Below are 99,666 nucleotides of genomic sequence, written 5' to 3'. Positions count from 1 at the left end.
AAGAGAAAGTGACTCGGGCGCCGGCAGGCGTCCGAAATGCCCGCTGCATAAGCGGCCAAGTCGCGACAACCACACCTAGTCGCTACTGGATCCCGCCCTACGCCGAGATGACGAGCAAAAAGCAAGCATCTAAGCCGCGATATCGCAACATCTGGCGACACAACCAGAGGGGGCCGGCAGGGGCCCACCCCAGCCCATGCAATCCCCCCTGCGGCATGCCAATATGCCGCCCATTCCGTCGTGACAAGGACGCCCGGAGGGGGCCCCGGCGCCGGAACTCACGCGCGGGAAACCTATGCGGAACACGAAGTGGTCGCTGATCGGGGGCGAAGGACTCGCCCGAACCTGGGCCTGCGCCCTCGCGCTATGGCTGGCCGCCACCGGCGCGGCCGCCGCCGCCAGCCTCGACGCAGCCCTGCTGCCGAAGATTCAGGGCGCCACCTTCGAAGTGGTCGCCGCCAAACCCGCCGACGACCCGCTCACCTACGAAAAGGCGTTGCCGCTGGACCTGCTCCCGTTCCAGGAGCGCACCGACAAATACCATTCGATCGGCACCGCCTTCGCCATCGGCAAGAACCAGTTCGTCACCGCCGGCCACGTGCTGCTCACCGGCGTGGACAGCCTGTGGGGCGCGCCCTCGCTGCGCGACGCCAACGGCAAGGTCTATGCGATCGACAAGATCGAGAAGTTCGACCTGCGCAAGGACTTCGTGGTGTTCACCGTGTCCGGCAACCCGGGCCCGGAAACGCTGGACGTCGACACCAAGCCGGTGCTCAACCAGGAGGTCTACGCGGTGGGCAATGCGCTGGGCACGGGCGTGGTGATCCGCGATGGCCTGTATACCTCCGATACGCCCGAGCAGCAGGACGGCGCGTGGAAGTGGATGCGCTTCTCCGCCGCCGCCTCGCCGGGCAACAGCGGTGGTCCGCTGCTCAATAAGGAAGGCAAGGTCATCGGCGTGGTGCTGATGAAGTCGGCCAACGAAAACCTCAACTATGCGCTGCAGATGGGCGAGGTGCTCAATGCGCCGGCGCAGGCGGTGATGGACAGCCGCGTGCCGTTCCGCTTCGACATCTTCAGCAGCACGCTGAGCAACACCTTGAAGGGCCAGTTCGCGCTGCCGCTGGGCGTGGCTGAATTCTTCAAGCGCTACGAAGCCGTGTTCAACGGCTATATCGACAACCAGCTCAAGGAAATCCTGAGCCGCGATACCGACAAGCTGTTCCCGCGCGGCGACGGCTCCAACCAGCTGCTCTACGGCGCCTCCTGGATGAATACCGTGCCGGGCCTGATCGTGCGCAACAGCGCCGGCGAATGGGGCCTGGTGGAGAAGCAAGGCAACCGCATGTCGCTGGCCGCCAACGGCTATGTGCAGGCGGGCGTGTCGGGCCACAACTTCCTGCTGCATCTGCGCCGTCCGGACAACCTCCCGGCGGACAAGCTCTACAACGACCCCAGCGCCTTGTCCGAGCAGCTGTGCAAGATGGGCATCTTCATGCGCCCGGTCGGCTCGGAGCAGGTGCGCATCACCTCGCTGGGCAAGCCCGCCACCGACAGCGTGTATGTCGACCACTCCCAGCGCCGCTGGCAGCTGCGCGTGTGGACGCTGCCGTTCGCCAATACGCGGGTGATCACTTTCGCCCTGCCGGTGCCGGACGGCTACGCCATGCTGATGCGCTTCGCCTCGGCCGATGACAGCTACGACAACCTTGCCGACATGCGCGCCCTGCTCGACTACATGTCGGTGGGCTACGAGGGCTCGCTGGCGCAGTGGAAGGATTTCCTGAAGAACACCGCCCTGCTGCCCGATGCGCTGAAGTCCGTGCATATCCAGGCGGATTACCAGCAGCGCTTCAGCTACAGCTCCAATCGCCTGGCCTTCTCGGTGACGCCGCAGCTGCAGAAGATCGAGCCGGAAAGCACGCTCACCTTGGGCATGGGCTTCGTGCCCGACCATGGCAAGGTGGTGTGGGACGTCAACGCGGTCTCGCTGCGCGCCAACCCGCAGGAGTCCGACCGCCTGCATATCGAGCGCAACGTGGTGCCGCCGGCGGCGCTCGACGACGACGCCAAGAGCTACTGGGACAAGCTGCTCAAGCGCCGCCACCCTTACGAGGGCACGGCGTACTCGGCCAATGGCGAGACGCGCATCGGTGCGCCGGCCAGCGGCGCGGGTGCGACGCCCGGCGTGGTCTATTCGGTGTTCTATGCCATGGCCGGCTCGCAGGGCCAGGACAGCATGAAGCCGAAGCTCGATCTGCTGATGAAGGATCTGAAGGTGACCGAGCAGTAAGCCGCGCTCTGACGCTTAAGCCCCTCTCCCCTCGGCGACCCGGAGGGAGAAGGGTTCTATCTCTAGGCTTTGTCTCAAGGTTTGGCGCCCGAAGCCGCCGGCGCCGGCCGCGTCAGCGACTTCAGATAATTGGCGACATCCTCTTTCGACACCTGCCCGCGATGCTCGCGGTCGATCTGGTCGAAATGCTTGGCGATGAACGGCACGTTGCCGTTCTGCGCTTCTTCCTTGCTGAGCAGGCCATCGTGGTTGCGGTCGGCCGCGTCGAAGTTCTTCACGGCGACGTCCAGTTTTTTCGCCATATAGCCGAGCCCGGTCTGGGCGGCCACGGGCGCGGCGAGCGCCAGCGCGATGGCGGCGATGAGAAAACGTTGGCGCACAGGCATGAGCTGCTCCTTTCCGGTGAGTAGGCCCGGTGGCGCCGGGCGATCGGGTACCGCGGCGGTGCAACGGGATACAGCATAGCCGCGTATTGGAGATAACTTTCGGACATCGCCCGTCTACGCATCGCCAAGGCATGCGCCTAAGCTGGTGCGCGTTCGTCTCGGAGCCTCTCGGTCATGTCCCTGCGGATCCTTCTTGCCGACGATCATCCCGTCGTGCGCATCGGCGTGCGTTCCGTCATCGAAGCCCACGAGGCTGGCAAGGTCGTGGCCGAGGCGGGCACCGTCGACGAGCTGCTCGCCCTGCTCGCGGAACAGGTCTTCGACATCCTGGTCACCGACCTGTCCATGCCGGGTCCGTTGAACCCGGACGGCTACGCCATGATCGAGCGCATCTGCCGCAATCATCCGGACCTGCCGGTGCTGGTGCTAAGCATGACCAGCAACGCCAGCATCCTGCGCCTGCTGCAGACCGCGGGCGTGCTCGGCCTGCTCGACAAGGCCTCGTCGATGGCCGAGCTGCCGACGGCGATCCAGGCCATCCGGCGCGGCAGCGTCTACGTGAGCGCGCCGTTGCGCAAGTTGCTGGCGCAGGCGGGCCTGCGCCGGCCGCATGCCGCGGGCCAGCGCCTGCTGTCGCCGCGCGAAGTGGAAGTGCTGCGCCTGGTCGCCAAGGGCATGCGGGTGAAGGAGATCGCGCTGCAGCTCAACCGCGGCATCACCACCATCAGCAAGCAGAAGAGCGACGCAGCGCGCAAGCTCGGCATCCGCAACGATGTGGAGCTGTTCGACTTCCTGCGGCGCGAGGGTTTTTCCGGTTGAACATTCCGGCAAGCAAGGATCGCCGCACGATGCATCCGAGGCTTGACGCGCAACCTATTCACGCATGGTGAAAAGTCACCATAAGCGGTTGCGATGTGAGGCGCGGCGAAGCGCCGTTCGGTGGTAATCGGATTGCTCCCAAAAGTGTGTCGAAGCCCGATATCGGCTCATTTTTACAATTCGTACTATGGATGGAGCCGCAAGTCGTTTCCTATGATTCAGCCGTCCAAACCCGCACGGGATGCGTCGTAACTAGCGAGGCAGGCATCCCGTGCGGGCAGCGCATCCGCTTTGCGCTGTCCATCCATCGCGAACCTGACATCGACATCGCCGGAAACAGCGATGGCGGACAGGTATGCCCTGAACAAGGTGGGAAGCGCCGAAGCGGAATGCTCCCAAAGGTCTTTGTCTTCGTGGCATGGCCGACGGACGACGAAGAAGGCCGCGGAGGCGGCAGACAAGCGAACCAACCGATCCACTTCATCCAATGGAGCAACCATGAAGCACATCAAGACAGCCATCTTCGGCCTGGCGCTCGCCGCCACCGCTGGTGCGGCCAACGCCGACCAGGGGCTCATCACCTTCACCGGCGCCGTGTCCGACAGCACCTGCGTGGTAAGCGGCGGCAACGGCAGCAACGGCGCTTTCGGCAACTTCACCGTGGCGCTGGATCCGGTCAGGACCACCGCGCTGGATGCTGCCGCCAAGACCGCGGGGCGCAAGGGCTTCGAAGTGGTGTTCAGCAACGGCCAGGGCGGTTCCTGCGCCACCGCGGCGATCACCAAGGCGCATTTCCGCTTCGTCGGCAGCAGTCCCAGCGTCAATATCGATGGGCGCATGAAGAACGTGCTCGGCTTCACCGGCGCGGCCAATGTCGACCTGCAGATGCTCGATGAGAGCAACGCGGTGATCAATCTCACCAATCACACGCGCAAGGACGTCACGCTCGCCACCACCGGCCCCACGGCCATCAGGTATGGCGTGCAGTACTACGCTACCGGCGTGGCTACCGCGGGCAATGTCCGTTCGGACGTCATCTACGAAGCCAGCTACGACTGAGCCGGTTTCATCTCCGCAAGCGGGCGGCATCGCGCCGCCCGCGATCCATCCGAACGGAAAGCCTATGGAACACATGTTACGCAGCCGCCTGGCCGGCCTGCTTTGGCTGGTCTGCTTATGCGCGGGCCGCAGCGAGGCGGATGTTGTCATCCTGGGCACCAGGGTGATCTTTGCCTATCGGCTGGCCGCGTGGCGATTGCGCGGGCATCTGCGCAAGGACGGCGGCGACTTGTGGACACGTGCGGCCAACTATCACTCGCGCACGCCCCGGCACAACGCGCGCTACCGCGAGCAGCTGATGCGCAGGGCCTGGCGTTGGAGCCAGTGGCTGCGCAGGCAGTTCAACACGCACAGCATCGACGACATCCGGCCGCCCTCGCCGCCGGCGGACCACCGCATCGGCCAGCCTGGCGAAGCCAACATGGCCGGCGTTCGAAACCATGGAGATCATCCCGCATGGCCTTGACCCGATTCCTGTTCCTCGCCGTGTGCGCCGCCGCGGCCTGCCATGCCCGTGACGCAAGCGCGGCGTGCACCGTGACCTATACCCCGCCCTTCATCGTCAACCGCACGGACGGGATCGTGGTGGATGGCGATCTGCCAGCCGGCGCGGTCATCCGGGCTACGCCGGCGGATAGCGCCACCGCAAGCATCAACTGCTCGGCGCAGACCACGACCGAGGTCAGCATGGAGCTGCAGGGCGACGGGCTGGTCGACGGCACGGTGCGCGAACTGACCGTGGGCGGGCAGCGCTCGGGCGTGGGCATCCGGCTTTATGCCAAGGTTCCCGGCGATACGGGCTACGCGGCATTGCCACGCAAGGCGACCAGGACATTTGCCGCCGGCACATCCACGTGGCAGACGTTTTTCCAACCGGAGTACGTACGCACCGGCGGGCCGGTGAGATACGGCCACGCCGATACCGCCGTCAACGCCCGCCTGGGCCGGATCTGGGTGCCGGACATGACGGCCTTCGCGCCCAACCGGATCATCAATCCGGTCACGATGGTGCACCTGGAACTGATCCGCCCGGCCTGCTCGATCGAAACCGGTTCGCTCAACCAGGAGGTTTCGCTGGGGAATTACACCGCTTCCGACCTGCGTGGCGGCAAGGTCACGCCCGCGTGGCAGGCGTTCAAGCTGACCATGGCGTCCTGCGCGGATCCGTCGGGCCTGCTGACCGACGTCACCTTCGGCACCGCGGCGGATGCCGACGCCAGCCATGCGGATCTATTCGCCATGAACGCCAACGGTCCCGGCGGCTACGGCATCGCCATCGAAACCGGCGATGGCGCCGCGCGCATGCGGCCCGGCGTGTCGCGCGGATTCGCCGCGATCGGCACGGGCTCGAGCTATGCGTTCCGCGCACGCCTGGAGCGCAGCACCGGCAACATCACGGCAGGACGCATCCAGCGGCCGATCGCCGTGCGCGTCACCTTCCGCTGAGATGGCGCCGTGCCGGTCGCGCTACGGCAGCGGACCGCGGCGTGCCGGCATCGCCTGTTTCGGCGTGCTGCTGGCGGCGCTGATCCTGCTGGAGCTGGGCTACGTCGCGGGCCTGCGCCTGAACCTCACGCGCAGCCTGCCGCCGGGCCTGTACCGGGTCGTGGACCGGCCGGTGCAGCGCGGCGCCTACGTGCGCTTCTGTCCGCCGCGCTCCGGCAGCATCGCGCTGGCCATGGAGCGCGGCTATCTGCACGAGGGCGAGGCCTGCGGCAATGGCTATCTGCCGATGCTCAAGCGCGTGGCCGCGGTGGGCGGCGCATGGATCAGCGCACAGGACGACGGCGTGCGGGTGGATGGGCGGCTGCTGCCGCTGAGCGCGCATCGCGCGGTGGATGCCGCCGGCCGGCCGATGCCCCGGCCGGTGCCGGCGCGGCTGCGGCTGGCGCCGTCCCAGCTGTGGGTGATGTCCGACACGCATCCGCTTTCCTTCGACAGCCGCTATTTCGGGCCGATCGAGCGCGCCTGGGTGATGGAAGTACTGGTCCCCGTCGCGACGTGGGGGCCGGGCGGCACGTAGTCCGGCCAGCGAAGCGGCCTGGCCATGCAAAAGGTCAGCATCCGTTCGCGGCGTTTCCTGGACAGCGGGATGGAGTGCATGCGTAGCTTCATGGTTTTTGCCTTGTTCGCGGCGGTGCTTTCCGGCTGCCATTCCTCGGACGATGCGCGCGTCGAACCTGCGGTCGCGCCGCCGATGCCGGAGATTCCCGCCGCCACGCCCGCCGGCGTCGCCGCGGATGCGGCCGCTCAACCCACCGCCGAGGACGCCCGCGACGCCGGCATGGACATGGTGGCCGCGCGCGACGTCTGCCGGCTCCCCGCCCCGGCGCTGGCCAGGTTCGCGGCGTACAGCGAATGGGTGGTCCAGGGCGATGCGCAGCGCAAGGCGATCTTCGTCGGTGCGGCGCAGGAGGCCGCGCAGCTGCATGCGTCGATGATCGGGCAGGGAAGGCAGGAGGCTTATCGGAAAGCGACCTGCGAACGCGTGCGGCGCATCCTTGCCGTGCTTGAGCGGGACGGTGCATCGGAGCGCGAAGGAAGCGCGCGATAGGACCTGCGTGCGTTGCGTCGCCTTACCCGCCGCGCGCGGCGCTTGCGCCCAGGCGCGCCGCCAGCGCACCCACGGCGGCGCGCAGGCCATCGGGCCCGCGTACGCTGAAGTCGAACGGCTGCCGCGCCAGCTGGCGGGCAAACCAGTCCAGCCCATCGACTTGCGCACGCAGCAGCACGCCGGCTTCCGTCGGCTCGAACAGGCCCATGGTGCCACCCAGCCGCTCGAGCGCATCGTCCAGCGTGGTATGCAGCAACACTTCGACGCTGTGTTCGCGCGGCAGCGTGGCCAGGCTGAAGGTCAGGTGCGCCACGGCGTCGAAGTCGCGCGGGCGCACGAACAGTATTTCCTGCGCGGCGGCCTCGGCGATGCGGTCGAGCCGGAACGAACGCAGTCCACCGCGCAGATGGCAATGCCCCACCGCGTACCAGAAGCCGCCGGTATGGGCCAGGCCATAGGGATCGATCTCGCGCTCGCTCTGCACACCATTGGCCGCGCGGTAACGCATGCGCACGCGCCGGCATTGCTGCGCGGCCGCGCTCAGCGCGAACAGCGTGTCGCTGGTGCCCGCCGCCGCGGAACGCGCCAGGTCGAGCATCACCGTGTCGGCCACCGCGCGCGTGCGCGCCATCAGGCGTTCGGGCATCACGCGTTCGAGCTTGGCCTGCGCGCTGGCCACGGCCGCGGATGCTTCGGTCAGCCCCATGCTGCGCGCCGCCAGCAAACCTACCGACAAGGCCAGCGCCTCGTCGTCGGTAAACATCATCGGCGGCAGCTTGAAGCCGGCCACCAGCAGGTAGGCGCCGTGGCGGCCGCGCTCGGCGGTGATCGGGATGCCCAGTTCTTCCAGCGCGGCGATATAGCGGCGCACCGTGCGGCCATCCACGCCCAGCCGCTGCGCCAGCTCCACGCCGCTGATGCGGCGATGGGTCTGCAGCAGTTCCAGCACGGCCAGGGCGCGGGTGGCGGGGCGATACATGGCCGCAGCCTAGCGGATAAACAGGACCGTCTTCGCCCTGATTCGACCCTAGGCTGAAGCCGTTACCTCACGAGGTCGCCGCCATGATTCCTGCCGTGCAGCTGGGCCTGTTCTTCCTGCTGGTGCTGGGCATCGTCGCCCTGCCCGGCCTGGACATGGCCTATGTGCTGGGCAGTTCGCTGAGCGGCGGGCGCCGCGGCGGCCTGGCCGCAGTGGCGGGGATCATGGCCGGCGGCGCCTGCCATGTGCTGCTGACCGGGCTGGGCGTCGGCGCGCTGCTGCAGTGGTCGCCAGTGCTGTTCCAGGCGGTGCTGTGGATCGGCGCGGGCTACGTGGCCTGGATCGGCTACGGCATGTGGCGCAGCGAAGGCGGCGCGCTGCATACCGCCGAGGTGGCCGGCCAGTCGCGCTGGACCACCTTCCGCCGCGGCGCCGTCACCTGCCTGCTCAATCCCAAGGCCTACCTGTTCATGCTCGCGGTGTTTCCGCAGTTCATGCGCCGCGAGCAGGGGCCGCTATGGCCGCAGGCGGCGACGCTGGGCGTGGTGATCGTGCTGACCCAGCTGGCGGTGTATGGCGCGCTGGCGTGTGCGGCGGGCGGCGCGCAGCTGTGGCTGGCAGAGCGGCCGGGGTATACGCGGATGGCCTTGCGGGCGGTGGGGGCGTTGCTGATGGGCATCGCACTGCTTACCGCGGCCGAAGGCATTCGCCGCCTTCTCTGATGGCATCAACGCCTCCCGCTCGTCATTCCGGCGCAGGCCGGAATCCAGTGGCGGTGCGCTGCATTGAGCGTGGTGCTCCAAGGCGTGCTTTTTAACGTTCCCACGACAACCCAGTGTTGTCGCTACTGGATTCCGGCCTGCGCCGGAATGACGAGCGGCTTTCACTCCGCCGGCAGGCTGTAGTCGAAGGTGTAGGAGTGCGCACCCTTCGCGTCGATATGGATCGCCAGCGTCCCGCTCAGCCCTTGCAGTTCGCCGCTGCCGGAATCGGGCACCACCGTTACCGACAAGGCCGGCGCGCCGCGCGTCATGGTGGCGCTGTGCATCAGCACGAAGCTGCCCTGCCTGCCGCCCAGCGTGCCGGTGACCCGCTCCAGCGCCACGTAGGCGCCGGAGCCGGTGTTCTTGTCCATCACCGCCAGCATCTCGCCCAGGCTGCTGCCTTCGAGGTCGCCGTGGAACTGCTTGTCGATGGTCTGCCGGCCCAGCGCCGCGGCTTCGGTGCCGGGTGCGGCGGGCTGCGGTGCGAGCTTGACCTCGAAGCTGCCTTGGGCGTGCTTCATGCGATTCTCCGACAGGTGTGATGCGGCGGGCGCCATCGCCAGCACGGCGACGGCGACAAGCAAGGGAAGCCGGGGGAACATAGCGTGCTCCGTCAGTGCGTGGCCATTGCAACAGGAAGCCCTTCCCGATGATTGGAAAAACGCGACAGCCATGAGCGCCAAGGCTCCCGAACCGCGCGGCGTGCTGCACCCGCGCCTGCCGCAGGGCGAGTTCCGCCACGAGCGCCGCCTGCCCGGCGCCGCGCTGGCGGGGCTGGTCGAGCATTACTGGTTCGTCGCCTGGGACCTGCGCGGCCTGCCGCCGCAGACGCAGGAAACCCTGCCGCATCCGAGCGTGCATCTGGTGGAGGGGCGCATCCATGGCGTGCACCAGGGGCGCTTCGTGCGCGTGCTGGAAGGCCGGGGGCAGGTGTTCGGCATCAAGTTCCGGCCGGGCGGCTTTCGTCCGTTCTACGCAGCGGAGGTGGCGAAGCTGATGGACGCGTCGATGGCCGCCGGCGATCTGTTCGGCGCCGACGCCGACAGCTACGAAGCCGCGATAGCCGCCGCGCCTGAAGTCGACGACATGGCCGCTGCCGCCGAACGGATGTTGATGGCACATCTGCCCGCGCCCGACGCCACCGTCGACCGCGTGGCCGCCCTGGTCGCCGACATCGCCGCCGACCGCTCCATCACCACGGTCGAGCAACTGTGCGAACGCAGCGCACTCAACGCACGCGCCCTGCAACGCCTGTTCAAGAACTACGTCGGCATCGGCCCGAAATGGACGATCAACCGCTACCGCCTGCACGAGGCGATCGCCCAGCTGCAGCAAGGCCAGTCCGCGGACTGGATCGAGCTGGCCCTGTCGCTGGGCTACTTCGACCAGGCGCATTTCATCCGCGACTTCCGCGCCCTGGTCGGTTGCACGCCCGCGCAGTACGCGCGGCGCCTTCAGTCCACCGGATAAGGCATCTCGCCGAAGCTGGTGGCGTGATAGCCCTTGGCGCCCACCGCCACGGCCAGCGGACTGCGGAAATCCCGGTCCGCCGCCAGGCAGTTCAGCACGTGGGCGAAGTGATGCCGCGGCTGCCAGCCCAGCTCATGCCGCGCCAGCGCGTTGACGTAGACGCGATCCACGCGCGGAAACATGCGCCAGCCGCGCGCGCCGTACAAGGCCTCGAACGAAGGAAACAGCCGCCGCAGCACGGCCGGCGCATCGCGGTGCAGCAGCGCCAGGTCTTCCGGCGCGAACGGCGTGGTGGCGCAGAGGATATAGCGGCCGAAGCCCAGCGCCGGCGCACGCTCCACCGCCAGCAGATGCGCCTTCGCCACGTCTTCGATATCCGCGCGGCGGTACAGCAGCTCGTTGGCCTGCGCATTGGCCAGCGTGTAGGCGGCGCGCTTGCCCGCATCGTCGTCCGCTTCGGGAAAGAAGCGCGACGTGCGCAGCACCACCACGGGCAGGCCATGGCGCCGGTGATACAGCTCGCACAACTGCTCGGCCGCGAGCTTGGTGGTGCCGTAGATATTCTTCGGCACCGGCGCCACGTTCTCGGTGATCCAGGCCGCCGGCGCATCCGCGGCCGGCGTCAGCGCCGCGCCGAACACGCTGGTGGTGCTGGTGAAGACGAAGGCGCGCACGCCGGCCGCCAGTGCTTCGTCCAGCAGGGCCAGGGTGCCGCTGATATTGGTGTCGACGAAATCCTGCGCCGGATGCGTCGCCACATGCGGCTTGTGCAAGGTGGCGGTGTGGATCACCGCGCTGATGCCGCGCATCGCCGCGCGCACGAAGGCGCGGTCGGCGATATCGCCGGTGTGCCGCGTGAATGGCGAGGGTTTCAGGTCGATGCCGACGGCCTCGCGCGAGGCGGCTTGCAGGCTGCGCATCAGCGCTTCGCCGAGATGGCCGGCGCTGCCGGTCACCAGGATGGTCATGGCTTGCTCCCGTGCTGCTGGGAACCGGAGCGTAGCGAGCGGCGCGGCGTGCCCGCCACGCATTAAATATGCGCGGCGCTCAGGCCAGCGTGGTGACCAGCCGCCCCATGCTGCCGTCCGCCAGCGCGATGCGTTCCCACAGCGCGGTGCCGGGGCGGATGGGCAGCTCCGCATTGGTGCCGGTGGCGATGCGCAGCGAGCCCTGGCGGTCCTCGTACCAGCCGCGCGCATCCAGCGTGGCTTCGGCGGCGAGGATTTCCGGCGTGGCATAGACCAGCATGCAGGTGCCGAGCAGCTCGGCGGCCGGCCGGCGCCAGTCGGCGAAGCGCGCGGGCGACACCGCCAGCAGGCGGTGCGTGCGGTCGCAGACCAGATGGACCTTCTGCGCCGAGTGCTCCACCAGCCGTTTCAGCGCGGCGTCCTGCGCGGGGTCGGGCCGCGCTTCCAGCAAACGCTGCACGGCGAGCCGCTGTGCGGCGGACAGGTCGAGGTCGCCGCGCTCCCAGCGCGACACGGTCGATTGGGTGACGCCGAGCAGTTCGGCGAGGTGGCTCTGTTTCATGCCGCGCAGCTGGCGCAGGCGCCGCAGCGCGCGTCCGAAGGGTGCCATGGCGGCCTCCGTCATCCGGTCATCCGGTCAGTGGCAGAACGATAGCGCGAGCAGGCGCTCCAGCGTGCCGGGCCGGCGCGCGCGCTCGATCCACCAGCGCAGCGCGGCGCCCTCCTCGCCGGTGCGCCAGGCCAGGTAGAAGGTCTCGGCCGGCTTGGGCTCTTCCACCTGCTTGACCACCAGCTCGCCGGCCTGGATCGCGGGGCGCGCGTAGGGTTCCGGCAGGAAGCCGAAGCCCAGGCCCGCGCGCTGGAAATCCAGCTTGCTGCGGATATCCGGCACGGTCATCGCCTCCTGTCCGAAGGCCAGGCCCACGGTGCGCGAGACCAGCTTGCGCGCGCTGTCGGCCACGGCGATGGCGCGGTACTGCTGCAGGTCCAGCCGGCCCAGCGGGCGGTCGAGCGCGGCCAGCGGGTGATCCGGCGCCACCGCGAACACGAACGGCAGCGAGCCCATCGGCTCGGCCACGTAGCCGCCGCCGGAGGGGCCTTCGCCGGCGGCGCCGATCAGCAGGTCGGCGCGGCGCTCCAGCAGCGCCTCCCAGGTGCCGGACAGCGCTTCCTGCCCCACCCGCAGCCGCGTGCGGTCGGCCACGGCGCAGAACGCCTCGATGTCCTCGCGCAGCGCGATGGGGGCGAACATCGAGTCGATCTCGATGGCGAACTCGGTTTCCCAGCCCGAGGCCACCCGGCGCACGCGCGCCTCCAGGTCCTGCGCTGCGCGCAGCAGGTGGCGGCCCTCCTTCAGCAGCACGCTGCCGGCCTGGGTCAGGTCGGCGCGCGGGCCGGCGCGCTCGAACAGCTGCACGCCCAGTTCCTCCTCCAGCTTGGCCACCGTGTAGGAGATGGTGGAGGGCACCTTGTGCAGCTCCTTGCCGGCCGCGGCGAAGGAGCCGCGGCGGTCGATGGCGTCCAGGATCTGCAGGGCGTCGAGGCTCAGGCGCAGCATTCGAAATTCTCGATGATAGGCCGGCAATCCACTCGCTTTTCCCCGCCGGCGAGGGCGCCCATACTCTCTCCATCAGGACGCGATGGCAAGCAAAACAAGGCTTCTTTGGGCTGGGTGGCCCGGGCCGGCAAGCCATCGAATCCATCGCACATCACTATGGAGGCATCCCATGTTGGAAGTCCGCAAGAGCCAGGAACGCGGCCGCGCCGAGCACGGCTGGCTGTCGTCCCGCCACACCTTTTCCTTCGCCGAGTACTACGACCCGCGCCATATGGGCTTCGGCCCGCTGCGTGTGATCAACGAGGACCGCGTCACCGGCGGCCAGGGCTTCGGCACGCACGGCCACCAGAACATGGAGATCATTTCCTACGTGCTCGGCGGCGCGCTGGAGCACAAGGACAGCCTGGGCACGGGCTCGGTGCTGCGCTACGGCGACGTGCAGCGCATGAGCGCGGGCACCGGCGTGCGCCACAGCGAGTTCAATCATGACGCCAGGGAGCCGGTGCACTTCCTGCAGATCTGGATCATGCCGGAGCGCCAGGGCGTTGAGCCCAGCTACGAGGAAAAGCATTTCGATGAGGCTTCCAAGCGCGGCCAGTTGCGTCTGGTCGTTTCGCCGGATGGCCGCGATGGTTCGCTGCGCATGAATCAGGACGCGTATCTGTACGCCTCGATCCTGGCGGACGGCGACAAGCTTGCCCATGCGCTTGCGCCGGGGCGGCTGGGCTATGTCCATGTGGCGCGCGGCAGCGTTACCGTCAACGGTATTGTGCTGAATGCGGGCGATGCGTTGCAGCTCAGGGACGTTGCGTTGATCGAGCTCGAAGGTAATGGCGATGCTGAGCTGCTGCTGTTTGATCTGCCGGTCTGAGTGCTCTCCTTTTCCCGCGGGGGAGATTGTTGCGTTGCGGTTGGTTGTCTCGCCTTTGGCGAGGGTTTCGCCCCGCTGCCGCGGGGCGAGTTACTTTTTCTCTGCGTGCCCAGAGAAAAAGTAACCAAAAAGAGAGGGCACCCTGCTTGGCGCCCTCAGCAGCAAAGCTGCTGAGGGTCCGTGAGGGCTGGCCGGGCTTTTTGACAGGGCATCCATGCCCTGATCAAAAAGGCGGGGACATCGTGTCCCCGCCCCCCTGCGGGGGCCTTTTCGTCCAGCCCTCACCGCCGGCGCCAAGGGGACCCGGTAGATCAAGAGCAGAAGCGCACCAGCGGAACGCCGCGGCTGCGCCGCGAGCTCTTTGCTCGGTTTTCGCGTTAATCGACATCCCCCTCTCCCCTCCGGGGAGAGGGCCGGGGTGAGGGGGCGGGCGGAGCGTTGATGCAGGAACGGCGATCAAGCCACACGCCAGAAGCCGCACTTCACGCCCTGCGCCCGTGCGCCCCCGCTTCGAACACCACCTGCCCCGGCACATGCAGCACCACGTCCGTCCCGCGAGCCTTGCCGCGCCGGATCGCCAGCGTCGCGCCCAGCCGCCCGGCGCGCTCGCGCATGCCTACCAGGCCCCAGTGGCCCGGCCTGCCGCCGTGCCGGAGGATGTCGAGCGGGATGCCGATGCCGTCGTCGCGCACGCGGATGCGCAAGCCCTGCGGCAGGTACGCCACGCGCACGTCGATGCAGCCGGCATGCGCATGCCGGAAGGCGTTGCGGATCGCCTCGCGGGCGATGTCGATCACTTCGTCGGCGGCCGCGGGGCACAAGGCGCGTTCCGCGCCTTCGGTACTTACCTGGAAGGCGATGCTGCCGCCGTCGCGGTACTCCTCGCCCACCGCGCGCAGCGTGTGCGCCAGCCGCTCGCCTTCCTCGCTTTCCCCGCGCAGCGCGACGATGCGGTCGCGCCCCTCCATCAGCACGTCGCGGGCGCGGCGGATCGCCGCGTCCAGCGCCTCGCGCGTGCGCCCGCCTTCGCTAAGCCCGGCGGCCAGCGCCTGCAGGCGCAGCAGCAAGCCTTGCACGCCCTGCAGCAACGTGTCGTGCAGCTCGCGCGCGATGCGTTCGCGCTCGCGCGTGCGCTCTTCCAGGCGCAGATGGATGCGCTCGGCCATCAGGCGCAGCCGCCACAGGTAAAGGCCGGCGGCCAGCAGCGCGCCGGCGGCCAGGCACAGCGCGCGGAACCAGCCGGTCTGGAAGAACTGCGGTTCGATCGAGAAGGCCAGGCTGGCGCCCTGCTCGTTCCACACGCCGTCCTCGTTGGCGGCGATCACGCGGAAGCGGTAGTGCCCGGGGCCCAGGTTGGCATACGAGGCTTCCCGCCGCGTGCCCGCCTCCTGCCAGTCTTCGTCCACGCCGTCGAGGCGGTAGCGGAAGCGCACGCGATCGGGCATGGCCAGGCTGGTGGCGGTGTACTGCACGCGCACCGCGCTGGTCCGTTGCGGCAGCCGCGGTTCGCCGGCGGCGGCGTAACGCCGGTCGCCGGCGATCAGGGTCTGCACGAAGGTGGCCGGCGCCGCCGGGTTGCGCCGCACCTGCGCCGGGTCGATCCATGCGGCGCCCTGGTTGGTGTTGAACCACACCCGTCCGCGCGCATCGATCGCGGCGGTCGATACCGGCGTGGCCTGCAGGGCGATGCCGGGCAGGCCGTCGTGATAGTCGAACAGCTCGTAAGCGGCGGCCTGGCCGCCGAAGCCGCGCGCCAGGTCGCGCGCGCTCACGCGCAGCACGCCGCGGCTGCCGTTGATCCATGCCTCGCCCTGCGCGGTAAGCGCGATGCCGGACACCCCGGCCAGCATCGCCGGGTCCGCCGCGAGCGGCTCGAAACGTCCATCGCGCCAGCGCGCCACGCCGCGGTCGCCGCCGACCAGCAGCTCGTCGCCCCGCCGGGCGAAGGTGGCGATGGCGCCGACGCGGGGCCCCTCGGCGCCGGCATAGGTGCGCTGTTGCTCGCCGTCGACGCACAGCACGCGGCCATCGGGATAGCCGGCCCACAGCCGGCCCGCGGCGTCGGCGAGCAGCGCGGTGGGCGCGGTGCGGCCGCGGCCGATGCTGCCTTCGAGCGCCGTCCAGCGGCCATCGCGCAGATGGAACACGCCATGGTCCATGAAGCTCGCCCACAGGCCGCCGCGGCCGTCGCCGGCCAGCGCTTCCAGGCTCCAGCGCGGTTCGCTTACCGGCACCTCGATGTGCTCCACGCGGCCGTGTTCCAGCCGGCCCAGCCAGGAGCCGCCCATCAGCCACAGCGTGCCGTCCGCGGCCAGCATCGCGTTGATGTCCGGCAGGCCGTCGGCGACCACCTGCGCGCCGTCCGCGTCGAGCCGCTGCAGCACTCCGCCGTTGGCCAGCCAGAGCGTGCCCTGCGCGTCGGCGGCGAGCGCGGTGTTGATGCCGGGGCCGACCTTGCTGCCCGGCGGCACGCGCACATTGTTGGCGTGGTAGCTGGCCAGGCCCAGGTTGGTGCCCACCCACACGGTGCCTTCGCGGTCTTCCAGCAGCGGCACCGCGACATTCGACGGCAGGCCGCCGCCGCGGTCGTGCAAGGCGTCGAACGCCGATGCGCGCAAGGCGCGGCCATCGGCCAGGCGCGCCGGCGCATCGATGCGGTAGACGCCGCCGCGCATCGCCTCGGTGCCCCACAGGTAGCCGCGGCGGTCGAACAGCAGCCGTTTGGAATGCACCAGCGCCGGGTCCTCGCGCAAGCCTTCCGATGGCTGCGCGGCCGGCGCCGCGGGCGGGGCGCTGGTGCCGCGCGGTCCGCTGGAAAGCCAGATCCGTCCGTCCGGCGCCTGGCTCAGCGTGGTATCGCGCGCCACGCGGATGCCGGTCGCTTCGAAGCGATGCCCGCCACGGCGCAGCGACAGCAGCTCATCGCCGGTGGTGACCCACAAGGTGCCGTCGCGATCGGTCATCACCCATTCGGCACGGGCGGCCGGATAGTTCCAGTCCGCGCCGGCGATCTCCCAGCGCGTGCCGTCGAAGCGCGCCAGCCCGCCGCGGCTGGCCGCCCACAGCGCGCCGTCGGCGGTGCGCGCGAAGGAGGTCACCATGCTGGTGGGAAAGCCGTCGCGTGCCGAATAGCTGGTCAGGCGGCCGTCGCGCAGGGCGCTGGCGCCGCCGTGGAACAGGCCGATCCACAGCGTGCCGTCGGCTTGCATCGACAGCGCGGTGATGTCGTTGGTGCGCAGGTTCTCGCCCTGGCGCGGCTCGAAGCGCTCGAAGGCGACGCCGTCGAAGCGGTACAGGCCCGAGCCGGTGCCGAGCCAGAGGAAGCCGTCGCGATCCTGCGCGAGCGCCCAGATATCCGCCGGCGCGCCGTGTTCCACGCTCCATACCGTCTGGCGGAACTGCTCGCCGTTCCAGTGGCCGGCATCCTGTCCGCGCAGGGCCGGGCACAGCAGCGCGGCGCACCAGAGCAGCAGCCAGGGCGCGCCGCGCCCGCGTCGTTTCATGCCTGTCGTTCCCCCGGCGGACGCATGCCGCCCGGTGCGCCGGCACCATCCGGGGCGCCAGCGAGGCTTGCATGCATGAGTGGGCGGCAGTCTAGCGAGCGCGGCCGTGGCCTGCCTTTCGACCTTGGCCTCATTCACCCGATCGGGCATTGCCAGGGCCGGGGCGCGCGCCGATAGTGCGCAGCGGCCACGCCGCGATGATGCGCAGGACGGGCTCGGAGGCCGGGCAGCGTGAACAGCCACAACAGGACGCTCAGGATCTTGATCGCCGACGACCATCCGGTCATGCGCGACGGCCTGCGTGCCGCGATCGAAAGCGCGCCGGACATGCAGGTCGCCGGCGAGGCCGGCGATGGCGTGGAAAGCATCGAGTGTTTCCGCGCGCAGCGGCCGGACGTCGCCGTGCTCGATCTGCAGATGCCGCGCATGGACGGACTGCAGGCGATCGCCGCGATCCGCGGCGAGTTTCCCGATGCGCGCATCGTCATCCTCACCACCTATCCGGGCGATGCGCGCGTGAAGCAGGCGCTGATGCTGGGCGCGATGGCCTATCTGCTGAAATCCTCCACCCGCGACGACATCCTGCAGGCGATCCGCGGCGCCGCGCTCGGCCGGCGCGTGGTGGTGGGCGAGATCGCCCGCGAAGTGGCCTCGCACGTCGACGCCGACATGCTCACCGCCAAGGAGCTGGCCGTGCTGCGCCTGGTCGCCACCGGCCACGGCAACCGGCGGATCGCCGAACTGCTGTGCGTCTCCGAGGACACGGTGAAGGCACGGCTGAAGAACATCACCGCCAAGCTCGGCGCCGCCGATCGCACGCATGCGGTGACGATCGCCCTGCGGCGCGGTTTTCTCGATTCCTGATCGCACGCGTTTCCCAGGCAAAAAACCGCGCATTTTCGCCGTTGTCTCCTCTTTGCGCCATGCCCGATCGGGTAGCCGCGGCATGCCCAAACCGGGCTGTGCCGCGGCGCGGCGGCGCGCGACATTACGCAGCCGGCGCCGCGGCATCCATGCCGCGCGCCCGGCCCTCCGTCACGCCCAAGGAAACCTCGACATGTCTCAGCCAAAGACCGACATCAGCCATGGCCGCCGCGCCTTGCTCGGCCACGCCGCCCTCGCCTCCACCGCCGTGATGGCCATGCCCGCGCTTGCCGCGGCCGCGGAAGCCTCCAAGGGCGCTGCCGCCACCCGCGCCGGCAAGACGCCGGGCTCGCGCTTCGTCACCAGCGACGGCACCGAGATCTTCTACAAGGACTGGGGCAACGGGCAGCCGGTGCTGTTCTCGCACGGCTGGCCGCTCAGCGCCGATGCCTGGGACGGGCAGATGCTGTTCCTGGGCCAGCACGGCTACCGCGTGATCGCGCACGACCGCCGCAGCCATGGCCGCTCGGCGCAGACCTGGGACGGCAACCACATGGACCGCTACGCCGACGACCTGGCGGAGCTGATCGAGAAGCTCGATCTGCACGACGTCGTGCTGGTCGGCCACTCCACCGGCGGCGGCGAAATCGCCCACTACGTCGGCCGCCACGGCACCAGGCGGATCGCCAGGATGGTGCTGATCGGCGCGGTGCCGCCGATCATGCTCAAGACCGCCAGCCATCCCAATGGCCTGCCGCTGGAAGTGTTCGACGGCATCCGCAAGGGCGTGTTCGACGACCGCTCGCAGTTCTACAAGGACCTGACCCTGCCGTTCTTCGGCTACAACCGCGCCGGCGCGAAGGTCTCCGAGGGTGCGCGCGAAGCGTTCTGGCTGCAGGGCATGATGGGCGGCATCAAGGGCCAGTACGACTGCATCAAGGAGTTCTCGGAAGTCGACTACACCGAGGACCTGAAGAAGATCGACGTGCCTACCCTGGTCATCCACGGCGACGACGACCAGATCGTGCCCATCGACGGCTCCGCGCGGCTCACCGCCAAGCTGGTGAAGCACGCCACGCTCAAGGTCTACCCGGGTGCGCCGCACGGCCTGGCCGTCACGCACCAGGACCAGCTCAACAGCGACCTGCTGGCCTTTATCAAGAGCTGATGCGGCGTGGCCGGCGGACGGCTTGCCGCGCGGCATTCGAATTTATCGATGCTAGGGCGGCAAGCTTTCCGCTTTTTGCGCCGAAAGAGAGCGCAGATACTGTTGATGCACGGAATAAATCGCTGATCGCCGATCATCGATTTATTCGCATCTGAAACGACATTTTTTCATTTCGCCGCAAGGAATCCTTCGATGTCCATCACCGCCACGCCCACCCCCGGCAAGCTGCTGCTGACGCCCGCGGATCACACCTTGATCATGATCGACTTCCAGTCGCAGATGTCCTTCGCCACCCATTCCATCGATGCGGTGAATCTGCGCAACAACGCCGGCCTGGTGGCCAAGGCGGCGGCCAGCTTCAAGGTGCCGACCATCCTCACCACGGTGGCGGAGAAGAGCTTTTCCGGCCCGATGTTCAGCGAAGTGACCGAACCCTTCCCGGGACAGGCCCTGCTCGACCGCACCTCGATGAACACCTGGGAAGACGCCGCGGTGATTGCCCGGGTCAACGAGATCGGCAAGGGCCGCATCGTGCTGGCCGGGCTGTGGACGTCCGTGTGCATCGTCGGCCCCGCGCTGTCCGCGCTCGACCAGGGCTTCGAGGTGTACGTGATCGCCGATGCCTGCGGCGACGTGTCGGCCGAAGCGCACGACCGCGCGATGGACCGCATGGTGCAGGCCGGCGCCCGCCCGATGACTTCGCTGCAATACCTGCTGGAGCTGCAGCGCGACTGGGCGCGCGGCGAGACCTACGAAAGCACCACCGGCATCGCCAGGAGCAACGGCGGCGCGTATGGCCTGGGCGTGACTTACGCCAAGACCATGTTCGGCGCGCACGAGGGCTGAGCCTACTCAGTCTTCAAGTTGGAACCCTTCCCCCTCCGGGGGCACGCGGGGAGCGCACATGGATGTGCGCGGCTCTGAGGAGCGAGGAAGGTGGCGGCAGCCGGATGAGGGTACGACCGGAGCGGTGCACATCACTCTCGCGCTCCGCCCGCACCCTCGCCCTAACCCCTCTCCCGGAGGGAGAGGGGCAACAAACCCTCACACCGAGGAAGCACCGATGAAGCCCTACATCCTTTCCCTCGCCGCCGGCCTGCTGGTGGGCATCGTCTACGCCCTGCTCAAGGTGCGCTCGCCGGCGCCGCCGGTGATCGCCCTGGTCGGCCTGCTCGGCATCCTGGTGGGCGAGCAGATTCCGCCCCTGGTCAAGCAGCTCCTGCATCGCGACAGCGCGCAGACCACCTGGCTGCGCGGCCAGGTGAGTCCGCACGTGTTCGGCCAGCTGCCGCAGGGCCCGCATACCAGGCGCGATACCACCGCCGCGGAGCGCAAAGCATGAACGCGCCGGCCAGCCCTCCCGACCTGATCCTGCACCACGGCCTGATCACCACGCTGGACCGCGCGCGCCCCACCGCCAGCGCGGTGGCGATCGCCGACGGCCGCTTCGTCGCGGTCGGCGGCGACGCCGAGGTGATGGCGCTGGCCGGCCCCGCCACCCGCGTGATCGACCTGCATGGCCGCCGTGTGCTGCCCGGGCTGATCGACAACCATCTGCACATCATCCGCGGCGGCCTGAACTACAACCTGGAGCTGCGCTGGGACGGCGTGCGTTCGCTGGCCGATGCGATGGCGATGCTGAAAGCCCAAGTCGCCATCACGCCGCCGCCGCAGTGGGTGCGTGTGGTCGGCGGCTTCACCGAACACCAGTTCGCCGAGAAGCGCCTGCCCACCATCGACGAACTCAACGCGGTGGCGCCCGACACACCGGTGTTTCTGCTGCATCTGTACGACCGCGCCCTGCTCAACGCCGCCGCGCTGCGCGCCGTGGGCTACACCCGCGACACGCCGGAGCCGCCAGGCGGCCAGATCGTGCGCGACCGCGACGGCAACCCCACCGGCCTGCTGCTGGCCAAGCCCAATGCCGCGATTCTCTATGCCACGCTCGGCAAGGGTCCCAGGCTGCCGTTCGACTACCAGCTCAATTCCACCCGCCATTTCATGCGCGAGCTGAACCGCCTGGGCGTCACCGGCGCCATCGATGCCGGCGGCGGTGCGCAGAACTATCCCGACGACTACGCGGTGATCCAGCAGCTGGCGGACGACGGCCAGCTCACCATCCGCCTGGCCTACAACCTGTTCACGCAGAAGCCCAAGGCGGAGAAAGAAGATTTCCTGAACTGGACGAAGACCTCCAAGTACAAGCAGGGCGACGATTACTTCCGCCACAACGGCGCCGGCGAAATGCTGGTGTTCTCCGCCGCGGATTTCGAGGACTTCCGCCAGCCGCGCCCGGACCTGCCGCCGGAAATGGAAGGCGACCTGGAAGGCGTGGTGCGCATCCTGGCCGAGAACCGCTGGCCGTGGCGCATGCACGCCACCTACGACGAGACCATCAGCCGCGCGCTGGACGTGTTCGAGCGGGTGAACCAGGACATTCCGCTGCAAGGCCTGAACTGGTTCTTCGATCACGCCGAAACCATTTCCGACCAGTCGATCGACCGCATCGCGGCGCTGGGCGGCGGTATCGCCGTGCAGCACCGCATGGCTTACCAGGGGGAATACTTCGTCGAGCGCTACGGCCCCGGCGCGGCCGAGGCCACGCCACCGGTGGCGCGCATGCTGGAGAAAGGCGCGCGGGTTTCCGCCGGCACCGATGCCACCCGCGTGGCGTCGTACAACCCGTGGGTGTCGCTGGCCTGGCTGATCACCGGCCGCACCGTCGGCGGCCTGCGCCTGTATCCGCAGCGCAACTGCCTGGACCGCGAGACGGCGCTGCGCATGTGGACCGAATACGTCACCTGGTTCTCCAACGAGGAAGGCAAGAAGGGGCATATCGCCGCCGGGCAGCTGGCCGACCTGATCGTGCCGGACCGCGATTTCTTCGCCTGCGCGGAAAGCGAGATCGCCGACATCACCTCGGAACTGACCATGGTGGGCGGCAAGATCGTGTACGGCGCGGGCCGCTTCGCCGATCTGGACGAAGCGCCGATTCCGGCGGCGATGCCGGATTGGTCGCCGGTGAACCGCTACGGTGGCTACGGTGCATGGGCGGCGAAGCAGCCGGCGCGCGCAGCGGCGCCCGTGGCCTGCGCTTGCTCGCATGCCTGCGGCATCCACGGCCACGACCACGCCACCGCCTGGTCCAGCCGCCTGCCGATCGCCGACCTGAAATCCTTCTGGGGCGCGCTGGGCTGCGCGTGCTGGGCGCTATGAACGCGGCGCCCTCGACCGCCTGGAAAGCGGCGCACTGGATCGCGCTGTTGCTGCTGTGCGCCGCCTATCTGCAAGGCGGCATCGACAAGGCGCTGGATTTCCCCGGCGCCATCGCCGAGATGGCGCACTTCGGCCTGGCGCCGCCGGCCGTATTCGCGGTGCTGGTGATCGCACTGGAACTGGGCGCCTCGCTGGCCATTCTCAGCGGCGTGCTGCGCTGGGCCGGTGCACTGGCGCTGGCGGTGTTCACCCTGGGCGCCACTTTTCTCGCCGTACGTTTCTGGGAACTGCCGCTCGCGCAGCGCCTGCCGGCGGCCAATACGTTCTTCGAACACTTAGGTCTCGCCGGCGGCTTCCTGCTGGTGGCCTGGCACGACTGGCGCGGACGCCGCGCCGCACGTTGATCGCATCATCAAGACCCGTTGCATCATCAAGATCCAAGGAGTTTTTCCCATGCGCAAGGCTTCTGTCCTATCTATCTTCGCCCTGTCACTGAGCCTTCTGGTCGCGTCGGCGGGGGCGCGCGAATCCGCGTTGCCGCACGTGGCGGTAGCCCCGCAGTACGACACCACTCATGTCTATGTCGATCCGGCCGACGTCGACCGCTTCGTGCAGAGCTTCACCGCCACCTTCGGCGGGCAGAGCACCAAGCAGGTAGTGGTGCAGGTGACGCCCACGCCCAGCCAGACCAGCTCGCAGCTGCTGCAGACGCCGGCCGGCACGGTGTCGCTGTTCGGCTTCCGCACGCCGATCCCGTATCCGTTCGGCGCCGAGCGCACGGGTTATCTGGTGAAGGACATGGACGTGGCGATCCGCGCCGCGCGCGCCGCCGGCGCCGACGTGCTGGTGGCGCCGTTTCCCGATCCGATCGGCCGCGACGCCGTGATCCAGTGGCCCGGCGGCGTGAACATGCAGCTGTACTGGCACACCACCGCGCCGAACTACAAAGCGTTCGGCACCGTGCCGGAGAATCGCGTGTACGTGTCGCCGGATCGCGCCGATGCTTTCGTCCACGCCTTCCTGGCGTTCTCGCACGGCAAGGTGGTGTCCGACGACAAGCAGGCGCCGGGCGTGGAGATCGGCCGCGCCAGCGATCGTTTCCGCCGCATCCGCATCGAATCGGACTTCGGCAAGATGTCCGTGCAGGTCACCGATGGTCTGCTGCCCTGGCCTTATGGCCGCGAGATGAGCGGCTACGAAGTGGCCGATCTTGCCGCGACGCTGGCCAAGGCCACGGCGAGCGGCGCCAAGGTGCTGGTCGAGCCGTACGAAGCCGATGGGCGCCGCATCGCGATGGTGTCGTTCCCCGGCGGCTATATCGCCGAGATCCACGCTGCGGCCAAGGGCGGTTGAGCATGCCGCGGCGGCTGCTGGCGATTGCGCTGCTCGCAGGCGCCGGCGCGGCCGCCGCGCAGGAGGCCGCGCGGCCGGCCTTCGCCTCCAACCGCTGGCAGGAGGACTGGTCGCCGCTGGCCGATCCGGCGCTGCGTACCGAGCCGGGCGATGCGCTGAAGTACATCGCGCTGGATCGCGGCGGCCCGGCCAGCTATCTCTCGCTGGGCGCCAACCTGCGCGAGCGTTTCGAGCGCAATGACGCGGCCGGTTTCGGTGCCGGCGGTGCGCGGGCCGACGGCTATGTGATCCAGCGTGCGCAGGTCCATGCCGACCTGCGCCTCGGCAGCCAATGGCAGGCCTTCGTGCAACTGGAAGACGCGCGCGCCTACGGCAAGCGCAACCCCACGCCCACCGACCGCAACCCGCTCGATCTGCGCCTGGCCTTTGTCGCCTACGTGCATGCCTTCGGCACGGGCACGTTCAAGGCGCGCGCCGGCCGGCAGGAGTTCGCCTTCGACCTGCAGCGCTTCGTCTCGCTGCGCGACGGACCGAACGTACGGCAGGCCTTCGATGCGGTGTGGGCGGATTGGGAAACGGGGCGCTGGCGCTTGATCGGCCTGCTCAGCCAGCCGGTGCAGTACAAGGACGACCGCCATTTCGACGATACATCCAACCGGCACGTGCGCTTTCACCTGCTGCGCGTGGAGCGGCTGATCGACGGCAAGCACGAGCTGTCCGCGTATGCGGCGCTGTACCGGCGCGACAACGCGCGCTTTATCGATGCGGCCGGGCGCGAATCGCGCCAGGTGTTCGACACGCGCTACGCCGGCAATGCCAACGGCCTGGACTGGGATCTGGAAGCGATGGCGCAGCGCGGTTCGGTGGGCGGCAAAGATATCCGCGCCTGGGCCGTCGGCACGCGCGGCGGCTATACCTTCACCGCGCTGCCGTGGATGCCGCGCTTCGGCCTGCAGCTGGATGCCGCCTCCGGCGACCGGCGTCGCGGCGACGGCACGCTAGGCACCTTCAATCCGCTGTTCCCCAATGGCTATTACGTCACCTTGGCCGGGTATACCGGCTATGCCAACTTCATCCACCTGAAACCGTCGCTCACCGTAAAGCCCATGACCGGCCTGGCGCTCACCGCCGCTATCGGCCTGCAATGGCGCCAGACCACCGGCGATGCGGTGTACACGCAGCCGAACGTGGCGGTGCCGAATACCGCCGGCCGTGGCGGCCGGCGCACGGGCACTTACGGCCAGCTGCGCGCCGATTACGCCGTCAACCGGCACGTGGCGACGGCGCTGGAGCTGGTGCGCTTCGAGGTCAGCGATGCGCTTCGCCGCGCGGGCGGCCGGGACAGCGATTATCTTGGCGCCGAGCTCAAGTTCACCTGGTAGGCCAATATCCGGGAATCCCATGAAACTTACCGTCCCCACCTTGCTGAGCTTCGCCGCCGGCTATACCGACACCGCCGGCTTCCTGGCCATGCATGGCCTGTTCACCGCGCACGTCACCGGCAACTTCGTCACCATCGGTGCGGCGCTGGTGATGGGCGCGACGGGCATCGTCACCAAGCTGCTGGCGCTGCCGACGTTCTGCGTGGCGGTGATTCTCGCGCGGCTGCTGCGCTATCGGCTGGTGGCTGCGGGCCGGCCGGTGTTCCGCACCTTGCTGGCGATCCAGCTGGTGCTGCTGGTGCTGGGTGGCGGCGTGGCGGCGTGGCGATCTGGCACGGGCGTTTCGAGCAGGGCGATGCGCCGGCGGCGATGTTCGCCGGCCTGGTGCTGGTGGCCGGCATGGCGGTGCAGAACGCGGTGCAGCGCGTGCACCTGGGCAAGGCGCCGCCCACCACCATGATGACCGGCACCACCACGCAGCTGATGCTGGACGTGGCCGACCTGCTGCACGGCTTGCCGCAGGAGCAGCGCGCCGCCGCGCGCACGCGCATGGCGAGCATGGGCGGTGCGGTGCTTACCTTTGCGGCGGGCTGCGCGGCGGCAGCGCTGCTGTATCGCTATGCCGGCATGTGGTGTTTCGCGCTGCCGCCGGTGCTGGTGCTGGCGGCGCTGTGCCATGGCGATACGGCCGGCGACGCCTAGGCCTTATTCCTCGATCGGCACCAGCACGCCGCGCTTGAGCGTTCCCAGCGCCACGCGCGTCTGGAAGCGCCGCACGTTGGCGTTGTCCGCCACCAGCTTCTGCATCAGCGCGTCGTAGTCCTCCACGTCGCGCGCGCTGACCACCAGCACGTAGTCGCCTTCGCCGGTGACGTACCAGGCTTCCTGCACCGCCGGTTCGGCCGCGATCCATTGCTTCAGGCTGGCCAGCAGTTCGGGGCGTTCGCGCTCCACTTCCACGTCCACGATCAGGGTGAGCGGACGCCCCGCGCGTTTCGGATCGACGATGGCCACCTCGGCCAGGATCACGCCTTCTTCGCGCAGCCGCGCGATGCGCCGCTGCACGGCGGAGGCGGACAGGCCGATCTCCGCGCCGATCAGTTCGGCGGAGCGCCGCGCATCGAGCTGCAGGATGGACAGGATGCGGCGGTCGAATTTATCCAGGGCGGTGGGCATGGCCGCGTGGTCTCTCGGAAGATCGGGGAGAAAACCCGCCGGTTCTGGGGCGGACGCGGCCCCGCCGCGCGGCGCCACCCTAGCATGGTCGGCCTTCGCCACCGTAGCGAGCGCACCGCATGAACACCACGCTGGATCTGGACGGCATCGTCGCCGCCCCGTCATCGATCGATCCCGTATTCCTGCGCACGCCAGTACGCCGCAGCCCCGCACTCGACGCCGCGCTGGGTTGCCGCCTGATCGCCAAGGACGAAACCGGCAATCCGATCGGCTCGTTCAAGGGGCGCGGCACCGAATGGTTCGCCGCTACCGCCCTGCATCCCGGCGAAGCCATCGTGTCCGCCTCGGCCGGCAACTTCGGGCAAGGGCTGGCGCGCGCGGCGACACGGCGAGGCCACGCCTGCACGGTGTTCGCCGCGGCAACCGCCAATCCTGCGAAGCTCGATGCGATGCGTGCACTGGGTGCGGATGTGCGACTAGCCGGTGCGGACTTCGATGCCGCGAAAGCGGCGGCGCGCCACTACGCGCAAGAGCAAGGCTTGCGCTTTGTCGAAGACGGCGCGGAACCGGCGATCGCACAGGGCGCCGGCACCATCGCCACGGAGTTGCTCGCCGACGCCGCGCCGGAGGTGGTGCTGGTGCCGCTGGGCAATGGCGCGCTGCTCGAAGGCATCGGCTCGGTGCTGCGCGCGCGCTTGCCGTCCGCCGAGATCGTGGCGGTGGTCGCCGCCGGTGCGCCATCGATGAAACTGTCGCTGGAAGCGGAGCGCGCGATCGAAACCGCACGCGCCGACACCATCGCCGACGGCATCGCGGTACGCGTGCCGATCGCCTCGCGCCTGCCGCAGCTGCGGCGCTGCTGCGACCGCATCGTGGCCGTGGACGAAGCGCAGCTGATGAGTGCGATGCGCCTGCTCCATCGCCACCTGCATCTGGTCGTCGAACCGGCCGGCGCCGCCGGCGTGGCGGCCATCCTCGCCGAACCGGCGCGCTACGCCGGCCGCCTTGCCGCCACCGTGCTGTGCGGCAGGAACATCCATCCCTCGCTGCGCGAAAAGCTGCTCGCGGACTGACCCATGAAACTCCTCTATCAGACTCACTCGCCTTATGCCCGCAAGGTGCTCGTCGCCGCGCACGAAACCGGGTTGGCAGGCCAGCTCGACGTGATCCATCACGAAACCAGCCCCACGCGGCGCAACGAAGCGGTGTATGCGGTCAATCCGCTGGGCAAGGTGCCCGTGCTGCTGCTTGACGATGGTGAGGTTCTGTTCGACTCCGGCGTGATCTGCGAATACCTCGATGGTCTGCACGGTGGGCCGAAGCTGATTCCCATGCAGACTGCCGCGCGCTATGGCGTGCTGCGCATGCAGGCTCTGGCGCAAGGTATCGCCGATGCGGGTATTGCGGCACGCTGGGATATCGAGCGCAGGCCGGAGGCGCTGCGCTGGCCGGTGCTGGTCGATGCGTATCGCGAGAAGATCGCGGCGACTTGCGATTACCTGGAACGTGAGATCGATGAGGGCGCCGTCGACCTCGGCACGATCGCGCTCGCCACCGCGCTGAGCTGGATCGAATTCCGCGAGGTCTACGATTTCCGCGCCGGCCGCCCGCGGCTCGCCGCGTGGTACGAGCGGTTCTCATCGCGTGCTTCCATGCAAGCCACCGCCTTGAGCGGTGCGACACACGACTGAGCGGAGACTTCCATGGACCCGGCATCATCCAAGCCTTCGCTGTGGACCGCGCTGCTGTTCCTGCATGGCTACGTCGCCGATCCGCAACTGGCGCAGCGCCTGGTAACGGAGGAGGCCGCCGAACATCCGGACGCCGCACCCGCAGGCAGCGGCGAGGCCATGCGCCGCCTGCTCGATCGCGGTCGCAAGCTTTCGCTGCGCCTGTGCCAGGGCATCGGCAGCGGGCTCGTGCACATGCAGTAACGGCGCTGCCGACACGCGATTCGCCGCCGCTTCTGTGCGACACTCGGCGCCCATTCCATCGGCGGCGTAAGGGGGCGGCGCGATGCAATTCTTTGCTCTGGAACATTTCGCGGGACATGTGGGCGAGACCTTCACGGTCGCCCTGGATCACGACGGCAACGCACCGTTTGCCTTGGTGGAGGCCCGGCCGCTGCCGGTGCAGCAGTACCAGGGCATGGTGCGCTCGCCGTTCTCGCTGCTGTTCCGCCACGAGGCGGCGATCGTGTTCCCGCAGAAGATCTACCAGATGAAGCACGCCAGCATCGGCGAGTTCGGCATCTTCCTGGTGCCGGTCGCGCGCGACCAGACCGGTTTCATCTACCAGGCGCTGTTCAACTGAGCGCCACCGCGGCGGCCATCCAGCGCATGCGCAGGTGGCTGCCGATGTCTTCCTCCACGGCGAAACCCATGCGTTCGTAGAGCCGGCGCGCGCCGGTATTGCGGTGTTCGACGTGCAGCATCACGCTGGCCAGGCCGTCGCGATGCGCGGTCTGCTGCACCAGCTTCAGCAATGACGAACCGAAGCCGCGGCCACGCGTGGCCGAGAGCAGGGCGATGTCGATGACGTTGGCCTCCCGTCCGTCGTGGTGCAGGTACAGGCGGCCAATCGGCGTGCCGGTGTCTTCGATCACCAGGTAATCCGACGGCTGGTAGTGCGCGGTGTAGTGCTGGTGCTGCAGGGTGAACTGGCTGTCGAGAAAGGCCTGGCGCACCGCGTCGGGCCAGGGGGTGAGCGCGAGTTCGTCGGCGCGCACGTCGGCGTAGAGCTTGCGGAAGAAGGGCAGGTCCGTGTTTTGCGCTTCGCGCCAGCTCAGGCCGGGCGGGAGGTCTTTCCCCGTTGCGGGCAGCCAGGCTGCCCGCAACGGGGGAAAGGTCAGTGCATGGGCCGTGCTCACGGACGCTGCGGGAAGACACCCGACAGGCAGATGCAGAAATTCAGCGTGAGGTAGGGCTGCTGGTTTTCGTGTGCCGTGCTGCCGCCCGCGACACCGATCGTCGCTGGCGGGAAGGTGGTGTTGAAAGATGGGTCTGCGGTGAATGTCTTCATGCCCGGCTTCTGCAGCGGGATGATGGCCGCGCCGGTTACGGGTGTACCGGTGCGCTTGGTGGCGTCGGTCTGGTTATAGATGCGAGCGTTGTGGTTGTGCGCCGGCATCTCATTGGTCAGCAGCGTGACGCTATCCGAGCCGAACGTTTCGCCCATGACGCGCGGCGTCAGTCCGGGACCGGCACCCTGGCCGCACGCGGCGTTGCCAACGTAGTTCGGCAATTGGTAGTTGGAGGTGCCATTGCCGCCGAATGTAACGCCCAGCAGCGAGAACAATGCCGTGTTCTGCTGGATCGGCATCAATTGCCCTTGGCACATGGCCCAGTTGTAGGGGGCGAAATTAAAAGCGTAGATCTGGATCTCGCCAATGAAGGGATCGCTCATGATGTTGGTCCTTGTAATCTATCGATGAGCATCAACCCTGGGAGGGGAAGACGCCGGCCCAGGCGATGCAGAAGCGCGCGACCAGCGACGGCATGGTGTTCTCGTGCGGCTGGCTGTTGCCCATGGAGCCGACGGCGGAAGTTGCCATGGGAACACTGGGGATGCTTGCGGTGCTGGTCGTATAAAGCACATCACCGCTGACCGCGCCAAGCTGCAACGTAGCGGCTGGCGCGGCGGCACCGCCGGCCGAACTCACGGCATAGTAAGCATGGGTATGTGCCGGCATCTGGTTGGGCAGCAGCGTGACCGACTCGGTACCGGCCAGCTGGCCCAGCACGTACGTACCCATGCCAAGTCCGGTGCCTTGATGAATCGGCACGCGCCCGCAGAGGTTGGGCAGGCCGAACGTGGTCACGCCGTCACCGCCATAAGTGGTGCCGAGCAAGGTGTACAGCACTTCGTACTCAGAGATGGGAAGCAGGCTGCCATCGCAATCGAACCAGCCGTTCGGCGCGAAGTTGTAGGGAAACAGGCGGACTTCGCCAACATATGGTTGAGACATGGCGGGGGCTCCGGTCAGCTGCGCGAGGGATAGATGCCATTGAGCGCGATGCAGAAATTCAGCACCAGGTATGGCTGCAGATTGGAGTGCGGGAGCGTCTGGCCCGCGTTGTCGAGCACATTGAGCGCGATCTGCGTACCGGTGTTGGCGCCGTAAATCTGCTCGGAACCGGTATTGCCAAAGAGCCCCTTGCTGGGATCGACTGCGGTGGCGGCAGCCGTATTGGCATTGAAGCCATGGTTATGCGACGGCAGATTGGCGGTCAGCAGCGTGACGTTCTCGACGCCGCCGATCTGGCCGATGTCCGCACCACTGTTGGAGCCTACCGGCGTGCGGCTGCGCAGATCGGGCAGCTGGAAATTCGTGGTGCCGTTGCCGCCGTAGTACGTACCTAGCAGCGAGAACAATGCCTGGTTCTGCGCGATCGGCAGCAGCTGTCCATTGCAGAAAGCGAATCCCTTGGGCGCGAAATTGAACGCCACGGGCATGACCTGCCCGAGAAAGGGTTGTGACATGAGTTTTCCCCCTTGGTTGTGCCGGCGAAAAGAGCCCCTGGCCGGATCGCTTAACTTTCGCGCGCGGCCGGCATCTTGACAAGCACTTCGTGCGCAAGGTCACAATATTGCGTTGCTTGCCCAAGGAGGGTAGGCACTTAGGGGAAGGTGCAGGACCGCCAGGCAAGGCTGACAGCTGTCCGGCGGAGGGGGTCCGGTACCGCGGCTGCTCGTTCACGAGCCACGGCAGCTTTCACATTGGCGCCGCCAGGTGCCCGCCCGTTGGGAAGACGGGCAAGCAGGGGACAAGTCATGTGGCATACGGAGTCGAAGCATCGCGATGCGATGCGCCATGGGCTCGGCCGTCATTTATTCGGCCGCTGGACTGCATTTTTATTGCTGTGCGTCATGCTGGCCTTGCCCGGCATGTCCTACGCAAGCTGCCCGGACTTCACGCCGCCCAATGCGAGCGTCGGGTCACCGGTGCCCTCAGGCGGCACCATCGTCATCGACGTGCCCGTAAGCTGCAGCGGCTCTTCCTTCAATGTGATCGGTGATGTCACGGTTCCGGCCAGTCACGGTTCGGCGCAGACCACCGACTACAGCCTTCGCAAGATCACTTATGTCAATAACGGCGATGGAGCCACGACGGACTCCTTCAAGTTCGACGACGGTCTCGGCGGCACGGATCCCGCCATTACCGTGACGTTGAACATTGCGCCGCACACTTCGCCTATCAACATTACGCCGACGACGCTGCCCTCGGGCACCGTGGCTGTCACCTACAGCTCCACCACCTTGAGCGCCTCCGGCGGCACTGCGCCGTATACCTATGCGGTTACCAGCGGCACGCTGCCGCCCGGGCTAAGCCTTAGTACGGCCGGTGTGATTTCAGGCACGCCGACGACGGACAACACTTACTCGTTTACCGTCACTGCGACCGATAGCGCCAGCGTGACCGGCATTCAAAGTTATACGGTCACGATCGCGGCGCCGAACGTCCACATCACGAACACGCCCAGCAATCCGATCATCAACACGCCCTACAGCTTCACGCTGACTGCGACTGGTGGCACGGCGCCTTACACCTATACGCTCGACGGCGGCACCACGCTTCCCACCGGCCTGGTGCTTGCGAGCAACGGAACAATCAGCGGTACGCCTACGACGGCGGGTGCGAAGAGCTTCACCGTAAGAGTGACCGACACGGGCGGATTCTTCTCCGCCACTATTTTTAATGTCACTGTCCAGACCCTGCCGCCCCCCGTCGCCAACCCGGTCAGCGCCACCGTCGCCTACAACAGCACCAACAATCCGATCACGCTCAACATCACCGGCGGTGCGCCGGCCTCCGTCGCCGTCGGCACGCAAGCCGCGCACGGCACGGCCACCGCGAGCGGTACGTCGATCACGTATACGCCGACGCCCGGCTACGCCGGTCCCGACAGCTTCACGTACACGGCAACTAACGCGAGCGGCACCTCCGCACCCGCCACCGCGACGATCACCGTCTCGCCCCCCACCATCACCTACACGCCGTCCAGCCCCGCGGCCGGCACCGTCGGCACCGCGTACAGCCAGTCGCTCGCCGGCGCCAGCGGCGGCGCCACGCCGTACAGCTACACCATCGCTTCCGGCGCGCTGCCGGCCGGCATCACGCTGGCCAGCAACGGCACGCTGTCCGGCACGCCCACCGCGAACGGCACGTTCAACTTCACGGTGAAGGCCACCGACAGCAGCACCGGCACCGGCCCGTTCAGCGCCACCAGCGGCACGCTGACGCTGACCATCGCCGCGCCCACCATCAGCTACGCGCCGACCAATCCGCTGCCGGCCACGGTGGGTACCGCCTACAGCCGCTCGCTGGCGGGCGCCACCGGCGGCACCGCGCCGTACAGCTATACGATCGCTTCCGGCAGCTTGCCGGCGGGCATCACGCTGGCCAGCAACGGCACGCTGTCGGGTACGCCGACCGCGGGCGGTACGTTCAACTTCACCGTGACCGCCACCGACAGCAGCACCGGCACCGGTCCGTTCAGCGCCACCAGCGGTGCGCTGACGCTTACCGTGAACGCGCCGAGCATCACCCTTGCGCCGGCTTCGCTGCCCAACGCGACGGTGGCGGGCTCGTACTCGCAGAACGTCACGGCCTCCGGCGGCACCAGCGCGTACACCTATGCGGTGACCGCGGGTTCGCTGCCGCCGGGCCTGAGCCTGAGCAGCAGCGGTGCGATCACCGGCACGCCTACCGGTGCCGGCGCCTACAACCTGACCATCACCGCGACCGACAGCAGCACCGGCACCGGTCCGTACACCGGCAGCAGCGCCTACACCCTGACGGTGAACGCGCCGACGCTGACGCTGACGCCCAGCACCGGCACCACCATCAACGGCACGGCCGGCGTGGCGGTGAGCGGCAGCTTCACCGCCGCCAACGGCACCTCGCCCTACACCTATGCAATCACTTCGGGCGCACTGCCGCCGGGCGTGACGCTGTCGTCCACCGGCACGCTGTCCGGCACGCCGACCGCGGCCGGCAACTTCAACTTCACGGTGCAGGCGACCGACAGCTCCACCGGCACCAGCGCACCGTTCCACGTGTCGGGCAGCTACACGCTGGCGATCGTCGCGCCGACCATCACGCTGTCGCCGGGCAGCCTGCCGGCACCGTCGGTGGGCGTGGCCTACAGCCAGGCGATCACCGCCTCCGAAGGCCATCCGGCCACGTTCACCTACAGCGTCAGCTCCGGCGTGCTGCCGGCAGGCCTCAGCCTGGACGGCAGCTCGGGCGTGCTCAGCGGCACGGTGACCGCGGCGGGCGCCTACAGCTTCACCATCACCGCCACCGACAGCGGCGGCTTCACCGGCAGCCAGGCCTATAGCGGCACGGTGGGCGCGGGCACGGTGGTGTTCACCTCCGCCGCGCCGGCCAGCGGCACGGCGGAAGTGGCCTACAGCCACACCTTCACCGCCAGCGGCGGCACGCCGACGTACACCTACGCGCTCAGCGTGGGCACCTTGCCGGCGGGCCTGTCGCTCTCGTCGAGCGGCGTGCTGTCCGGCACGCCGACGGTCGCCGGCACCTTCAACTTCACCGTGCGGGCGACCGACAGCAGCACCGGCACCGGCGCGCCGTTCACGGCGACCCAGCCGGTGGCGCTGGTGCTGGCCGCGCCGACGGTCGTCCTGGCGCCGTCCACGCTGCCGGCGGGCACCGGCGGTGTCGCCTACAACCAGACGATCACCGCGAGCGGCGGCAACGGCACCTATGCCTACAGCCTCTCGGCCGGCGCACTGCCGCCGGGCATCGGCCTGACCAGCGGCGGCGTGCTGTCCGGCACGCCGACCACGGCCGGCACCTACAACTTCACCGTCACCGCCACCGATGGCCACGGCTTCACCGGCAGCCAGGCCTACGCCTTCACGGTGAACGCGCCGGCCATCACGCTCACCCCGGCCACGCTGCCGGCGGGTTCGGGCGGCGTCGCCTACAGCCAGACGATCACGGCCAGCGGCGGCAACGGCGGCTACACCTTCAGCCTCACGGCGGGTGCGCTGCCGGCCGGCATTGCGCTGAGCAGCGCCGGCATCGTGTCGGGTACGCCGACCACGCCGGGCTCCTACAACTTCACCGTCAAGGCCACCGACGGCTTCGGCTTCAGCGGCAGCCAGGCCTATACCGTCACGGTGAATGCGCCGACGATCGCCATCACGCCGACCACGCTGGCGGCGTTCACCGGCAGCGTCGCGTACAACCAGCCGCTGACCGCGAGCGGCGGCAACGGCGGCTACACCTTCAGCCTGCTCTCCGGCGCGCTGCCGCCAGGCATCGCGCTGAGCAGCGCCGGCGTCATCAGCGGCACGCCGACCACCGCCGGCCCCTACAGCTTCACCGTCAAGGCGACCGACGGCTTCGGCTTCAGCGGCAGCCAGGCCTATACGGTGACGGTGAACGCGCCGGCCATCACCTTCACCCGCACCACCTTGCCGGGCGGCCAGGTGGGCGTGGCCTACAGCCAGACGGTGAGCGCCAGCGGCGGCAGCGGCAGCTTCACCTACAGCCTCACGGCGGGTGCGCTGCCGCCCGGCATCGCGCTGAGCAGCGCGGGCGCGATCAGCGGCACGCCGACCGCGGCGGGCAACTACAGCTTCACCGTGACGGCCACCGACACCAACGGCTTCACCGGCAGCCAGGCCTATACGGTGGGCATCAACCAGCCCGTGCCGGTGGCGGTGAACGACACCGCCAGCACGCCGGCGAACGCGCCCGTCACCATCAACGTCACCGCCAACGACACCGGCCCGATCACCAGCATCGCGGTGGCGCAGGCTCCGGCGCACGGCGCGGCGACGGTGAGCGGCCTCAATGCGGTGTACACGCCGGCGACGAACTTCTTCGGCACCGACACCTTCACCTACACGGCCAGCGGCCCCGGCGGCACCTCGGCGCCCGCCACGGTGACCGTCACCGTGACGCCGCTGGCCGTGCCGGTCGCGGCGGCGCAGAGCGGCACCGTGCTGGCCGGCCAGTCGGTCACCATCCACGCCACCGCCGGCGCCACCGGCTCGCCGTTCACCGGCGTGGCCATTACCACGCCGCCCGCCAAGGGCACGGCGGCGGTGAGCGGCACCGACATCGTGTACACGGCGCCGCAGGACGCCTCGGGCGCGGTGGGCATGGACTACACGCTGTCCAACCCGTTCGGCACCTCCACGCCGGCGCACATCACCGTCACCGTGAATCCGATCCCGCTGCCGGCGGCGCTGACCGCCAACGTGGTGGCCGGCCGCACGGTGCAGGTGGACCTGACCACGGCGGCGCACGGCGGTCCGTTCACCGGCGCCACGCTGATCTCGGTGTCGCCGGCCGCGGCGGGCAACGCGCACATCCACAACAGCGGAACCTCGGGCTATACGCTGGAATTCACCGCGGCCAACAGCTACAGCGGCCAGGCGCAGGTCAGCTACACGCTGAGCAATGCCTACGCCACTTCCGCCACGGCGACGGTGAACATCACCGTGACCGGCCGCAGCGATCCGTCGAAGGACGCCGAAGTGCTGGGCATCCTGCAGGCGCAGGCCGATTCGGCACGCCGCCTGGCGGTGGGCCAGATCGACAACTTCCAGCGCCGCCTGGAAACCCTGCACACCGGCGCCGGTGGCGGCGGCTTCAGCAACGGCATCAGCTTCAGCTCGGCCAGCGCACGGCAGAACCGCGACCCGATGGCGGGCCTGCACGGCCGCGACGACGACTGGGGTCGTGAAGATTGGGGCCGCCGCTTCCTGGTGCAGCCGGACGAGCCGACGCCGGGCCAGGGCCAGCGCTCCGGCGCGGCGGGCCAGCCGGGTACGTGGTCGGTGTGGACCGGCGGTGCGGTGAACTTCGGCAAGACCTTGCCGGGCAGCAGCAGCGACGGCATCGACTTCACCACCTCGGGCGTGAGCCTGGGTGCGGACCGCGCCTTCGGCGACAACTTCGCGGCGGGCGTGGGCGTCGGCTACGGCCACGACTCCTCCGACGTGGGCAAGCACGACAGCCGCAGCACGGTCGACGCCTACAGCGCGGCGGTGTACGGCAGCTACCGCCCGGTGCCGCTGGTGTATGTCGACGCGCTGATCGGCTACCAGAAGATGTCGTTCGACTCGCGCCGCTACGTCACCGACAACGGCAACACGGTGACCGGCAGCCGCGACGGCAAGCAGTACTTCGCCTCGCTCTCGGTGGGCTACGAGCACCGCACCGAGGACGGCATGCTGATCTCGCCGTACGGCCGCTTCGACTTCGCACGCGCCACGCTCGACAGCTACACCGAGCACGGCGACAGCGTCTACGCGCTGCAGTACGAGCGCCAGACCGTGAAGACCAGCACCGGCGTGCTGGGCCTGCGCGCGCAGTGGGTGGTCAAGCGCGACTACGGCGTGTGGATGCCGCAGCTGCGGGCGGAATTCCGCCACGACTTCCAGGGCGCGAGCATCGCGGCGATGCGCTACGCGGATCTGCTGGGCGGCCCGCTGTACCAGGCGGCGCTGGGCAACACCAACCGCAACCACACCCTGGTGGGCGCGGGCGTGATGCTGCAGACGCTGAAGGGCTGGTCGATGCGGCTGGAGTACCAGAACCTGCTGGACAACAGCACGCGGGACAACCAGTCGATCCAGCTGGGGGTCGAGAAGAAGTTCGATCCGTAATGTGGAAGGCCGCGGGTGCGGTGCGCCCGCGGCCAACAGCTCGTCATTCCGGCGCAGGCCGGACGAGCGCGTAGCGCGAAGAACGCCCGCAGGGCGGCCCCGAAGGGGTGAGCGAAGCGAATCATCCAGTAACGACAATGCGGGATTGTCGCGAAAGCGCCAGAAGCTCTTGGCGAAAATCGAGCGATACCGCCACTGGATTCCGGCCTGCGCCGGAATGACGATGCTTGATGGGGCGGCGCCCATCCACAGCCCGCGCCATGCCGCACCGCGGCGAATCGATAGCATCGCTATCGTCTGAACAAGCCCGCGCTGTACCGATCGCGCGGGATCGCTGCCGCACACTACGGGCATGCCGATTTCGCCGCCCATCCTCCATGCGTAGCAAGCTGTTCGTCCCCGGAGGGCGGCCGGAGCTGTTCGCCAAGACGCTGGCCGGCGAGGCCGATGCGCTGTCGTTCGACCTCGAGGATTCGGTCACGCCCGACCTCAAGGGCGCCGCGCGCACCGCCGTCGCGGCCTTCCTTGCCACCGAGGCGGCAAGGCAATCGCCCAAGCTGATGATCGTGCGCACCAATGCGCCATCCACGCCGTACTTCAGCGACGACGTGGAAGCGGTGGTCGGCGACGGCGTCACCCTGATCAACCTGCCCAAGATCGAATCCGCCGAGGAAGTGCGCGCGGCGGTGGACATGATCGCGCGGGTGGAAGCGGCGCGCGGCTGGCAGCGCCGCACGCGGCTATTGGTGAACATCGAAACGCCGCGTGCGCTGGCCCGGGCCGCGTCGATCGCCGGCGCGCATCCGCGCGTGGCGGGGCTGCAGCTGGGCCTGGCGGATATGTTCGAGCCGTACGGCATCGAGCGGCACGATCTGGCCAATGTGCAGTCCGTGCTTTTCGCCATGCGCATGGCCGCCGCACAGGCGGACGTGTTCGCACTCGATGGCGCCTTCGCGGACGTCGCCAACAGCGACGGCTACCGTGCCGAAGCCGCGCTGGCACGCCGGCTCGGCTATCTCGGCAAGAGCTGCATCCATCCGCGCCAGGTGGCGCTGGCCAACGAAGCGTTCGCCGTCTCCGAAGCGGAGATCGAAAGCGCGCGCCGCATCGTCGAAGCCGCGCGAGATCCGGGCAACCAGGGTCGCGGCGCCTTCATGGTCGATGGCAAGATGGTCGACCTGCCGTTCCTGAAACGGGCGCAGGCCTTGCTCGCCGCGGCGCACAAGCCGTGACGGCGGCGCGCCCGGCGCAGGAATCCGTTCCGCGACGACCGTATCGAGAGGCCCGGCTCCACGTGTTCCGTTCGTGCCTGTTCTGCCTGGCCTGGCTGTTGCTCGCGCTGCCGCTGCATGCCGAAAGCCTGACGCCTTTGCGTACCGCGGACTTGCCGCCGTTGGCGGCCGCGCAGGCGCTGGTCGGCATGGCGGTGATCGATGGGCAGACCGTGGCGGTGGGGCAGGGGCAGGCGTGGCGGCTCGACGATGCGGGCAGGCGCTGGCTGACGGTGGCCTGGCCCGCGGCGATGCCGAACGATGTGTCGCTGATCCAGGATGGCGCTCGCGCTTACCTGGTGTGGCCGGCGCAGGGGCGCACGGCGCTGGCGGAATTGCATCTGCGCAACGATCGCCTCGATGCGACCGCACTCCCTGCGCTGCCGGCGGCATTGGCCGATCCGCGCGGCGCCGTGTCCGCCGATGCGCTGTTCGTGGCCGGCACGGTCGCTGGCAAGGCGCAGGCATGGCGAGCGAATCCGGCCGATCCCCGCGCAGGGTGGACCGATATTCCCGCCTGGCCCGGCCACTCGCCACCGCTATCGCTGGTCGCGCAAGGCCCCAATCTGTTCGTCGCCGTCGCGCACGACGGCAAACAGCAACTGCTGCGCTGGTCGGCCACGAAAGGCTGGACCGAAGCCACCACCATCCCCGGCACGCTGCTGCCCGCCGCCCCGCGCGCGCTGGGCCAGGCCCATCTGCTCTATCTGGTCGGCACGCCGGAAGGCGCGCGCCCGATGACGTACCACAGCATCACCGGCTCCTGGGCCACGCTGCCCGGCGCACAACCGGCGAACGACGCATTGATGGCCGCCGCGCAGGACGGCTTCACCTGGGCCCAGCGCGACGGCGCCGGCTACGCCATCCACACCGCGCAGCTGCAATCCGGCAAGCTGCTGCTGAAGTGGCTGGACTGGGTGGTGATCCTGGTCTATCTCGCCGCGATGTTCGGCATCGGCCTGTACTTCTATCTGCGCGAGAAGCGCAACAACACCGCGAATTTCTTCGTCGGCGGCCGCAGCATTCCGTTCTGGGCGGCGGGCGTAAGCCTCTATGCGGCCAATACCAGCTCGATCAGCTTTATCGCCATCCCCGCCAAGTCCTTCGAAAGCAACTGGACCTACCTCACCAATAACTTGATCGCCGTGCTCGGCCTGGCCTTCGTGGCGGTGTGGATCGTGCCGCTGCTGCGCCGCCTCGACCTGATGTCGGTGTTCTCGTACCTGGAAACGCGCTTCCATCCGGCCATCCGCATGCTGGCCAGCGCGCTGTGCATCCTGACCCAGATCGGCAGCCGCATGAGCGTGATCCTGTTTCTGCCGGCGCTGGCCATCGCCACCATCACCGGCATCAGCGTGAGCTTGAGCGTGGTGCTGATGGGGGTTTTCACCATCGTCTACACCGCGATGGGCGGCATGAAGGCGGTGATCTGGACCGACTTCGTGCAGGTGCTGGTGAAGATGGGCGGCGCGCTGTTCGTGATCGGCTTTATCGTGTGGCATCTGCATGGCGGAGTGGGGCAGTTCATGCACACCGCTACCGCCAACCACAAGATGCACCTGCTGGACTTCAGCTTCGACCTGACCAAGGCGACCGTCTGGGGTTTTCTTTTCCTGGTGCTGTTCGACGTGGTGCTGACCTTCCCCAAGGACCAGGTGCTGATGCAGCGCACCTTGTCGACGGAGTCGGACAAGGAGGCGGGCCGTTCGATCTGGATGTTCGCCGCGATCATGATCCCCGGCGGCTTCGTGTTCTATCTGATCGGCACGGCGCTGTTCGTGTTCTACAAGGACAACCCGGACCGCCTGAATCCCTTGCTGCCCATCGACGCCACGTTCCCGCTGTTCATCGCCGCGGAACTGCCGATGGGCGTGACCGGCCTGATCATCGCCGGCATCTTCGCGGCCGCGATGGCAACGCTGTCGGGCATCATGAACAGCGTGGCGACGCTGATCTCGGTCGACTTCTACGAGAAGCTGGTGAAGAACCCGTCGCCGAAGAAGAGCGTGCTGATGGCGGAGATCATGACGGTGGTGGTGGGGCTGGTCGGCATCGCCACGGCATTGCTGTTGTCGCGCTTCGACATCCACTCGCTGTTCGACGTGTCGATCGAACTGGCGGGCTTGCTGGGTGGCGGCTTCGCGGGCGCCTATACGCTGGGGATGTTCACCCGCCGGGCGAATTCACCCGGCGTGGCGATCGGTATCGCCTCGAGCATCGTGCTCACCTTGATCGCCTGGTCGTTCCACCTGGTGCATCCGTATTTCTATCTGGCCATCTCCATCCTGCTGTGCATCGTGATCGGCTATCTGGCGAGCCTGCTGTTTCCGGCGCCGACGCGTTCGCTGGAAGGCCTGACGATCTACTCAAGACCCAAACGCTAACCGCCACCTGCCCCCTCTCCCCTGCGGGGAGAGGGTTGGGGTGAGGGGGACCTACGGAGCGGCGAAGCAGAGCAGCCTCCGCTTCGTCGAACCTCTTTCGCGAGCACCCGCCCCTCATCTGCCTGCCGGCATCTTCTCCACTAGGGAGCTCCCTATGGCTCTTGACGCTTTTTCCCCGCTCTCCCATCGTCCCCCCGGGGGCAAGACCGATGAGGGCGGCACGTGGAAACGCAATTCCTGAATACCTTTGTCACCGTCGTCGACCAGGGCTCGATGGCGGCGGCGGCGCGCGTGCTCAACGTGACGCCGGCGGCGGTGGCGCAGCAGATCCGCACGCTGGAGCGCGAACTCGGCGCCACGCTGATCGCGCGCGTGGGCCGCACCGTCAGTGTCACCGAGCAAGGCTCGCGCATCCTCGAACGCGCGCGCGAACTGCTGCGCAGCGTCTCGGACCTGCGCAGCGTGGCCAACGACAGCGCCGTGTCCGGCGAGCTGCGCCTGGGCGCCTGTCCCACCGCGCTGGCCGGCATGCTGCCGGACGTATTGGCGCGCATGGTCGATGCGTTCCCGCAGATCAATGTCTTCATCAAGCCCGGCTACTCGGTCGATCTGTATCGCGCCGTGGAAGCGGGCGACCTCGACGCGGCGGTGGTGCTGCAGGCGCCATTTCCGCTGCCCAAGACCTGCGAATGGCTGCTGCTGCGCGAAGAACCGCTGATCGTGCTGGCGCCGAAAAGCATGGCCGGCCGCGATCCGCACGAACTGCTCGCCACCCAGCCGCTGATCCGCTACGACCGTAATCAATGGGGCGGACGCCAGGCCGATGACTATCTGCGCGCGAACGGCATCGTGCCGCGCGAACGCTTCGAACTGAACGCGCTCAATGCGATCGCCGTGATGGTCGACCGCGGCCTGGGCGTGTCCCTGGTGCCGGACTGGGCGCAGCCGTGGCCGGAAGGCCTGCAGCTGGCGCGCATTGCGCTGCCCAATCCGGCGGTGCCGCGGCGCATCGGCATCGTGTGGTCGCGCTCCAGCGTGCGCGTGCGCCTGGTCACCGTGCTGCTGCAGGAAAGCCGCAAGGCGATGCAGGCCAGAGCGCGCTGAGGCAAGCACGTAGCGTGCTGCAACGCCGCATACATCCGCTTGCTTCGTAAGCAACAAAAACTAGCCTCTGAACATAGTCCGCGACGGTTCTACGCCGGCAGCGAAGCGCATAGGCTCGCTCGCAATCCAACGTGGTTGCAGTACGGCCGCCGCAAGCGGTTCGCATAAGAAGACATGGGCCGTCGGGACGCCTGGGGGAGGGCGTCGCCAGTTCGAAGACGAAGCACCGTCCCCGGCGCGCCGCGCGCGCCGACCCGCCGCAAGGCGGTACCAAGACGAGACAAGACATGATCAAGCCACTCACCGCCGCCATCAGCGGCATCCTGCTGGCCTACGCCGTCGGCGCGCCGGCGCAGGATGCACCCGCCGCTGGCGCCGCGCCGGCCGACAGCAGTACGAAGAAGGACGGCAAGGACAAGGACGCGGTCAACCTGCAGCAGGTGATCGTCACCGGCACGCGCAGCCCCAAGGCGATCGACGAGATCCCGGGCGCGATCACCGTGGTGTCGAAGGAAGAAATCCAGCACACCTTGCTGGTGACCGAGGACGCGACGGCGGTGCTGGCGCGCTCGGTGCCGGGCTATGCCGAGTCCTCGCAGGCCATGAGCAATACCGGCGAGACCTTGCGCGGCCGCATCCCGCTGCGCCTGTTCGACGGCGTGCCGCAGGGCTCGCCGCTGCGCGAAGGCACGCGCAACGGCACGTTTACCGACATGGGCATCGTCGGGCGCGTGGAGGTGATCAACGGTCCGTCCGCTTCCGAAGGCATCGGCGCGGCCGGCGGCATCATCAACTACATCTCCAAGACGCCGACCAAGGACGGCGACGAAGTCACCCTCACCACGCGCTACCAGACCCAGGCCCACAGCGACAGCGAAGGCTGGAAAGTCGGCGCCACCTATTCGCACAAACAGCAGGAGTTCGATGCGCTGCTGGCCGCTTCGTATATCGACCGCGGCATCAGCTACGACGGCAACGGCCGCCGCATCGGCCTGAACACCAGCGGTTCGCTGGCCGATTCGGAAACCAAAAATCTATACGCCAAGATCGGCTTCAACTTCGGCGCGGACAACGAGCAGCGCCTGCAGGCCAGCGTCAGCCGCTTCCGCATCGAGGGCAAGGGCGAGTACGTGCAGGTGCTGGGCTGCCGCGGCCCCACCGACACGCCGCCGTGCGCGGTGCCGCGCACCAATACCTCGGAGAAGGGCCATATCTTCGGTTCCAAGGACGCCTTCAACGACTTCAAGCAGTACCAGCTGCAATACACCAACGACAAGTTCTTCGGCGGCTACCTGGACATCAACGCCTACAAGGCCGACCAGTCCATGCGCTACCTGCCGGAAAACACCGAGGACAAGCAGGATCCGCTGATCGCCCCGCTCGGCACGCTGTACGACCAGTCTGAAATCGTGGTGCACAAGAAGGGACTGCGCACCTCGTGGACGCGCCCGGACATCTTCAACGTCACGGGCCTGGAGCTGCACACCGGCATCGACTTCGGCAAGGACCAGGCGCAGCAGCGCCTGGCCCTGACCAGCCGCCTGTGGGTGCCGCCGATGGACTACAAGAGCGTGGCGCCGTACGCGCAGCTGTCCTGGGACGTCGGCCCGGTGACGCTGAGCGCCGGCTACCGCCGCGAGGACGACAAGCTCACCGTCAACAGCTACACCACCACGTACTACCGCAACCGCGTGTTCGTGCAGGGCGGCGGCCTGAAGTACAAGGAAGGGCTGAAGAACTTCGGCGCGATCTGGCGCGTCAACGACCAGTGGTCCACCTTCCTGTCCTACAGCGAAGGCTTCACCCTGCCGAACATCGGCATCCCGCTGCGCAATATCAATACGCCGGGGCAGTCGGTGGACAAGATCCGCGATCTCAATGCGATCGTGTTCAAGAACTACGAGGGCGGCTTCAACTGGCATGGCGAGCACGGCGCGTTCGGCGCCACGCACTATGTGTCGAAGTCGCCGTTCGGTTCCTCGCTGGCGGTGGATCCGCATACCACCGACTTCATCCTCAGCCGCGCGCCGGTGCGGATCGAAGGCACCGAAGTTACCGGCGAATGGCGTTTCGACCGGGACTTCAAGATCACCGGCCTGTACTCGCATATCCGCGGCAAGACCGCGTTCTGGTCGGCCGATCCGGCCGGGCGCTATGGCTCGGGCGGCTTGAACAAGCCGCTGGGCGTGCTGGATATCAATCCCGACAAGTTTGCGGCGGCGGCTACGTGGAAGTTCCTGCCCAACGCCGATGCCACGCTGGGCTTCACCACCTTGTTCAGCCGCCACGTATCCGGCCAGGACACGCGCGCCTATGACGGCGCGCAGTTCAGCTACTCGGAACAGACCAAGGGCTACACCCTGTTCGACCTGGGCGTGAACTACGACCTCGGCAAGCACGGCAAGCTGTCGCTGGGCGTGGAGAACCTGTTCAACCGGCAATACATCCTCAGCTGGTCGCAGCTGGCGGGCTACCAGAATTACTGGGCGGGCCGCGGGCGCATGACCTCGCTGACGTACACCATCACGCTGTGACGAGGTGGTTGGCGCATGGGCGACGGGCCGTCCTGGTGGCGGCCGTTGCCTTGTGCGCGGTGCCCGCGATGGCGGCGCAGGGGCCGTTGCCTTTTGCCGCGGCGAAGGACGAGGGCTTGTCGGCGGAAAGGCTGGAGCGCCTGCATGCCTATCTGCGCGATGCGACCGGCACCGAGGGTTACGTGGGCGCGGTGGCATTGATCGCGCGGCACGGCCGCATCGTCGATTGGCAGGCGTACGGCTATCGCGATCTGGCCCGGCGCGAGCCGCTGCGCCGCGACGATATCTTCCGCATCTATTCGATGACCAAGACGGTAACCACGGTGGCCGTCCTGATGCTGATGGAAGAAGGCAAGCTGTCGCTGGACGATCCGCTGTCGCGCTACCTGCCGGGCTTCGAGCATCCGCGGGTGTTGATGAGCGACGGCAGCGAGCGTCCCGCTGCCAGGCCGGTCACCTTGCATGCATTGCTGACGCACACCGCAGGCTATCCGGCCGGTTTGAAGGGCGACGAGGCCGCGGTCAAGCGGATGGAAAGCATCGATCCGCATGCCGCAGCGGATCTGCGCGGCTTCGCCGAACGCATGAGCCGCGTGCCCTTGGCCGCCGATCCCGGATCGCGCTTCGGCTACGACGGCGCCTCGCTGGAGCTGGTGGCGCGGGTGGTGGAGGTGGTGTCCGGGGAGTCCTTCGAGCGCTTCCTGCGGGAGCGCATCTTCCAACCGCTGGACATGCGCGATACCGGCTTCGCGGTGCCGGAGGCCAAGCGCGCCCGGGTGGTCGACATCACCACCATGGGCGCGAACGGCAAGCTGCGCATCGCGGACGGTCCCAGTGCCGCGCATCCCGGTGCGCCACTGAATGCCTACGCCAGCGGCGCCGGCGGCCTGTATTCCACCGCCGCCGACTACGCCCGCTTCGCGCAGATGCTGCTCGGCCACGGCAGCCTGGACGGCCACACCGTGCTCGGCCGCAAGACGGTGGAGCTGATGCTGCGCAACCACCTCGCCATGCTCGACCCGCCGGTGAATCAGTTCAATGCGGGCGAGGGTTTCGGCCTGGGCGGCTATGTGGTGCTCGATCCCGCACGGCGCGGCCAGCCCGGTTCGCCGGGCCAGTTCGGCTGGTCCGGCGCGGCGTCGACGTATTACACGATCGATCCGCACGAAGACCTGCTCGCCATCCTGCTGCTGCAGCACCTGCCGCGCGAAGACGCGGCCAAGGACCTGCCGCGCCTGAGCCGCGGTTTCTACGCCCTGGTCTACCAGGCGCTGCAGCCATGAAGCGCGGCGTGCTGGTGGCCGGCTCGGCCAATCTCGATTTCGTGGTGCGCGCGCCGCACGTGCCGGCGCCGGGCGAAACCGTGCTCGGCAACGGCTTCGCCACCTTTCCCGGCGGCAAGGGCGCCAACCAGGCGGTGGCCTGCGTGCGGGCCGGCGGCGCGCCCACGCGGATACTGCTGGCCCTGGGCGACGACGTGCATGCGGCGCCGATCGAAGCCTCGCTGCGCGGGGCCGGCGTCGGGCTCGACATCGTGCGCATGCGCGGCACGGCCACCGGCGTCGCCTTCGTCTGCCTGGCGGGCGACGGCGAGAACGCGATCACCGTGGCGCCCGGCGCCAATGCGCGGCTGTTGCCCGAACATCTGCCGCCGCTGGCCGATGTCGGCCATCTGCTGCTGCAACTGGAAACGCCCTTGCCGACGGTGGAAGCCTGGGCGCGGGAAGCACGCCGCGCCGGTGTACAGGTGGCGCTCAACGCCGCACCGGCGCAGGCCTTGCCGCGCAGCCTGCTGGGCGACTGCCAGCTGCTGATCGTCAACGAAGGCGAGCTGGCGGCGATCAGCGGCAGGCAAGGCATCGGCGCCGGCCTCGACGCACTGGACGCCCCCGCCGTGGTGGTCACCCTCGGCGCGCGCGGCTGCTGCGCGCGGGTGGGCGGCGAGTACCTGCTGCAGCCGGGCTTCGCCGTGAATGCCGTGGACACCACCGGCGCCGGTGACACCTTCTGCGGCACCCTGGTCGCCAGCCTGAGCCTGGGCCTGCCGTATCCGGCCGCGTTGCGCCGCATCTGCGCTAGCCTGCACCCGCCTGGGCGCGCAGACCGGCGTGCCGCGGCAGGACGAGGTGCGGCGGCTGCTGGCGGCGCGTCCCGGCGATGCGACCGAAGCGCTCGCCGCCTACGTCGGCATCGCCTGATTCCCTTCCTTACCGATCACGCTTCCCATGACGCCTTCCTCCGAACAGCCGCGCGACGTGAACGCCGACGACGCCAATCCGCCGCCGGTGAAGACCGAATACAAGTTCTCCCACGTCACCACCGGCCGCTACCTGCCCACGCCGGGCAAGGCGCCGGGCTGGCCGTTCGCCGAGATCGGCCACTGGAAGATGGATGTCGACGGCACCGCCGACGACTGGATCGCCGAGCTCAAAGACTGGCGCCGCGAACATCTCACCCGCATCGGCTACGACGATGCCAACTACCGCCGCCCCGAGCTGCAATGGGCGCAGCGCAACTTCGTCCACACGCAGATGATGGTGGAGGACCGCTACTTCTACGATCCGGAGGCCCGCCGCTACACGGTGGACCGCTACCTTGACGATCTGGAACAGCGCTACGGCGGCATCGACAGCGTGCTGCTGTGGTACGTCTACCCGAATATCGGCGTCGACGACCGCAACCAGTTCGACCTGGCGCGCGACCTGCCCGGCGGCCTCGATGGCCTGCGCGGCGCGGTCGAGGATTTCCACCGCCGCGGCGTGCGCGTGTTCCTGCCCACCATGCCGTGGGACAACGGCACGCGCGAACAAGGCCAGCGCGATTGGGAGGCGGCGGCCGAGCTGGTGAAGGTGGTGGGCGCCGACGGCCTCAACGGCGATACCTACAACGGCGTGCCGCGCGCCTTCTTCGATGCCTGCGATGCCGCCGGCCGGCCGGTGGTGCTGCAGCCGGAATCCACCATCAGCGCCGAGGAGCAGCTGATCTGGAACGTGCAGAGCTGGGGCAAGAAGGCGCCGAACGAGGCGGTGCCGCCGGTGGCGAAGTTCAAGTGGCTGGAACCGCGCCACATGATCAACTACGAGAACCGCTGGGGCCGCGAGCGCAACCACGACCTGCAGTACATCTTCTTCAACGGCGTCGGCTACAACGCCTGGGAGAACGTGTGGGGCATCTGGAACCAGCTCACGCCGCGCGATGCGGAGTCGCTGCGGCGCATCGCGGCGATCGAGCGGCAGTTCGCGCCGGCGATGGTGAGCATGGAGTGGCGGCCGTACGAGCGCACTTTGCAGCATGGAATATTCGCTTCGCGCTTTCCGCTGGCCGATTACACCGTGTGGAACCTGGTCAACCGGCACGAGTACGACGTCGACGGCGAGCAGCTGGCCGTGCCGCACCGCGAAGGCACGCGCTACTTCGACGCCTGGCATGGCGTGGCGCTGCAGCCGCGCATCGAGCACGGCCGCGCGGTGCTGTCATTCGCGCTGGAGGCACGAGGGTTCGGCGCCGTGCTGGCGTTGGCGCCGGGTGCGTCGATCGACGGGCTCGATGCTTTCCTCGCACGCATGCGCGGACTCGCAGCAACACCCTTGAGTGCGTATTCCGTCCAGTGGCAGCCGTTGCCGCAGCAGTTGCGCCCGATCGCGGCCACGGCGCCGGCCGCAGCGGCGCCTGAGGGCATGATCGCCATCCCTAGCGGCGACTTCGACTTCGCCGTCGGCGGCATCGAGATCGAAGGCCAGACCTGGGCCGGCAACGACGTGCAGTATCCCTGGGAAAACACGCCGCGCCGCGGCCATCGCCGGCGCATGCAGCTGAAGCCGTACTTTATCGACCGCACGCCGGTGACCAACGCGCAGTTCCATGCGTTCCTGCAGGCCAGCGGCTGGACGCCGGCCGATCCGCACCACTTCCTGCGGCACTGGATCGACGGTGCGCCGCCGGCCGGCTGGGACAACAAGCCGGTGACCTGGGTGTCGATCGAGGATGCGCGCGCCTACGCCGCATGGGCCGGCAAGCGCCTGCCGCACGAGTGGGAGTGGCAGTACGCCGCGCAGGGTACGGACGGCCGCCTTTATCCCTGGGGCAACGCGTGGGACGAAAGCAAGGTGCCCGCCGTCAACCGCGGCCGCACGCTGCGTGCGCCGGACGACGTGGACGCGCATCCGCAAGCTGCCAGTCCGTTCGGCCTGCTCGACCTGGTCGGCAACGTGTGGCAATGGACCGACGAGTATCTGGACGAACATACCCGCGCCGCCGTGCTGCGCGGCGGCAGCAGCCACCAGCCGCGCACCTCGCACTGGTATTTCCCGCAGGCGTACCGGCTGGACCAGCACGGCAAGTACCTGCTGATGGCGCCAAGCAAGGATCGATCGGGCTGCATCGGCTTCCGCTGCGTGGTGGATGCCTCGTGAGCATGGCCGTGCATCTGGAGGGTCTGCTCGGCGAAGCGCTGACCGCGAATGCGCGTGGCCGCCTGTCGCATTTCATCATTGACGAACACAGCCCCGCCATCGCCCTATTCGCGCCCGAGCGGCGCGAACGGAACACCGAGGGCGACTGGTATGGCGAGCACGCCGGCAAGTGGCTCTACGCCACCGCCAAGGCCGCGGCGCGCAGCGGCGATGCGGAGCTGACCGCGCGCCTGCACCGCGTCGCCGATTTCCTGGTGTCGGTGCAGGAGCCGGACGGCTACCTCGGCACCTATGCGCCGGAGCGCCGCTTCATGCGCCCGCAGCCACCCAAGCCGCCGAGCTGGAACGGCGAGCCCAGCGTGCGCACCTGGGATATCTGGACGCATGCCTATCTGGTTCTCGGCCTGCTGGAAGCGCACCGGCATTTCGCCGAGCCGCGCTGGCTCGATGCCGCGCGGCGCATCGGCGACCTGTGCTGGCACACGCTGACCGAAGGCGGCATCGACATCACCGAACTGGGCAATCACTTCGGCCTTTCGGCGACGGTGCTGCTCGATCCGGCGATGGAGCTGCATGCCGCCACCGGCGAGGCGCGCTACCTGGAGCTGGCGAAGCGGGTGCTGGCGCAAGCCAATGCCCATCGCGACCTGGCGCTGCTGCCGCGCATCCAGGCCGGCGCCGATGCGGCGGAGATCGCCACCGGCAAGGCGTACCAGCTGGCGTGGAATCTGGTCGGCCTGGCCAAGCTGTACAAGGCCACCGGCGAGGCGGCGTATCGCGATGCACTGCAGCGCATGTGGACCAGCATCCGCACGCACCACCTGACGCTGGGCGGCGGCCCCTGGGGCGGCGTGGCGCATCGTTCGCGCGAGGTGTTCAACGCGCCGGGTGCGTTCAGCCCGTATGGCTATGTCGAAACCTGTTCCAGCCTGGCGTGGATCCAGCTCAACCGCGAGCTGCTGTCGATCGAAGGCGATCCGAAGTACGCCGAGGAAATCGAGCGCACCGCCTACAACGACCTGCTCGGCGCGCAGGCGCCCAATGGCGAGGACTGGTGCTACTACGTCTTCCCCAACGGCCGGCGCGTGCACACCACCTACTGGCGCTGCTGCAAGTCCAGCGGCGCGATGGCATTAGAGGAACTGCCCGGCGTGGCGTATGCGGGCGATGCGCATGGCGTGGCGGTGAACATCTACGGCCCCGGCAGCGCTTCGTTCGACTGGCCCGGTGCCGGCAAGGTCATTTTGGAACAACGCACCGCCTACCCCTTTCACGGTGGCGTGACCCTCCGTTTGCGCATGCCGTCGTCCGCCCGCTTCCGGCTGAAACTGCGCATGCCTTCCTGGGCCGAAGGCGCCAGGGTCCGCGTCGGCGGCGAATCCATCGCCGCCGCGCCTGGAAGCTACGCCGCCATCGAGCGCGAATGGCAGGACGGCGACGAAGTGATGCTGGATTTCCCCATGGCCGCGCGCGTCCACCGCGCCGTCAACCGCAATGTGCAGGAGTCGCGCGCGCCCGACGGCGAGCCGGTGCTGCAGCAGGTGCTGCGTTTCGAATACCTGGGCCTTACGCGCGGCCCGCTGGTCTACGCCACCAGCCTGATCGACGGCTTCAAGACCGAGGAAACGCTGCGCCTGCCCACCAGCGACCCCACCGACTGGCTCACCGTGCTGCCGCCGGAGGAAGGCGATGCCGCGCCGCTGCTGGAACTGCGCCCGCTGCAGCGCGCACCGCTGCGCTTCGAGCCGTACTACCGCGCGGGCGGCCGCGCCGACGGCGCCTGGCGGCTCACCTGGATGCAGCTCGCGCCGGAGTCCCTGCGGTGAAGCAAGCGATCGTGCTGACAGAACATATCGGGCGCGCCTGTTTCCACGCGCGGCCCCGGCGCAAAGTAGCGGCGACACGACACCAGGAATCACGCGGACTCGCGGCGTATGGAAAGCACTCCACCTGATCCGGCCGGCGCGGCGCGCGGTCCCCTGCATGGCATCCGCGTGCTCGACCTGAGCGCGTATATCGCCGGCCCTTACGCCTGCACCCTGCTCGCCGACCAAGGCGCGGACGTGCTGAAGATCGAACCGCCGGGCGGCGACAACCTGCGCCAGTATCCGTCGACGCTGCCCACCGAAAGCCGCGCCTTCCTCGGCGTGAACCGCAGCAAGCGCGGCATGGTGCTGGACCTGAAAGACCCCGCCGACCACGCCGTGCTGCTGCGCCTGGTGCGCGACGCCGACGTGCTGGTGCACAACTTCCGCCCCAGCGTGCCCAGGCGGCTGGGCATCGATTTCGACCAGCTCGGCGCCATCAACCCGCGCCTGATCTACTGCGCCGTCACCGGTTATGGCGAGACCGGCCCGATGCGCGACAAGGCCGGCTACGACCAGGTGCTGCAGACCATGACCGGCATGTGCGCGCTGCAAGGCAAGCGCGGCGGTCCGCCGGAGATCATCTACGGCTCGGTGGTCGACTACTACGCCGCCGCGCTGCTCGCCGCGGGCGTTTCTTCCGCGCTGTACGAACGCGAACGCAGCGGCCTGGGCCAGTTCGTCGGCGTCTCGCTGCTGCGCGCCGCGCTGACCATGCAGTCCGCCCGCCTGATCTGGGCCGAGGGCGAGGCCCTGGATATCGGCCGCGACATGCGCTCCGGCGGCGTCACCGGCATCCATCCCACCGCCGACGGCCACATCTATATCTCCGCCAACACGCCGCGCTTCTGGCGCGCGCTATGCGAGAAAACCGGCCTGCACGCCCTGGCCGACAACCCCCGCTACGACACCGTGCGCAAGCGCGCCGAACACGCCAGCGAAATCCTCCCGCAATTGCACCAGGCCCTGGCGACCCGCACCGCCCCGGCCTGGGAAGCCCTGTTCGGCGACGAAGTCCCCAGCGCCGCCGCCCGCCGCATCGAAGACATGTTCGAACACCCCCAGGTACTGGCCGAAGGCATCGTCGGCACCATCGAACACCCCGTGGTCGGCCGCTATCACGGCGTCGCCCAATCCATCAAATTCAGCCGCACCCCCGGCCCCCCGCCCTTCGCCGCACCGATGCTCGGGCAGCATACGGATGAAATAAAGCGCAAGTCTTAAGCAAGAAAGCTCGCTTCATAGCCACGTCATGGCGAGCCCCGGCCCCTCACCCTGCCCTCTCCCCGGAGGGGAGAGGGGTGAAGTCGTGAGGCATGCAGGAACGAAGAGCAGAAGCTGGCACCAGTCCTTGAATATCCTCTTCGCCACGGCACGTTGAAGCACCCGCTACGTAAACGCACTGTGGTTTCGTGTAGACCCAGGTTAATCAAGTTACCGCAGCCGCTCACTGCTCCTTCTAGTTGCGTCGCGAGCAGTGGCTCTTAGGCCATTCTCTCTTTGGTTACTTTCTCTTTGGGCCAGCAAAGAGAAAGTGACTCGGGCGCCGGCAGGCGTCCGAAATGCCCGCTGCATAAGCGGCCCGTTCGCGATAACGCGAAAACCAGGCGATACCGCCACTGGATCCCGGCCTACGCCGGGATGACGAGCAAGGAGCAGGCGTCCGAAATGCCCGCTGCATAAGCGGCCCGTTCGCGATAACGCGAAAACCAGGCGATAACGCCACTGGATCCCGGCCTACGCCGGGATGACGAGCAAGGAGCAGGCGCCCCAAATGCCCGCTGCATAAGCGGCCAAGCCGCCACCCCCTCCCCCGAAACGACGCCATTTGCCTCGATCCATGTGGCAACCGCAAACGAAGAAACATTACCCCCAAATTTCAATTTCGTAATTGTGCGCAGCGCTCCCCCATCCCAGCATGCGACCCACCGCACCCCGGCACGGCTGCCACCCAGCCACCGATAGGGGAAATCGGCCGAGGCATGCGTACATCCGCCGGACAAACGTCCACGGACACAAAAAATCTGTTGGGGAGTCGAACGACCATGATCGAAAGATTGCATGGCGGGGCCTCGCGCCACCCGTCCAAGGCACCTGCGCGCCTCGCCATGGCCGCCGCCATCGCCGTAGCCCTGCTGTACGGCGGCGCCGCCTCGGCGCAACAGACCCCGCCCGCGCAGGACAACGGCGCCCCCGCCAAGCCCGGCGAACCGGCCAAGTCCAAGAAGGACGGCAAGAAAGACGACAAGTCCGTGCAGGAACTGGCCGGCGTCACCGTCACCGGCGTGCGTGCCAGCCTGCAGTCGGCCCAGCAGATCAAGCAGAACGCCGACCAGATCGTCGACTCCGTCACCGCGGTGGACATCGGCGCCTTGCCCGACCGCAGCGTCACCGAGACCCTGCAGCGCATCAGCGGCGTCACCATCGACCACTTCATGGCGCGCAACGACCCGGACCACTTCTCCGCCGAAGGCAGCGGCGTGATGATCCGCGGCCTGACCCAGGTGCGCGGCGAACTGAACGGGCGCGACGTATTCAGCGCCAACTCCGGCCGCGGCCTCAGCTTCGAGGACGTGCCGGCCGAGCTGATGGCCGGCGTGGACGTGTACAAGAATCCCTCCGCCGAGATCATCGAAGGCGGCATCGGCGGCACGGTGAACCTGCGCACGCGGCTGCCGTTCGACTCGCCGGGGCGGGTGATCGGTTTCACCGGCGGCGTCAACGAAGGCGATTTCGCCAAGAAGAGCAAGCCGTCGGCCTCGTTCCTCTACAGCAATGTGTGGAAGACCGAGAATCATGGCGAGTTCGGCGCGCTGTTCGACGTGGCCTTCTCCGAGCTGGCCACGCGCTCGGACGGCATCCAGATGGAGCCCTACGTCAAGCGCAACGACGACGCCGTGCTCAAGGGCACCAACTTCGCCAACGTCTATGTGCCCGGCGGCGCCGACTGGCGCACGCTGGATTTCCAGCGCCGCCGCATCGGCCTGGCCGGCGCGCTGCAGTGGCGCCCGACCAAGGACCTGGAGCTGACCAGCCAGGTGCTGCGCTCGGACTACCGCATGCAGTGGGACGAGTTCGGCGGCATCTTCAACGACAGCAGCAACAACGTGCATCCGGCCGACGGCGGCACCTTCAACTACGACAGCAACGGTGTGTTCCAGAGCGGCACGCTGGCGTCCGATTCGTGGCGCGGAAACCTGACCACCGATGGCGTGCGCTTCATGGCCGACCGCCGCTATGCGACGCAGCGCACCATCACCACCGACTGGTCCAACAGCCTCAAGTACAACATCAACGACCAGATGGTGCTGTACGCCGATGCGCAGTTCGTCAAGTCGACCAGCCAGTCGCTGGACTTCACCGTGTTCGACGCCACCTACCTGCCGGGCGTCACCCTGAACGTGCCCACCGGATCGAAGCCGACCATCACCTCCGACCCCGCCTCCTACGCCAGCAATCCGGCGAATTACTTCTGGAGCGCGGCGATGGATCACCACGAGCGGAACAAGGGACTGGAGCGCGCCCTGCGGCTGGACCTCGAATACAACTTCGAGGACAGCAAATGGCTGCGCTACGTGAAATTCGGCGTGCGCGCCACCAGCCGCAGCGAGTTGAACAAGAACAACGGCTACAACTGGGGCGTGGTGTCCGACAACTGGGCCGCCATCGACAGTCCGAGCGGGCTGGCCGACCTGGCCACGTATCTGCCGGGCATGTCCTCGCTGTACACGTATTCGAACTTCTTCCGCGGCAACGCCAGCATGCCGCCGCAGCTGTACTTCCCCAGCGACAAGCTGGTGCGCGACTATCACTACGCCTATCAGCAGCTGCATTCGTTCGGCTCGCCCACGGGCTGGGCGCCGCGCGATATCTATCGCAAGCAGGACGTCAACGATCAGAGCGAGAAGACCAAGTCCGCGTATGGCGTGCTGTACTTTGGCAGCGACGATGCGCTCGGCGTGCCGGTGGACGGCAACGTGGGCATCCGCCTGGTGCGCACCGACGTGGCGGCGAACGGCTACGGCCAGTATCCGGACCTCACCACCAGCGGCGTCGACCCCAGCCTGATGGCCCTGTACCACGGCCAGTATTTCCCGCTGAACTCCAACGGGCACTACAAGAACGCGCTGCCCAGCTTCAACCTGCGCTTCAAGTTCACCGACAGCCTGCAATGGCGACTGGCCGCCTCCCGGGCCATGACCCGCCCGGACTTCACCCAGCTGCAGCCGTACCTGCAGATGGGCGCCACGCTTACCTCGGACAACACCGCGGTGACCAAGTGGACCGGCTCGGCCGGCAATCCGGACCTCAAGCCGATGCGCGCCAACCAGTACGACACCGCGCTGGAATGGTATTTCGCGCCCACCGGCCAGCTGTACGCCACCTTGTTCTACAAGGACGTGCACGACTACATCTCCAACCAGACGCGCACCGAGACCTACAGCGGCCAGCCGTTCGAGGTGACCCGCCCGTACAACATGAGCAGGGGCAAGATCCGCGGCGGCGAACTCGGCTACCAGCAGTTCTTCGACTTCCTGCCGGGCTGGCTGAAGGGCTTCGGCGTGCAGGCCAACTTCACCTACGTCGACAGCAAGGGCGGCACCAACAGCGCCACCGATCCGTACTCCAACGTCACCGTCACCGGCGTGGCGCTGCCGCTGGAAGGCTTGTCCAAGCGCAGCTACAACCTGGTCGGCATGTACGAATTGGGCAACTGGTCGATGCGCCTGGCCTGGAACTGGCGCTCGCGCTACCTGCTGACCGCCAGCGACGTGGCCACCAAGCTGCCGACCTGGTCGGACGACTACGGCCAGCTCGACGGCTCGATCATGTACCGCCTCAACAAGAACGTGCAGGTGGGCCTGCAGACCAATAACCTCACCAACTCCACCACCAAGGTCCTGATGGGCCCGACCAGCTACGCCGACGGCACGATCGACCACCGCCTGTACAACCGCGGCTGGTTCGTCAACGACCGCCGCTACGAGCTGGTGGTGCGCGCGACGTTCTGATGGCGGGCTACGCGGGGAAAGGCGACGGGGGCCGCCTCATGCGGCCCGGCTGGAAAGCGGCGCTGGCGCTGTGCGCGCTGGCGTTCGCCCTGGCGGCGAATGCGCAGGAGGCCGTGCCGTACCGCTATGCCGGCGTGCGCATCGGCGGCGGCGGCTTCGTCAGCGGGCTGGCGTTCCATCCGCGCGAAAAGGGGCTGTACTACGCGCGCACCGACGTGGGCGGCGCGTATCGCTGGGACGACGCGGCGAAGCGCTGGGTATCGCTCACCGACTGGATCGAGGCGAAGGACGAGAACCTGCTGGGGATCGACAGCCTGGCGGTGGATCCGTCGGACGCCGGGCGCGTGTACCTGGCCGCCGGCACCTACACCACGCCGCAGGCGGGCCAGGCTGCGGTGCTGCGTTCTGCCGATCGGGGCAAGCACTTCGAACGCGCCGATCTGCCGTTCAAGCTGGGCGGCAACGAGCTGGGACGCGGCAATGGCGAACGCCTGGCGGTCGACCCGCACGATGGCCGCGTGCTGTTTCTCGGTTCGCGCGACTCCGGGCTGTGGCGCAGCCAGGACTACGGTGAGCATTGGTCGAAGGTGGAAAGCTTTCCCGCCGTGGCCACCTCGCCTTCCGCCAGCGCCGAGAACAAATGGCGCCGCCAGGCCATCGGCATCGTCTTCGTGGTGTTCGAGCCGGCCAGCGGCAAGCCGGGGCGGCCCACCCCCACGCTGTATGCCGGCGTGTCCACGCAGCAAACCAGCCTGTTCCGCTCCGACGATGCTGGCCGCAGCTGGCAGCCCGTAGCGGGGCAGCCCAGCGGCCTGCGGCCGAACCATATGGTGCGCGGCGGCGATGGTACGTATTACCTGAGCTATGGCGACGAGCCCGGCCCCGATGCGATGAGCGACGGTGCGGTGTGGAAATTCGAGCCGGCAACGGCGCGCTGGACCAGGATCACGCCGTGGAAGGACCAGCCGAGCGGCTGGGGCGCGGTGGCGGTCGATCCGCGCGATCCCAAGGTGCTGATGACCGCGACGTTCGCGCACTACGCGCCGAAGGACGAGCTGTTCCGCAGTACCGACGGCGGTGCGCATTGGGCGCCGGTATTTCCGCGCTCCGAGTTCGACCACGGCAACGCCACCTGGACGCGCGACCACACGCCGCATTGGCTGGCCTCCATCGAGATCGACCCTTACGACCCGGACCATGTGCTGTTCGTCACCGGCTATGGCATCTGGGCTTCGCGCGACATGCGCAACGTGGAGCGGGGCGGCACGGTGCATTGGTCGTTCCAGGACGAGGGACTGGAAGAGACGGTGGCGCTGGGCCTGATCAGCCCGCCCGAAGGCGCGCATCTGCTCAGCGCCATCGGCGACCTGGATGGCTACCGTCACGACGAGCTGGATACCGCGCAGCTGCAGTTTGCCGCGCCGCCGCGTTATGCCAACGGCGAGAGCATCGACTTCGCGCAGGCGAAGCCGGCATTGATCGTGCGCAGCGGTTTTCTGCGCAAGCCGTTCGGTGCGGCGATCCGCGCCGCGTGGTCGGAGGATGGCGGCAGGCAATGGCGCGCGTTCGCGAGCGAGCCGCCCGAAGGCGAGGGCGCGGGAAGCATCGCGATCGCGGCCGATGGCGGCGTGGTGGTATGGGCGCCGCGCCATGCGCAGCATGTGTATCTCACGCAGGATTTCGGCAAGCGTTGGACGGTGATCGATGGCCTGGACGGCGATTTGCGGGTGCTGGCAGACCGTGTCGATGCGCGACGCTTCTACGCCTACGACCGCATGAGCGGTGCGCTGTACGCCAGCCACGATGGCGGTGCGCACTTCGCCGCGATGGGCGGCGCGCTTGGCGACGCATCGCGCGGCCGCGCGCAGACACGGGTGCAGGCCGCTCCGGATGAAGCGGGCGTGCTGTACGTCGGCAGCCGCGAAGGCGAATGGCTGCGCGGCGACGACACGGGGCGCGTGCTCAAGCGCTTCGACGGCGTGACCGGCGTCGATGCCTTCGGCTTCGGCAAGGCGGCGCCGGGTTCGCCGAAGCCCACGCTGTTCCTTGCCGGCCGCCTGCACGGCGCGCAAGGCATCTTCCGCTCGCTGGACGACGGCAAGAGCTGGCAGCGCATCGACGATGCGGAGCACCGCTACGGGCGGATCAGTCAGCTCGTCGGCGATCCGCGGATGTTCGGCCGCCTGTACTTCGCTACCAGCGGACGCGGCATCTTCTACGCCGACCCAGCCAGCGAGGTACACCCATGATCGCCGTACTACCCCCTCTCCCCTCCGGGGAGAGGGCTGGGGTGAGGGGCCGTCCGGAGCGCTGCGCCAAGGGCCGCCACACCCTGAAGCTCCTGCTGCTCCTCATTTCTCTGCTCACCACCCCGCTGCTCGCCACCGAACTCCCCCGCATCGCCACCGACCACGGCCGCCACGCCTTGCTCGTCGACGGCAAGCCCTTCCTCATCCTCGGCGCCCAGGTCAACAACTCCAGCAACTGGCCCGCCGTGCTCGACCAGGTATGGCCCGCCATCGACCAGCTGCACGCCAACACCGTGCAGGTGCCGATTGCCTGGGAGCAGATCGAGCCGAAGGAAGGCCAGTTCGATTTCGCCTTCCTCGACACCCTGGTCAACCAGGCCCGCGAGCATCGCGTGCGCCTGATCCTGCTGTGGTTCGCCACCTGGAAGAACAACGGCCCGAGCTATGCGCCAGCGTGGGTGAAGCTGGATGAACACCGCTTTCCGCGCGTGCTGAATCGCGAAGGCCGCCGCCTCAATTCGCTGTCGCCGCTGGCCGGAGCCACGCTGGAAGCGGACCGCAAGGCGTTCGTCCAGCTGATGACGCATCTGCGCAAGATCGACGGCGAGCAGCACACCGTGATCATGATCCAGGTGGAAAACGAGTCCGGCACCTACGGCACCGATCGCGACCACTCGCCGATGGCGGACCAGGCTTTTGCCGGCCAGGTGCCCGAGGCGCTGCTGCATGCGGCCGGCAAGTCCGCCGGCAGCTGGAGCCAGGTGTTCGGCAACGATGCGGCGGAGTTCTTCCACGCCTGGCACGTCGCGCATTTCATCGGCCAGGTCGCCGCTGCGGGCAAGGCGGTGTATCCGCTGCCGATGTACGCCAATGCCGCTTTGCGCGATCCGTTCAATCCCGGGCCGCCCGGTGCCTATGAAAGCGGCGGGCCCACCGACAACGTGCTGCACGTGTGGAAAGCCGCCGCACCCGCGCTGGACGTGCTGGCGCCGGATATCTACCGGCCGGACTACGCGCATTACGCCGCTTATCTGGAGCGCTACGCGCGCAAGGACAATCCGCTGTTCGTGGCCGAAACCGGCAATGACAAGGTCTACGCGCGCTATGTCTATGCGGCGCTCGGCGCCGGGGCCATCGGCTGGTCGCCGTTCGGCATGGATTTCACCGGCTACTCCAACTATCCGCTGGGCGCGCGCAAGCTGGACGACGAAACGATCGGGACCTTCGCCGCCAACTATGGCGTGCTGGCGCCGATGGCGGGCGAACTGGCCGCGGCGGCGTATGCCGGCAAGCTATGGGGTGCTTCCGAGCCGGACGACACCCACGAACAGACGCTGGACCTGGGCGACTGGCAGGTGCATCTGGGCTATGGGCAGCTGCAGTTCGGCACCGAGCCGCCCAAGGGCAATCCCGACCGCTCCGGCGGCGCGCTGATCGCGCAGTTGGCGCCGAACGAATACCTGCTCGTCGCCCGCGACGTCCGCGTGAACTTCCAGCCGGCGCGCGGGCGCAAGCTGGATTTCCTGCTCGACCGCGTCGAGGAAGGCCACTACGACCACGGCCGCTGGATCTTCCGCCGGCTGTGGAACGGCGACCAGACCGACTGGGGTCTGAACGTCATCGGCGAGCCGCGTGTACTGCGTGTGCGGCTGGCCACGTACTGAAGGAACGAGATGCGCATGTCCCCGATCGCCAGCCGCCCGTGGCTGCCGTTGTGCGCGCTGGCGCTGGCCGTGGTCGCCGGTTGCGGCAAGGCGCCGGAGCAGAACGCCGCGGCGCATGCCGCGCCGGTCCAGGCCGGCCACGCCGAGAAACTCGCCGACGGCGTGATCGTCCATCTGGACCATTCCGCACAGCAGGTGCGCCTGCAGGCGGTGGACGAGCGCATCGTGCACGTCACCGCCGTGCCCGACGGCAAGTTCGATCTGCCGGCCAGCCTGATGGCGGTGAAGACCGGCGGGGATGCGCGTTTCACCGTGCACGAAAGCGCCGATGCGGTGACGCTGAAGACCGCGCGCCTTTCGGCCCAGGTGTCATTGCACGATGGCGCCGTCCGCTTCCTGGATGCCAGCGGCAAGCCACTGCTGGCGGAACGGGCCGACGGACGCTCGTTCCAGCCGGAAACGATCGAAGGCAAGCCGTACTACGCCGTGCGCCAGCGCTTCGATTCGCCCGCCGACGAAGCCTTCTACGGCCTGGGCCAGCACCAGAATCGCCAGATGAACTACAAAGGCGAGGACGTGGAGCTGGCGCAGCACAATATGGACGTGGGCATTCCGTTCGTGGTGTCCTCGCGCAACTACGGCCTGCTGTGGGACAACAACTCGATCACCCGCTTCGGCGATGCGCGCGAATACCAGCCGCTCAGCCGGTCACTGAAGCTCTACGACGCCGAAGGCAAAGCCGGCGGCCTCACCGCCAGCTACTACGACGCGGGCGGCACGCTGAAGCTCAAGCGTGTCGAGCAGCAGCCGGATTACCAGTACATCAAGGATCTCGCCCGGTGGCCCTCCGGATCGCCGGCCAGGACCACCGGCAAGGTGGTGTGGGAAGGCAGCATCGAGCCTTCCGTTTCCGGCGTGCACAAGCTGCGGCTGTATGCCAGCAGCTACGCCAAGGTCTGGCTGGACGGCAAGCTGGTCTATGACGACTGGCGGCAGAACTGGAACCCCTGGTACCACAACCTGCGCTTGCCGATGGACGCGGGCAGCCGGCACCAGCTGCGCATCGAATGGTTGCCGAACGAGGGCTATCTCACCCTGCTGCATCTCGATCCGCTGCCCGGCGACGAGCAGAACGAGCTGTCGCTGTTCTCCGAAGCCGGCCATGCGGTGGACTATTACTTCGTGGCGGGCGACAACCTCGACCAGGTGATCGCCGGCTACCGCCAGATCACCGGCAAGGCCACCATGCTGCCGCGCTGGGCTTACGGTTTCTGGCAGAGCCGCGAGCGCTACAAGACGCAAGCGGAGATCCTCGATACCGCCAAGCGCTACCGCGAACTGGGCCTGCCGCTGGACAACGTGGTGGAAGACTGGAGCTACTGGCCGGAGGACGCCTGGGGTTCGCACGATTTCGACACCGCGCGCTTCCCGGATGCGAAGGGCCTGGTCGACCAGCTGCATGCCATGCATGTGCAGCTGATGATTTCGGTGTGGCCGAAGTTCTATCCGGCGACGAAGAACTACCAGGAGCTCGACGCCAAGGGCTATATCTATCGCCGCAACGTGGAAAAGGGCGAGGTCGACTGGATCGGCAAGGGCTATCTCAATGCCTTCTACGATCCGTACGCCGAAGAGGCGCGCCGCATCTACTGGCGGCAAATCCAGCAGAAGCTCGGCGCGATCGGCATCGATGCGTGGTGGCTGGATGCATCGGAGCCGGATACGCATTCCAATCTGGATATCGCCGAGCGCAAGCTGCGCATGGGGCCGACGGCGCTGGGTCCGGGCGCGGCGTTCTTCAACTCGTATCCGCTGCTGCATTCCACCGGCGTGTACGACGGCTGGCGGCGCGACCATGGCGATCGCCGCGCCTTCATCCTCACCCGCTCCTCCTTCGCCGGCCAGCAGCGCAATGCGGCAGCGACGTGGAGCGGCGACGTGGCCTCGCGCTGGAGCAATCTGCACGACCAGATTTCCGCGGGCGTCAATTTCTCGCTGGCCGGCATCCCGAACTGGACGACCGATATCGGCGGCTTCGCGCTGGAGCCGCGTTACGAGAAGCCCGGCGCGGCGGATCTGGACGAATGGCGCGAGCTCAACCTGCGCTGGTTCCAGTTCGGCGCGTTCAGCCCGCTGTTCCGCTCGCATGGGCAGTTTCCGTACCGCGAGATCTATAACCTCGCTGCGCCCGGTTCGCCGATGTACGAGGCCCTGGCCTATTACGACCGCCTGCGTTATCGCCTGATGCCGTATGTCTACACCTTGGCCGGCGATACGTATTGGAAGGACGGCACCATCATGCGCGGGCTGGTGATGGATTTCCCGGGCGATGCGAAGGTGCGCGGCATCGACGACGAGTACCTGTTCGGCCCCGCCTTCCTGGTGGCGCCGGTGACCGAGTACAAAGCCACCTCGCGCGAGGTCTATCTGCCTGCCGGCACGAGCTGGTACGAGTTCCATACCGGCAAGTACCACGAGGGCGGCGCAACCCTGCAGGCCGACGCGCCGCTGGCGCGGATGCCGCTGTTCGTGCGCGCCGGGGCGATCGTGCCGACGGGGCCGCAGATCCAGTACACGGGCGAGCAGCCGGATGCGCCGGTGACCCTGCTGGTCTATGCCGGTGCCGATGGCCGGTTCTCGCTGTACGAGGATGAAGGGACCACGTACGGCTACGAGCAGGGGCGCTACTCGCGTATTCCGCTCAGCTATGACGACAAGGCGAAGACGCTGACGATCGGCAAGCGCGAGGGGGACGGCAGCGGGGCGCCGGCGAAACGGCAGTTCGTGGTTCGGGTGATTCGTGGGGATAAGGCGAATGCGGATGGGGTCGATGCGTCGGGTGACGTGAGCGTCGAATACAACGGCGCGGAACAGTCGATAAAACTGTAACGACGCGTAGGTTGGGGTGAGCCGCAGGCTCACCCCAACCTACGCCGCTATGCCCGCGCAGCCCCCAAAAACTGCCTCGGCGTGCAATTGAACTCCCGCCGAAACACCGCATACATGTACTGCAGCGAGGTAAACCCGCAGCGTACGGCCACGTCCGCCAGCGGAATCGAGTTGTCCACCAGCATCGACCGCGCCATCTCCAGCTTGTGCTCCAGGATCGCCTGGTGCACCGTCTGCTTCAGCTCGCGCTTGAAATGCTCTTCCAGCAGGGTGCGCGAAATCCCGACGTAATCCGCCACCTGCTCGGTCTTGATGCCGAGGCAGGCGTACTGCCGGATGTAATGCTTCGCCCGCATCACGTACGGGCTGCGCAAAGGCTCGTGCTGGCTGCTGGCCTGCACGCTCAGGCCCACCGGCGGTACCAGCACGCGCGTGCTGGAGCAGTCGCCGCCGTGCAGCATCTGGTGCAGCACCTGCGCCGCCATGCGGCCCATTTCTTCCGCGCCCTGGATCACCGAGGTCAGCGGAATGCGGCTGAGCAGCTGCGCCATCGGGTCGTTGTCGATGCCCACCACGGCGATCTGTTCCGGAATCGGCACATCCGCCACCACGCAGGCCTGCAGCAGCTGGCGGGCGCGGGCGTCGGTCACCGCCACCACGCCGATCGGCTTGGGCAGCGAGCGCACCCAGGCCACCATGTCTTCCTGCGAACGGCCCCAGCCGCCCGCGCTGGTGGGCGAACCGCGGTAGACGCTGCCTTCCAGGCCGTCGGCGGCGATCATGCGCAGGAAGGCGTCCTCGCGCTCCTGCGCCCAGCGGTTGCCGGGCGACGGCGGCAGGCCGTAGAAGGCGAAGCGCTGCAGGCCCTGCTCGATCAGATGGTCGTAGGCCACGCGCACCAGCTTGGCGTTGTCGGTGGCCACGTAGGGAATATTGGCCGGATAGCGGCTGTCGTCGGCATAGGAGCCGCCGATGGCCACCACCGGAATGCTCAGGTGCGCCAGCGCTTCTTCCACCGTGGGGTCGTCGAAGTCGGCGATGATGCCGTCGCCGCGCCAGTGCTGGATGCCCAGCGTGCGGCAGCGGAAATCCTCTTCCAGGAACAGATCCCACACCACGCGGGTGGATTTCAGGTATTGGCCGATGCCGGCGATCACCTGCCGGTCGTAGACCTTGTTGGCATTGAACAGCAGGGCGATGCGATGGGGCGACATGGGCGTACCAGTGACAGTAACCGACGGCACCTGCCGTGGATCCGGGACGCTACCAGTTCGCTCCTGCGCCCGCATGTCGCAACGCGACAGGGAAAATGAATGCCAGGGTGATGGATTTCGCAATTGCGCCTGGCTGACGCCGATTGCAGCATCCGGAGCATCCGCAGCCGACCCTGAATCCCCCGGGCGGCTCGCATGGGAGGTTTTCGATGAGTTACTTCGAGCACGTGGCGCCGATTCGTTACGCCGGCGCTAAGACGGACGATCCGCTCGCGTTCCGCCATTACGATCCGTCGCGCATCATCCTGGGCAAGCGCATGGACGAGCACCTGCGCCTGGCCGTGTGCTACTGGCACAGCTTCGTGTGGCCGGGCATGGACATGTTCGGCGCCGGCACCTTCCAGCGGCCGTGGCAGCAGGCCGGCGACCTGATGGCGCAGGCGCATGCCAAGGCGGACGCGGCCTTCGATTTCTTCCAGCGCCTGGGCGCGCCGTTCTATACCTTCCACGACACCGACGTCGCGCCGGAAGGCGCCAGCCTGGCCGAGTACGCGCGCAATTTCGCCAGCATGGTCGACGTGCTGGAAGCCAAGCAGGCGCAGACCGGCGTGAAGCTGCTGTGGGGCACCGCCAACCTGTTCAGCCATCCGCGCTATGCCGCGGGCGCGGCCAGCAGCCCGCAGCCGGAAGTGTTCGCCTACGCCGCCAGCCAGGTGTTCCACGCCATGGGCGCGACGCACCGCCTGGGCGGCGCCAACTACGTGCTGTGGGGCGGCCGCGAAGGCTACGACACCCTGCTCAACACCGACCTGCGCCGCGAGCGCGCGCAGCTGGGGCGTTTCTTCCAGATGGTGGTGGAGCACAAGCACAAGCTCGGCTTCCAGGGCACCATCCTGATCGAACCCAAGCCGCAGGAACCGACCAAGCACCAGTACGACTACGACACCGCCACCGTCTACGGCTTCCTCAAGGAGTTCGGGCTGGAGCAGGAGGTCAAGGTCAACCTGGAAGCCAATCACGCCACGCTGGCCGGGCATTCCTTCCACCACGAAGTGGCCACGGCGATCTCGCTCGGCGTGTTCGGCAGCATCGACGCCAACCGCGGCGACGCGCAGAACGGCTGGGACACCGACCAGTTCCCTAACAGCGTGGAAGAACTGACCCTGGTGATGTACGAGATCCTGCGCGCCGGCGGCTTCAGCACCGGCGGCTTCAATTTCGATACCAAGGTGCGCCGCCAGAGCGTGGACGCGGCCGACCTGTTCCACGGCCATGTCGGCGCGATCGACGCGCTGGCCCTGGCGCTGGAGCGCGCGGCGAAGATGATCGAGGACGACCGCCTGGCCGCCTTCAAGGCGCAGCGCTACGCCGGCTGGGACGGTGAGCTGGGCCGGCGGATCCTGGACGGCGGCTACACCTTGCAGGGCCTGGCGGACGAAGCGGCGAAGCACGATTTCCGTCCCGCCCACGTCTCCGGCCAGCAGGAATGGCTGGAGAACCTGGTCAACCGCTACATCTACGGTTGAACCCGATGTTCCTCGGGCTGGACCTGGGTACCTCCGCGGTCAAGGCCGTGCTGGTCGACGCGGCCGGCGCGGTGCGCGCCACGGCCTCGCAGCCGCTCACCGTCGCGCATCCGCAGCCGCGCTGGTCCGAGCAGGACCCGGCGGACTGGTGGCGCGCTTCCGTGGCCGCCATCGACGAACTGCTGCAGGCCGCCGCGCGCGACGGGATCCCCGCCAGCCGCGTCGCCGCCATCGGCCTCAGCGGCCAGATGCACGGCGCCACCCTGCTGGACCGCAGCGACCGCGTGCTGCGCCCCGCCATCCTGTGGAACGACGGCCGCAGCGATGCGCAATGCCGCTGGATGGAAACGCTGCCGGACTTCCACGCCATCACCGGCAACCTGGCCATGCCCGGCTTCACCGCGCCCAAGCTGGCCTGGCTGCGCGAGCACGAGCCGGCCGCGTTCGACGCGGTGGCGAAGGTGCTGCTGCCGAAGGACTACCTGCGGCTGTGCCTCACCGGCGAATACGCCACCGATGCCTCCGACGCCGCCGGCACCTTGTGGCTGGACGTGGGCAAGCGCCAGTGGAGCGCGCCGATGCTGGCCGCCTGCGGCCTCACCCGCGAGCACATGCCGCGCGTGCACGAAGGCAGCGAACCGGCCGGCCGCCTGCGCCTGGAACTGGCCCGGCGCTGGGGCATGGAGCGCGTGCCGGTGGCGGCCGGCGGCGGCGACAACGCGGCTGGCGCGGTGGGCGCGGGGATCGTGCGGCATGGCCAGGCGATGCTGTCGCTGGGCACATCCGGCGTGTACTTCGCCGTGTCCGACGGCTTCCTGGCGCGGCCCGAGCAGGCCGTGCACAGCTTCTGCCACGCCCTGCCGTACACCTGGCACCTGATGTCGGTGATGCTCAACGCCGCCAGCTGCCTGGACTACACCGCGCGCCTCACCGGCCATGCCGAGGTCGGCGCGATGCTGGCCGAAGCGCAGGCCACGCCGTGGCGCGACGACGGCCCCGTGTTCCTGCCGTATCTCAGCGGCGAGCGCACGCCGCACAACGACGTGCATGCCACCGGCTCGTTCACCGGCCTGCGCACCGACACCACGCGCGCGGACCTGGCCAACGCCACGCTCGAAGGCGTGGGCCTGGGGCTGCTCGACGGTATCGAAGCGGTCGACGCGGCCGGCCTGCGCGCCGACAGCGTGGCGGTGATCGGCGGCGGCACGCGCAGCGCCTACTGGCTGCAGATGCTGGCCGACATCGCCGGCCGTCCGCTGGAACTGCGCGCCGGCGGCGACGTCGGCGCCGCGCTAGGCGCGGCGCGCCTGGCGCATCTGGCCGCCGAACCGGGCGCGCGCATCGAGGAAGTGTGCGCCATGCCACCGCTCGTCGCGGTGCACCTGCCCGACGCCGGCCGACATGCCTACTATCGCGAACGCCGGCAGCCGCTGTTCCGCCGCACCTACGCGCAGCTGCGCGCGGCGGCGGCAACGTGAGCGGCCCGGCTATCCATTCGAGGGAGAATTCCATGAAGCGTCTGTTCGTGCGGGCCATGCTGGCCCTGGTCTCGGTCGCCCTGGCCGCCGCCGTGCTCACCGCCTGCAGCGGCAAGGCTTCGGACCAGCCGAAGATCGGCTTTTCCATCGACGACCTGCGCCTGGAGCGCTGGACGCGCGACCGCGACTACTTCGTGGCCGCGGCCGAGAAGCTCGGCGCCAAGGTCTACGTGCAGTCCGCCGACGGCAACGAGCAGCGCCAGGTGCAGCAGCTGGAGAACCTGATCTCGCGCGGCGTGGACGTGCTGGTGATCGTGCCGATGAACTCCAAGGTGCTGGACAACGTGATCGCCGACGCCAAGCGCAACGGCATCAAGGTGATCGCTTACGACCGCCTGATCCTCGGCGCCGACGTCGACGCCTACGTCTCCTTCGACAACGAGAAAGTCGGCGAACTGCAGGCGCAGGGCGTGCTCGACGCGGTGCCCAAAGGCAACTATTTCCTGCTCGGCGGCTCGCCGACCGACAACAACTCCAAGATCCTGCGCGAGGGCCAGCTGAAGGTGCTGCAGCCGGCCATCGACCGCGGCGATGTCAAGGTCGTCGGCCAGCAGTGGACGCCGGAGTGGGATGCGTCCAAGGCGTTGCGCATCATCGAAGACGCGCTTACCGCCAACCACAACGACATCCAGGGCATCGTCGCCTCCGCCGATTCCATCGCCGGCGGCGCGATCCAGGCGCTGGCCGCGCAGCAGCTGGCCGGCAAGGTCGCCGTGTCCGGCCAGGATGCGGACCTCGCCGCCGTGCGCCGCGTGATCGACGGCACCCAGACGATGACCGTCTACAAGCCGCTGAAGAGCATCGCCGGCACCGCGGCGGAGCTGGCGATGAAGCTGGCCAAGGGCGAGCAGCCCGCGTACACCAGCAAGATCAACAACGGCAAGAAGGACGTGGACGCCGTGCTGCTGCAGCCGATCCTGCTGACCCGCGACAAGGTGGACGACACCGTGATCAAGGACGGCTTCTACACCCACGACCAGATCTACGGCGCGAAGTAAGCGCGATGGCCGCGGAGTCCTGCCTGTTCGAGATGCGCGGCATCGCCAAGTCCTTCGGCGGGGTCAAGGCGCTGGACGGCATCGATCTGGCCTTGCGCGCGGGCGAATGCCTGGGGCTGTGCGGCGAGAACGGCGCCGGCAAGTCCACCCTGATGAAGGTGCTGTCCGGCGTCTATCCGCACGGCAGCTGGGACGGCGAGATCCGGTGGCAGGGCCAGCCGCTGCGCGCGCGTTCGGTGCGCGACAGCGAGCGCGCCGGCATCGTGATCATCCACCAGGAGCTGATGCTGGTGCCGCAGCTGTCGGTGGCCGAGAACATCTTCCTCGGCCACGAGCTCACCCGTCCCGGCGGCCGCATGGACTACGACGCCATGTATGCCAGGGCCGATGCGCTTTTGCGGGAGCTGGGCCTGCACGACGTCAACGTGGCGCTGCCGGCCATGCACTACGGCGGCGGCCACCAGCAGCTGTTCGAGATCGCCAAGGCGCTGGCCAAGCAGGCCAAGCTGCTGATCCTGGACGAGCCCACCTCGTCGCTGACCTCCAGCGAGACCGAGGTGCTGCTGCGCATCGTCGAGGACCTCAAGCGCCGCGGCGTGGCCTGCATCTATATCTCGCACAAGCTCGACGAGGTGGAACGCGTGTGCGACACCGTCTGCGTGATCCGCGACGGCCGCCACATTGCCACGCAGCCGATGCACGAGCTCAGCGTCGACACGCTGATCGCGCTGATGGTGGGCCGCAAGCTGGAGAATCTGTATCCGCGCGTGGAGCACGCCATCGGCGAAGTAATTTTCGAAGCGCGCCACGCCACCTGCCTGGACCCGGTCAATCCGCAGCGCAAGCGCGTGGACGACGTGTCGATCCAGCTGCGCCGCGGCGAGATTCTCGGCATCGCCGGCCTGGTCGGCGCGGGCCGCACGGAGCTCGTGAGCGCCATCTTCGGCGCGTACGCGGGCAAGAGCTCGGTCGAGCTGTTTCTCGAAGGCCGCCCGCTGAAGATCCGCTCGCCGGCCGATGCCATCCGCGCCGGTCTGGGCATGGTGCCGGAGGACCGCAAGCGCCACGGCATCGTGCCGCTGCTGGGCGTAGGCGACAACATCACGCTGGCCACGCTGGAGCACTACGCGCACGCCGGCCATATCGACCGCCAGCGCGAACTGCATACGGTCGAAGCGCAGATCGCGCAACGCCGCGTCAAGACCGCCAGCCCGGCCCTGCCCATCGCACGGCTTTCCGGCGGCAACCAGCAGAAGGCCGTGCTGGCCAAGATGCTGCTGGCGCGGCCGAAAGTGCTGATCCTGGACGAACCCACGCGCGGCGTGGACGTGGGCGCCAAGGCCGAGATCTACCGGCTGATTTTCGAACTGGCCGCGCAGGGCGTGGCCATCCTCCTGGTTTCCTCGGAAATGCCGGAAGTGCTCGGCATGGCCGACCGCGTGCTGGTAATGGGCGAAGGCCGCCTGCGCGGCGACTTCCCCAACCAGGGCCTGACCCAGGAACAGGTGCTGGCCGCGGCGATCGACCCCGATGCGTCCGCGCGCGCGGCCTGACTCAAAGACACGGAATCCGCATGCAAGCCCAGTCCATCCAGCAACTGTTCGCGCGCTACAAGATCCTGGCCCTGCTGCTGGCGGTGGCGGCGATCTGGATCTTCTTCCACGTGGCCACCGGCGGCGACTTCATCACCGCGCGCAATGTGTCCAACCTGTTCCGGCAGATGGCGATCACCGGCATGCTCGCCTGCGGCATGGTGTTCGTGATCATCGCCGGCGAAATCGACCTTTCAGTGGGTTCGTTGCTGGGATTGCTCGGCGGCGTGGTGGCGGTGCTGACGGTCAACCAGGGCTGGTCCACGCCGGCGGCGATCGTGGCGGTGCTGCTGCTGGGCCTGCTGATCGGCCTGTTCAACGGCTTCTGGGTGACGCATCTGCGCGTGCCCTCGTTCATCGTCGGCCTGGGCGGCATGCTGGCCTTCCGCGGCGTGCTGCTGGGCACGACGCATAGCGCGACCATCGCGCCGGTGCCGGCCGACCTGGTCTATCTCGGCCAGGGCTATGTGTCGCCGCTGCTGTCCAGCGTGCTGGGCGTGGCGATCTTCGCGGTGGTGGCGGTGCTTGCGCTGCTGCGCCGGCGCCGCCGCGCGCAGCTGCAGATCCGCCAGCTGCCGTGGTGGGCGGACGTGCTGAAAGTGCTGGCGATCGGCATCGCGCTGGCGGTGTTCGTGGCCACCCTCAACAGCTACGGCGGCATTCCGCTGCCGGTGCTGATCCTGGTGGCGCTGCTGGCGCTGTTCTCCTACCTCGGCGCGCAGACCGTGCTGGGCCGGCATATCTATGCGGTGGGCGGCAACCTGGAAGCCACGCGGCTGTCCGGCGTGAACGTGGCGCGGGTGAAGCTGGTGGTGTTCGGCGTCATGGGCGTGATGTGCGCGTTCGCCGGCATCGTCAATACCGCGCGGCTGGCGGCAGGCTCGCCGTCGGCGGGCACCAATGGCGAGCTCGACGCGATCGCGGCCTGTTTTATCGGCGGCGCCTCGATGCGCGGCGGCGCCGGTACCGTGCATGGCGCGCTGATCGGCGCGCTGGTGATGGCCAGCCTCGACAACGGCATGTCGATGATGGATGCGGAAACGTATTGGCAGTACATCGTGAAGGGCGCCATCCTGGTGCTCGCCGTATGGGTGGACGTGCTGTCCCGCCCGCAGCGCGACTGAAGGCCGGCCGGTTTTCCGCGCTGCCCCCTTTCCACGGAAGGCAGGAGCGAGAGGAAAACCAACCGTTTGTTTTCTTGGCCGCGCTACGGATATCCCCACTTCCACATCAAGTCATTCGCCCGGTTGATCAAGGCCTTGCGATAAGCCTCGATGATCATCCGCGCATCGATGCTGAGTCCGGAATCCCATCCGCGATCCATCGCTTCGAGCAGCGCGTGCGCCACCGCCGCGTCGTATTCGATCTTGGTCGGATCGAAATCCTCTGGCCAGGGCCGGTAATTCCCTTCGACGCAACGCATCGGTGCTTTCAAGCGCATCGCACAGTCCTCCGCCGGGTGTGGAGACCGGCGATTACAGCAAGCGCGAACAGGGCTTTGTAGTAGCCAAACGGCCGAGACGCTTTACTCGCCGTCCGGCGCATCCGCCACGTGCGCGGCCCATAACTTGCGTGCGAATTCGCGCAAGGGCCTGGGCGCTTCCAGGAAGGCTGTATCAAAAACGTAACTGCCGCCCTGGCCGCCGGCATCCCTGGTTTCGCCGCGCATCGCGTACTTCTGCGCACCCTGGTAGGCGATCACCTTCATTGTGTCCGAAGAAATATCGCCGCGGCACATCAGGCGATACGCCATCCACACTTCCGCCGTGCCGTTGCCATCGAGGTCGGTGACCTGCAGCGCCGCGCCGCGGAAAAAAGTGGCCTGGTGGTCGACGCCGCAGTCGTGCACGTAGTCGTGCAGACTCCAGCGCAACTGCGCCTTGCCGCCGGCGAGGGTGTAGCGCACGGCGTAGAGGTCGTCGTTGTAGCCGTATTCGCTGTTGTCGTCGCTGTGCATGCTGACCACGACGAGGTTGTCGCCTTCGGCGTCGGTCCAGCGGAGGGCTTGCTTGAAGTTGCCTTTGAAGGTGATGCCGGCGGGCAGCTGTGCAGCGGTGATGGGCTGGGCGATGGGGCTGGCCTGCGTGGAGAAGATGAAAGCGGACAGCAGGAGTGTGGCGAATCGCTTCATGGGTTTCATCCTTGAATGGTGGAATATCCCGCTTGGCATTGTCCTTCAAAGGCAGCTTGGATGCGCCGCCAGACGTGTCTCCTTAGACGAGTCTTAGGAGATAACTCGTTTCCGTGCAGTAAATAATCGGATTCTTCGTTAAAGCAGATTCCTCTGATGGTCGAGAGCACGATGCATTTCTACGATGGGCCGCAACTCACATCAGAGAAGTGCCCATGCAGCGGTTGCGCAAGTCCGCTCTCGAACATGTCACGCGCCGTTGCGCTCTGATGTTGATCTGGCTGATCGCGGCGTCCTCGGCACACGCACAGTCCGCACCGCATTCAGGCGTACGCTCAGGAAAGAGCATGCCGATCGAACTGGTGGCTACGGAAGCGAAGCGGCAGATGGAGGTGCGGTTATCCCGCCGGCTCCATGAAGTGGCCAATCAGCGCATATGGTTCGATGAACGGCCAGGTCCGATCCGTGTGGACGTGCGATTCGACGATGGAGGAAGGGTGCTGATTGACTTGGGTCCAGGCCTTGGCAAGCTATCGAACACGCCGGACATGGAAGACCTGGAGAGCTTGCTGATCAACACTTTCGATCTGGAGCTGGCCGACCAGGTCACCCACCATGGAATCAGCTTTCTGTTCGATGGCAAGGACATGTATTTCTACCATCCGGAGGAGCGGCCTCCGCCGCCAAGGCAAAGGGCGAGGATGCGTAGCTGGCCACGGGTGGTGTTGTCGCCGGGGCATGGTCATTACAGGCTCTATGGGCAGAAGGACAGCTACTCCTGGGTATTTCAGCGCACTGAACAGCATGGCGTGCAGGAAGATGTCATCACCATGGAGTATGCGCGGCTTCTCAAGGAAGAGATGAGTCAGCGACCCGGGATGCTTACGCCAAGGTTGACGCGGCTTGACTGGGACCTTACTCACGCCGAGACAAGGAAGCCCTGGAGCTATATTTCTGCCCGGTACTACTTGGCCTGGGAGTATCCAGAGAACCCAGAGATATGGCATTCGTTGCCGGAAGACAAGACGAAGGGCCGCGAGCGCCTGGAAGACATCAGAAGTCGTCCGTTGTTCGCCAACCACATAGGGGCGGACGCGCTAGTGCATCTACATACAAATGCCGAACCATCCGGCAAGGTGAGAGGTGCGCGGGCCTATCACTACAAAGATTCGCCGGAAAGCAAAAAATTGGCGGATAGCCTTCTGTGCGGCCTGAAGGAGGTCATCCGAGCCCAGCCCAAGTACAAAGATTTTCAAATAGACGATGAGTCCAGGAATGACGGTGACTATGGTGAGAACCGTCTGGCCGCTATGCCATCTGCCCTGGTAGAACTGGCCTTCCATTCCAACGAGAAGGATGCCGCCGCGTTACTCGACGAGAATTTCAAGAGGGCGGCGGTGAGCGGACTGACCAAGGGTGTCCAACTATATATGGACGGCGAAGGGTGCGAGCCTTTCGTCGTTACGGAGGTAGGCCAAGGGAGCGGGTACATCCATAGCAACGCGACGATGATCTTCAGCTACAAGGGATCTCCCAGGCCTCCGGTCATTTTCAATTTCGAGGAGATTGGCTGCAATCCGTCGGCTGCGGAATGCATGAGCCAACAGGACTCCAGGGACATCGAGCCTTCCCCGATGATCTACTACGGCTTGCGTTGTCCTGGCGTTCCCGGCGTGCGGAAGTATCGGCTCACGTTGATTGATCGCGATGGAGTCGCGTCGAGCCCTGTAGAGGGCGAGGTGAATTGCAAATATTCCCATTATTAAGGCAAGGAAAGACGGGCGCGGCGAATCTGCGCCGTGCCCGTGTTCCGCCGTACGCTCAGAGATCGGAGAAATGCGGATCCAGCGGCCGCACCTCGCACTCCACTTCCCACTGGTCGCCATGCGCCTGCAGAAAGCGCTCGATCCAGCCAGCGGCTTCTTCCGTGCTTGCGGCCTTGAGCATGAAATAGCCGCCGATCACTTCCTTGGTCTCGGTAAACGGGCCGTCCGTGGACTTGATGCGGCCTTTCGACAGCCGCAGCCGCTTGCCGTCCTTGGTCGGCGCGAGCCCGGCGGTGTCGATCAGCACGCCGGCTTCTTTCATTTCCTCGATCAGCTTGCCCATCTCGGTCATCAGGCGCTCGTCGGGGGCCTGGCCGGAGTTTTCGTTGATGCGGATGAGGGTAAGGAAGCGCATGGATTTCTCTCCTGGGTAAGTTGGAATAGTGGCGGCGCAACCTGTCGAGGGTGCGTTCCATCCAGGCGACGAACGAAGGGCGGAGGAATCGACATGCGAAAGACTCTGAATCTGAGCGCAAAGCCTTGTCGGGCACCGGTGAGCCGGGGCAATGTGACGGCAAGAGGGGCCAGGGCAGGCCAAGGGGGAGCAGGTGATCCCATCTTTCAATCATTCCGGCGTCCTTCCGCCCTTTGTGGGAGAAGCGCACAGCACGGACGGCAGGTCGCCTTACGCGACCGATCTCGCCATCATCAGCCGCCAATTCGTGACAAGCGATGAGAGGCGGAAGATCTTCGAAGGACTGCTCCGCTATCGTTCGGCTTTACGCACCGTGGGGCTAGTCGAGGGGTTCCAGTGGATCAAGTTTTGTAGAGGCGGCCGAGCTCACCCGCCAGCGTCCACCGGAGGGCGTTGACGTCGTCACTTTCTGTTGGCGACCAAGGGATATGGGCATCGATGCATGGATCGCTCTGATCAACGAGCGCCAGGACCTCTTCGATCCTGAGGAGAGCAAGCGCATATACCAGTGTGATGCGTACATGGTGGAGCTCGGCGTGGCTCCGAACTGGCTGGTGATGCAAACAGCGTATTGGTCAGGGCTCTTTTCGCATCAGCGAGAAACATTCCTGTGGAAAGGCTTGCTTCAGATCGACTTGGGAAAAGATCTGTCGGTCGAAACCGCGGAGGCTGGCCATGATTAAGCAGCTGAGGCTTCAAGGCTTGCGCGCCGATCTTGGCGCGGCCCGCACCATGCTGGCCGGCGCGGAAAAAGCTGGCGACCCGGTTGGAATGTTGCAGTTCCAGAAGAAGATCGATGCCTTGGAGCAGGAGCTCGCGGAGCTGGCAGGGGCCACGGATAAGCTGGCGAAAGTTGCAGTCTTTTTTGGTGGCCGACCGGTAATCGGTTCACGTGGCGTGGATGCGGAATTCGCCAGCAAGGCCATGGATAGCTTCCAGAAGCTCGTATCTCGTCAGTTCGCGCGTATGGAAGCCGGCGATCTTGGCTCGCGGGGTCCCGTTCCGGTGCAAGGCGAGGCGCGACTGATGATTACCGACGTGGCGCGAGGTTCTGTGGGTTTTGTACTTGAGGAGGCACCGGAGCAAAGTCAGATGGTTGAGACTGAGCTGGCGGTCGCCATAGAGCAGATCTCCGATGCCATCTCCAGGCTGGGAGGAGATGGAGACGAATGGGCAGATACGATCGAGCAGTTCGATGATCGCGTGGTCGCTTGTCTTAAAGAGTTCTTTTCCGTGCTGGATGAAGGCGGGGCGACCTTCAGGATCGTGGAAGGCAGTCGAGACCGGGAGGTATCGCACGCTGAAATAAGCAGGGCGCGATCCCGGGCCGATCTGACGCGCATAGCCCAGGAGCAGACGGGGTGGATCGAAGGTCAGATCGTTGGCTTTACCAGCAAGTCATTCGAATTCGCCCCAGTGGCGGGTGAAAAATTGACAGGAAGGATGGACCCGGGGCCTGCGCGCCTGCTCGAAAAGGCCGGCATGCAGCATGAGCTCGACAAGCTGCTCTTTACGCCTACAAGAGCCAAGTTTCAGGTAAGAACGGTCGCAAATGGTTCGTTGATTCGTCGTTACCACACGTTGATCGCGATCGATGATCGCAGCGGGAGCGATTGAGCTTTGCTGACTTTCCCGCGTTGCTTGGGTGGAGTTCGCGCTATCAGGCCAAACCCCAGAGGTGCATGGCTTCTGCCGCAATGACCTCCGGATACTCCTCCTGAAAGAACAACTTCCCCTCCGCCACCCGCCGTATCCCACGCGAGCGCGGAAACACCCGATCCAGATACTCCGCATCCCCCATCGCAAAAATATCGTCGCTCGCCCCCCACACCATCCGCACCGGCACCTGGCTGCGCTGGAGCTTCGCCTCGATCCCCGCCAGCGGATTCGGCTCCAGCGCCAGGTGAAACGCGTGGTACTGCTTTCGCCGCAGCGGCGTGCTCACCAGCGGCGTCACGTAGTAGTCGATCGTTGCGTCCGCGAAGCGGCTCGGGTCGTGGAATACGCTGGCGCCGAAGGTGGCGCGGGCGAGGCTGCGGTCGGTCAGCCATTGAGCGGTGGCGTCGGCGAGCGTGCCCTTGCGCGCCATGTCGATGGCGGGTTGCACCTTCGCCGGCGGGCTGTCGATTTCCACGTCGCCGTTGGTGAGCAGCAGGGTGCGCACGCGCTCGGGGTAGCGGACGAGGAACAGCTGGGCGATGGCGGTGCCGCAGTCGCTGGCGACGATGTCGACACCGCGGATGGAGAGCTTGTCCAGCAGCGCGGCGAGCATGGCCACCTGATCCGCGGCGCCCAGCGCCTGGTTTTCGTGGACTTCCGAATAACCCAGGCCCATCAGATCCGGTGCGATGCAGCGGCGGTGCGCGGCGAGGCGGTCGATCGCGCCGCCCCACTGGTAGCTGTTGAGCGGGGCGCCGTGCAGGAACAGGGCGGCCTTGCCGCGGCCGCGGTCGGCGTAGGCGATCCGGCCGAACGGCAGTTCGGCGTAGCGGCGCATGGCGCGGAAGGCCGCGGCATCGGTGCGGCTTTCTCCCGGCAGGCCGCGGGCCTGCGCCGGAGCGATCCATCCGGCCATCGCGCCGGCGGCCAGGGTGGCGAGGCTGTACTGCAGGAACTGGCGGCGCTGCATGGTCGGACTCCGTTCGGGGACGGCCGCCATGCTGGCGCCTGCGCTGGAGCTGCACCGGCACGAACGGCCGGCGCCGGGCACGGAGGGATGATTTCCGGCACATGCCGGTCGGCCCGGATCGTCGAACGATGGCGGGCATGACCGGCCGCCCCGACTGCTATCCCGCCCCTGCCGCCGCCGCGGGGCCGTTGCCGCTGCTGGATGTGCTCACTTCGCCGGTGCCGTCGGGCCGTTTCGACTCGCCGGTCGATCATCGCCACGTGCTGTGCCTGCACCTGGGCGTACCGGTGCCGGTGTCGTACCGCGCCGGCCGCGTGGAACGCGAAGGCACCCGCCTGCACGGCCAGTTCTGCGTCGTCCCCGCCGGTTCCAGCACACGCTGGACGCTGGCCGCGCCGGCCACCTCGCTGCTGCTGCGCTTGTCACCCCAATTGCTGCGGGAAACGGCCGAGGCGATGGGCACCGGCGCCTATGACGCAGCCCTCGCGCCTTCCATCCACATCCGCGACCCCCAGGTCGAACGCATCGGCTGGATGATGCAGGCGGAGGAACGCGACGCGCATCCGGGCGGCCGGCTGTTCGCCGACAGCCTCGCCTCCGCGCTGGCCGCGCGCCTGCTGGTGCTGCAGACGCGCCGGGAAGCCCCGGCCCAGACGCGCGCCCTGCCCGCCTGGCGCCTGCGCCGCGTCGTCGAATACATCGAGGCCCGCCTCGACGAAGACCTCACCCTGCCCGAACTGGCCGCCGTGGCCGGCTACAGCCTGTCCCACTTCAAGCCGCTGTTCCGCCAGGCCACCGGGTTGCCGGCGCACCGTTTCGTGATGGAGCGGCGCGTCGAGCGCGCGCGGCTGCGCTTGATGGAGGGCCGGCTGAGCCTCACGGCGATCGCGGCCGAAGCAGGCTTTGCGCATGCGGGCCACATGGCGCGCTGCGTGCGGCGGGTGCTGGGGGTGAACCCTTCGCAGATCGTGCCTGGCAAGCGTTGAATTATCCGAATTTGCCCGTGGCATGAAGCGGTTCACATCCTCGCGTTACCGTTAACCGCATTTACACCCGGCTCCCGCACAAAGCGGCTAAAGTCCCGCCGCTACTGTGATTTCGCAGGAAGCCGACCGTGATGCGAAGGAGACGTCAGATGTACAAGATCACCGGGGCAGGACTCGCCCTGTCCGTGCTGCTGCTGGGCCAGACTGCCTGTGCCGCCCCCGCGCCGGACCTCAACGCCATCGTCAAGGCGGTCATGGAAGACCAGTACGGCAAGCAGTACGACGCCAAGCACGCCTGCTGGACCTTTACCCACACCACCGAGCAGGGCGACGACCTCACCTATTGCATGCAGCCGGGCAAGCCCGAGCTGGTCGACACGGCCAAGGGCAAGCAGCTGTTCGTCTACGCCGCCAATGCGTACGACATCCACGACGACAACCGCTACAGCTACGGCCAGACCGATCCCGGCCTGCTGGGCGCGTTCCAGGTCAGCATCGACGCCAAGGGCGAGTGGACCTTCGTGGCCATGGACAGCGCCATGGAATTCGGCAGCAACGGCTACTGCGGCTGCAACAAGGCCGGCTTCGTCAAGCTGAGCAACCAGGGCGACTACGGCTGGCTGTTCGTCAGCGGCAGCGCCATCCAGGGCAAGGTGGTGGCGGACTACAGCATCGTCATGCCGCGCCAGGGCGGCTTCGTCGACGTCAGCCGCATCCCCCAGACCAAGGCCAGCGCGCAGGACGTGACCTACGAGCTGAAGGTCGCCGAGCGCGCCGGCCCGGGCCTGTTCCCGCTGACCGTGACCAAGACCCGGGCGAAGGCCAAGGTCGAGGACATCACGGTGAATTTCGACCCGAAGAAATACGCGTACCAGCTGCCCGCGGGCAAGTAATCCGCCCGGGCGCCCTTGTTCACGGAGGAAACGAACATGTCCAAGATCGACGAACGTTGGGAAGCGAACAAGCAGGACCTCGCCGAGGCCGCCGCCAAGGCCGGCATCGAGCCGGGCCTGATGGCCAAGATCGCCGGCTTCGAGTCCGGCTACAACCCGCATGCGCGCCCCATCGCCGGCGCCAAGCACGCGGAACTGAACACGGTGACGCAGTTCGACGGCACCAAGGCGATGTCCTCGGCCTATGGCTACGGCCAGTTCCTGGACGACACCTGGGTCGGCATGGTGCACAAGTACGGCGAGAAGTACGGCGTGCCCAACGCCGACAAGCTCACCGCCGACCAGATCAATTCGCCGGAGATGCGCAACAACTCCAAGCTGCAGGCCGGCATGCTGGCGGAATTCACCAAGCAGAACATGCAGCTCGGCGCCAAGCTGGGCGGCCCGGATGCGGACGCCAACGTCTATGCGCTGCACAACCTCGGCCAGGGCGGCGGCACCAAGTTCCTGGAGGCGCTGAAGGCCGACCCGAACCAGCGCGTGGACCACGTGCTCTCGCACAAGGTGATCGAGCGCAACCCGGGCCTGTACGGCGACGGCAGCATGACGGTGGCCGAGGCCTACAAGGGCATGGGCCAGCAGATGGACAAGTACGCCAAGTACGCGCAGGAGCTGGAAAAGGGCGTGCCGGCCAAGTCGGCCAATGCGCCGGCCGCTCCCATTCCGGTGCCGCCCGCCAAGTCCGAGGCGCAGCCGCCCAGGCACGCGGCCCCGGCCGGCCATGCGGTGCTGAAGGAAGGCGACAAGGGCCAGGACGTCAGCGCGCTGCAGAAGCAATTGCACGACCTGGGCTACAAGGGCGCCGACGGCAAGCCGCTGCGCGTGGACGGGCAGTTCGGCCCCGGCACCAAGGGTGCCTTGGAAGCGTTCCAGCACGACCATCACCTCCAGCGCGACGGCGAAGCCGGCCCGCTCACCCAGAAGCAGCTGCAGACGCAGACCAGGCTGCATGCGCAGGAGCAAGCAGCCAAGCCGCTGCTCAACCAGCCCGGGCACCCGCAGCACGCGCTCTACAACCAGGCGCTGGACGGCGTGCAGAAGCTGGGCGGCGGCGCCTCCAGCGCGCAGCGCGAGAACTTCGCCGGCTCGCTGGCCGTCGAGGCGCAGCGCCAGGGCCTGAAGCAGATCAACCACGTGGTGCTGAATGACGACGGCTCGCGCGCCTGGGCCGTGCAGGGCGACCTGCGCTCGCCGTTCAAGCAGCACGCCGAGGTGAACGTGGGCCAGGCGATCAACACGCCGCTGGCGCAGAGCAGCGCTTCCAGCGCGCAGTTGCACAGCGCGCCGGGACAGGAGCAGGCCAGGAACCAGCAGCAGCAACAGCAACAGTCTCAGCAGCTTGGCTCGCCATCTCGCTGAGGCTCCAAAGCGGCGCCTCATCGTCGGCATCCTGGCGTAGGCCGGAATCCAGTCACTGTATGGCTCGGTTGTCGTGGTGACGTTTTGTGGGTCTCGCCTTTGGCGAGTGTTTCGCCCCGCTGCCGCGGGGCGAGTTACTTCTTCTTTGCGTGCCCAAAGAAGAAGTAACCAAGAAGAAAGGGCACCCTGCTTGGCGCCCTCAGCAGCGTAGCTGCTGAGGGTCCGTGAGGGCTGGCCGGGCTTTTTGACAGGGCATCCATGCCCTGATCAAAAAGGCGAGGACTCCTGTCCTCGCCCCCTGCGGGGCCTGATCGTCCAGCCCTCACCGCCGGCGCCAAGGGGACCCTGAAGATCAAGCGCAAAAGCGCACAAGCGGAACGCCGCGGCTATGCCGCGAGCTCATCGCTCGATTTTTGCCCCGCCCGTCATCCCCCTCTCCCCTCCGGGGAGAGGGCCGGGGTGAGGGGCTGGGCGGAGCGCGTCATCGAATCTCGCGACAAGCCCAAGAACCATCCCCGTCGAAGCGTCCCCATGTGCGCCCCGTCAAGCTTTGGTCGCCATGGCCGACATATGTTGGCTACAGTGTCGGGCTGATCCGCAGCGAAACGCGCCATGGAAACCCATCGAGCCACTCCTCCGCCCCGCCGTTCCGCCGGCCCGCAAGGCACGCGGCTGTTTTCGGCCGAGGAGCTCAAGCGCCTGGCCGCCCAGGCCGAACCGGACACCGACGGCCGCGCCAGCGCGCAGTCGCCGGTGCTGGAAGGGGCTTCCGAAGGCTTCGAAGGCCGCCGCTTCGCCCTGCACGCGGGGCGCCAGACAGTGGGCCGCGGCGGCCATAACGACGTGGTGATCGACGACCTCAGCGTGTCGTCCACCCACGCCTGGATCATGAACCAGCAAGGCCACTACGTGGTCATGAACACGCTGTCCACCAACGGCACCTTCGTCAACGGCCAGCGCGTGCACGAGGCGCCGCTGCGCCACGGCGATCGCGTGCGCTTCGGCCAGGCGGAGTTCGTGTTCCTCACCCGCGAACCGGGCGGGCGCATGCGCGCCGTTACCGGCTGGCTGATCGCCGCCGTGGCGGTGGCGCTGGCCGGCGCCGTGGCGCTCACCTGGTGGCTGACCACCCGCGCATGAACGCCGTCGCCGCACCGCGGATGATCGGCCGCTACCGCATCGACGGCGTGCTCGGCGCCGGCGCCATGGCCATGGTGTATGCCGGCTTCGACCCCGGCATCGACCGCCCCGTGGCGATCAAATGCCTGCACCGCCGCGCCGCCGCGCGCGGCCTGGAAGAACGCCTGCTGGCCGAGGCGCGCGCCGCCGGCCAGCTGGTCCACCCCAATATCGTCACCATCTTCGACACCGGGCGCACCGAGGACGGCCGCGCCTATATCGCGATGGAGCGGCTCACCGGCGAGTCCCTGGCCAGCCGCGTGGCGCGCGAAGGCCTGCCGCCGCTGTCGGTGGTGATCGAGCTGGCCACGCAGATGGCCGCGGCGCTGGACTACGCGCACGGCCAGGGCGTGCTGCACCACGACGTGAAGCCTGAAAACATCATGCTGGTCGACGACTGGCACTACGCCAAGCTCAGCGACTTCGGCATCGCGGAGCGCCGTGCCGAGGGAGCAGGCGACGGCCGCATCGTCGGCGGCACGCCCGCCTACATGGCGCCGGAGCGCCTGCGCGGCGAAGCGGCCGATGCGCGCAGCGACCTGTTCTCGCTGGGCGTGGTGCTGTACTGGCTGATCACCGGCAAGCTGCCCTGGCCGGACATGCCCGACCTGCCGCGCCTGCTGCGCGAACGCCAGCGCCTGCCGCGCCCGGTCATCGATCCGATCGACCCGGCCACGCCGGCCATGCTGATCGGCGTCGTCAACACCCTGCTCTCGCCTGCCCCGTCCACGCGCTACCAGCGCGGCGCCGAGGTGATCGACGACCTGCGCCTGGCGCGCAAGGAGTACGAGCGCGCGCACGAATCGCCGCTGGCCTCGCGCATCATCTCGCTGCGCACGCGCTGGATCGGCGCGCTGGCCGCGATCCTGTGCGTGGTGCTGCTGGCCGGCCTGGCCGCCATCTACGCCAAGCAGAACACCGCGGTGAACGGGCTGGCCACGGATTTCGGCGGCTCGCTCGGCCGCGTGGTCGCCGGCGAGGCGGCGGAAAACCTGCTGCTGCACGACGACGCGGCCACCCGCGCCCTGGTGCAGGACGTGGCGCGCAACCAGCAGATCCACTACCTGGCCATCGCCAACCGCGACGGCAACGTGGTAGCCAGCACGGCGCCGGCGGAACTTGGCGGCGCGCTGGCGCCCGCCCCCCTGTCGCGCCGCGTGCTGGACGACGGCGTCACCAGCTACCGGGGCCGCATGGGCAGTGCGGGCGAAGCGGCGATGCTGCTGTTCGACGTGCCGATCCGCTACCAGGACAAGGGCGTCGGCATGCTGCGCCTGGGCGTGAGCACCGCGCCGCTGGCGGCCGCGCAGCGCACCACTTTCTGGGTGATCGCGGCGGTGCTGGTGGTGACCCTGGCGGCGATGGTCGGCGCGGCCTATGCGCTGTTCCGCCGCCCGCTGGCGCTGCTGGGCATGCTGGGCGAGGCCATGCTGCGCGTGGCGCGCGGCGAGTACGGCTATCGCATCCGCCTGGTGCGGCGCGACGAACTGGGCCGGCTGTTCGCCACCTTCAACCTGATGAACAGCTCGCTGCAGGCACGCCAGCCGGGCGAGACGCCCTCCGCTCCAGGTGCCGCCGCCGATGCGGCCGCGCAGCCCACCCTGGTGCTGCAGGCCGACGACGAGGACCGCCAGGCGCTGGGCTGAGGCCGTCTCAGAACTGGCCCGTCTCGGAGCTGGCCCGCCTCAGAGCTGCTTCAGGCGCTGCTTCAATTCCACCGCGCGGGCGCGATAGATCACCGCCCGCTCGTAGCCGGGGTCGATATCCAGCACGTGGTCCCACAGCGCGATCGCCTGGTCCAGCTTCTGGTCGCGGTACAGCAGCACCGCGCGCTCGTGGTAGGTGGACAGCAACTGGTCGCGCAGCAGCTGGTCGCCGGCCGGCTTCAGATGGGGATCGAGCTTCAGCGCCTGGTCCAGCCGCGCCAGCGCGTCGGTCTTGCGGCCCTGGCGCAGCAGCACGGTGCTTTCGGCCTGCAGGCGCTGGGCGTCCGCGGGCGTGGCAGCCGGCGCGGGATTGCCCGCGGGCGCCGTGGGCGCCGCCAGCAGGTCGTCCGCCGTGGCGCGCACCACCAGGGTGTCCGCGGCCGGCGCGCGCGACGGCGCGGTCGGCAGGCGCACGGTGTCGCCCACGTGCAGCGCGGAGGGGTCGTCCGAGCCGTTGTAGCGGGCCAGGATCAGGAAGCGGCTGGCGTCGCCCAGGAAGCGCGAGGCCAGCGTGCTGTACGAATCGCCCGGCTGCACCACGTAGTTGCGCGAAGCCGCGCCCAGCGCCTCGCGCGGATCGGCGGTGAGCTGGCGCAGCAGGCCCTGCGCGGCGCGGTCGCCGGGATAGCGCGCCAGGTACTGGCGCAGGCGGCGTTCGCCGTCGGCGTAGCGGCCGTATTGCAGATAGGTGTTGACCACGGTGGCCGGCGGCATCAGGTCCGCGTCGCGCATATCGGCATTCGCCGCCGGCGCCGTTTTCGCCGCGGGCGCGTTGCCCAGGGCCTTGTCCACTTCCGAACGGACCACCTTGACCTGCGCGCAGCCGGCCAGCGCCAGCACGGACACGACCAGCGCCAGGCGCCTGCAATGCAACGAAACCACCACCGTCTTCCCCTGTATCGTCCGGCGCCGCCTAGTCCGGCGCCGCCCCGAGGCGGCGATCTTCCGGGATCGCCTGCCCTGCCGCGTTCTTCCCGCATTGGCGCGGGGAAGAGCGAAGCGACATTAGCGCCGACACGGCCGGCGCGCGAGAGGGCCATGCCTGCGTGGCCCGGAACGATCAGGCCAGTCATGCCGATTCGCCATCGCTGAAATACGCCCCGGCCGGCTGTTCGACGCCGCGGCGCGGGCCTAGCCTGCACTGGCTTCCCCACGCATCGAGGATCCCCATGCTTCGCCATCGCACCCGCATGCTTTCGGCCGCCCTGCTCGTGGCGCTGTCCGCTTCCTTCGCCCAGGCCGCCGTTGCCGCGCCGCCGGACAGCGCCACCGCCAAGCCCGCCATGGACATGGCCGCCATGCCGGTGCCGGCCTGGCTGGTCGGCACCTGGACCCTGGTCCGCTGCGACAACGTCTATCCGGACGGCCGCCGCGTCGAGCTGTACGGGCACGATCCGCAGGGCCAGTGGATGATCGACGCGCACGGCCATTACGCCATGGTGATCGCGCGCGCCACGCGCACGCCGTTCGCCGCGGGCGACAAGGCCAAGGGCACGCCGGAGGAATACCGCGCCGCCTCGCTGGACATCAATGCGCACTACGGCACCGTCGGCGTGCAGGGCGACCAGCTGACCTCGCATATCGCGCAGGCCACCTTCCCGAACTGGAACGGTCGCGGCGGCAGCACCGGCTTCAGCCGCGACGGCAATCAGCTGACCTATATCGTGGCCAAGCCGTCGAGCGGTTCGTCCGAGGGTGCGCACGGCGAAGTCGTCTGGCGGAAGCTCGACTGACGGGTAGGTTGGGGTGAGCGCAGCGAACCCCAACGTGGCCGCAGCGTTGGGGTTCGCTGCGCTCACCCCAACCTACGCCGCCAAGTGCTTGAACGCCTCGGCCAGGGTCCGCAGCGCCTGCCGCGAGCGCGGGTCGTTGAGCCCCGTGTACAGCACCACGTCCTGCCGCGGCAGCTCCGGCAGCGACAGCGCCGGCCCGACGTCGACCGTGCCGCCCGGCGCCGCGCGCCGGGCGAGCACGGCCACGGCAAGTCCGGCCGCGGCGGCGGCGCCCAGCACCGCCGCGCCCTTGCCGATGAAGACTTCGGTCCAGGCGATGCCGGCCTGGTCCAGCGCGCGCACCGCCGCCGCGCGGATGCTGCACGACTCGCCCTGCGTCGACAGCGGCAGCGGTTCGCCCGGGCGCAGCCGCCAATGCGCGGCGGCGATCCAGGCGAACTGCTCCGCGTAGATCACCTCGCCTTCCTGCCGGCGGCTTTCCGGCTGCATCACCAGGATCGCGTCCAGCGCGCCCTCCTCGTAGGCCTGCAGCAGTTCGCGCGAACCGCCCACGCGCAGCTCCAGCAGCAGCTGCGCGTCGTGCTCGTTCATGTGGCGCAGCAGGGCCGGCAGTTCGCTGCCGACGATCAGCTGGCTGATGCCCACGGTCAGGCGGCGCCGCTCGACATGGAACGACGACACCGCACGCTCATGCGCCCCCACCAGTTCGCGCGCCGCTTGCAGGAACAGCGAGCCTTCCGCCGACAGCCGCACCTGGCGCGGCGTGCGTTCCAGCAGGCGCCGGCCCAGCTGCTCTTCCAGCCGCCGCAGCTTCAGGCTGAGCGCCGACTGCGTGGTGGCCAGCGTCTGCGCGGCGCGGGTGAAACTCTGCAGGTCGGCGATGAAGACGAAGGCCTTCACGGCATCCAGGTCGAGGGCTTTGGTGGAGGACTTCATCGAGGCGCTTCCGGTGGACGGTCCGTGTGACTGCGGGGCGGCGCGGCGGTTCCGTGCGCGCCGGGCGCCTTCTTGTAAAGCGTCCGGCGCGGCAGGCATAGTCCCTGGCGGCAGTCGACGTGGGGAATGGCATGCGGGTCCGCCTGGAAGACGTAGCGCGCGCGACGGGCGTGTCGCCCAAGACGGTGTCCCGCGTGCTGAACGAGGAGCCGTCGGTCAAGGAATCCACGCGCAAGAAAGTGCTGGCCGCGATGGAGCAGATGAACTACCGGCCCAGTCCCGCCGCGCGCGGCCTGGCCGGCAGCCGTTCGTTCCTGATCGCCATGCTGTACGACAACAACGAGAACCCCGCGTCCACCTACCTGGCCGAGATCCAGGACGGCGTGCTCGACGCCTGCGATGCGCACCGCTACAGCATGATGGTCAGCCCGCTGCGCCTGCGCGGGCACGATCCGATCCGCCGCATCGACGCGCTGGTGGCCGACCACCATATCGACGGCGTGATCATGACGCCGCCGCTCACCGACCACGCGCCCCTGCTGCGCCGCCTGCAGGAACACGGCGTGCCCTGCGCCAGCATCTCGCCGCTGCAACGCGAAGTGGCCATCGGCGTGTGCATGGACGAGCAGCAGGCGGCGAAGGCGGTGGTGCAACATCTGCTCGAGCTGGGCCACAAGCGCATCGGCCATATCCTGGGCATCGCCAACCACGGCGCCAGCCGCTGGCGCCTGCAGGGCTACAAGGACGCGCTGGCCGCGGCCGGCCTGCCGTTCGATCCGGCGCTGGTGGTGCAAGGGGAATTCACCTTCGGCTCCGGCGTCATCGCCGCGCGCGGCCTGTTCGAGCTGGCCAGACGGCCGACGGCCATCTTCGCGGCCAATGACGACATGGCGGCCGGCGTGATGTGGGCGGCGAACGAGCGGGGCCTGAAGGTGCCGAAGGATCTCTCGGTGTGCGGCTTCGACGACACCCCGCTGGCGACCCAGCTGTGGCCGCCGCTGACCACCGTGCGGCAGCCCAGCCGCGAGATGGGCAAGCTGGCCACCTTGCAGCTGATGGACAAGCTGCGCGGACGCGGGCCGGGCTTGCTGTTGCAGGTGCCCTATTCCCTGCAAATACGCGAATCCACCGCCAAGCCCTGACGTAGGTTGGGGTGAGCCGCAGGCGAACCCCAACATCGTAACGTCCAAACGCGCCGCACCGTTGGGGTTCGCCTGCGGCTCACCCAACCTACGGTCTGGTCCTAAAGTGCTGCAATGCTAATTGACAGCGCTGTCATTTCTGGCAGGCTCAGCGGCTCTGGGGGCAGCTCCGGGGTGAGCGCCGATGGTTCTTATCGTGGAAGGGAGAAAGGCGTGCTGGCGTCCGTTCGTCGTATGCGTGTTGCACCGATCGCTTGGGCCCTCGCCCTCGCCTGTCTGCCGCCCGGCGCCGTGACGGCCGCCGATACGGCCGTCCATCCCGAGCAATGGCCGGCGGCGCATTGGCCGCTGCCGCGCGATGCCGCGCTCGAACAGCGCGTCGCCGCGCTGATGGCGAAGATGAGCGTGGAAGAAAAAGTCGGCCAGCTGATCCAGGCCGACATCTCCGCCATCACGCCGGACGACCTGCGCACCTACCGCCTCGGTTCCATCCTCGCCGGCGGCAATTCCAAGCCGGAAGGAAAGACCACCGCCACCGCGGCACAGTGGAAGGCGCTGGCCGATGCGTTCTACCGCGCCGCGATGGATACCAGCGACGGCCGCCAGGCCATCCCGCTGCTGATCGGCATCGACGCCGTGCACGGCCACAACAACACCGTGGGCGCCACGCTGTTTCCGCAGAACTCCGCGCTGGGCGCCACGCGCGATCCGCAGCTGATCCGCGACATCGGCGCGGCGACCGCGGCCGAAGTGCGCGCCACCGGCATCAACTGGACCTTCGCGCCCACCCTCGCCGTGCCGCAGGACCTGCGCTGGGGCCGCGCCTACGAAGGCTATGCGCAGGACCCGAAAGTGGTGGCGCAGTACGCGGCCGCGATGATCGAAGGCTTGCAGGGCAAGGCCGGCACGCCGCATTTCCTCGACGCCTCGCACGTCGTCGCTTCGGCCAAGCACTTCCTCGCCGACGGCGGCACCAAGGACGGCAAGGACCAGGGCGACGCGCAGGTCAGCGAAGCCGAACTGCGCGAAGTGCACGCCGCCGGTTATCCGCCGGCGATCGATGCCGGCGTGCAGACGGTGATGGCCTCGTTCTCCAGCTGGAACGGCCAGAAGATGCACGGCAACAAGGCGCTGCTCACCGGCGTGCTCAAGGGCCGCATGGATTTCCAGGGCTTCGTGGTCGGCGACTGGAACGGCCATGGCCAGGTGCCGGGCTGCAGCAACGTCGACTGCCCCGCTTCGATCGATGCGGGCGTGGACATGCTGATGGCGCCGGACAGCTGGCGCGGCCTGTACGAGCACACGCTGGCCGAGGCGAAATCCGGTGCGATCTCCGCCGCGCGCCTGGACGACGCGGTGGCGCGCATCCTGCGCGTGAAGTTCCGCGCCGGCCTGTTCGAAGCCGGCCTGCCCTCCGCGCAGCCGCTGGCCGCGAAATCCGCCGAGGTGATCGGCAGCCCCGCGCATCGCGCGCTGGCGCGCCGCGCCGTGCGCGAGTCGCTGGTGCTGCTCAAGAACAACAACGGCCTGCTGCCGCTGGATCCGCGCAAGCGCATCCTGGTGGCCGGCGATGCGGCGGACAACATCTCGCGCCAGAGCGGCGGCTGGACGCTCACCTGGCAAGGCACGGGGCTGAGCAATAAGGACTTCCCCGGCGCGCAATCGATCGGCGCCGGCATCGCCGAGCAGGTGAAGGCAGCGGGTGGCCAGGCCGAGATCGCCGCCGACGGCCGCTACGCGAGCAAGCCGGACGTCGCCGTGGTGGTGTTCGGCGAAGACCCTTATGCGGAATTCCAGGGCGACCTGCCGAACCTGCTGTATCGCCCCGGCGACGAACACGATCTGGAACTGCTGCGCCGCCTGCATGGCGACGGCATTCCCGTGGTGGCGGTGTTCCTCAGCGGCCGTCCGCTGTGGGTGAATCGCGAGATCAACGCCTCCGATGCCTTCGTCGCGGCATGGCTGCCGGGCAGCGAAGGCGGTGGCGTCGCCGACGTGCTGCTGCGCAAGCGCGACGGCAAGATCGCCAACGACTTCCACGGCAAGCTCGCTTACGCATGGCCGGGCAGCGGCGTGCACGGGCAGGGCGAATCGCGCTTTCCGTTCGGCTACGGCCTGCGCTATGCCGACCATGCCAACGTTACCGACCTGTCGGAAGCCTCGGGCATCAGCGGTGAGCAGATTCCGGTGGGCAATTACCTTGATCGCGGCAAGTCGGTGCGCGGCTATACGTTCCGCCTGCTCGGCGCCGACGGCGTTGCCTCGGTGGTCAGCACCTCGCAGTCGGCCACCGGCGACAGCAGCCTGCGCATGAGCGCGCTCGACTACAAGGCGCAGGAAGACGCGCGCCGCTTCGAGTGGAAGAAGAGCGGCGCGGAGTTGACCATCCAGTCGCGCGCACCGTTCGATCTGGATCGCCAGACCAATGGCGACGTGCTGCTGGTGGCGACCGTGCGCGTGGATGCGCTGCCGGGCAAGGACGCATGGATCGGCATGGGCTGCGGTGCCGGCTGCAAGGGGCGCGTGGCGCTGGGTCCGACGCTGGCGGCCCTGCCCACCGGCACGTGGACGCGCATCGGCGTGCCGCTCAAATGCTTCCGCGCCGCGGGCGCCGACATGCACCGCATCGACCAGCCGTTCGTGTGGGGCGCGGGCGCCGGATCGTCGGTGGCGCTGGCGCGCGTCGCGCTGGGTACCGACGCCGACCAGGTCGTCGACTGCGCCAGATAAGCGCCGAACCGGGCAGCCCGGCACGGCGCTGCCGCAAGCCTCTTCCCGCTATGCACCATGAGGGCCGCCACGTTCGCTGGCGGACCCTCGCAAAGCCCGTCACAGCAAGGGTTTGATGCGGAGTTCACGCGTGCTGCCACGCGTCAAGCTTCCGCGGGAAAGGCGGTCTATCATCCCCGAATGACAGCGCTGTCATTTTGACATCCAAGCATCACGCCGCCGTCGGGGAGACGGCGGCGCCCATCGCCAAGAAGTAGGGGAGACTTACATGAAGTTGCGCTACTCAGCTTTGCACGTCGCCTTGGCCCTGGCGCTCGCCACGCCGGCGGCGTTCGCGGCGGACGGTCCGCAGGCCGCGCCTGCACAGAACACACCTGCACAGGGCGGCACCGCGCCGGACAAGAAGGTCAAGCAGCTCGACGCCATCGAGGTCAGCGCCACCAAGCGCGAAACCCCGCTGCAGAAGACGCCCGTCGCCGTCAGCGCCATCACGCCCGACACGCTCGACAAGGAGCGCGTGATGACGGTGCAGGACCTGACCCGCCTGGTACCCGGCCTGCAGGCCACTGCGCAGGGCGACCACGGCGTGGTGACGCTGACCATGCGCGGCATCGGCAACGACAGCGCCAAGACCGAATACGCCGATCCGGAAGTGGCCACCTTCGTCGACGGCGTGTACTCGCCGCGCGCCGAAGCCGCCGCCGGCCTGCTGCTGGACATGGATGGCGTGGAAGTGCTGCGCGGCCCGCAGGGCACGCTGTGGGGCCGCAACTCCACCGCCGGTGCGATCAGCTTCCAGACCGCCAAGCCCGACATCAATGCCGGCTTCTACGGCAATGCGCAGGTCGAAGCGGGCAACTACAACATGATGGGCGCGCGCGCCGCGGTGAACCTGCCGATCAGCAGCACTTTCGCCATGCGCGTGGCGGTGGTGCACGCCCAGCACGACGGTTACGTCGATTACCAGAATCCGTCCAGCCAGCTGCCCAGCGTGGCGCAGCAGCAGGCGACGTATCTCGCCGCCGGCGGCAACCCCGCCAAGTTCCGCCCGATCGACCCCAGCCTGTTCGTGCAGGGCGGCGACAAGTACAGCGCGCAGGACCAATCGGCCGCGCGCGTCAGCGCCTTGTGGCAGCCGAGCGAGGCGTTCAAGTGGAACCTCTCGTACGAGTACTTCATCGATCGCGGCACGCTCAACATGGGCCTGATGCAGCAGCCGCGGCAGGGGCAGAAGTTCTGGTCCGCGCTGATCGACACCGCGCCCGATCTGCACCGCAACTCCGGCACCTTGCGCAGCCGCATGGACTGGAACATCGGCAGCAATATGCAGCTGAGCTATGTGGCCGGCTACAACCATTTCTCCGGCAAGAGCCAGTTCGACCAGGATTCCGGCGTGCAGGTGCCGACCAGCTTCGCCACCGGCGCTTCCTCGCAGAACGACCGCACCAACTCGTCGAACTACAAGAGCTACAGCCACGAGTTCGACCTGAAGTCGGTGGGCGAGCAGACCGTGGACTGGATCGTCGGCGCCTATTACGGCTACGAAGACAACAACATCCGCTTCGACATCCCGATCATGAACGGCACGATGGTGTCGGAGTCGGTGGCGTGGCAGGGCTCCTTCATCCAGCCCAAGGAGACGGTGAAATCCACCGCGCTGTTCGGCCAGGCCACCTGGCATCTGTCCGACCACTGGCGCCTGACCGGCGGCCTGCGCTGGTCGGACGATGAGAAGAAGAACATCGGCGGCCGCGGCTGGGGCTGGGCGTACGACCCCACGGTGCCGCAGGTGCCGATCGCGCCGAGCACGTATCCGAGCCCCGCGACCGGTTTCAATATCTCCACGCGCAACGACGCCAAGTACAGCGACGACCGCGTGACCTGGCTGGCGCGCATCGACACCGACATCAGCGAACACGGCCTGCTGTATGCCAGCGTTTCCACCGGCTACAAGTCCGGCGGCACGCAGGACGCCGGCACGCTGTACAAGCCGGAGACGCTGACCAACTACGAGATCGGCACCAAGTTCGTCTTCCTCGACGGCAAGCTCACCTGGAACACCGCGGCGTACTACGAGGACTTCAAGGACTTCCAGCTGTCCGCGCCGATCACCTATCCGGACGGCAACCGCGGCCTGGGCTTCAACAACGTCAAGGGCAGCACCAAGGTGGCGGGCCTGGAGTCGGAGCTGGCGTATCAGGACAAGGACGACCGCGCCAACCTGGTGCTGTCGCTGATCCCGAAGAAGGAGCTGGGCACCTTGCTCTATGCGGGCAGCAACGATTACCAGGGGCTGCCGGCGTGCGCGCCGCAGTCGGGTATTTCGGCCTGCATGAATATCTCCGGCAACGATCTGCCGCATGCGCCGAATGTCGCGCTCACCGCGATCTACGAGCACGATTTTCATCTGGGCAATGGCGGCCGCCTGACGCCGCGTTTCAGCGGCCAGTACCAGAGCGACCAGTGGCTGAGCACGTTCAACCTGGGGGCAGGGGATAAGCAGAAGGCTTATTTCCGCGGCGACCTGGCGCTGCGCTATACCGAGCCGCAGGATCGCTGGTGGGCGGCGGCCTTCGTGCAGAACGTCACCGACGGCCGCGTGCGGACCAGTGCGGGGCGGTTTGCGATGCCGGACGGGAGCTTCCAGTACGTGTCGCAGTATCTGCCGCCGCGGACGTTCGGGGTGCAGTTGGGCGTGTGGTTCTGACCGGGTTCCATCCGCCGGCGCAGCGATGGCGCCGGCGTACTCCCCTTGGCCGGGTCCGCGCGACCCGGCCCTTTCTTCAGGGCGAAAGCGGACACGCCGCCGCCTGACGCGTAGGTTGGGGTGAGCCGAAGGCGAACCCCAACAGGCCTCCCGCGTGGCCGCACCGTTGGGGTTCGCTGCGCTCACCCCAACCTGCGCTGCTGCCACGGGATGTCAGCAGTCCGGCTTCGCTGCGACCGCTTCGACCATGCCTGCTGGCATGATGTACGGACCTCACCCCGTGATGGCCCCCACATGCCGCCCCGCAACACCCACGCCCAGGTCGCGCTCGCGATCGGGGTCCTGCTGATCGCCATGGTGTCGTACCAGTGCGGCGCTTCCCTGGCCAAGCACCTGTTCCCCCAGGTCGGCGCGCAGGGCGCCACGGCGTATCGGCTCGGGCTCAGCGCACTGATCCTGCTGCTGTGGCGCCGGCCGTGGCGCCGCGTCCACAGCGGCAAGGACTGGCGCGTGCTGTGGGGCTACGGCCTGGCGATGGGTGCGATGAACCTGGTGTTCTACCTGTCGCTGCGCACGATCCCGCTGGGCATCGCGGTGGCGCTGGAATTCACCGGCCCGCTGACGCTCGCGATGATCGGCTCGCGCCGCCTGATCGACTTCGTGTGGATCGCGCTGGTGATCGGCGGCCTGCTCCTGCTGCTGCCCCTGCAAGGCCAGGTGCATGCGCTCGATCCGGTGGGCGTGATGTATGCGCTGGCGGCGGGCGTGGGCTGGGTGCTGTACATCGTGCTGGGCCAGCGCACCGGCGCGGCGTATGGCGCCGATGCGGTCACGCTCGGCACCTCGATCGGCGCCCTGCTGGCGATCCCCTTCGGCGTGGCGCACGCCGGCACCGCACTGCTGTCGCCTTCGCTGCTGCCGTACGCGCTGGGCGTGGCCTTCCTCAGTTCCGCGCTGCCGTACTCGCTGGAAATGATCTCGATGACGCGCCTGCCCGCGCGCACCTTCAGCACCTTGCTGAGCCTGGAACCCGCCGTCGCCGCGATGGCCGGCGTCACCCTGCTGGGCGAGCGCCTGACCACGCTGCAGTGGCTGGCCATCGGCGCCATCATCATCGCTTCGGCCGGCACCGCCTTGAGCGTGCGCCGGCCGACCGCCGTCGAGCCGGGCACGGCCGTGAATTGAAGCGGCTCAGCGCTCCACCACCGGCAACCACACCGCCGACGGCTGCGCGCCCGACCGCAGCACCGTGATCGTCGCCGCGCGGTAATCGCCCGGCTTCGCCTCGAAGATATTCGGCACGAAGGTCTGCGGATTGCGGTCGTACAGCGGAAACAGCGAGGACTGGATCTGCACCATGATCCGGTGCCCCGGCTGGAACACGTGGTTCACGTTCGGCAGCTCGAAGCGATAGCGCTGCGGCTGGTTCGCCGGAATCGCGCTGGGATGCTCGAAGCTCTCGCGGTAGCGGCCGCGGAAGATATCCAGCGCAATCGGCAGTTCATAGCCGCCCATCGATGGATCGTGCGTCACCTGCGAGGGATACACGTCGATCAGCTTCACCACCACGTCGCCATCGGTGCCCGTGGTGGCCGCGCGCACGTCCGCCACGGGGATGCCCTGCACGCGCACCGGCGCGGTCAGCACCGGCGTTTCGTACACCAGCACGTCGGTGCGTCCATCGACAAAGCGCTGGTCGCTCACCAGCCATTTGCTCCAGGGCAGATAGCCGGCATAGGTCGAGCCGTAGGCGAAGAACGGATCCAGCACGGGGCGCGGCAGGAAGGGCACCGGCCTGGCCGGATCGCTGACATAGCTGTCGCCCGCATCCGCTTCGGTGGGCGCGGCGAAGCTCAGGCCGAAATCCTTGCCCAGGTACAGCGGCTTCAGTGCGTTCGCGCAGCCGTGCTCGCAGGCCGTGGGCCAGTCCTCGAAGCGGTCCCAGCGGTTGTCGCCGGTGTTGTAGACCGAGACGTGCGCCAGCGGCGCCGCCGGCTTGTCGCGCAGGTAGTGTTCGAGGAAGGGAAGCACCATGTCGCGGTTGTATTCCAGTGCGGTGTCGCCCGACCACTTGAGCGGCCCCAGCGCAAAACCGGTGCCGTTGACCTGGCTGTGCGACCACGGGCCCAGCACCAGCCAGTTGTTGGACGCATGGCCGGCGGCCTTCAATGCCAGCCACGCATGGTTGGCACCCCACATGTCCTCCTGGTCGAACAGGCCCTGCTCCCACAGCGTGGGCACCGACGAGGGATGCGCCGCCAGCAGCCGCACCAGGTCCTGCCCCTGCCAGAACGCATCGTAGGCAGGGTGTTCCATCACCCGCGCCGTGAACGGCAGCTTGTCCAGGCCTCGGCTGCGCACGTAGTCGCCGGTGGAGCCGGCGCGCAGGTACTCCTCGTACTTGTCGTAGGTGTCGCTGGGCGTGACCGCGCCCGCGCCCTTCTGCACCGTCTGCATATGCACGTAGCCGAGCATCAGGTTGCGGAACGCGCCATGGTGGAACCAGTCGTCGCCCATATAGGCATCGATCACCGGACTCTCCGGCACCGACGCCTTCAGCGCCGGATGCGGATCGAGCAAGGCCATGGCGGCGGTGAAGCCTTCGTACGATGAACCGATCATGGCGACGCGCCCGTTCGATTCCGGCACGTGCTTCACCAGCCAGTCGATGGTGTCCCAGGCGTCGGTGACGTGATCCACCTTGGTGGGATTCAGCGGCCCGCGCACCGGCCGCATCATCACGTAGTCGCCCTCCGAACCGTATTTGCCGCGCACGTCCTGATAGACACGGATATAGCCGGCCTGCGCGAACACCGCATCGCCCAAGGGCAACGCCGACAGCAGCGACGAACTGGTCGCATTGCCCGCGCGCTCGTCCGCGTTGTACGGCGTGCGCGTCAGCAGGATCGGCGCATCGTGCGCGCCCTTGGGCAGCATGATCACCGTGTAGAGCTTCACCCCGTCGCGCATCGGGATCATCGCCACGCGCTTGACGAAGTCCTGCCCGCCCGGCACCGCGTCGTCGAATGTCTTCGGGATATCGTTGACGCCGTACAGCGGCGCCTGCTTCCGCGGTGCGTCGGCCGCGGCCACCGTGGCCGCCATGGCGAAGAGGCACAGCAACAGCGACCTGCCCAGGGTGGTCCTCATGCGTCCGATCCTTTCAGCGGGGATGTCCGTTCGATCTTAGGCACGGCCCGCGCGCCGGCGAAAACTAAAAACGCTAATGGCTCTTATAAGATGCGATTATCCGGCGAGGCCCGGCATCCCCCACGGTCCGGCCCACCCACCTGATCACGGACAGCGGCATGGGCATCCGACTCGATATCGCATTGCTGCGCAGCTTCGTCGCCATGGCCGACGCCACCTCGGTCAGCGGCGCCGCCGGGCAGGTGGGCCGCACGCAGGCGGCGCTCAGCCAGCAGCTGAAAAAGCTGGAGCAGGCCGTGCAGCAGCCATTGATGATCCGCAGCGGCCGCGGCGTCTCGCTCACCACGCATGGCGAACGGCTGCTGGCGCATGCGCAGCGCATCCTGCGCACGCACGACGAAGCGGTGGCCGACCTCACCGGCGAGAACCTGTCGGGCCGCCTGCGCTTCGGTTGTCCGGACGATTACGCCCGCGTGTTCCTGCCCGGCCTGCTGCAGAGTTTCGCCAGCCTGCATCCGCAGGTATTCATCGAAGTGGTGTGCGCGCCATCGCCGCGGCTGCTGGAACGCTTGCGCGACAAGTCGCTGGACATCGCCCTGGTATCGCAGCCGGACAGCGCGGAGCGCGGTCATTTCCTGCGCCGCGAACCGCTGGTCTGGGTGGGCAGCAAAGGCAGCCAGGCATTCCGGCGCGATCCCCTGCAGCTGGCGCTGTCGGATCCGGATGCGCTGGATCATCTGGCCGCGACCGCCAGTCTCGATCGCGCCGGCCGCGATTACTGCATCGCCTATGCGAGCGGCAGCGTGGCCGGCCTCACCGCCGTGGTGCGTTCCGGACAAGCCATCACCGTGATGACCCTCACCGGCGTGCCGCCGGATCTGCGCGTGCTGCCGCCGTCCAGCGGACTGCCGGCGCTGCCCTCGATCGGCATCACCATTCAGAACGCCGCGCATGCCTCGAGGCTGTCGAGCCGTTTCGAAGCGCATGTGCGGGCGGTGCTGCCCACGCTTTGACCGCCCAGGCCGGGCAAACCGCCTACTTCATGCCGATGCGCATCGCCTTTCAATGCACCGTACGGCGTATGTCGGGCCTGCCAGCCAGCCCGTAGATTCCGGCAGGGAGGCGCTGCCTCCCCGGGGCGGCGGCCAGGGCTACGCCGCGATCGACGCTCGTCACCATCACCGAGGGTCAGCCATGAAGCATCTGCTCATGACCACGGCCGGAACGCTCCTGCTCATCGTCGCCGGCGGCACCGTGCTTTCCGCGCAGGAGAAAGCCAAGGGCCCGCCGGGCACGCACGACAAGTACTCGCTGGTCTCGCCCAGCGGCATCGCCTTCGCCGACTTCAAAGGTTACGAGGACTGGTCGGTGGTATCCAGCGCGCGCACCGACGAGGTGCTGAAGGTGATCGTGGCCAATCCCATCATGATCAAGGCCTACAAGTCGGGCATTCCCGGCAACGGCAAGCCGTTCCCGGAAGGCTCGAAGATCGCCAAGCTGCAGTGGAAGTTCAAGAAGAGCGCCGAGGCGCCGTTCGTCGTCGACGTGCCCGACGCGTTCTCGCAGGCCTTCGTGATCGAGAAGGACAGCAAGCGCTTTCCCAGGAGCGGCGGCTGGGGCTATGCGCTGGTCGACTACGACGCGGCCGCGGATACCTACAGCGCCGACCCCACCGGCGTCGCCGACTGCGGCCACTCGTGCCACGTCAAAGTGGCCGCGAAGGATCACATCTTCCATCCGTACCAGAAGCGCTGATGCCGGCAGGCAAGGGGCTTGCATCGCCGCAAGCCCCTTGCGCCGACGTCAGGGTCCGATCGGCAGACTGGCAATGCCGGTTGCCGCTGCGCCGGAGCCGCCGGCCTCGGTCACCCACAGCAGGCCGGCGCGCTGTTCCAGTGCGATGTTGTAGTAGCCGCTGTTGGCCGGCACGATCGTGTACTCCACGATGCGGCGGGCCTTCGGATCCAGCATGCCGATATAGCCCGCGTCCTGCTCGAACCAGACCCGTCCGTGGCTGTCCACGCGCATGTCTTCCGCGTTGGCGTTGGCGATGGGCAGGGGATATTCGATCCAGCCGCGCGTTACCTTGGGCTTGACCTCGCTGGTGCTCGGCGGTGCCGGTGCATGCGTGGGCGCCGCGCGTGCCGTGACGGTGGCTTTGATCGTCGCGGGTTGCTGGCTTGCCGCACGCGTCGCCGGCTTGGCGGTTTCGTCGGTGTGCGGCGCCACCGCCGGGTCGAGCAGCGCCAGCGCATTGCCGTAGTACTCGGACACCCACACCGTGCCGTCGGCATTGGCGATCACGCCGGAGGGTGTGCCACCGGCTGTCGGCACCAGGTAGGTGCTGATCGTGTTCGTGCCTGGGTTCAAGCGCCGGACCTTGTTGGTCCCTTTCGGCCCGGCGCCAGCGTAGTTGCGTTCCACGAACCACACGTTGCCCTGCGGGTCCAGGCTCAGCTGTTCCATATGGTCGTCGGGGTGCTCCAGCAGCACCGTCCATTCGCTGACGCTGCCATCCGGCGCGAGGCGTCCGACACCGGCCGTGACGGTGAACCATTGGCTGCCGTCCGGCGCGAGCTGGATGAAATACGGTTTCTCGCGCGAAGGAATCGCGTACTCGACGAGCGCGCCGCTGCGCGGATCCAGGTGACCGATCGCGCGGCGGACCTGATCGGTGAACCAGATACCGTCCTTGCCGGTTTTAAGAATGAAAGGCTGGCCGCCATCGGGCAGCGGGTACTCCGCCGAACTGCGATCCGGCCGGAGCACGGCGATCTTTCCGGCGCTGGTTTCCGAGTACCACACGTTGCCGTCGGCGGCGACGTCGACGCCCTGCGGCGTGCTGGCCTGGGTGGGCGTGGCGAAGGTGTCGAAGCCGGCCTTGGCGGGAGCCGCATCGGCGGCGGCGAGAGAAGGCACGGGAAGCAGGAGGGCGACGGCGCCGAACATGGCCGGCGCGGCCAGACAGAGCATGCGATGCATCACTCATCTCCTTGTGATGGGCGGGAATGCCCGCGATCCGGACGGCTGCCCGGATCGCGCGGCACGCTAGCACAGGGTTTCGTGAAGGCCCGTGCATGCGGCTCCCGCACTCGCACTGCGCCGCTTAGCGCTCCTTCGGCTTGCGGAACTTCAGCGCGAACTTGTCAGTGTGGCCTTTGATCTCCACGGCGAACACGGTCTGGTCGTGCGTGTCCTGCGGATTGGCCAGTACGTCGCTGCGGCTTTCGAGCACGAAGCCGGCCGCCTTGGCCTGCGCGATCACGGTCTCCGGGTCGATGCGGTGCAAGGCATGCGCGTCCGCTTCGCTGGCGCCGGGCTTGGCCACGTGGTCGACCACGACGAAGACGCCGCCCGGCTTCAAGGCCTTGAACACCGCCGCATCGAGCTTGGCGGCAGCATCCGTGCCGGTGGTGCCGTCGACACTGAAGACGCTGACCGCGCCGTAGATGTCGTGGTAGTTCTGCGAGATCCACACCGCGTCCAGCGGCGCGCCGACATCGAGGCTGTCGTAGGGGCGGGTCTCCAGGCTGGTGTTGTCGCGGTAGGCCGGGTCGGCGACCAGCGCGCGTATCGGCTGCAGTTTCTCCGGCGGCGCCTTGGCGACGAGGGTCTCCGGCAACACCGCATAGACGTGGCCCTTCGGCCCCACCACCTTGCTGAACAGGCGGGTGAAATAGCCGCCGCCTGGCAGGATGTCGGCCACGCGGTCGCCCGGCTTGATGCCCGTAAAGGCGATCAGTTCGACCGGCTTGCGCGCGGCGTCGCTCGCCTTGTCGGCCGCCGGGCGTGCGCTGTCGCCGATGGCCGCGGCGATGTAGGAAGGTACCGCCGCGCTGGCGGCCGCGATGCCGAGCAGGCAGAGGGTGGCAAAACCGAGCAATGGCCTTTTCATGATTACCTCGTGGCGGATGCTCATCGGAGCGGAGTGGGGAGCGGGCATCGTAGAAAACCGCCCCTGCGGCCGACAGTCGCGAAAAGCGATTTCTATGATGGCGTTTTTAAATGGCCGGTGCGGACAGAAGACCCAGCGCCATGGCAGTGCGTGCCTGCCACCCGCCGGTCAGCAGGCGATAGCGGACGCCGCGGGCCGCGAGTTCGCGCAGGTACCATTGGTGTTGCCATGCGCGGAAGGCTTCGTCGCGCCGCGTGCCGTCCTGGATGAAGGGGACGTCGGGCGCGCACAGCAGCACCTCGTCGTAGGGGCGTTGCGCGAGCGCTTCCAGTTCGGGGCAGGCATGGCCGAACATGGCTTGCGCATAGAGCAGGGTGGTCAATGGCGTGGTGTCGCAAAGCAGGAAGCGTTGCGCGGTGGGCGCCAGTTGTTCTTCGCGGGCCACCTGGGTCCGGGCGATAGGCAGCATGTCGTCCGCGACGAGTCGCCCCTGCTTGTGCTCCCACAGTTCGCGGCCGTATTCGGCGGCATGGACCGTGCCCAGCGCGTTGGCCAACTGCGCCGCGAGGGTGGACTTGCCGGTGGATTCGCCACCGAGGATCGCCACGCGCCGCACGAAGTCGCCATACACCAGGGGATCGAGCGAAGCGCGCGCACGATGGACGTCCGCACGCACCGCCGTGCCCGATACGGGGATGGCGGAGCGCGCGGCATCCACGCAGACATGCATCACCGCCGGGCCACCGCGCTCGCCCTGCGCCCGCGACAGCGACGCGGCGAAGCCGTCGCCGTAGGCCTCGCTGGTAAAGACGGCCTCCACGTCCACGTGCAGCACTTCGCGCAGCAGCCAGGCCACGAAAGCGCGATGTTCCTCGTCCGATGCTTCGTTAGGCGGCAACGCGAC

Annotated in this window: 79 protein-coding genes and 2 pseudogenes (1 of these 81 cut by a window edge); 58 read left to right on the top strand and 23 right to left on the bottom strand. The window is 67.8% G+C overall.

Going from position 1 to position 99,666, the window contains the following annotated elements; translation table 11 throughout:
• Nucleotides 1-295: 295 nt before the first annotated feature.
• The gene (locus FHW85_RS19585) at nt 296-2,293 is read left to right on the top strand and encodes a serine protease (protein ID WP_167252962.1); all 1,998 of its coding nucleotides are present in this window, start codon (nt 296-298) and stop codon (nt 2,291-2,293) included.
• Between the two features lie 74 nt (nt 2,294-2,367).
• Here the strand turns inward: FHW85_RS19585 and FHW85_RS19580 are convergent, their stop codons facing one another.
• Entirely contained in the window at nt 2,368-2,679 is a 312-nt protein-coding gene (locus tag FHW85_RS19580) for an EF-hand domain-containing protein (protein ID WP_167252963.1), read from the bottom strand.
• A 174-nt stretch (nt 2,680-2,853) separates the two neighbouring features.
• Between FHW85_RS19580 and FHW85_RS19575 the strand changes: the two genes are divergently transcribed.
• The 6 genes and pseudogenes from FHW85_RS19575 (at nt 2,854) to FHW85_RS19550 (ending at nt 7,111) form a co-directional block, all read left to right on the top strand.
• On the top strand, nt 2,854-3,498 hold the full coding sequence (locus tag FHW85_RS19575; protein ID WP_167252964.1) for a response regulator transcription factor: 645 nt from the start codon (nt 2,854-2,856) through the stop codon (nt 3,496-3,498).
• A gap of 498 nt (nt 3,499-3,996) precedes the next feature.
• The gene (locus FHW85_RS19570; protein WP_168649387.1) at nt 3,997-4,557 is read left to right on the top strand and encodes a type 1 fimbrial protein; all 561 of its coding nucleotides are present in this window, start codon (nt 3,997-3,999) and stop codon (nt 4,555-4,557) included.
• 169 nt (nt 4,558-4,726) lie between these two features.
• Nucleotides 4,727-4,906, top strand: a pseudogene (locus tag FHW85_RS22435) (conjugal transfer protein TrbN); the annotation flags it as partial.
• 137 nt (nt 4,907-5,043) lie between these two features.
• Nucleotides 5,044-6,003, top strand: coding sequence for a fimbrial protein (locus FHW85_RS22585; protein ID WP_168649386.1), 960 nt, complete (start codon nt 5,044-5,046; stop codon nt 6,001-6,003).
• A 1-nt stretch (nt 6,004) separates the two neighbouring features.
• Nucleotides 6,005-6,580 (top strand): conjugative transfer signal peptidase TraF, encoded by a 576-nt coding sequence (traF, locus tag FHW85_RS19555; protein ID WP_168649385.1) that lies wholly within the window; start codon nt 6,005-6,007, stop codon nt 6,578-6,580.
• Nucleotides 6,581-6,682: 102 nt separating this feature from the next.
• A complete protein-coding gene (locus FHW85_RS19550; protein ID WP_168649384.1) occupies nt 6,683-7,111 on the top strand; it encodes a hypothetical protein in 429 nt (142 codons plus the stop codon).
• A 22-nt stretch (nt 7,112-7,133) separates the two neighbouring features.
• On the opposite strand, the gene FHW85_RS19545 is transcribed toward FHW85_RS19550, so the two are convergent.
• Nucleotides 7,134-8,090, bottom strand: a complete 957-nt coding sequence (locus FHW85_RS19545; RefSeq protein ID WP_168649383.1) for a YafY family protein — start codon at nt 8,088-8,090, stop codon at nt 7,134-7,136.
• Nucleotides 8,091-8,173: 83 nt separating this feature from the next.
• Between FHW85_RS19545 and FHW85_RS19540 the strand changes: the two genes are divergently transcribed.
• Complete coding sequence (locus FHW85_RS19540; RefSeq protein WP_168649382.1) at nt 8,174-8,812, top strand: LysE family translocator; 639 nt, start codon at nt 8,174-8,176, stop codon at nt 8,810-8,812.
• 161 nt (nt 8,813-8,973) lie between these two features.
• Here FHW85_RS19540 and FHW85_RS19535 read toward each other — a convergent pair whose 3' ends face one another.
• The gene (locus FHW85_RS19535; RefSeq protein WP_167252972.1) at nt 8,974-9,375 is read right to left on the bottom strand and encodes a DUF3224 domain-containing protein; all 402 of its coding nucleotides are present in this window, start codon (nt 9,373-9,375) and stop codon (nt 8,974-8,976) included.
• A gap of 151 nt (nt 9,376-9,526) precedes the next feature.
• Here FHW85_RS19535 and FHW85_RS19530 point away from each other — a divergent pair, with 151 nt between their 5' ends.
• The gene (locus FHW85_RS19530) at nt 9,527-10,324 is read left to right on the top strand and encodes an AraC family transcriptional regulator (RefSeq protein WP_168649381.1); all 798 of its coding nucleotides are present in this window, start codon (nt 9,527-9,529) and stop codon (nt 10,322-10,324) included.
• Here FHW85_RS19530 and FHW85_RS19525 read toward each other — a convergent pair.
• The 3 genes from FHW85_RS19525 to FHW85_RS19515 form a co-directional block, all read right to left on the bottom strand.
• Nucleotides 10,309-11,292, bottom strand: a complete 984-nt coding sequence (locus FHW85_RS19525; protein WP_168649380.1) for an NAD(P)-dependent oxidoreductase — start codon at nt 11,290-11,292, stop codon at nt 10,309-10,311. The genes FHW85_RS19530 and FHW85_RS19525 overlap by 16 nt on opposite strands.
• Before the next feature lie 79 nt (nt 11,293-11,371).
• A complete protein-coding gene (locus FHW85_RS19520) occupies nt 11,372-11,902 on the bottom strand; it encodes a helix-turn-helix transcriptional regulator (protein ID WP_167252975.1) in 531 nt (176 codons plus the stop codon).
• Nucleotides 11,903-11,929: 27 nt separating this feature from the next.
• The gene (locus FHW85_RS19515) at nt 11,930-12,847 is read right to left on the bottom strand and encodes a LysR substrate-binding domain-containing protein (RefSeq protein ID WP_210427871.1); all 918 of its coding nucleotides are present in this window, start codon (nt 12,845-12,847) and stop codon (nt 11,930-11,932) included.
• 172 nt (nt 12,848-13,019) lie between these two features.
• Between FHW85_RS19515 and FHW85_RS19510 the strand changes: the two genes are divergently transcribed.
• Nucleotides 13,020-13,721, top strand: coding sequence for a pirin family protein (locus FHW85_RS19510; protein ID WP_168649378.1), 702 nt, complete (start codon nt 13,020-13,022; stop codon nt 13,719-13,721).
• A 482-nt stretch (nt 13,722-14,203) separates the two neighbouring features.
• Here FHW85_RS19510 and FHW85_RS19505 read toward each other — a convergent pair whose 3' ends face one another.
• On the bottom strand, nt 14,204-17,224 hold the full coding sequence (locus FHW85_RS19505; RefSeq protein WP_168649377.1) for a sensor histidine kinase: 3,021 nt from the start codon (nt 17,222-17,224) through the stop codon (nt 14,204-14,206).
• Between the two features lie 258 nt (nt 17,225-17,482).
• Between FHW85_RS19505 and FHW85_RS19500 the strand changes: the two genes are divergently transcribed.
• The 10 genes from FHW85_RS19500 (at nt 17,483) to FHW85_RS22515 (ending at nt 25,909) form a co-directional block, all read left to right on the top strand.
• Nucleotides 17,483-18,088 carry a response regulator transcription factor gene (locus tag FHW85_RS19500; protein ID WP_343203570.1) on the top strand — a complete coding sequence of 202 codons (606 nt, stop codon included), beginning with the start codon at nt 17,483-17,485 and terminating at the stop codon, nt 18,086-18,088.
• A 193-nt stretch (nt 18,089-18,281) separates the two neighbouring features.
• Nucleotides 18,282-19,256, top strand: a complete 975-nt coding sequence (locus FHW85_RS19495) for an alpha/beta hydrolase (protein ID WP_167252980.1) — start codon at nt 18,282-18,284, stop codon at nt 19,254-19,256.
• Nucleotides 19,257-19,448: 192 nt separating this feature from the next.
• Nucleotides 19,449-20,102 carry a hydrolase gene (locus tag FHW85_RS19490; RefSeq protein ID WP_168649376.1) on the top strand — a complete coding sequence of 218 codons (654 nt, stop codon included), beginning with the start codon at nt 19,449-19,451 and terminating at the stop codon, nt 20,100-20,102.
• Nucleotides 20,103-20,319: 217 nt separating this feature from the next.
• Nucleotides 20,320-20,598 (top strand): XapX domain-containing protein, encoded by a 279-nt coding sequence (locus FHW85_RS19485; protein WP_168649375.1) that lies wholly within the window; start codon nt 20,320-20,322, stop codon nt 20,596-20,598.
• Nucleotides 20,595-22,472, top strand: coding sequence for an amidohydrolase (locus FHW85_RS19480; RefSeq protein ID WP_168649374.1), 1,878 nt, complete (start codon nt 20,595-20,597; stop codon nt 22,470-22,472). Before FHW85_RS19485 ends, FHW85_RS19480 begins: the two co-directional genes overlap by 4 nt.
• Nucleotides 22,469-22,876: a DoxX family protein gene (locus FHW85_RS19475; protein ID WP_168649373.1), complete on the top strand. Its 408-nt coding sequence runs from the start codon at nt 22,469-22,471 to the stop codon at nt 22,874-22,876. The genes FHW85_RS19480 and FHW85_RS19475 overlap by 4 nt, the downstream gene beginning before the upstream one ends.
• 49 nt (nt 22,877-22,925) lie before the next feature.
• Nucleotides 22,926-23,825, top strand: a complete 900-nt coding sequence (locus FHW85_RS19470) for a glyoxalase (protein ID WP_168649372.1) — start codon at nt 22,926-22,928, stop codon at nt 23,823-23,825.
• Between the two features lie 2 nt (nt 23,826-23,827).
• Nucleotides 23,828-25,207, top strand: a complete 1,380-nt coding sequence (locus FHW85_RS19465; protein WP_168649371.1) for an alginate export family protein — start codon at nt 23,828-23,830, stop codon at nt 25,205-25,207.
• Between the two features lie 19 nt (nt 25,208-25,226).
• Nucleotides 25,227-25,667, top strand: coding sequence for a DUF1275 family protein (locus tag FHW85_RS22520; protein ID WP_210427864.1), 441 nt, complete (start codon nt 25,227-25,229; stop codon nt 25,665-25,667).
• Complete coding sequence (locus FHW85_RS22515; protein WP_282597544.1) at nt 25,607-25,909, top strand: DUF1275 family protein; 303 nt, start codon at nt 25,607-25,609, stop codon at nt 25,907-25,909. Before FHW85_RS22520 ends, FHW85_RS22515 begins: the two co-directional genes overlap by 61 nt.
• Before the next feature lie 3 nt (nt 25,910-25,912).
• Here FHW85_RS22515 and FHW85_RS19455 read toward each other — a convergent pair whose 3' ends face one another.
• Nucleotides 25,913-26,383: an Lrp/AsnC family transcriptional regulator gene (locus tag FHW85_RS19455; RefSeq protein ID WP_168649370.1), complete on the bottom strand. Its 471-nt coding sequence runs from the start codon at nt 26,381-26,383 to the stop codon at nt 25,913-25,915.
• Between the two features lie 119 nt (nt 26,384-26,502).
• Here FHW85_RS19455 and FHW85_RS19450 point away from each other — a divergent pair, with 119 nt between their 5' ends.
• The 4 genes from FHW85_RS19450 (at nt 26,503) to FHW85_RS19435 (ending at nt 28,696) form a co-directional block, all read left to right on the top strand.
• Nucleotides 26,503-27,456 carry a pyridoxal-phosphate dependent enzyme gene (locus FHW85_RS19450; protein ID WP_168649369.1) on the top strand — a complete coding sequence of 318 codons (954 nt, stop codon included), beginning with the start codon at nt 26,503-26,505 and terminating at the stop codon, nt 27,454-27,456.
• Between the two features lie 3 nt (nt 27,457-27,459).
• A complete protein-coding gene (locus tag FHW85_RS19445) occupies nt 27,460-28,074 on the top strand; it encodes a glutathione S-transferase family protein (RefSeq protein WP_168649368.1) in 615 nt (204 codons plus the stop codon).
• Between the two features lie 12 nt (nt 28,075-28,086).
• Nucleotides 28,087-28,317 carry a hypothetical protein gene (locus FHW85_RS19440; protein ID WP_167252991.1) on the top strand — a complete coding sequence of 77 codons (231 nt, stop codon included), beginning with the start codon at nt 28,087-28,089 and terminating at the stop codon, nt 28,315-28,317.
• A gap of 82 nt (nt 28,318-28,399) precedes the next feature.
• Entirely contained in the window at nt 28,400-28,696 is a 297-nt protein-coding gene (locus FHW85_RS19435) for a hypothetical protein (RefSeq protein WP_167252992.1), read from the top strand.
• Here FHW85_RS19435 and FHW85_RS19430 read toward each other — a convergent pair.
• Genes FHW85_RS19430 through FHW85_RS19415 form a run of 4 tightly spaced genes read right to left on the bottom strand, consistent with a single transcriptional unit; the run spans nt 28,689 to nt 30,865 of the window.
• A complete protein-coding gene (locus FHW85_RS19430; protein WP_167252993.1) occupies nt 28,689-29,252 on the bottom strand; it encodes a GNAT family N-acetyltransferase in 564 nt (187 codons plus the stop codon). The two genes, FHW85_RS19435 and FHW85_RS19430, sit on opposite strands and share 8 nt — an antisense overlap.
• A complete protein-coding gene (locus FHW85_RS19425; protein WP_167252994.1) occupies nt 29,249-29,788 on the bottom strand; it encodes a tail fiber protein in 540 nt (179 codons plus the stop codon). Before FHW85_RS19425 ends, FHW85_RS19430 begins: the two co-directional genes overlap by 4 nt.
• Nucleotides 29,789-29,819: 31 nt before the next feature.
• Entirely contained in the window at nt 29,820-30,350 is a 531-nt protein-coding gene (locus FHW85_RS19420) for a tail fiber protein (RefSeq protein WP_167252995.1), read from the bottom strand.
• A 14-nt stretch (nt 30,351-30,364) separates the two neighbouring features.
• Nucleotides 30,365-30,865 carry a tail fiber protein gene (locus tag FHW85_RS19415; RefSeq protein ID WP_167252996.1) on the bottom strand — a complete coding sequence of 167 codons (501 nt, stop codon included), beginning with the start codon at nt 30,863-30,865 and terminating at the stop codon, nt 30,365-30,367.
• A gap of 405 nt (nt 30,866-31,270) precedes the next feature.
• Between FHW85_RS19415 and FHW85_RS19410 the strand changes: the two genes are divergently transcribed.
• The 14 genes and pseudogenes from FHW85_RS19410 to FHW85_RS19345 all read left to right on the top strand — a co-directional run bounded on the left by FHW85_RS19410 (nt 31,271) and on the right by FHW85_RS19345 (nt 62,417).
• Nucleotides 31,271-37,033 (top strand): putative Ig domain-containing protein, encoded by a 5,763-nt coding sequence (locus FHW85_RS19410; RefSeq protein ID WP_246866821.1) that lies wholly within the window; start codon nt 31,271-31,273, stop codon nt 37,031-37,033.
• Nucleotides 37,034-37,410: 377 nt separating this feature from the next.
• Nucleotides 37,411-38,265 (top strand): CoA ester lyase, encoded by an 855-nt coding sequence (locus FHW85_RS19405; protein ID WP_168649366.1) that lies wholly within the window; start codon nt 37,411-37,413, stop codon nt 38,263-38,265.
• Nucleotides 38,266-38,327: 62 nt separating this feature from the next.
• Nucleotides 38,328-40,688: a sodium:solute symporter gene (locus FHW85_RS19400; protein WP_168649365.1), complete on the top strand. Its 2,361-nt coding sequence runs from the start codon at nt 38,328-38,330 to the stop codon at nt 40,686-40,688.
• Between the two features lie 222 nt (nt 40,689-40,910).
• Nucleotides 40,911-41,792: a LysR substrate-binding domain-containing protein gene (locus tag FHW85_RS19395; protein ID WP_167253000.1), complete on the top strand. Its 882-nt coding sequence runs from the start codon at nt 40,911-40,913 to the stop codon at nt 41,790-41,792.
• A gap of 287 nt (nt 41,793-42,079) precedes the next feature.
• A complete protein-coding gene (locus FHW85_RS19390; protein ID WP_168649364.1) occupies nt 42,080-44,326 on the top strand; it encodes a TonB-dependent receptor in 2,247 nt (748 codons plus the stop codon).
• Nucleotides 44,327-44,442: 116 nt separating this feature from the next.
• Complete coding sequence (locus tag FHW85_RS19385; protein ID WP_168649363.1) at nt 44,443-45,609, top strand: serine hydrolase domain-containing protein; 1,167 nt, start codon at nt 44,443-44,445, stop codon at nt 45,607-45,609.
• Nucleotides 45,606-46,334 (top strand): annotated as a pseudogene (locus FHW85_RS19380) (ribokinase); the annotation flags it as partial. The gene FHW85_RS19385 and the pseudogene FHW85_RS19380, both read left to right, overlap by 4 nt.
• A 217-nt stretch (nt 46,335-46,551) precedes the next feature.
• Entirely contained in the window at nt 46,552-48,738 is a 2,187-nt protein-coding gene (locus FHW85_RS19375; RefSeq protein ID WP_168649362.1) for an SUMF1/EgtB/PvdO family nonheme iron enzyme, read from the top strand.
• Between the two features lie 2 nt (nt 48,739-48,740).
• Nucleotides 48,741-50,564, top strand: a complete 1,824-nt coding sequence (locus FHW85_RS19370; protein ID WP_210427868.1) for a beta-L-arabinofuranosidase domain-containing protein — start codon at nt 48,741-48,743, stop codon at nt 50,562-50,564.
• A 108-nt stretch (nt 50,565-50,672) separates the two neighbouring features.
• Nucleotides 50,673-51,827, top strand: a complete 1,155-nt coding sequence (locus tag FHW85_RS19365; RefSeq protein ID WP_168649361.1) for a CoA transferase — start codon at nt 50,673-50,675, stop codon at nt 51,825-51,827.
• An 821-nt stretch (nt 51,828-52,648) separates the two neighbouring features.
• On the top strand, nt 52,649-55,615 hold the full coding sequence (locus FHW85_RS19360; RefSeq protein ID WP_246866820.1) for a TonB-dependent receptor: 2,967 nt from the start codon (nt 52,649-52,651) through the stop codon (nt 55,613-55,615).
• Between the two features lie 38 nt (nt 55,616-55,653).
• Complete coding sequence (locus FHW85_RS19355) at nt 55,654-57,864, top strand: cellulase (protein WP_168649360.1); 2,211 nt, start codon at nt 55,654-55,656, stop codon at nt 57,862-57,864.
• Nucleotides 57,861-59,528 (top strand): DUF5597 domain-containing protein, encoded by a 1,668-nt coding sequence (locus FHW85_RS19350; RefSeq protein ID WP_168649359.1) that lies wholly within the window; start codon nt 57,861-57,863, stop codon nt 59,526-59,528. Before FHW85_RS19355 ends, FHW85_RS19350 begins: the two co-directional genes overlap by 4 nt.
• Nucleotides 59,529-59,543: 15 nt before the next feature.
• Nucleotides 59,544-62,417, top strand: coding sequence for a TIM-barrel domain-containing protein (locus tag FHW85_RS19345; RefSeq protein ID WP_168649358.1), 2,874 nt, complete (start codon nt 59,544-59,546; stop codon nt 62,415-62,417).
• Nucleotides 62,418-62,464: 47 nt separating this feature from the next.
• Here the strand turns inward: FHW85_RS19345 and FHW85_RS19340 are convergent, their stop codons facing one another.
• Entirely contained in the window at nt 62,465-63,631 is a 1,167-nt protein-coding gene (locus FHW85_RS19340; protein ID WP_167253009.1) for a DNA-binding transcriptional regulator, read from the bottom strand.
• A 209-nt stretch (nt 63,632-63,840) separates the two neighbouring features.
• Here FHW85_RS19340 and xylA point away from each other — a divergent pair, with 209 nt between their 5' ends.
• From xylA to FHW85_RS19315, 5 genes are read left to right on the top strand one after another with little or no spacing between them, the layout of a single operon-like run.
• Nucleotides 63,841-65,157: a xylose isomerase gene (gene xylA / locus FHW85_RS19335; RefSeq protein WP_167253010.1), complete on the top strand. Its 1,317-nt coding sequence runs from the start codon at nt 63,841-63,843 to the stop codon at nt 65,155-65,157.
• A gap of 5 nt (nt 65,158-65,162) precedes the next feature.
• The gene (xylB, locus tag FHW85_RS19330; protein ID WP_168649357.1) at nt 65,163-66,635 is read left to right on the top strand and encodes a xylulokinase; all 1,473 of its coding nucleotides are present in this window, start codon (nt 65,163-65,165) and stop codon (nt 66,633-66,635) included.
• A 32-nt stretch (nt 66,636-66,667) separates the two neighbouring features.
• Nucleotides 66,668-67,693 (top strand): D-xylose ABC transporter substrate-binding protein, encoded by a 1,026-nt coding sequence (xylF, locus tag FHW85_RS19325; protein ID WP_168649356.1) that lies wholly within the window; start codon nt 66,668-66,670, stop codon nt 67,691-67,693.
• A 5-nt stretch (nt 67,694-67,698) separates the two neighbouring features.
• The gene (xylG, locus tag FHW85_RS19320; protein ID WP_168649355.1) at nt 67,699-69,246 is read left to right on the top strand and encodes a D-xylose ABC transporter ATP-binding protein; all 1,548 of its coding nucleotides are present in this window, start codon (nt 67,699-67,701) and stop codon (nt 69,244-69,246) included.
• Nucleotides 69,247-69,266: 20 nt separating this feature from the next.
• Complete coding sequence (locus FHW85_RS19315) at nt 69,267-70,409, top strand: sugar ABC transporter permease (RefSeq protein WP_168649354.1); 1,143 nt, start codon at nt 69,267-69,269, stop codon at nt 70,407-70,409.
• 83 nt (nt 70,410-70,492) lie between these two features.
• On the opposite strand, the gene FHW85_RS19310 is transcribed toward FHW85_RS19315, so the two are convergent.
• Together FHW85_RS19310 and FHW85_RS19305 are read right to left on the bottom strand one after the other, a co-directional pair.
• On the bottom strand, nt 70,493-70,726 hold the full coding sequence (locus FHW85_RS19310; protein ID WP_167253015.1) for a hypothetical protein: 234 nt from the start codon (nt 70,724-70,726) through the stop codon (nt 70,493-70,495).
• A gap of 84 nt (nt 70,727-70,810) precedes the next feature.
• Nucleotides 70,811-71,416 carry a hypothetical protein gene (locus FHW85_RS19305; protein WP_168649353.1) on the bottom strand — a complete coding sequence of 202 codons (606 nt, stop codon included), beginning with the start codon at nt 71,414-71,416 and terminating at the stop codon, nt 70,811-70,813.
• Between the two features lie 347 nt (nt 71,417-71,763).
• On the opposite strand from FHW85_RS19305, the gene FHW85_RS19300 reads away from it, so the two are divergent.
• A complete protein-coding gene (locus FHW85_RS19300; protein ID WP_168649352.1) occupies nt 71,764-73,182 on the top strand; it encodes an N-acetylmuramoyl-L-alanine amidase in 1,419 nt (472 codons plus the stop codon).
• A gap of 55 nt (nt 73,183-73,237) precedes the next feature.
• On the opposite strand, the gene FHW85_RS19295 is transcribed toward FHW85_RS19300, so the two are convergent.
• Nucleotides 73,238-73,597 carry a YciI family protein gene (locus FHW85_RS19295; protein WP_167253018.1) on the bottom strand — a complete coding sequence of 120 codons (360 nt, stop codon included), beginning with the start codon at nt 73,595-73,597 and terminating at the stop codon, nt 73,238-73,240.
• A gap of 488 nt (nt 73,598-74,085) precedes the next feature.
• Between FHW85_RS19295 and FHW85_RS19290 the strand changes: the two genes are divergently transcribed.
• Both FHW85_RS19290 and FHW85_RS19285 read left to right on the top strand, forming a co-directional pair.
• Nucleotides 74,086-74,340 (top strand): hypothetical protein, encoded by a 255-nt coding sequence (locus tag FHW85_RS19290; protein WP_167253019.1) that lies wholly within the window; start codon nt 74,086-74,088, stop codon nt 74,338-74,340.
• Nucleotides 74,333-75,274 carry a hypothetical protein gene (locus tag FHW85_RS19285; RefSeq protein WP_167253020.1) on the top strand — a complete coding sequence of 314 codons (942 nt, stop codon included), beginning with the start codon at nt 74,333-74,335 and terminating at the stop codon, nt 75,272-75,274. The genes FHW85_RS19290 and FHW85_RS19285 overlap by 8 nt, the downstream gene beginning before the upstream one ends.
• A 43-nt stretch (nt 75,275-75,317) precedes the next feature.
• On the opposite strand, the gene FHW85_RS19280 is transcribed toward FHW85_RS19285, so the two are convergent.
• Complete coding sequence (locus FHW85_RS19280) at nt 75,318-76,286, bottom strand: alpha/beta fold hydrolase (protein WP_168649351.1); 969 nt, start codon at nt 76,284-76,286, stop codon at nt 75,318-75,320.
• A gap of 137 nt (nt 76,287-76,423) precedes the next feature.
• On the opposite strand from FHW85_RS19280, the gene FHW85_RS19275 reads away from it, so the two are divergent.
• The 5 genes from FHW85_RS19275 (at nt 76,424) to FHW85_RS19255 (ending at nt 82,409) form a co-directional block, all read left to right on the top strand.
• The gene (locus FHW85_RS19275) at nt 76,424-77,272 is read left to right on the top strand and encodes an AraC family transcriptional regulator (protein WP_167253022.1); all 849 of its coding nucleotides are present in this window, start codon (nt 76,424-76,426) and stop codon (nt 77,270-77,272) included.
• Nucleotides 77,273-77,421: 149 nt separating this feature from the next.
• A complete protein-coding gene (locus FHW85_RS19270) occupies nt 77,422-78,165 on the top strand; it encodes a hypothetical protein (RefSeq protein ID WP_167253023.1) in 744 nt (247 codons plus the stop codon).
• 36 nt (nt 78,166-78,201) lie between these two features.
• Nucleotides 78,202-79,584, top strand: a complete 1,383-nt coding sequence (locus FHW85_RS19265; RefSeq protein WP_168649350.1) for an XVIPCD domain-containing protein — start codon at nt 78,202-78,204, stop codon at nt 79,582-79,584.
• Nucleotides 79,585-80,196: 612 nt separating this feature from the next.
• Entirely contained in the window at nt 80,197-80,724 is a 528-nt protein-coding gene (locus tag FHW85_RS19260; protein WP_168649349.1) for an FHA domain-containing protein, read from the top strand.
• The gene (locus tag FHW85_RS19255) at nt 80,721-82,409 is read left to right on the top strand and encodes a protein kinase (protein WP_168649348.1); all 1,689 of its coding nucleotides are present in this window, start codon (nt 80,721-80,723) and stop codon (nt 82,407-82,409) included. The genes FHW85_RS19260 and FHW85_RS19255 overlap by 4 nt, the downstream gene beginning before the upstream one ends.
• A gap of 39 nt (nt 82,410-82,448) precedes the next feature.
• Here the strand turns inward: FHW85_RS19255 and FHW85_RS19250 are convergent, their stop codons facing one another.
• A complete protein-coding gene (locus FHW85_RS19250; protein WP_246866819.1) occupies nt 82,449-83,342 on the bottom strand; it encodes a LysM domain-containing protein in 894 nt (297 codons plus the stop codon).
• A 296-nt stretch (nt 83,343-83,638) separates the two neighbouring features.
• On the opposite strand from FHW85_RS19250, the gene FHW85_RS19245 reads away from it, so the two are divergent.
• On the top strand, nt 83,639-84,202 hold the full coding sequence (locus FHW85_RS19245; RefSeq protein WP_168649347.1) for a lipocalin-like domain-containing protein: 564 nt from the start codon (nt 83,639-83,641) through the stop codon (nt 84,200-84,202).
• Between the two features lie 72 nt (nt 84,203-84,274).
• Here FHW85_RS19245 and FHW85_RS19240 read toward each other — a convergent pair whose 3' ends face one another.
• The gene (locus FHW85_RS19240; protein WP_167253028.1) at nt 84,275-85,138 is read right to left on the bottom strand and encodes a LysR family transcriptional regulator; all 864 of its coding nucleotides are present in this window, start codon (nt 85,136-85,138) and stop codon (nt 84,275-84,277) included.
• 131 nt (nt 85,139-85,269) lie between these two features.
• Here FHW85_RS19240 and FHW85_RS19235 point away from each other — a divergent pair, with 131 nt between their 5' ends.
• The 4 genes from FHW85_RS19235 (at nt 85,270) to FHW85_RS19220 (ending at nt 92,902) form a co-directional block, all read left to right on the top strand.
• Nucleotides 85,270-86,280: a LacI family DNA-binding transcriptional regulator gene (locus FHW85_RS19235; RefSeq protein ID WP_168649346.1), complete on the top strand. Its 1,011-nt coding sequence runs from the start codon at nt 85,270-85,272 to the stop codon at nt 86,278-86,280.
• 291 nt (nt 86,281-86,571) lie between these two features.
• Nucleotides 86,572-89,010, top strand: a complete 2,439-nt coding sequence (locus FHW85_RS19230) for a glycoside hydrolase family 3 N-terminal domain-containing protein (RefSeq protein ID WP_343203717.1) — start codon at nt 86,572-86,574, stop codon at nt 89,008-89,010.
• A gap of 268 nt (nt 89,011-89,278) precedes the next feature.
• The gene (locus tag FHW85_RS19225) at nt 89,279-91,717 is read left to right on the top strand and encodes a TonB-dependent receptor (protein WP_168649344.1); all 2,439 of its coding nucleotides are present in this window, start codon (nt 89,279-89,281) and stop codon (nt 91,715-91,717) included.
• A gap of 294 nt (nt 91,718-92,011) precedes the next feature.
• Entirely contained in the window at nt 92,012-92,902 is an 891-nt protein-coding gene (locus FHW85_RS19220) for an EamA family transporter (RefSeq protein WP_168649343.1), read from the top strand.
• A 6-nt stretch (nt 92,903-92,908) separates the two neighbouring features.
• On the opposite strand, the gene FHW85_RS19215 is transcribed toward FHW85_RS19220, so the two are convergent.
• On the bottom strand, nt 92,909-94,867 hold the full coding sequence (locus FHW85_RS19215; protein WP_168649342.1) for a CocE/NonD family hydrolase: 1,959 nt from the start codon (nt 94,865-94,867) through the stop codon (nt 92,909-92,911).
• A gap of 158 nt (nt 94,868-95,025) precedes the next feature.
• Between FHW85_RS19215 and FHW85_RS19210 the strand changes: the two genes are divergently transcribed.
• On the top strand, nt 95,026-95,880 hold the full coding sequence (locus tag FHW85_RS19210) for a LysR substrate-binding domain-containing protein (protein WP_167253034.1): 855 nt from the start codon (nt 95,026-95,028) through the stop codon (nt 95,878-95,880).
• A gap of 181 nt (nt 95,881-96,061) precedes the next feature.
• Nucleotides 96,062-96,622 (top strand): cytochrome P460 family protein, encoded by a 561-nt coding sequence (locus FHW85_RS19205; protein WP_168649341.1) that lies wholly within the window; start codon nt 96,062-96,064, stop codon nt 96,620-96,622.
• Between the two features lie 48 nt (nt 96,623-96,670).
• Here FHW85_RS19205 and FHW85_RS19200 read toward each other — a convergent pair whose 3' ends face one another.
• From FHW85_RS19200 to FHW85_RS19190, 3 genes are all read right to left on the bottom strand, one after another.
• On the bottom strand, nt 96,671-97,849 hold the full coding sequence (locus FHW85_RS19200; protein WP_168649340.1) for an antibiotic hydrolase: 1,179 nt from the start codon (nt 97,847-97,849) through the stop codon (nt 96,671-96,673).
• A 124-nt stretch (nt 97,850-97,973) separates the two neighbouring features.
• Complete coding sequence (locus FHW85_RS19195) at nt 97,974-98,762, bottom strand: class I SAM-dependent methyltransferase (RefSeq protein WP_168649339.1); 789 nt, start codon at nt 98,760-98,762, stop codon at nt 97,974-97,976.
• A gap of 106 nt (nt 98,763-98,868) precedes the next feature.
• Nucleotides 98,869-99,666 carry the 3' portion of an AAA family ATPase gene (locus FHW85_RS19190; RefSeq protein WP_210427862.1) on the bottom strand. It continues 231 nt past the right edge of the window, so the window shows 798 of its 1,029 coding nt (coding positions 232-1,029); its start codon lies off the right edge, out of view; it ends in the stop codon at nt 98,869-98,871.

The sequence above is a fragment of the Dyella sp. SG609 genome (genome assembly GCF_012275375.1).
GTDB lineage: Bacteria > Pseudomonadota > Gammaproteobacteria > Xanthomonadales > Rhodanobacteraceae > Dyella_D > Dyella_D marensis.
This window is presented reverse-complemented; position numbering and strand designations above follow the sequence as displayed.

What these genes read in the sequence shown, in the direction of transcription:
- FHW85_RS19310 (WP_167253015.1), bottom strand. Translation starts at nt 70,726, where the DNA reads ATGCGCTTGAAAGCACCGATGCGTTGCGTCGAAGGGAATTACCGGCCC.
- FHW85_RS19505 (WP_168649377.1), bottom strand. Translation starts at nt 17,224, where the DNA reads ATGAAACGACGCGGGCGCGGCGCGCCCTGGCTGCTGCTCTGGTGCGCC.
- FHW85_RS19245 (WP_168649347.1), top strand. Translation starts at nt 83,639, where the DNA reads ATGCTTCGCCATCGCACCCGCATGCTTTCGGCCGCCCTGCTCGTGGCG.
- FHW85_RS19510 (WP_168649378.1), top strand. Translation starts at nt 13,020, where the DNA reads ATGTTGGAAGTCCGCAAGAGCCAGGAACGCGGCCGCGCCGAGCACGGC.
- FHW85_RS19540 (WP_168649382.1), top strand. Translation starts at nt 8,174, where the DNA reads ATGATTCCTGCCGTGCAGCTGGGCCTGTTCTTCCTGCTGGTGCTGGGC.
- FHW85_RS19200 (WP_168649340.1), bottom strand. Translation starts at nt 97,849, where the DNA reads ATGCATCGCATGCTCTGTCTGGCCGCGCCGGCCATGTTCGGCGCCGTC.
- FHW85_RS19480 (WP_168649374.1), top strand. Translation starts at nt 20,595, where the DNA reads ATGAACGCGCCGGCCAGCCCTCCCGACCTGATCCTGCACCACGGCCTG.
- FHW85_RS19350 (WP_168649359.1), top strand. Translation starts at nt 57,861, where the DNA reads ATGATCGCCGTACTACCCCCTCTCCCCTCCGGGGAGAGGGCTGGGGTG.
- FHW85_RS19285 (WP_167253020.1), top strand. Translation starts at nt 74,333, where the DNA reads ATGATTAAGCAGCTGAGGCTTCAAGGCTTGCGCGCCGATCTTGGCGCG.
- FHW85_RS22520 (WP_210427864.1), top strand. Translation starts at nt 25,227, where the DNA reads ATGAAACTTACCGTCCCCACCTTGCTGAGCTTCGCCGCCGGCTATACC.
- FHW85_RS19465 (WP_168649371.1), top strand. Translation starts at nt 23,828, where the DNA reads ATGCCGCGGCGGCTGCTGGCGATTGCGCTGCTCGCAGGCGCCGGCGCG.
- FHW85_RS19475 (WP_168649373.1), top strand. Translation starts at nt 22,469, where the DNA reads ATGAACGCGGCGCCCTCGACCGCCTGGAAAGCGGCGCACTGGATCGCG.
- FHW85_RS19315 (WP_168649354.1), top strand. Translation starts at nt 69,267, where the DNA reads ATGCAAGCCCAGTCCATCCAGCAACTGTTCGCGCGCTACAAGATCCTG.
- FHW85_RS19545 (WP_168649383.1), bottom strand. Translation starts at nt 8,090, where the DNA reads ATGTATCGCCCCGCCACCCGCGCCCTGGCCGTGCTGGAACTGCTGCAG.
- FHW85_RS19585 (WP_167252962.1), top strand. Translation starts at nt 296, where the DNA reads ATGCGGAACACGAAGTGGTCGCTGATCGGGGGCGAAGGACTCGCCCGA.
- xylG (WP_168649355.1), top strand. Translation starts at nt 67,699, where the DNA reads ATGGCCGCGGAGTCCTGCCTGTTCGAGATGCGCGGCATCGCCAAGTCC.
- FHW85_RS19275 (WP_167253022.1), top strand. Translation starts at nt 76,424, where the DNA reads ATGACCGGCCGCCCCGACTGCTATCCCGCCCCTGCCGCCGCCGCGGGG.
- FHW85_RS19535 (WP_167252972.1), bottom strand. Translation starts at nt 9,375, where the DNA reads ATGAAGCACGCCCAAGGCAGCTTCGAGGTCAAGCTCGCACCGCAGCCC.
- FHW85_RS19365 (WP_168649361.1), top strand. Translation starts at nt 50,673, where the DNA reads ATGGAAAGCACTCCACCTGATCCGGCCGGCGCGGCGCGCGGTCCCCTG.
- FHW85_RS19305 (WP_168649353.1), bottom strand. Translation starts at nt 71,416, where the DNA reads ATGAAGCGATTCGCCACACTCCTGCTGTCCGCTTTCATCTTCTCCACG.
- FHW85_RS19210 (WP_167253034.1), top strand. Translation starts at nt 95,026, where the DNA reads ATGGGCATCCGACTCGATATCGCATTGCTGCGCAGCTTCGTCGCCATG.
- FHW85_RS19425 (WP_167252994.1), bottom strand. Translation starts at nt 29,788, where the DNA reads ATGAGCGATCCCTTCATTGGCGAGATCCAGATCTACGCTTTTAATTTC.
- FHW85_RS19580 (WP_167252963.1), bottom strand. Translation starts at nt 2,679, where the DNA reads ATGCCTGTGCGCCAACGTTTTCTCATCGCCGCCATCGCGCTGGCGCTC.
- FHW85_RS19220 (WP_168649343.1), top strand. Translation starts at nt 92,012, where the DNA reads ATGCCGCCCCGCAACACCCACGCCCAGGTCGCGCTCGCGATCGGGGTC.
- FHW85_RS19450 (WP_168649369.1), top strand. Translation starts at nt 26,503, where the DNA reads ATGAACACCACGCTGGATCTGGACGGCATCGTCGCCGCCCCGTCATCG.
- FHW85_RS19470 (WP_168649372.1), top strand. Translation starts at nt 22,926, where the DNA reads ATGCGCAAGGCTTCTGTCCTATCTATCTTCGCCCTGTCACTGAGCCTT.
- FHW85_RS19340 (WP_167253009.1), bottom strand. Translation starts at nt 63,631, where the DNA reads ATGTCGCCCCATCGCATCGCCCTGCTGTTCAATGCCAACAAGGTCTAC.
- xylA (WP_167253010.1), top strand. Translation starts at nt 63,841, where the DNA reads ATGAGTTACTTCGAGCACGTGGCGCCGATTCGTTACGCCGGCGCTAAG.
- FHW85_RS19225 (WP_168649344.1), top strand. Translation starts at nt 89,279, where the DNA reads ATGAAGTTGCGCTACTCAGCTTTGCACGTCGCCTTGGCCCTGGCGCTC.
- FHW85_RS19260 (WP_168649349.1), top strand. Translation starts at nt 80,197, where the DNA reads ATGGAAACCCATCGAGCCACTCCTCCGCCCCGCCGTTCCGCCGGCCCG.
- FHW85_RS19290 (WP_167253019.1), top strand. Translation starts at nt 74,086, where the DNA reads ATGGGCATCGATGCATGGATCGCTCTGATCAACGAGCGCCAGGACCTC.
- FHW85_RS19215 (WP_168649342.1), bottom strand. Translation starts at nt 94,867, where the DNA reads ATGAGGACCACCCTGGGCAGGTCGCTGTTGCTGTGCCTCTTCGCCATG.
- FHW85_RS19405 (WP_168649366.1), top strand. Translation starts at nt 37,411, where the DNA reads ATGCGTAGCAAGCTGTTCGTCCCCGGAGGGCGGCCGGAGCTGTTCGCC.
- xylB (WP_168649357.1), top strand. Translation starts at nt 65,163, where the DNA reads ATGTTCCTCGGGCTGGACCTGGGTACCTCCGCGGTCAAGGCCGTGCTG.
- FHW85_RS19240 (WP_167253028.1), bottom strand. Translation starts at nt 85,138, where the DNA reads ATGAAGTCCTCCACCAAAGCCCTCGACCTGGATGCCGTGAAGGCCTTC.
- FHW85_RS19490 (WP_168649376.1), top strand. Translation starts at nt 19,449, where the DNA reads ATGTCCATCACCGCCACGCCCACCCCCGGCAAGCTGCTGCTGACGCCC.
- FHW85_RS19570 (WP_168649387.1), top strand. Translation starts at nt 3,997, where the DNA reads ATGAAGCACATCAAGACAGCCATCTTCGGCCTGGCGCTCGCCGCCACC.
- FHW85_RS19520 (WP_167252975.1), bottom strand. Translation starts at nt 11,902, where the DNA reads ATGGCACCCTTCGGACGCGCGCTGCGGCGCCTGCGCCAGCTGCGCGGC.
- FHW85_RS19410 (WP_246866821.1), top strand. Translation starts at nt 31,271, where the DNA reads ATGTCCTACGCAAGCTGCCCGGACTTCACGCCGCCCAATGCGAGCGTC.
- FHW85_RS19440 (WP_167252991.1), top strand. Translation starts at nt 28,087, where the DNA reads ATGGACCCGGCATCATCCAAGCCTTCGCTGTGGACCGCGCTGCTGTTC.
- FHW85_RS19455 (WP_168649370.1), bottom strand. Translation starts at nt 26,383, where the DNA reads ATGCCCACCGCCCTGGATAAATTCGACCGCCGCATCCTGTCCATCCTG.
- FHW85_RS19485 (WP_168649375.1), top strand. Translation starts at nt 20,320, where the DNA reads ATGAAGCCCTACATCCTTTCCCTCGCCGCCGGCCTGCTGGTGGGCATC.
- FHW85_RS19390 (WP_168649364.1), top strand. Translation starts at nt 42,080, where the DNA reads ATGATCAAGCCACTCACCGCCGCCATCAGCGGCATCCTGCTGGCCTAC.
- FHW85_RS19300 (WP_168649352.1), top strand. Translation starts at nt 71,764, where the DNA reads ATGCCGATCGAACTGGTGGCTACGGAAGCGAAGCGGCAGATGGAGGTG.
- FHW85_RS19445 (WP_168649368.1), top strand. Translation starts at nt 27,460, where the DNA reads ATGAAACTCCTCTATCAGACTCACTCGCCTTATGCCCGCAAGGTGCTC.
- FHW85_RS19435 (WP_167252992.1), top strand. Translation starts at nt 28,400, where the DNA reads ATGCAATTCTTTGCTCTGGAACATTTCGCGGGACATGTGGGCGAGACC.
- traF (WP_168649385.1), top strand. Translation starts at nt 6,005, where the DNA reads ATGGCGCCGTGCCGGTCGCGCTACGGCAGCGGACCGCGGCGTGCCGGC.
- FHW85_RS19205 (WP_168649341.1), top strand. Translation starts at nt 96,062, where the DNA reads ATGAAGCATCTGCTCATGACCACGGCCGGAACGCTCCTGCTCATCGTC.
- FHW85_RS19195 (WP_168649339.1), bottom strand. Translation starts at nt 98,762, where the DNA reads ATGAAAAGGCCATTGCTCGGTTTTGCCACCCTCTGCCTGCTCGGCATC.
- FHW85_RS19270 (WP_167253023.1), top strand. Translation starts at nt 77,422, where the DNA reads ATGTACAAGATCACCGGGGCAGGACTCGCCCTGTCCGTGCTGCTGCTG.
- FHW85_RS19280 (WP_168649351.1), bottom strand. Translation starts at nt 76,286, where the DNA reads ATGCAGCGCCGCCAGTTCCTGCAGTACAGCCTCGCCACCCTGGCCGCC.
- FHW85_RS19235 (WP_168649346.1), top strand. Translation starts at nt 85,270, where the DNA reads ATGCGGGTCCGCCTGGAAGACGTAGCGCGCGCGACGGGCGTGTCGCCC.
- FHW85_RS19355 (WP_168649360.1), top strand. Translation starts at nt 55,654, where the DNA reads ATGCGGCCCGGCTGGAAAGCGGCGCTGGCGCTGTGCGCGCTGGCGTTC.
- FHW85_RS19360 (WP_246866820.1), top strand. Translation starts at nt 52,649, where the DNA reads ATGATCGAAAGATTGCATGGCGGGGCCTCGCGCCACCCGTCCAAGGCA.
- FHW85_RS19415 (WP_167252996.1), bottom strand. Translation starts at nt 30,865, where the DNA reads ATGTCACAACCCTTTCTCGGGCAGGTCATGCCCGTGGCGTTCAATTTC.
- FHW85_RS19345 (WP_168649358.1), top strand. Translation starts at nt 59,544, where the DNA reads ATGTCCCCGATCGCCAGCCGCCCGTGGCTGCCGTTGTGCGCGCTGGCG.
- FHW85_RS19265 (WP_168649350.1), top strand. Translation starts at nt 78,202, where the DNA reads ATGTCCAAGATCGACGAACGTTGGGAAGCGAACAAGCAGGACCTCGCC.
- FHW85_RS19255 (WP_168649348.1), top strand. Translation starts at nt 80,721, where the DNA reads ATGAACGCCGTCGCCGCACCGCGGATGATCGGCCGCTACCGCATCGAC.
- FHW85_RS22515 (WP_282597544.1), top strand. Translation starts at nt 25,607, where the DNA reads ATGGCGGTGCAGAACGCGGTGCAGCGCGTGCACCTGGGCAAGGCGCCG.
- FHW85_RS19420 (WP_167252995.1), bottom strand. Translation starts at nt 30,350, where the DNA reads ATGTCTCAACCATATGTTGGCGAAGTCCGCCTGTTTCCCTACAACTTC.
- FHW85_RS19525 (WP_168649380.1), bottom strand. Translation starts at nt 11,292, where the DNA reads ATGACCATCCTGGTGACCGGCAGCGCCGGCCATCTCGGCGAAGCGCTG.
- xylF (WP_168649356.1), top strand. Translation starts at nt 66,668, where the DNA reads ATGAAGCGTCTGTTCGTGCGGGCCATGCTGGCCCTGGTCTCGGTCGCC.
- FHW85_RS19575 (WP_167252964.1), top strand. Translation starts at nt 2,854, where the DNA reads ATGTCCCTGCGGATCCTTCTTGCCGACGATCATCCCGTCGTGCGCATC.
- FHW85_RS19530 (WP_168649381.1), top strand. Translation starts at nt 9,527, where the DNA reads ATGAGCGCCAAGGCTCCCGAACCGCGCGGCGTGCTGCACCCGCGCCTG.
- FHW85_RS19370 (WP_210427868.1), top strand. Translation starts at nt 48,741, where the DNA reads ATGGCCGTGCATCTGGAGGGTCTGCTCGGCGAAGCGCTGACCGCGAAT.
- FHW85_RS19375 (WP_168649362.1), top strand. Translation starts at nt 46,552, where the DNA reads ATGACGCCTTCCTCCGAACAGCCGCGCGACGTGAACGCCGACGACGCC.
- FHW85_RS19495 (WP_167252980.1), top strand. Translation starts at nt 18,282, where the DNA reads ATGTCTCAGCCAAAGACCGACATCAGCCATGGCCGCCGCGCCTTGCTC.
- FHW85_RS19295 (WP_167253018.1), bottom strand. Translation starts at nt 73,597, where the DNA reads ATGCGCTTCCTTACCCTCATCCGCATCAACGAAAACTCCGGCCAGGCC.